General features: G+C 62.5%; 95 protein-coding genes and 1 pseudogene (2 of these 96 only partly in view). 39 read left to right on the forward strand and 57 right to left on the reverse strand.

Features of this window, described 5'->3' with window-relative positions; genetic code table 11:
- Positions 1-732: the 3' portion of an RDD family protein gene (locus INT40_RS02495; RefSeq protein ID WP_319021916.1), read on the forward strand. It extends 93 nt beyond the left edge of the window; the window shows 732 of its 825 coding nt (coding positions 94-825); its start codon lies beyond the left edge, outside the window; its stop codon occupies positions 730-732.
- Positions 733-838: 106 nt separating this feature from the next.
- Here INT40_RS02495 and ahcY read toward each other — a convergent pair whose 3' ends face one another.
- Genes ahcY through INT40_RS02510 form a run of 3 tightly spaced genes read right to left on the reverse strand, consistent with a single transcriptional unit; the run spans position 839 to position 4,184 of the window.
- Complete coding sequence (gene ahcY, locus INT40_RS02500) at positions 839-2,299, reverse strand: adenosylhomocysteinase (RefSeq protein ID WP_193095400.1); 1,461 nt, start codon at positions 2,297-2,299, stop codon at positions 839-841.
- Between the two features lie 44 nt (positions 2,300-2,343).
- Positions 2,344-3,837, reverse strand: a complete 1,494-nt coding sequence (gene manB / locus INT40_RS02505; RefSeq protein WP_193070758.1) for a phosphomannomutase/phosphoglucomutase — start codon at positions 3,835-3,837, stop codon at positions 2,344-2,346.
- A complete protein-coding gene (locus INT40_RS02510; protein WP_374701004.1) occupies positions 3,834-4,184 on the reverse strand; it encodes a DUF3499 family protein in 351 nt (116 codons plus the stop codon). The genes manB and INT40_RS02510 overlap by 4 nt, the downstream gene beginning before the upstream one ends.
- 130 nt (positions 4,185-4,314) lie before the next feature.
- Here INT40_RS02510 and INT40_RS02515 point away from each other — a divergent pair, with 130 nt between their 5' ends.
- Positions 4,315-4,674, forward strand: coding sequence for a metallopeptidase family protein (locus tag INT40_RS02515; protein ID WP_101569780.1), 360 nt, complete (start codon positions 4,315-4,317; stop codon positions 4,672-4,674).
- Positions 4,675-4,710: 36 nt separating this feature from the next.
- Here the strand turns inward: INT40_RS02515 and INT40_RS02520 are convergent, their stop codons facing one another.
- Genes INT40_RS02520 through INT40_RS21110 form a run of 3 tightly spaced genes read right to left on the reverse strand, consistent with a single transcriptional unit; the run spans position 4,711 to position 9,766 of the window.
- Positions 4,711-6,168, reverse strand: a complete 1,458-nt coding sequence (locus INT40_RS02520; RefSeq protein ID WP_193095401.1) for a DUF5719 family protein — start codon at positions 6,166-6,168, stop codon at positions 4,711-4,713.
- A complete protein-coding gene (locus INT40_RS02525; RefSeq protein ID WP_193095402.1) occupies positions 6,165-9,326 on the reverse strand; it encodes a glycosyltransferase in 3,162 nt (1,053 codons plus the stop codon). Before INT40_RS02525 ends, INT40_RS02520 begins: the two co-directional genes overlap by 4 nt.
- Positions 9,323-9,766: a WhiB family transcriptional regulator gene (locus tag INT40_RS21110; protein ID WP_308298048.1), complete on the reverse strand. Its 444-nt coding sequence runs from the start codon at positions 9,764-9,766 to the stop codon at positions 9,323-9,325. The genes INT40_RS02525 and INT40_RS21110 overlap by 4 nt, the downstream gene beginning before the upstream one ends.
- A 494-nt stretch (positions 9,767-10,260) precedes the next feature.
- Between INT40_RS21110 and INT40_RS02535 the strand changes: the two genes are divergently transcribed.
- The 4 genes from INT40_RS02535 to INT40_RS02550 are packed head-to-tail and all read left to right on the forward strand — an operon-like array spanning position 10,261 to position 13,623.
- Complete coding sequence (locus INT40_RS02535; RefSeq protein WP_226830653.1) at positions 10,261-11,391, forward strand: coenzyme F420-0:L-glutamate ligase; 1,131 nt, start codon at positions 10,261-10,263, stop codon at positions 11,389-11,391.
- Between the two features lie 52 nt (positions 11,392-11,443).
- Positions 11,444-12,169: a hypothetical protein gene (locus INT40_RS02540; RefSeq protein WP_193095403.1), complete on the forward strand. Its 726-nt coding sequence runs from the start codon at positions 11,444-11,446 to the stop codon at positions 12,167-12,169.
- Positions 12,157-12,945: a CoA transferase subunit A gene (locus tag INT40_RS02545; protein ID WP_101569777.1), complete on the forward strand. Its 789-nt coding sequence runs from the start codon at positions 12,157-12,159 to the stop codon at positions 12,943-12,945. The genes INT40_RS02540 and INT40_RS02545 overlap by 13 nt, the downstream gene beginning before the upstream one ends.
- 12 nt (positions 12,946-12,957) lie before the next feature.
- Complete coding sequence (locus INT40_RS02550) at positions 12,958-13,623, forward strand: CoA transferase subunit B (RefSeq protein ID WP_101569776.1); 666 nt, start codon at positions 12,958-12,960, stop codon at positions 13,621-13,623.
- A 399-nt stretch (positions 13,624-14,022) separates the two neighbouring features.
- Here INT40_RS02550 and manA read toward each other — a convergent pair whose 3' ends face one another.
- The 9 genes from manA to INT40_RS02595 form a co-directional block, all read right to left on the reverse strand.
- Positions 14,023-15,336: a mannose-6-phosphate isomerase, class I gene (gene manA / locus INT40_RS02555; protein ID WP_101569775.1), complete on the reverse strand. Its 1,314-nt coding sequence runs from the start codon at positions 15,334-15,336 to the stop codon at positions 14,023-14,025.
- A gap of 362 nt (positions 15,337-15,698) precedes the next feature.
- Positions 15,699-18,602 carry an NlpC/P60 family protein gene (locus INT40_RS02560; RefSeq protein WP_226830656.1) on the reverse strand — a complete coding sequence of 968 codons (2,904 nt, stop codon included), beginning with the start codon at positions 18,600-18,602 and terminating at the stop codon, positions 15,699-15,701.
- A gap of 262 nt (positions 18,603-18,864) precedes the next feature.
- Complete coding sequence (locus INT40_RS02565; protein WP_193095404.1) at positions 18,865-20,385, reverse strand: LCP family protein; 1,521 nt, start codon at positions 20,383-20,385, stop codon at positions 18,865-18,867.
- 263 nt (positions 20,386-20,648) lie between these two features.
- Positions 20,649-21,797, reverse strand: coding sequence for an acyl-CoA dehydrogenase family protein (locus INT40_RS02570; RefSeq protein WP_101569772.1), 1,149 nt, complete (start codon positions 21,795-21,797; stop codon positions 20,649-20,651).
- Between the two features lie 37 nt (positions 21,798-21,834).
- Positions 21,835-22,308, reverse strand: coding sequence for a 5-(carboxyamino)imidazole ribonucleotide mutase (gene purE / locus INT40_RS02575; protein ID WP_180958884.1), 474 nt, complete (start codon positions 22,306-22,308; stop codon positions 21,835-21,837).
- Positions 22,309-22,429: 121 nt separating this feature from the next.
- Positions 22,430-23,611, reverse strand: a complete 1,182-nt coding sequence (locus tag INT40_RS02580) for a 5-(carboxyamino)imidazole ribonucleotide synthase (protein ID WP_413463545.1) — start codon at positions 23,609-23,611, stop codon at positions 22,430-22,432.
- 130 nt (positions 23,612-23,741) lie between these two features.
- Positions 23,742-25,049, reverse strand: a complete 1,308-nt coding sequence (locus INT40_RS21115) for a methyltransferase (RefSeq protein WP_193095405.1) — start codon at positions 25,047-25,049, stop codon at positions 23,742-23,744.
- Between the two features lie 35 nt (positions 25,050-25,084).
- Positions 25,085-26,248, reverse strand: coding sequence for an alkaline phosphatase family protein (locus tag INT40_RS02590; RefSeq protein WP_193095406.1), 1,164 nt, complete (start codon positions 26,246-26,248; stop codon positions 25,085-25,087).
- Entirely contained in the window at positions 26,248-26,835 is a 588-nt protein-coding gene (locus INT40_RS02595) for a DUF5998 family protein (RefSeq protein ID WP_101569768.1), read from the reverse strand. The genes INT40_RS02590 and INT40_RS02595 overlap by 1 nt, the downstream gene beginning before the upstream one ends.
- 122 nt (positions 26,836-26,957) lie before the next feature.
- Between INT40_RS02595 and INT40_RS02600 the strand changes: the two genes are divergently transcribed.
- The 3 genes from INT40_RS02600 (at position 26,958) to INT40_RS02610 (ending at position 33,498) form a co-directional block, all read left to right on the forward strand.
- A complete protein-coding gene (locus INT40_RS02600; protein ID WP_193070765.1) occupies positions 26,958-29,630 on the forward strand; it encodes a bifunctional GNAT family N-acetyltransferase/acetate--CoA ligase family protein in 2,673 nt (890 codons plus the stop codon).
- A gap of 273 nt (positions 29,631-29,903) precedes the next feature.
- Positions 29,904-30,458 carry a TetR/AcrR family transcriptional regulator gene (locus INT40_RS02605; protein ID WP_101569766.1) on the forward strand — a complete coding sequence of 185 codons (555 nt, stop codon included), beginning with the start codon at positions 29,904-29,906 and terminating at the stop codon, positions 30,456-30,458.
- 307 nt (positions 30,459-30,765) lie between these two features.
- Positions 30,766-33,498, forward strand: coding sequence for a DNA topoisomerase (ATP-hydrolyzing) subunit A (locus INT40_RS02610; protein ID WP_193095407.1), 2,733 nt, complete (start codon positions 30,766-30,768; stop codon positions 33,496-33,498).
- A gap of 329 nt (positions 33,499-33,827) precedes the next feature.
- Here INT40_RS02610 and INT40_RS02615 read toward each other — a convergent pair whose 3' ends face one another.
- Entirely contained in the window at positions 33,828-35,432 is a 1,605-nt protein-coding gene (locus INT40_RS02615; protein ID WP_193095408.1) for an adenylate/guanylate cyclase domain-containing protein, read from the reverse strand.
- The gene (locus tag INT40_RS02620) at positions 35,429-36,376 is read right to left on the reverse strand and encodes a biotin--[acetyl-CoA-carboxylase] ligase (protein ID WP_193095409.1); all 948 of its coding nucleotides are present in this window, start codon (positions 36,374-36,376) and stop codon (positions 35,429-35,431) included. The genes INT40_RS02615 and INT40_RS02620 overlap by 4 nt, the downstream gene beginning before the upstream one ends.
- Before the next feature lie 67 nt (positions 36,377-36,443).
- Between INT40_RS02620 and INT40_RS02625 the strand changes: the two genes are divergently transcribed.
- Together INT40_RS02625 and INT40_RS02630 are read left to right on the forward strand one after the other, a co-directional pair.
- Positions 36,444-38,024, forward strand: a complete 1,581-nt coding sequence (locus INT40_RS02625) for an acyl-CoA carboxylase subunit beta (RefSeq protein ID WP_101569762.1) — start codon at positions 36,444-36,446, stop codon at positions 38,022-38,024.
- On the forward strand, positions 38,021-38,335 hold the full coding sequence (locus tag INT40_RS02630) for a hypothetical protein (RefSeq protein ID WP_193095410.1): 315 nt from the start codon (positions 38,021-38,023) through the stop codon (positions 38,333-38,335). Before INT40_RS02625 ends, INT40_RS02630 begins: the two co-directional genes overlap by 4 nt.
- 222 nt (positions 38,336-38,557) lie before the next feature.
- On the opposite strand, the gene INT40_RS02635 is transcribed toward INT40_RS02630, so the two are convergent.
- The 4 genes from INT40_RS02635 to INT40_RS02650 form a co-directional block, all read right to left on the reverse strand.
- On the reverse strand, positions 38,558-40,393 hold the full coding sequence (locus INT40_RS02635) for an MDR family MFS transporter (protein WP_226830659.1): 1,836 nt from the start codon (positions 40,391-40,393) through the stop codon (positions 38,558-38,560).
- A complete protein-coding gene (locus INT40_RS02640; RefSeq protein WP_193095411.1) occupies positions 40,390-41,223 on the reverse strand; it encodes a TetR/AcrR family transcriptional regulator in 834 nt (277 codons plus the stop codon). Before INT40_RS02640 ends, INT40_RS02635 begins: the two co-directional genes overlap by 4 nt.
- A gap of 71 nt (positions 41,224-41,294) precedes the next feature.
- Complete coding sequence (locus INT40_RS02645) at positions 41,295-42,092, reverse strand: carbon-nitrogen hydrolase family protein (RefSeq protein ID WP_193095412.1); 798 nt, start codon at positions 42,090-42,092, stop codon at positions 41,295-41,297.
- Positions 42,093-42,207: 115 nt separating this feature from the next.
- The gene (locus INT40_RS02650; RefSeq protein ID WP_193095413.1) at positions 42,208-43,404 is read right to left on the reverse strand and encodes an MFS transporter; all 1,197 of its coding nucleotides are present in this window, start codon (positions 43,402-43,404) and stop codon (positions 42,208-42,210) included.
- 287 nt (positions 43,405-43,691) lie between these two features.
- Between INT40_RS02650 and INT40_RS02655 the strand changes: the two genes are divergently transcribed.
- Positions 43,692-45,362, forward strand: a complete 1,671-nt coding sequence (locus INT40_RS02655; protein WP_193095414.1) for a DUF885 domain-containing protein — start codon at positions 43,692-43,694, stop codon at positions 45,360-45,362.
- A gap of 24 nt (positions 45,363-45,386) precedes the next feature.
- Entirely contained in the window at positions 45,387-46,175 is a 789-nt protein-coding gene (locus tag INT40_RS02660; RefSeq protein ID WP_319021917.1) for a GntR family transcriptional regulator, read from the forward strand.
- 2 nt (positions 46,176-46,177) lie between these two features.
- Here INT40_RS02660 and INT40_RS02665 read toward each other — a convergent pair whose 3' ends face one another.
- The 6 genes from INT40_RS02665 to INT40_RS02690 all read right to left on the reverse strand — a co-directional run bounded on the left by INT40_RS02665 (position 46,178) and on the right by INT40_RS02690 (position 54,599).
- Positions 46,178-46,903, reverse strand: coding sequence for an aspartate/glutamate racemase family protein (locus tag INT40_RS02665; protein WP_101569756.1), 726 nt, complete (start codon positions 46,901-46,903; stop codon positions 46,178-46,180).
- Positions 46,904-46,916: 13 nt separating this feature from the next.
- On the reverse strand, positions 46,917-48,434 hold the full coding sequence (locus INT40_RS02670) for an NCS1 family nucleobase:cation symporter-1 (protein ID WP_193095415.1): 1,518 nt from the start codon (positions 48,432-48,434) through the stop codon (positions 46,917-46,919).
- A gap of 290 nt (positions 48,435-48,724) precedes the next feature.
- Positions 48,725-50,221, reverse strand: a complete 1,497-nt coding sequence (locus INT40_RS02675; protein ID WP_193095416.1) for an MFS transporter — start codon at positions 50,219-50,221, stop codon at positions 48,725-48,727.
- 112 nt (positions 50,222-50,333) lie between these two features.
- A complete protein-coding gene (locus INT40_RS02680) occupies positions 50,334-51,620 on the reverse strand; it encodes an MFS transporter (protein ID WP_193095417.1) in 1,287 nt (428 codons plus the stop codon).
- Positions 51,621-51,779: 159 nt separating this feature from the next.
- Positions 51,780-53,159, reverse strand: a complete 1,380-nt coding sequence (locus INT40_RS02685) for an LLM class flavin-dependent oxidoreductase (RefSeq protein WP_193095418.1) — start codon at positions 53,157-53,159, stop codon at positions 51,780-51,782.
- Between the two features lie 99 nt (positions 53,160-53,258).
- Positions 53,259-54,599 (reverse strand): MFS transporter, encoded by a 1,341-nt coding sequence (locus INT40_RS02690; RefSeq protein ID WP_193095419.1) that lies wholly within the window; start codon positions 54,597-54,599, stop codon positions 53,259-53,261.
- A gap of 306 nt (positions 54,600-54,905) precedes the next feature.
- Here INT40_RS02690 and INT40_RS02695 point away from each other — a divergent pair, with 306 nt between their 5' ends.
- The 3 genes from INT40_RS02695 to INT40_RS02705 all read left to right on the forward strand — a co-directional run bounded on the left by INT40_RS02695 (position 54,906) and on the right by INT40_RS02705 (position 57,469).
- A complete protein-coding gene (locus INT40_RS02695) occupies positions 54,906-55,478 on the forward strand; it encodes a flavin reductase family protein (protein ID WP_101569750.1) in 573 nt (190 codons plus the stop codon).
- Between the two features lie 77 nt (positions 55,479-55,555).
- Positions 55,556-56,659, forward strand: coding sequence for an Rv2578c family radical SAM protein (locus INT40_RS02700; protein ID WP_193095420.1), 1,104 nt, complete (start codon positions 55,556-55,558; stop codon positions 56,657-56,659).
- 60 nt (positions 56,660-56,719) lie between these two features.
- Positions 56,720-57,469 carry a DsbA family oxidoreductase gene (locus tag INT40_RS02705; protein ID WP_193095421.1) on the forward strand — a complete coding sequence of 250 codons (750 nt, stop codon included), beginning with the start codon at positions 56,720-56,722 and terminating at the stop codon, positions 57,467-57,469.
- 26 nt (positions 57,470-57,495) lie between these two features.
- On the opposite strand, the gene INT40_RS02710 is transcribed toward INT40_RS02705, so the two are convergent.
- A complete protein-coding gene (locus INT40_RS02710; RefSeq protein WP_193095422.1) occupies positions 57,496-58,152 on the reverse strand; it encodes a TetR/AcrR family transcriptional regulator in 657 nt (218 codons plus the stop codon).
- A gap of 203 nt (positions 58,153-58,355) precedes the next feature.
- Here INT40_RS02710 and INT40_RS02715 point away from each other — a divergent pair, with 203 nt between their 5' ends.
- Complete coding sequence (locus INT40_RS02715; RefSeq protein ID WP_193095423.1) at positions 58,356-60,839, forward strand: ABC transporter permease; 2,484 nt, start codon at positions 58,356-58,358, stop codon at positions 60,837-60,839.
- Between the two features lie 90 nt (positions 60,840-60,929).
- Here the strand turns inward: INT40_RS02715 and INT40_RS02720 are convergent, their stop codons facing one another.
- Complete coding sequence (locus tag INT40_RS02720; protein ID WP_193095424.1) at positions 60,930-61,496, reverse strand: TetR/AcrR family transcriptional regulator; 567 nt, start codon at positions 61,494-61,496, stop codon at positions 60,930-60,932.
- 82 nt (positions 61,497-61,578) lie between these two features.
- Here INT40_RS02720 and INT40_RS02725 point away from each other — a divergent pair, with 82 nt between their 5' ends.
- Genes INT40_RS02725 through INT40_RS02735 form a run of 3 tightly spaced genes read left to right on the forward strand, consistent with a single transcriptional unit; the run spans position 61,579 to position 63,994 of the window.
- Entirely contained in the window at positions 61,579-62,172 is a 594-nt protein-coding gene (locus tag INT40_RS02725) for a hypothetical protein (RefSeq protein WP_193095425.1), read from the forward strand.
- Positions 62,169-63,227 carry a saccharopine dehydrogenase NADP-binding domain-containing protein gene (locus tag INT40_RS02730; protein ID WP_193095426.1) on the forward strand — a complete coding sequence of 353 codons (1,059 nt, stop codon included), beginning with the start codon at positions 62,169-62,171 and terminating at the stop codon, positions 63,225-63,227. The genes INT40_RS02725 and INT40_RS02730 overlap by 4 nt, the downstream gene beginning before the upstream one ends.
- A 29-nt stretch (positions 63,228-63,256) precedes the next feature.
- Positions 63,257-63,994: an MgtC/SapB family protein gene (locus INT40_RS02735; protein WP_101569742.1), complete on the forward strand. Its 738-nt coding sequence runs from the start codon at positions 63,257-63,259 to the stop codon at positions 63,992-63,994.
- 18 nt (positions 63,995-64,012) lie between these two features.
- Here INT40_RS02735 and INT40_RS02740 read toward each other — a convergent pair whose 3' ends face one another.
- From INT40_RS02740 to INT40_RS02765, 6 genes are all read right to left on the reverse strand, one after another.
- Positions 64,013-65,203 carry a M20 metallopeptidase family protein gene (locus tag INT40_RS02740; RefSeq protein WP_193095427.1) on the reverse strand — a complete coding sequence of 397 codons (1,191 nt, stop codon included), beginning with the start codon at positions 65,201-65,203 and terminating at the stop codon, positions 64,013-64,015.
- A gap of 138 nt (positions 65,204-65,341) precedes the next feature.
- Positions 65,342-67,003 (reverse strand): amidase, encoded by a 1,662-nt coding sequence (locus tag INT40_RS02745; protein ID WP_193095428.1) that lies wholly within the window; start codon positions 67,001-67,003, stop codon positions 65,342-65,344.
- A gap of 10 nt (positions 67,004-67,013) precedes the next feature.
- Positions 67,014-68,315: a metal-dependent hydrolase family protein gene (locus tag INT40_RS02750; protein WP_193095429.1), complete on the reverse strand. Its 1,302-nt coding sequence runs from the start codon at positions 68,313-68,315 to the stop codon at positions 67,014-67,016.
- Positions 68,316-68,376: 61 nt separating this feature from the next.
- A complete protein-coding gene (locus INT40_RS02755; RefSeq protein WP_193095430.1) occupies positions 68,377-69,759 on the reverse strand; it encodes an MFS transporter in 1,383 nt (460 codons plus the stop codon).
- 277 nt (positions 69,760-70,036) lie between these two features.
- Complete coding sequence (locus INT40_RS02760) at positions 70,037-70,633, reverse strand: TetR/AcrR family transcriptional regulator (RefSeq protein ID WP_101569737.1); 597 nt, start codon at positions 70,631-70,633, stop codon at positions 70,037-70,039.
- Positions 70,634-70,777: 144 nt separating this feature from the next.
- A complete protein-coding gene (locus INT40_RS02765) occupies positions 70,778-71,347 on the reverse strand; it encodes a TetR/AcrR family transcriptional regulator (protein ID WP_193095431.1) in 570 nt (189 codons plus the stop codon).
- Positions 71,348-71,469: 122 nt separating this feature from the next.
- Between INT40_RS02765 and INT40_RS02770 the strand changes: the two genes are divergently transcribed.
- Both INT40_RS02770 and INT40_RS02775 read left to right on the forward strand, forming a co-directional pair.
- On the forward strand, positions 71,470-72,678 hold the full coding sequence (locus INT40_RS02770; protein WP_193095432.1) for an ABC transporter permease: 1,209 nt from the start codon (positions 71,470-71,472) through the stop codon (positions 72,676-72,678).
- A 129-nt stretch (positions 72,679-72,807) separates the two neighbouring features.
- Positions 72,808-73,635 (forward strand): hydrolase, encoded by an 828-nt coding sequence (locus INT40_RS02775; RefSeq protein WP_193095433.1) that lies wholly within the window; start codon positions 72,808-72,810, stop codon positions 73,633-73,635.
- Positions 73,636-73,784: 149 nt separating this feature from the next.
- Here INT40_RS02775 and INT40_RS02780 read toward each other — a convergent pair whose 3' ends face one another.
- The 6 genes from INT40_RS02780 to INT40_RS02805 form a co-directional block, all read right to left on the reverse strand.
- Complete coding sequence (locus tag INT40_RS02780; protein WP_226830668.1) at positions 73,785-74,936, reverse strand: fatty acid desaturase family protein; 1,152 nt, start codon at positions 74,934-74,936, stop codon at positions 73,785-73,787.
- A gap of 87 nt (positions 74,937-75,023) precedes the next feature.
- A complete protein-coding gene (locus tag INT40_RS02785; protein ID WP_193095434.1) occupies positions 75,024-75,791 on the reverse strand; it encodes a response regulator transcription factor in 768 nt (255 codons plus the stop codon).
- Positions 75,788-77,242, reverse strand: a complete 1,455-nt coding sequence (locus tag INT40_RS02790) for a sensor histidine kinase (protein WP_193095435.1) — start codon at positions 77,240-77,242, stop codon at positions 75,788-75,790. The genes INT40_RS02785 and INT40_RS02790 overlap by 4 nt, the downstream gene beginning before the upstream one ends.
- Before the next feature lie 212 nt (positions 77,243-77,454).
- Positions 77,455-79,806 (reverse strand): HNH endonuclease signature motif containing protein, encoded by a 2,352-nt coding sequence (locus INT40_RS02795; RefSeq protein WP_193095436.1) that lies wholly within the window; start codon positions 79,804-79,806, stop codon positions 77,455-77,457.
- A 231-nt stretch (positions 79,807-80,037) separates the two neighbouring features.
- Positions 80,038-81,408, reverse strand: a complete 1,371-nt coding sequence (locus tag INT40_RS02800) for a purine-cytosine permease family protein (RefSeq protein WP_319021918.1) — start codon at positions 81,406-81,408, stop codon at positions 80,038-80,040.
- The gene (locus INT40_RS02805; protein WP_193095437.1) at positions 81,405-81,872 is read right to left on the reverse strand and encodes a YybH family protein; all 468 of its coding nucleotides are present in this window, start codon (positions 81,870-81,872) and stop codon (positions 81,405-81,407) included. The genes INT40_RS02800 and INT40_RS02805 overlap by 4 nt, the downstream gene beginning before the upstream one ends.
- Before the next feature lie 359 nt (positions 81,873-82,231).
- On the opposite strand from INT40_RS02805, the gene INT40_RS02810 reads away from it, so the two are divergent.
- The 3 genes from INT40_RS02810 (at position 82,232) to INT40_RS02820 (ending at position 86,169) form a co-directional block, all read left to right on the forward strand.
- A complete protein-coding gene (locus INT40_RS02810; protein ID WP_193095438.1) occupies positions 82,232-83,545 on the forward strand; it encodes an SLC13 family permease in 1,314 nt (437 codons plus the stop codon).
- Between the two features lie 78 nt (positions 83,546-83,623).
- Positions 83,624-84,742 (forward strand): helix-turn-helix domain-containing protein, encoded by a 1,119-nt coding sequence (locus INT40_RS02815; protein WP_193095439.1) that lies wholly within the window; start codon positions 83,624-83,626, stop codon positions 84,740-84,742.
- Positions 84,743-84,873: 131 nt separating this feature from the next.
- On the forward strand, positions 84,874-86,169 hold the full coding sequence (locus INT40_RS02820) for an ArgE/DapE family deacylase (protein WP_101569728.1): 1,296 nt from the start codon (positions 84,874-84,876) through the stop codon (positions 86,167-86,169).
- A gap of 37 nt (positions 86,170-86,206) precedes the next feature.
- On the opposite strand, the gene INT40_RS02825 is transcribed toward INT40_RS02820, so the two are convergent.
- Together INT40_RS02825 and INT40_RS02830 are read right to left on the reverse strand one after the other, a co-directional pair.
- Complete coding sequence (locus tag INT40_RS02825) at positions 86,207-87,712, reverse strand: acetyl-CoA hydrolase/transferase family protein (RefSeq protein ID WP_193095440.1); 1,506 nt, start codon at positions 87,710-87,712, stop codon at positions 86,207-86,209.
- 53 nt (positions 87,713-87,765) lie between these two features.
- Positions 87,766-89,067: an amidohydrolase gene (locus INT40_RS02830; RefSeq protein ID WP_319021919.1), complete on the reverse strand. Its 1,302-nt coding sequence runs from the start codon at positions 89,065-89,067 to the stop codon at positions 87,766-87,768.
- A gap of 143 nt (positions 89,068-89,210) precedes the next feature.
- Between INT40_RS02830 and INT40_RS02835 the strand changes: the two genes are divergently transcribed.
- Together INT40_RS02835 and ribA are read left to right on the forward strand one after the other, a co-directional pair.
- Positions 89,211-90,032, forward strand: coding sequence for a CDP-alcohol phosphatidyltransferase family protein (locus tag INT40_RS02835; RefSeq protein ID WP_193095441.1), 822 nt, complete (start codon positions 89,211-89,213; stop codon positions 90,030-90,032).
- A complete protein-coding gene (ribA, locus tag INT40_RS02840; protein ID WP_193095442.1) occupies positions 90,029-91,468 on the forward strand; it encodes a GTP cyclohydrolase II RibA in 1,440 nt (479 codons plus the stop codon). Before INT40_RS02835 ends, ribA begins: the two co-directional genes overlap by 4 nt.
- On the opposite strand, the gene INT40_RS02845 is transcribed toward ribA, so the two are convergent.
- Genes INT40_RS02845 through INT40_RS02865 form a run of 5 tightly spaced genes read right to left on the reverse strand, consistent with a single transcriptional unit; the run spans position 91,398 to position 95,570 of the window.
- On the reverse strand, positions 91,398-92,270 hold the full coding sequence (locus INT40_RS02845) for a lysylphosphatidylglycerol synthase domain-containing protein (RefSeq protein WP_193095443.1): 873 nt from the start codon (positions 92,268-92,270) through the stop codon (positions 91,398-91,400). The two genes, ribA and INT40_RS02845, sit on opposite strands and share 71 nt — an antisense overlap.
- On the reverse strand, positions 92,267-93,247 hold the full coding sequence (locus INT40_RS02850) for a class I SAM-dependent methyltransferase (RefSeq protein WP_193095444.1): 981 nt from the start codon (positions 93,245-93,247) through the stop codon (positions 92,267-92,269). The genes INT40_RS02845 and INT40_RS02850 overlap by 4 nt, the downstream gene beginning before the upstream one ends.
- A complete protein-coding gene (locus INT40_RS02855) occupies positions 93,244-94,236 on the reverse strand; it encodes a glycosyltransferase family 4 protein (RefSeq protein WP_193095445.1) in 993 nt (330 codons plus the stop codon). The genes INT40_RS02850 and INT40_RS02855 overlap by 4 nt, the downstream gene beginning before the upstream one ends.
- Positions 94,233-94,616 carry a 6-pyruvoyl trahydropterin synthase family protein gene (locus INT40_RS02860; protein ID WP_101569720.1) on the reverse strand — a complete coding sequence of 128 codons (384 nt, stop codon included), beginning with the start codon at positions 94,614-94,616 and terminating at the stop codon, positions 94,233-94,235. The genes INT40_RS02855 and INT40_RS02860 overlap by 4 nt, the downstream gene beginning before the upstream one ends.
- On the reverse strand, positions 94,617-95,570 hold the full coding sequence (locus INT40_RS02865) for a zinc-dependent alcohol dehydrogenase (protein ID WP_193095446.1): 954 nt from the start codon (positions 95,568-95,570) through the stop codon (positions 94,617-94,619). It abuts the gene before it with no gap.
- 145 nt (positions 95,571-95,715) lie between these two features.
- Between INT40_RS02865 and INT40_RS02870 the strand changes: the two genes are divergently transcribed.
- A complete protein-coding gene (locus INT40_RS02870) occupies positions 95,716-98,883 on the forward strand; it encodes an ATP-binding protein (protein WP_193095447.1) in 3,168 nt (1,055 codons plus the stop codon).
- Positions 98,884-98,930: 47 nt separating this feature from the next.
- On the opposite strand, the gene INT40_RS02875 is transcribed toward INT40_RS02870, so the two are convergent.
- Positions 98,931-99,785 carry an ABC transporter permease gene (locus tag INT40_RS02875; RefSeq protein WP_193095448.1) on the reverse strand — a complete coding sequence of 285 codons (855 nt, stop codon included), beginning with the start codon at positions 99,783-99,785 and terminating at the stop codon, positions 98,931-98,933.
- On the reverse strand, positions 99,782-100,792 hold the full coding sequence (locus INT40_RS02880; RefSeq protein WP_193095449.1) for an ATP-binding cassette domain-containing protein: 1,011 nt from the start codon (positions 100,790-100,792) through the stop codon (positions 99,782-99,784). The genes INT40_RS02875 and INT40_RS02880 overlap by 4 nt, the downstream gene beginning before the upstream one ends.
- A 157-nt stretch (positions 100,793-100,949) precedes the next feature.
- On the opposite strand from INT40_RS02880, the pseudogene INT40_RS02885 reads away from it, so the two are divergent.
- Positions 100,950-101,876, forward strand: a pseudogene (locus INT40_RS02885) (carbon-nitrogen hydrolase family protein).
- Positions 101,877-101,950: 74 nt separating this feature from the next.
- On the opposite strand, the gene INT40_RS02890 reads toward INT40_RS02885, so the two are convergent.
- On the reverse strand, positions 101,951-102,424 hold the full coding sequence (locus tag INT40_RS02890) for a hypothetical protein (RefSeq protein WP_226830675.1): 474 nt from the start codon (positions 102,422-102,424) through the stop codon (positions 101,951-101,953).
- Positions 102,425-102,631: 207 nt separating this feature from the next.
- Between INT40_RS02890 and INT40_RS02895 the strand changes: the two genes are divergently transcribed.
- Both INT40_RS02895 and INT40_RS02900 read left to right on the forward strand, forming a co-directional pair.
- A complete protein-coding gene (locus INT40_RS02895) occupies positions 102,632-103,321 on the forward strand; it encodes a sigma-70 family RNA polymerase sigma factor (protein WP_319021920.1) in 690 nt (229 codons plus the stop codon).
- Positions 103,318-103,539, forward strand: a complete 222-nt coding sequence (locus INT40_RS02900) for a hypothetical protein (protein WP_101569714.1) — start codon at positions 103,318-103,320, stop codon at positions 103,537-103,539. The genes INT40_RS02895 and INT40_RS02900 overlap by 4 nt, the downstream gene beginning before the upstream one ends.
- An 89-nt stretch (positions 103,540-103,628) precedes the next feature.
- Here INT40_RS02900 and INT40_RS02905 read toward each other — a convergent pair whose 3' ends face one another.
- Entirely contained in the window at positions 103,629-104,885 is a 1,257-nt protein-coding gene (locus INT40_RS02905) for a phospholipase D-like domain-containing protein (RefSeq protein WP_193095451.1), read from the reverse strand.
- A gap of 125 nt (positions 104,886-105,010) precedes the next feature.
- Between INT40_RS02905 and INT40_RS02910 the strand changes: the two genes are divergently transcribed.
- Entirely contained in the window at positions 105,011-105,538 is a 528-nt protein-coding gene (locus INT40_RS02910; RefSeq protein WP_101569712.1) for a Dps family protein, read from the forward strand.
- Positions 105,539-105,699: 161 nt separating this feature from the next.
- On the opposite strand, the gene INT40_RS02915 is transcribed toward INT40_RS02910, so the two are convergent.
- Entirely contained in the window at positions 105,700-106,161 is a 462-nt protein-coding gene (locus tag INT40_RS02915) for a DUF1348 family protein (RefSeq protein WP_193095452.1), read from the reverse strand.
- A 188-nt stretch (positions 106,162-106,349) separates the two neighbouring features.
- Here INT40_RS02915 and INT40_RS02920 point away from each other — a divergent pair, with 188 nt between their 5' ends.
- Complete coding sequence (locus INT40_RS02920; RefSeq protein WP_193095453.1) at positions 106,350-107,264, forward strand: Ltp family lipoprotein; 915 nt, start codon at positions 106,350-106,352, stop codon at positions 107,262-107,264.
- Positions 107,265-107,382: 118 nt separating this feature from the next.
- On the opposite strand, the gene INT40_RS02925 is transcribed toward INT40_RS02920, so the two are convergent.
- Complete coding sequence (locus INT40_RS02925) at positions 107,383-107,526, reverse strand: GPGG-motif small membrane protein (RefSeq protein WP_180958869.1); 144 nt, start codon at positions 107,524-107,526, stop codon at positions 107,383-107,385.
- Positions 107,527-107,622: 96 nt separating this feature from the next.
- Complete coding sequence (locus tag INT40_RS02930; protein ID WP_193095454.1) at positions 107,623-108,441, reverse strand: hypothetical protein; 819 nt, start codon at positions 108,439-108,441, stop codon at positions 107,623-107,625.
- A 187-nt stretch (positions 108,442-108,628) separates the two neighbouring features.
- Between INT40_RS02930 and INT40_RS02935 the strand changes: the two genes are divergently transcribed.
- From INT40_RS02935 to INT40_RS02945, 3 genes are read left to right on the forward strand one after another with little or no spacing between them, the layout of a single operon-like run.
- Positions 108,629-109,351 (forward strand): DUF998 domain-containing protein, encoded by a 723-nt coding sequence (locus tag INT40_RS02935; protein ID WP_193095455.1) that lies wholly within the window; start codon positions 108,629-108,631, stop codon positions 109,349-109,351.
- Between the two features lie 44 nt (positions 109,352-109,395).
- Entirely contained in the window at positions 109,396-110,292 is an 897-nt protein-coding gene (locus tag INT40_RS02940) for a macrolide 2'-phosphotransferase (protein WP_193095456.1), read from the forward strand.
- Positions 110,293-110,305: 13 nt separating this feature from the next.
- Positions 110,306-111,094 carry a fructosamine kinase family protein gene (locus tag INT40_RS02945; protein WP_193095457.1) on the forward strand — a complete coding sequence of 263 codons (789 nt, stop codon included), beginning with the start codon at positions 110,306-110,308 and terminating at the stop codon, positions 111,092-111,094.
- Positions 111,095-111,158: 64 nt separating this feature from the next.
- Here the strand turns inward: INT40_RS02945 and INT40_RS02950 are convergent, their stop codons facing one another.
- A complete protein-coding gene (locus INT40_RS02950) occupies positions 111,159-112,004 on the reverse strand; it encodes a DUF4352 domain-containing protein (protein WP_193095458.1) in 846 nt (281 codons plus the stop codon).
- A 160-nt stretch (positions 112,005-112,164) separates the two neighbouring features.
- Here INT40_RS02950 and INT40_RS02955 point away from each other — a divergent pair, with 160 nt between their 5' ends.
- The 3 genes from INT40_RS02955 (at position 112,165) to INT40_RS02965 (ending at position 115,253) form a co-directional block, all read left to right on the forward strand.
- Positions 112,165-113,607 (forward strand): sensor histidine kinase, encoded by a 1,443-nt coding sequence (locus INT40_RS02955; protein ID WP_319021921.1) that lies wholly within the window; start codon positions 112,165-112,167, stop codon positions 113,605-113,607.
- A gap of 46 nt (positions 113,608-113,653) precedes the next feature.
- A complete protein-coding gene (locus tag INT40_RS02960; protein WP_193095459.1) occupies positions 113,654-114,325 on the forward strand; it encodes a response regulator transcription factor in 672 nt (223 codons plus the stop codon).
- 163 nt (positions 114,326-114,488) lie between these two features.
- Positions 114,489-115,253, forward strand: a complete 765-nt coding sequence (locus INT40_RS02965) for a hypothetical protein (RefSeq protein ID WP_193095460.1) — start codon at positions 114,489-114,491, stop codon at positions 115,251-115,253.
- Between the two features lie 79 nt (positions 115,254-115,332).
- Here the strand turns inward: INT40_RS02965 and INT40_RS02970 are convergent, their stop codons facing one another.
- A protein-coding gene (locus tag INT40_RS02970; RefSeq protein WP_226830678.1) for a PaaX family transcriptional regulator C-terminal domain-containing protein crosses the window boundary here: on the reverse strand, positions 115,333-115,343 show its 3' portion. The gene runs 796 nt beyond the window's last position; 11 of the gene's 807 nt are visible here — the last part of the coding sequence; the start codon falls outside the window, past its right edge; the stop codon is at positions 115,333-115,335.

Consider the following 115,343-nt stretch of genomic DNA (forward strand, 5'->3'; position numbering starts at 1 on the left):
GTGTATTCGATCGTCAACATCGGGCTCCTCATCGCCATGTTCTGGTTCCTGCTGCAGGTCCTTGACGTCAACGAGCTCCTGCTGGCATCGGTGATGACCATCATGAGCATCTCGGTGTTCGTGCTCTTGCCGATGATCATCGAAGTCCTCACCCACGGCCGTTCGATCGGAAAGCTCATCCTGGGTCTGCGCGTCGTCCGCGACGACGGTGGGGCCGTGCGGGCCAGGCACTCGTTCATTCGCGCCGTCCTCTGGCCCTTCGAGATCCTCTCCACCGGTGGCGGACTGGCAGCCCTCTCCGGTCTGGTCTCGCCACAGTCCAAGCGCCTCGGCGACTACATGGCTGGGACGATGGCCGTCAGCGAACGCACCGCCCCACCCCAACCGGTTCACACACATGTCTCACCGCATCTGCAGAACTGGTTGGCAGAGACCGACATTGCCACGCTCCCTGCCGGGCTGCACCGCCGGGTTGTGCAGTTTCTGTCCATGGCTGAGAACCTGGGCCGCGATTCGCGCTGGGAGCGGGCGAAGGAACTCGCCACCGAGCTCAACCCCTATGTCGCACCCGCACCGCCAGAGGGAACGATGCCGGAACAGTTCCTGTCTGCAGTCATCCACCGACAGCGCTCGGCAGAGTTTTCGAAGCAGCAGCGCCGCAGTGAACAGTCACAGGCGTTCCGTGCAGGCGTCAACACACTCCCACATGGGCTGCATCTGCAGAACCGCTGAAGGTTTCAAACCCGGCCCCGCGCTCATCTCTCTACACTGAGATCCGCAGACTTTTCAGGCCCGGCCCCCGTCGTTTGGGGGTCGGACCTGAAGACGTCAGGGAAGCTCAGTACCGGTAATGCTCGGGCTTATATGGCCCGGCGACGTCGACGCCGATGTATTCGGCCTGCTCCTTCGACAGCTCGGACAGGTTCGCTCCGAGTGCCGGCAGGTGGAGGCGCGCGACCTTTTCGTCGAGCTCCTTCGCCAGGCGGTGCACATCGTTGTCGTAGCGTTCGGGGCTGACCCAGAGTTCGATCTGCGCGAGCACCTGGTTGGCAAAGGACGCGCTCATCACGAACGAGGGGTGGCCGGTGGCGTTGCCCAGGTTGAGCAGGCGGCCTTCGGACAGGACGAGGAAGTCCGTCTGTTCGCGTTCCAGACCCAGGTCGGTGGGGACGGGCACGCGCCATTCGTGGACCTGCGGCTTGATCTCGACCTTGGTGACTCCGGAGACCTTGGCCAGGCCGGCCAGATCGATCTCGTCGTCGAAGTGTCCGACGTTGCCGACGATCGCCCCGGGTTTGAGGCTGGTCAGCACCTCGACTCCGACCACCCGCGTGTTGCCTGTAGTCGTGATAATGATGTCCGCGGTCGGTGCCACCGCGGAGAGATGCTCAACCTGGTAGCCGTCCATTGTCGCCTGCAGGGCGCAGATCGGATCGATCTCGGTGACGATGACCCTGGCACCCTGACCACGCAGCGCCTCGGCGGCCCCCTTGCCGACATCACCATAGCCGACGACGACGGCGATCTTGCCGCCGATGAGGACATCTGTGGCGCGGTTGAGACCGTCGGGCAGGGAGTGGCGGATGCCGTAGCGGTTGTCGAACTTCGACTTCGTCACGGAATCATTTACGTTGATGGCGGGGAACGGCAGCTTGCCGTCCTCAGCCAGACGGTAGAGGCGGTTGACTCCCGTCGTGGTCTCTTCGCTGACACCCTTGATGCCTGCAGCCATGCGACCGAAACGTCCTGGTGCGGCCTCGAGCGATTTCTGCACCTGTGCCAGAAGGACCTTGAACTCTTCCGGGTCGTCCTCACCCGCGGTGGGCACTCCCCCGTCGAGCTCGGCCTGGGCACCCTTGAGAACGTACATCGTGGCGTCGCCGCCGTCGTCGAGGATGAGGTTGGCTCCCTGCGCGAAGTCGAAGATCTTATCCGCGGCCCACCAGTACTCTTCGAGGGTCTCACCTTTCCAGGCGAAGACCGGCACACCAGCTGGAGCGTCGAGGCTGCCGGTGCCGACGACGACAGCGGCAGCGGCCTCGTCTTGAGTGGAGAAGATGTTGCAGCTGGCCCACCGCACCTGCGCACCAAGCGCGACGAGGGTCTCGATGAGCACAGCCGTCTGCACAGTCATGTGCAGGCTTCCGGCAATGCGAGCCCCGGTCAGCGGCTTACTCTGCCCGAATTCTTCACGCAGTGCCATCAGCCCAGGCATCTCGCGTTCTGCCAGTCGGATCTGGTGCCGGCCGGCCTCGGCCAGGCTCAGATCGGCAACCTTGAAGTCGGTGGATTCGAGCACGGTACCTCCATGGAGAACGGAAACTGTTGTCGTCTGAGTTGAGTCTATTGCCTTCGGGCCTCGACGAAGTCACTGGCCTGTGCCGTCAATTCGCGCAGCCGCTGCGGGTCGCTGGCCTCGACGTTGAGTCGCACCAGGGGCTCCGTGTTCGACATGCGCAGGTTGATCCACCAGTCTTCGCCCTGTAGCCCGATGCCGTCGAGGTCATCGACCGTGTTGGCCGGGAAGTGACCGGATTCGGCCGAGAAGGCGGTGAGCACGGCTTCGGGATCGGCCACGGTGAAGTTGATCTCTCCCGACTGTGCGTAGAGATCGTAGTCGGCGACGAGTCGTGACGCAGGTGCCTTTGTCTTCGCCAGAGCGGCAATCAGGTGGCAGGCTGCGAGCATGCCGGAGTCGGCACCGTAGAACTCATCGAAGTAGAAGTGAGCGGAGTGTTCGCAGGCGAAGACGGCATGTTCGGTGCGCATGAGTGTTTTGATGCCCGAATGCCCGACCTTCGAGCGGACCGCCCGACCTCCGGCGGCTGTGATCGTTGCAGGCACGCTGCGGGAGGTGATGAGATTGTGGATGACCACAGGTTCGGTGACGCCGGCCGTCTTCGCACGGGCGATCTCACGTTCGGCGACGAGTGCACCGATCGCCGAGGGCGACATGGTCGCCCCGGTTTCGTCGATGAAGAAGCACCGGTCGGCATCTCCGTCGAAGGCCAGTCCCAGGTCCGCGCCGTGATCGAGAACCGCTTGGGAGACGTCGAGGAGGTTCTCCGGCTTCAGCGGGTTCGCCTCGTGGTTGGGGAAAGTACCGTCGAGTTCGGTGAACAGTCCGATGACGTCGAAGGGCACCTTCGCAAAACCGGAATCAGGGCCGAAGACCTCACCGAGGAGTTTGCCCGCCATGCCGTTGCCGCAGTCGACGATGACCTTCAGACCAGTGACCTCATCGACGTGCGTCAGCGTCCGGATGCGTTCGACGTAGCGTCTGCGCATGTCCGCGGCCGCAACCTCGTTGATGTCCACCGCGGGTGCAGAACGGTGTGAACCGTCGACGGCCCGGCCGAATGTCGGCGCCTGTGGTGCCAGCTCCTTGATTCGTCCCAGCCCTGAGGCGAGGCTGACTCCTGCGGCTCGGGGGCCGCAGATCTTGATTCCGTTGTAGTCGGCCGGGTTGTGACTTGCGGTGATCATCGCACCGGGCAGGTCGAAGATTCCCGAGGCGAAGTACAGCTGATCGGTCGAGCACAACCCCAGCAGCACCGCTCGATAACCGGCTGCCTCGATGCCTGCGGCGAAGGCGTGCGCGAAACCGGGAGAACTGGGTCGCATATCGTGTCCGACGACCACCTCGGCGCTCGATTCGAGCTCCGACATAGCGAAGGCAGTGGCCCAGCCGAGAGCGAAGAGCACATCCTCGTCGAGCTGATCAGGGATGCGGCCGCGAATGTCATAGGCTCCGACCGCGGATTCGAGCGCAGTCGTGCGGGCCTCGACGAGGTCTGGACTGGGACTCGGCACAGCTCCGGGCCTGGGGTCGGTCATGAGTCGCCGATGATGCGCAGGTGACCGTGTTTGCGGCCCGGCACGGATCCGTCGCTTCGCCTCTCAGCGCTCGACGACGACGCAGACGAGGGTGACGACGCTGCCTCGCCCGCACTCGCACCGTCTCCGGGGCGTCCTGCCGCTTCTCTGACGGCGTCGGCGATGGCCAACAGATCGTCATGGGTGCGCTCGGGAGGCGCCTGCTCACCTCCGATGCGGATGAGCTCCCACCCCACCAAAGGGGTCAGTTTTGCGGCGTGGTCGGCGCACAGGTCATGGGCACCGGGCTCGGCGCGACGCGACAGCGGACCGATGACGACACAAGCATCAGCGTGCACGTACGTCATGGTGGCTGCGGCACTGCTCGAGCAGCTGACTTTTGAACACAATCTCACGGCTGACACAGTCAACCACTTTACACGCGAGTACCGCCTGTTCCTGTCAGCCAGGGCCGTATGGTCAGTACAATATTGACTCATGAGTACCAGGCGTCATCGTGATCGGCATGGCCGCGGACTGCGGTCCCCGCTGTTCTTGGCCGACGTCCCGGCCCGACTGCGCAGAGGGGAGAGCTTCGCTCGTGTCGCGGCCGAGGAGTTCGCCCGTTTCCGGGCGCAGGAACCGGCCCTGCTCGCCGAGGTGGTGCTGGCCATCGATGCGGTTCCACCGGCAAGTTCCACTGAGCCCGCTTTCGGCCGGGTCTTCCCGGCCACCGCCAACAGGCTCACGCACATCGTCCTCTACCGGCGAGTCATCGAATACCACAGCAGCGGCCAGCGTGATTCTCTCATCGCCGAGGTGGTCGCCGATCAGGTCGAGATCCTCCGGAACTCCTAGCGAAAGCGGATGCAGCCGACGCAGAAGCGTCTGCAGTCAGCCGAGGCGGATGTCGCGGTAGGCTACGCCGGCAGGTGCCGGTGCGGGCTGCACCGCAGAGATCCCAGAGTCCGTGGTTACCACATAGCTGGCGTGAACACCATCGGATTGCGAGCCTGAAGCGTTCTCCCCGCTGATGACGATGGCGCGGACCGCGTCCGGGGACACCTCGGCGGGGCTGAATTCGGTGGTGCCGGTCGGGTTGAGATCGATCGACTGGGGATCCGTGACCGAACCATCGTCGAGCATGCCCCTCACCTGCACCTGTCCCTGTCCTGGTGAGAGGTAGAGCTTTCCGGTGCCCGTGCGCGGCAGGGCCATGATCTGTGAGTCAGCGAGAGTGTCGGTGGCGTTGATGCTGCCGAAGTCTGCACTGCCCTTCTCTCCGTCACGGCCGATGAAGGCGCTGGCCTGAATGCTCTGATCCGAGTCGAGGACGACACTCGTGGCGTCAAGATCGCCGAGGTCTGCCTCGGCGACTCCGTGTGCAACCACGGTCATCGATGAGCGGGGAATGTCGACCTCCCCATCGTGCCCGTAGGCCTTAAGCGATACCTCTGCCAGGTCATCGCCCGGGTTGGCCACGCGCAGGCGTGCGTCCTTCCCGTCGAGACCGGTGACGACCTGCTGCGAGGCGGCATCCGCTCCGCTGGTGGCCAGGTCGATGCCCTGGGGTGTCAGACCCTCGAGCACTGTCTCTTGGAGAGAGCCGGCCACGACTCCCCCGTCGACCTTGACAGCGACGGCCAGAGCCTCTGCACCGGAGGCAAGGCCTCCCAGTCGGATGGCTCGCTGCTTGCCGGCCTTGATGCTGACCTCTGTCGGTTCCCCGCGCTGTCCCGACGGCGTCATGAGCGTGACCTCAGCCTGGACGGGAACGTCGCCGGGATTGCTCAGCAGCAGTTGGGAATTCGATCCCGCAGCCCCGGAGCCAGCCAGAATTCTGAAGTTGCTTGCCGCTGACCCGCAGGTCAGAGTCGCGAGCCCAGTGAGGTCTCCAGATGTGCCTTCAACGGTCTGCACGCCGGTTGTCAGCGCCGGTGCCCCGGGGCGGGCGAAGCCGGTGATGAGCTTGGTCTGATCGATCGGGTCATCGCCGGAGACGAATCCGTCCGAACTGGGATTGTCGAAGTTTGCTGACCCGCCCAGGTCTGCCACCTGCAGACGCGCTGCGGAGACCGAACCGTCTGCGGCGCTGATCGGTGCAGAGGCGGAGACTGCGCGGGTGGACACGTTGGAGTCGTCGACGAACTCCGCGTCGGTGCCTTCTGCCTCGTCATCGGTCAGGAGCGGGCCGGGACAGATCACACGAGTGTCGGCCGTGGGCATTCGGACCTGCTCGGGGCTGCGATCGAGCGTGCCCGGGGTCAACGGGGTCAGGAATGAGGTCGTGGCCACAAGCACTCCGGGGACGGCGATCGCCGCGAAGGTCACGAAGCTTCGCATATGTCTCATGACTTCGCCTCCACAGTGTGCTCGAATGCTGACTGCTTGGTTGCTGGGCTCTCGGTTGCCGGTTCAGCCTTTCGCCGAGGCTTCACCCGCATCGCACGCCCAGTCTTGGCTCGCCCGGTCTTCGCACGACTCGTGCGTGACCACGCCTCGGTCTGGCGCTGGGACCCGAAGGGGATCGCAACGATGATGGTGAGGAGGCCGAGAATCCAGCCGACGATGACGCCCGGAGCATAGAGCGGGGAACCGTAGGTGAGCTCGACGTCTCCGCCAGCGGCCGGCAGTGAGTATTCGGAGGCCCAGCTGATCGTGGACTTCTCCGGCTTCGGCAGGTCCTTGCCATCGATGCTGGCGGTGATGTCTTCGGCACTGTCGGACACGATCAGGGTGCGCCCATCGTCGCCGGGAGCCACCTCGGCGGTGGTGCCGTGCATCGGTGCGGTGCTCATCGCACCGTCGGGTTCCCGCACCAGGAATCGGCCGCTGTAGGGGGTGTCAACCTGCCACAGTCCGCCGGATTCGGTTGGGCCGATCTGGATCACACCGTCGGCGGCGGCCACCGAGTTCGTCAGATTCTTCGCGCTCGAGTCGACCAGGACGAAGTCCACGCCCAGCTGGCCCAGGATGGGTCGGACGTCTCCTGCATCATCGGCTGAGAGTGCCGCGGCGGCCTGGGCGATGAGTGTCTGATCAGCGCTGATGGGCAGGGGTCTGCGCTCCCAAGGCCACCCGCCGACCGCCTCGGCTGACCGGATGGTCGAGGTGCCGATGACGGTTCCGTCGGCGGATGCGAGGAGGCGGACACGGACCTCACCATCGACGACATCGAGGTGCAGCGTGCGTGACTGAGTGTCACCGGTGGCCCGATCGGCGGCCAGTGCCGGGACGGTGCCGTGTTCCTGGGTGGTGACGATGTCCGCCGAGGTGGTGCTGGGGCCGGCGCTGACGACGATGAGTCCCACGGCGGCGATGGCTGCGAGCCCGGACAGGCCGCGCATGGGCAGTCGGCGGGAGTTCGTCGACTTCGTCGTCGTGGTTTGGGCACCGAGCGTGAGCAGCATGATCGACCCGAGGCTGAGCAGAGTCAGACCCGCGGCCGGATAGGAGCCGATGAGGTGGAAAGGCCCGGTTTGGGCGGGAAGGAGGATCTGGACGGTGGCCACCAGAAGACCGCCGAGGTAGAGACCGACGGCCCACATCAGGCGGGACAGTCTGAGGTGAGCTTCGATGAGCGTGAGGAACGCGAGGATGAGCATCGGCAGCACCAGGATCGGTGCCCACAGCTGCAGCATCCCTGGGCTGATGCCGACAGCGCCGAGGAGATCGGCCAGCCAGGTCATGTCGATCGGTGAGGGGAAGCCGACAGCCAGGAGGTAGGTCGGTGGTGCCGGTGGGGCGAGGGTCTGGCCGGGCATGACGAAGATCGCGCCGGGGTCGGTGACGAGGCCGACCAGCCAGGGCCAGGCCAGGAACAGGGTTGGAGCCAGCAGCCACAGGTGGCGCAGTCCACGACCGGTGCACAGGAGCACTGCGGTGAGGATGATTCCCAGTGGCAGCATCAGCGGCACACCCGCGGTCATCAGGAACAGCAGAAGTCCGGCGGTTGCGGTGGCGGCGATCGACCCGGTGCGCAGGCTGCGTCGCAGGGCGATGACGAACAGAGGTGCGGCAATCCAGACGAAGATGACGCCGAGGCGGCCGTCCGAGAGCGCGGTGACGAAGAGCGGGGCCGCGATCCACAGCAGGGCGGCGAATCCGCGCACCCAGTTCCGTCTCACGATTGCGCCCGCAGCGCTGTAGGCGGCGATGACGGCAAGGATCGGGGCCAGGAGGATCAGGGTCCGAACCATGATGTCGACGTGGCCCAGGAACGGAACACTCAGGGCCGCCAGGAGCAGCTGGTAAGGATCGGCGGGGACTGCAGCACCGGTGGAAACGTCGAGATGGGGGCTGAGCAGGCGGGAGACCAGCTCGCCCAGGCTGACGTCGGTGGACCCGAGCGCACCGCCGACCAGGTAGCCGGGGCCGAAGAGTCGGAAGGAGACGAGGCCGCTGAGTGCCGCGGCTGCGATGAGGAGGTAGGTCAGGGGGCTGCGGAAGAGTCCCGAACCGCCGGTGACTTCGAGGCGTGAGAACGAATCGATTGCTTCTTCGGTGTCACCGACCGGGTTGAGTTCGGTTTCGTCGATGTGGTCCGGGCTCGATCCGGCTGCCGAGTCGGCTTGGGCCTGGCGGGCCTCCTCGGCGGAGTTCATGCTCCGGCGCTGGACGGCGAGTTCGTCCGGGTCCGCGTAGAGGGGTGCCACATGGGAGTCGGTGGTGCGTTTCGCCCGACGGCTGCGGCGGGCGTTGGATCGTCGCAGCCGCGAGGTGATGCGGGCGTCGGCGGCGAGTCCGAGAAGCGCGGAGAAATACCAGGAGGCGGCGCGGACGTTGTTCGACAGCAGTCCTGCCAGGGTGTTCTTCAGCTGAGTGAGGATGAGGAGGCAGAAGATGCCGGCGAATCCGGGGCTGGAGAGGCTGAGGCGGTAGCGCTGTTCGGTCCGGATCTGTGACTTCGACGCGGGTGGCAGTGGTGAGGAGCCCAGCTGAGCGGCCGAGCGTGCGGACACCGTCAGTCTGGCGTTTGGTGCAACGACGACCCTGCGACCGAGGTCGCGTAGTCGACGCGAGTATTCGAGACCGCGGTAGGACATGCCGAGAACACGGGAGGGAGCTCCGATTCTCTCAAGCTCCGCGGTGGAGATGAGCATGCCCGGCAGGTCGAGGCCCAGCGTCTCCGACTGACCGTCGCGCTGTCCCTGGTCGACCTCGCCGTCTCCGACTGGATTGACCCGGGCTCCAGCCGAGGTGGTGGTGACGCCGGCGGAGACGATGTGGTCTTCGTGCGTGATCTTGGGACCGACAGCGGCGATCGATTCGGTCGCGCCGATGGCATCAAGCAGCTCTTCGAGGCACTCGGGGTCGGGACGCGAGTCTGCGGAGAGGAACCACAGATGGGTGCTGTCGGCGACTTCGGGGAGTGCAAGGGCCTGTGTGACGGCAAGACCCCCGAGATCCACAACGGGGATCTCGGGGAAGCTCGCGTTCAGAGCTGTTTCAAGCTCAACCCTGCTGTTGTCGTCGCCTGAGGCGACGACAACGGTGACGGCAGGTTTCACACGACCTGTTTCTTGAGTCGACGGCGTTCGCGTTCAGACATTCCGCCCCAGATTCCGAAGCGCTCATCATTCGCCAGCGCGTATTCGAGGCAGTCCGAGCGGACGTCGCATGAGGCACAGACACGTTTGGCTTCGCGAGTCGATCCGCCCTTTTCGGGGAAGAACGCCTCGGGGTCGGTCTGAGCGCACAGCGCTTGGTCCTGCCAGGAAAGCTCGCCGTCTTCGCCTGCTCCGAAGAGCAGTGAGAGCGGCGATACTGCGGAGTTGTCCGTGGGCAGCGGTGTCAGATCGTTCGGATCGATCGCTAATGGATCAGGCAGAGTATCCGGTGTACGCGCCCCCGGTTCGACGAACCAGTCTTCGGCACTTCGTGAAGTGACTCCGGGCGCGACTGTGGAGAGGTCTTCCCTCTCCTGCCTTTTGCTCTGTGCGCTTTGCACGGTTTTCCCCTTTCTCACGCTCAGCTCACCTACCACTGCGGGCTTCTGTTCCGGTACCGTTCGAGGAGTGAAATGGTCTGGGTGCGACCGACTCCCCGGATGGTTCCGGAGGTGAAGCTCGTGCTGACGGTATCAGCGTGGTGGGTGCTCGAATCCGAGAATTCGTGCTAAGTGCGTTCCCCTGTTAAGTATAAATTACACGCGTGTCATTACCGACTCGTCAAGCCCTTGTGGAGTATTGGCGGGGACGCATGTGGATTAATCGAACACACCTTCACATACACACGCACTATGAACACCACATATAGCGACCATCTGCTGATATTGACACAACCTGTGGTGAGCACCTGAACAAATCTGGAGAATTTCGAAATCATTCGCTGTCGGTGGGATTATGGAGACATGAGAGTCGAATCACTCGCGATCGCTGCCCGATCCCAGCATCCGCCCACTGAAAACGGGCGTGCAGGCGGCCCGAAGACGATAGAGACGCGATGATGAACGACCGACTGCTCACCGTGTATGCGCCTCCCGTCGAGGAGGACATCACAGCCGGGTCTGATCTGGCAGCGATACTTGTCAACGCTCTGCGCCGGAATCGGATCGACCTCAAGGACGGCGACATCCTCGTCATCGCATCGAAGGTTGTGTCCAAAGCGGACGGACGTCTGCGCAGTGTGAAGGACCGAGCGGAGTTCGAGGATCTGGTCAAGGATTCCTCGAATCACCTTGTCGCCGAACGGACCTATGCCTCGGGGTCGACCGTCCAGATCGTGCGCACCCATTCGGGCACCGTGCAGGCGGCGGCCGGGCTCGACCAGTCGAATTCGAGCGGCGCGGTCGTCCTCCACCCTCAGGACAGCGATGATTCGGCTCAGAAGCTGCGACTGCGGGTCGAAGAATCCTTCTCGGTGCGGATCGGGGTCGTCATCTCCGACACCATTTCGCGGCCCTGGAGGATCGGTGTCGGCGACTTCGCGCTCGGTCTCTCCGGCTTCTCCGGACTTGATGATCAGCGCGGTAAGCCAGATGACGATGGCCGTATGCAGTCGGTGACTGTTCGCGCGGTCGCCGATGAGATCGCGGCAGCGGCAGATCTCGTCAAGGGATCATCACGTGGCCTGCCGATGGCGTTGGTCCGAGGCGCCGGCGGGTACCTGGACAACGGCCAAGCCGGGGCGAAGGCGCTGAGCCGCGACCTCGGCGAGGACTGGTTCCGTTACGGCCACGTCGAAGCAATCCACAGAGGGCTCGGAGTCACGAAGCTGCCGGGCCGCGCCGCTGCCGGAGACAACAGCGACGACATCCTCGAACGCGTCTCCCGAGCCATCCGCGTCGTCCGCGCGGGAACCACGCGCACCCCAGGGCAGGCGGCGTGGCGGATGCGCATTGAAGGTTCCGGATCCAGGATCACGCTTGCCCCCTCGGACTCTCCGGCGACGCCGCAGGCTGGTGGCCCTCCCCTGTTGGAGGCGATGGTCGGCCTCGGCTCACTCGTCGAGCGCATGCACACCGCTCTCTTCGCTGAGGATCTCAGCGCCACCACGAAATGGGAGTGGGCCGAGGGAGAACTCGGAGCATTCCCCCGCGGGGTGCGCATCAACATCGGACTCATCAACCACTGAACGTCGCAGGCATCGAACGATTCATCCTCATCCAGAAAGCAGGTCATCCCTCGTGGATCTCTCCATCATCAGCCGCACCGGCGGACCCATCCTCTTCTGGCGCGGCCCTGACTACGACCGACTCGATCTCACCGGTCCGGTCGTGGCCAACTGGGTGAACAAGGGTGTCGGTCTCTTCGGAGACTACGACCTCGGCCCCGACTTCACGCTCTTCGTGCCGATGCCTGCTGGACTGCACTGGCGTGAGCTCGTCGCGATCCTTGCCGTCCTCCTCGCCGATGGTCGCGTCGTACTGGGAACAGATACACAGTCCGACGATTCGATGGCCTCAACAGCCGCCTCGGCCGCACCGGAAGGTGACTTCCATGCCTTCGTGCCGCTGGGCTACGAGGACGATGAACGTCTCTCCGATGCTGAAGAGGTCTTCGTCTACAACCCACCGGCATTGGCTCTGAGCACCCCGGTCGGTGAGGACTTCATCGACGTCAACTCCGCGATCCGCGCCTACCCCGACGTGACGCCTCGGCGCCTCCAATCCACCGGGACTCTCATCGTCGGTGACCAGGAGGTCGAGTGGACCGAAGCACCGAAGGACTCCAAAGTCGGCATCCTCGTTTCGAACTCGACTCCCCTCCCCGAGGAGTGGGCGACATTCCTGGGCCATCTTCTGCGCGGCGGTGAGTCGCTGCTGGCCAACGGGATGGACAAGGCTCGCATTACGGACCTGGCGAGCAGCCTCGGCGAGGTCCGTGGCAGACTGGGAACATGGACAAAGTAGTTGATACCCCCGCTGCCGCGGTAGCCGATATTGCAGATGGATCATCGATCGCCGTGGGCGGTTTCGGTGTCGTCGGCGTGCCCGAATTCCTGATCCGAGCGATCAAGGAACAGGGCGCCAAGGACCTCGAAGTGATCTCGAACAACGCCGGAGTCGACGGGCGGGGCTTGGGCCTGCTGCTCGCCGACCACCGTCTCCGTCGCATCATCGCCTCCTATGTCGGCGAGAACAAGGAATTCGCACGCCAGTACCTCTCTGGTGAACTCGAAGTCGAGCTCACCCCGCAGGGCACGCTGGCAGAGAAGATGCGTGCCGGTGGAGCCGGGATTCCCGCGTTCTACACGATCACCGGAGCTGGCACTCAGGTCGCCGACGGCGGCATGCCGTGGAAGTACGACACAGAGGGCAACGTCGTCAAGGAATCACCGGCCAAGGACACCCGGGTCTTCGATACCTTCGGCGAAGAGAAGGAATACGTTCTCGAAGAATCGCTGGCACCCGATTATGCGCTCGTTCGCGCCGCTGTCGGAGATCGTCACGGCAACCTCGTCTTCCACTCATCGGCCCGGAACTTCAATCCCCCGGCAGCGCAGTCGGCTCGGATCACCATCGCCGAGGTCGAGAAGCTCGTCGAGCCCGGCGAGATCGACCCCGATGACGTGCACGTACCCGGCATCTTCGTCCACCGCGTCGTCGAGCTGACCCCGGAGCAGGTGGCCGACAAGCCCATCGAGAAACGCACCGTTCGCACAGAGCCAACCGCTGTAGAGGGCTGAGGAGAACCAGATATGTCATTGACAAGAAACCAGATGGCGGCCCGCGCAGCCCAGGAACTCGAGGACGGAAGCTACGTCAACCTGGGCATCGGAATGCCGACACTCGTACCCAACTACCTGCCCGAGGGAGTCGATCTCGTCCTCCAGTCGGAGAACGGCCTGCTGGGCGTCGGCCCCTACCCCACGGAGGAAGAGATCGACCCTGATCTCATCAACGCCGGCAAGGAGATCGTCACGATGGCCCCCGGTGCCTCCTACTTCGACTCTGCTGCCAGCTTCGGCATGATCCGCGGCGGCAAGGTCAATGCCGCGATCCTCGGCGCGATGCAGGTCGCCACGAACGGCGACATCGCGAATTGGATGATCCCCGGCAAGATGGTCAAGGGCATGGGCGGGGCAATGGACCTGGTCCACGGCGCGCAGCGCGTCATCGTCATCATGGACCACGTTGCCAAGGACGGCTCACACAAGCTCCTGCCCAGCTGTGAGCTGCCGCTGACCGGCAAGGGCGTCGTCAGCCGTGTCATCACCGACATCGCAGTGCTCGACGTCTCCGGAGACTCATTCACCCTCGTCGAGCTGGCTCCCGGGGTCACCGTTGAGGAAGTCAAGGAGAAGACCGGCGCCGAGGTAAACGTCCCCGACGACGTCCCCACTATCAGCGTCGACGCTGCCTGAATCACCGCGCGATAGCGCGGTTGCCGGGTCCTGTGGTCCCGGCAGTCTGAAAAGAGGCCGTCCTGAGCCGATTCCTTTTGAGGAGTTCGGCCCAGGGCGGCCCTTTTCACGTGCGAGGAATGCTGTGCAGACGTCATGGGGCGAAGCGCGGTGCAGGCGTCATGGGGCGGGAGCGCTTCGCCTCTTAACCGTCGGCGATCATCCTATTCGCCGTCCCGCGTACCACGCACCGTCGGACGTTCAGCACCTCGTCACCCACACGGACAACAGCTCACTCAGCACCACCTACACTCCATGCAAGACGCCACCGCAGCAATGGGTTGATCCGCTGCTCACGGTACGGGGTGCTCGCGAAATCTGAACGATCCGAGAGACTCGAGAGATCCAGTCGCAGCTGGTTCAGACGGAGGGCAGCGTAGCGTCGAGACCGGTAGTGGCCACGAACAGATCTCCATGGCCGTCTGCGGTCACTGTGGGCTCGTTGGCCGCGATGAACACACTCTGGCCACGTGCGAGTGTCACTGTGGACCCGAGGGACGTCAGAGTGACGCTGCCCGAGGTGCACAGGGCGATGCTCGCGCCTCGGCGTTCGACCTGTGTCAGTCGTGGGCAGCGCAACGACTGCAGGGCGAAGTCTTCGGTCGCGCCGAGGAGGATTCCGTCACGGTCGGGTTCGACCATCCGAGGTGTGGCCGAGGTGAACTTCGCAACCTTGCCCAGCTCCGGGATGTCGATGTGCTTGTTCGTCAGTCCACCCCGCAGGACGTTGTCGCTTGAGGCCATGACCTCGATCCCGGTCCCACCCAGGTAGGCGTGGAGCACGCCTGATTCCATCGCGAGGGCTTCCCCGGGCTGTAGGTGGACGCGATTGAGCATGAGCGCCACCAGCACTCCGGGATCGGAGGGATAATCGGCCACAAGTTCCTGGAAGGTCTCCGCAGGATCGACGGCTGTGCCCGAACGGCTGATGTGGCCTTCGGGCAGTTCAGCCAGATCCTGCGCGGCGACTTCGTCAACGAATGCAGCGGACCGCGAGTCGCCGAGGACGAGTTCGACCGTTTTGGCGAAAGCCTTGGCCTCAGTCAGGGACTTCAGCGCGGAGACCACATCACCCAGAAAGTCCAGGGAGACCGGCGACAGAGACAGCGAGAGCAGACGTTCGAAGGTTGCTCGCACGGCCTTACGCGACCGGAATCCGGTCAGCGCGTGGAATTCGGTGAGGGCGTAGATAAGCTCCGGCTTCGCGGAGGGATCTTTGTAGTTTCGGGTCGGTGCGTCGAGATCGGGGCCCTGCGATTCTTCGCGGGCGAATCCGATGGCCGCCTGCTCGGGATTCGGGTGAACCTGGATCGAGAGCGCCTTCTGCGCGGAGAGGACCTTGAGCAAAAAGGGCAGACGCGGCCCGAAGGCGTCCAGCGAATCGTGGCCCAGCAGTCCGTCTGGATCACCGGCGAGATATTCGATGAGGTTGGGGCCGACCGTATTGCTGGCCGTCTTCACGTCCAGAGATGATGATGCCCCCTGCTGCGCGGAACGGTGCGTCGAGCGCTGCTGATCAAACTGTCCTGCGTCTAGATGGGAGGGGCTCATAGGGTGGGCTCCGAGCCACAGCTCGGCGCAGGGAGTGCCGTCGGGAGCGGTTCCCAGGATTGCCGGGATCGCGTCCGTGCTGCCCCACGCAAAATTCTTGACCGTATTGTGCAATCGACGCACTGTCTTGGTCCCCTTCGGCTGGACTCATCGGATGAACATACGCACTTGCTGTGCGTGTTTCTCCACGTTAGCGCGTTCATCTCGACTAATCATCGATTTCGGGAGTACCTTCACTGACTGTTCAGCTAAGGACATCTGCTGTTCACCAGGTGCGACCAGGGCGAATAGAAAAGCACATGGGGATGGCCGGACGAGAAGAGTGAGGCGGTCCGCAATTCCGGCCTGAGGAGAACTGGGACCGGGCGGTGCATGGTCCGGAGACCAAAACGTCTCGTGGCCGGTTCCTTTCAGAACCGGCCACGAGACAGTGGGACTTTCTGCGAAGCCTCACCCAGCTCCTAGCTGAGGCGAGGTCGCTGTGATCAGCCGACTACGCGGATGACCTTCGCTCCACGATTGAGCATCCAGCTGTAGCTGCGCTTCATCGTGTTCGTCCGGGTCGAGCCCGCATCGTACATCTGCCCCTTGGTTTCAGAGATGATGCCGATGTGGCCTGGGATCCAGATCAGATCGCCTGCTTTGGCCTGGCTGACCGGAATGACCGTCCCCGCGTTGCGCTGCTGGCTGGTTGTACGCGGCAGTTTGATGCCGTGCTTGCCATAGACGTACTGGGTGTATCCAGAGCAGTCCCAGCCCTTCGTCGGAGAGGTTCCACCCCAGACGTACCTCACGCCGAGGTGGCCCTTCGCTTCGCTGATGATGGAGTCACGCTGAGCCTGGATCTTCTCAGCCTTGGACGGCTTGTCCTTCTTGTCTTTTTTGCTGTCCTTCGGCTTGTCCTTCTTGCTGTCCTTGGACTTGTCGCCATCCTTGGACTTGTCGTTCTTCTTATCGTCCTTAGGCTTGTCAGACTTCGACTTGCCGTCGTCCTTCTTATCGTCCTTGGCCTTGTCATCAGCCTTGGACTTGTCATCCTTGGAACCCTTGTCGTCAGCCTTGGCGTCTGTAGAACCTTCCCCGGAGTCTGCAGCCGCACCGCCATCGGTGGCCTTGTCGCCCGGTGGCGCCGACTCATCGGCACCACCGGAAGCGTTGGCATCATCGGAATCGCCCGGACCATTGTTGTCGACTACGCCGCCTTCAATGGTTCCCTTGGGCGAGAACTCCGTAGTCCCGTATCCCTCGGCCCAGACAAGTCGAGCGCCTTCGAACAGCTGCTCGCCTCTGCCGTCCTTGTAGACCGGGTCTGAGGTGGGGTAACCGAGGTGTCCCTTGACGGTACCTTTGTCAGCCCAATAGTTCAGGAGCGTGCCGGTGGTGTAGTGAGCACCGGTGTCCTTGGACCAGTAGATCTTGCCCTTCTGGAACGACTGTGCCGATCCCCCGTCTTTCAGGCCGCCCTTCTCTTGCGAGGTGGGCAGGCCCAACCGGGTGACAACGTCACCCTTATACGAGTTCTTGATCGCACCGGTCAGGTGGTAGGCACCGGTCTTCTTGGACCAGAAGACGTTGCCCTTCTCGTAGCTGCGGGTACGTGCCCCGTCAACGCCCTTGACATCGTGTTCCTTGCCAGTGGCCTTGCCGAGTTCCTTCGTGTGGTCGGCAGCGTACTTGTCGATGGCAGTCTTGGGCTTCGGCGTTGCCTTCTTGCCATCGTCCTTCTTCTTGCCATCGTCTTTCTTGCTGTCGTCCTTTTTCTTGTCGTCCTTCTTCTTGCTGTCGTCCTTCTTCTTGTCGGACGGCAGTTCGCCGGACTTCGTGATGCTGGTGACAGTCGAGCGGATTTCGCCCATCTTGGAGTAGAAGGCATCACCGGGGCAGCTGGTGTTCGCGAGGTCGCGGTGTGCGACGACGGTCGATTTGCTCGGCTTGACGCCATCGAGTGAGAGCTTCCAGGCGATCGCCGAGGCGACTGCGTCCCGGGTCTTCTTCGGCGGGGCCGACTTGTCATAGGAGCCGATCACCGAGATGCCGAATGTTCCGGTGTTGTGTCCGGCAACGTGGGCACCGACGACGGCTTTCTTGATGTCGCCGCCGCGGGCCTGCCAGAGGCGACCGTACTTATCGGCGATGACGTTGTATCCGATGTCGCTCCAGCCGCGACCCGACTGGTGGTAGGACTGGATACCGCGCAGGACCGAGGGAACGTCTTCAGCAGAGTAGCTGTTCGAACCTGCGGTGTGGTGAACGACCGCCTGCTTGATGCCGCTGGCATAGTCGGGGCTGCCTTTGTATGCCTTGGCACCCCAGGAGGAGCGCGAACCGATCTTCGGCTTCGGCACCTTGGCCGATTTCGCCACGTTGTTCACGGAAGAAGATCCGGGAACGTAGTTCTGATTGGTGACCGCGGCCTGACCCGATGCAGCCACATTCTCGGTGTTCGCAGCATCGGCGGTCGAGCCGGAGCTCGTCTCCGAGGTGTCGGCATCGGTCTCGGCGGAATCTGAGTTCTGCGGTTCGATCTCGACAGGAGCATTCTCCGCCACGGCGGCAGCATCGTTGGGATTCTGCTTCGGGTCGACGAGTACGAGCTCGGCGTCGCTGGGAGCCTTGTCGCCCAGGATGCGCATCTGCACACCCGAGGCACGGTTGACGGTGAACGGCTCGGAGCCTTCGTTCTTCGCCTGCTCCTGCTTCTCCTCATCCAGAGACTCCCAGTTACCCCAATCAGAACCACTCTTGACGCGGACCTGAATGCGGATATTGGACTGCGTTTGGGAGAAGGTGAATCCGATGAGGCTCGGGTTGTTGGTCGGAACGTCGAGAACGTCGGAGATCAGCGCAATGTTGACGCCGTCCTCGGTCTTCTGACGTACCGAACCCGAGATGTCGTCGCTGTCCTTCGAGTCCTCAGAAGATTCGGAGCCCTTGGATGTCTCGCCATCGGACGCTCCATCCTTCTTCTCCGACTCTTCAGCAGACGCCGATGGGTCAGCCTTCGGCGCGGAGTCTTCCGATGCAGCCGCTTCGCCTGCACCCTCAGGTGAGGACAGTCCTGCAGAGACGGGATTGATCGACCCTGTGGAGCCGGCAGCAGCACCGGAACTCGCGTTGACGAAGGCTGGCACCTGCGTCGAGGCGGCAGCCGTCTGCGACTTGAAGATGTTCGGCAGATTGCTGGTTGTGCTTTGGTTGGCAACGCTGGCAGAGGAGTCACTGGAATCACGGGCGCCGGGGACATTGAGTCCGTCTTCGCTCACGCTCAGCGCCTCTTGGGTCACTTCCGGCTCAGTCGATGCCGCGAAGGCAGTCGGTGCCGTGACCGCTAAGGTGCCGACGAGTGCGACTGTTGCGCAGCCCGCGACTGTGGGCAATAAGTATTTCATCGTTCAGCCTTTTCGAGGAAGTCAGGGAAGTTCAGGCCCTGGAATCATCTCACCGTTGGCAGGACGGTGGGTAATCCCAACATCTCAAAATTGTTACACATATACGGCGTGTCACACTAGCCAAATTACAAATTAATCAAATTACACCAGTGTGGTTCCCAGTGTTTGCAAGGGACACACCGAGGGAAAGTTTTTCTGGCAAACGGCTGCGATTCCCGGCTTCTGTCGTCAGCCTCACAAGACCGCCTGGGTCATCGCAACCTCAGGGAACGTAGCAGATAGCTCTCTCTGCGCTCTCTTGGCCCTCGTCAGAGCCGCCTTCGCTTCCACTTTGAGCACTGACCCGGGTGTCACTGCCAGCCGAGAGACCACGGCCCGCATTGACCCCTGCAAGAGCTGCAGAGTTGCCACCTGGCGCCGCCTGAGCGTCTTTGTCCTTCTCAGACTCTTTGGACGATTTTTCGATCGTGTCCGCAATCAAGGTCCGGGCGGTGTCGAAATCAGGGTGTGATGGTGTCACGTTGGGCGGAGTGAGGTCAAGCGACTCGATCTTCTGCGACTTCACCTTCAGCGCGAGATCGACGAAATCATCCACCTCGGAGGAGGGAATGTCCGTCGACAGTGCGCCTGGTGTGGCTTTGGCGATCTCCTGGTACCGGGTGAGAACAGTAGCGGGGTCGAGCTGCTTGACCATCGCCGTCTGCACGCAGCGCTGCCGGATCATCCGCTCGTAGTCGCTGGAGAACTCCCGCGAGCGAGCGAACCACAATGCGTGGAAACCGTCGAGCTTCTGCTTGCCCGGCTCGATCCAGCCCTTGACCGGACCGTGCTCGCCGGTCGTCGGATCGACCTTCGAGGAGATGGGGACTCGCTTGCCTGAGACCAGCGTGATCCCGCCGAGAGAGTCGATGAGCTTTTCGAACCCCTTGAGGTTGACCATGGCGAAGTACTGGACTTCGAGACCGGTGATCGCCGAGGCAGCATCCATCGTGGCCTGCTCCCCTGCCCGCTTCGGGTCCTCGAACTCGTCCTTGTGTCGCTCGCCTTGCTGGAAGACGGCATTGAGCAGGCATTCGTCACCACAGTTGAACCCCTGTGGGTAGTGCTTGTACAGCGGGGAGCCCTTGGGGAAGGGCACGTTCTCCATATTGCGTGGAAGGCCGACGATGACCGTCTTGCCGGTCTTCGCGTCGATCGAGACCAGGGACAGCGAATCCGGACGGATTCCGGTGCGTCCCTTGCCGGCGTCTGAGCCGAGGAGAAGAATGTTGTAGCGGCCATCGACGGGCTTCGCCGCTTTTCCGGAGGCGAAGAGGCCAGCCATCAGTCCGCGCTGGGAATCCAGCAGAGTGGTGCCCCAGGCCAGTGGGCCGACAACGACGAGGACCAGGGCGCAGAATGCGGCGACAAAGCGCTTGCGCGCCCGCGCCGAGAGTGTGACCAGCTTGATCCGGCGCAGCGTGTCGAAGAGGCACACGATCCAGTTGATGGCGATGACCGGCAGCCAGATTGTGAGGAACGTCAGCAGGAATGGATTCGTGCCGATCGTGAAGAGGAACTTCTTGTCGATGAGAATCACGATCAGAGCAATGATCGTAAGGATCCAGCTGATCGCGGTGATCGACAGTGAGATCTTGGCCCAGCGGCGAGCCCGGAACAGCAGCTGCACTCCCCCAGGAATGAGAACAGTGACTAGGAGAAGGATCCACGCCCGTACATCCCGCGTCGGCTGTGAAGCGTACGAGGGATGATGAATGGGGTCGACGTATCTCGTTTCGGCCACTGACCTACCTTTACCTCGCGCTCGCTGCTGTTATGGCCACCCGCCCTGACCTGAGGCCCGCGGCGACACAGACCACTGTGCCAAACCTTCTGGAGAGTCCACTGTGTTCATCCATTGTGGCGCGTGGGAGCCGTGGATTCCGGCACATTTCGCCTGCGCATGTCGCGTCGTTCCAGGAGTACTTGATCACAGATACGAAGGAAGCCACCACTTGGAGGCGGTGGCCTTCTTTCGTGCGGTGAGCGCTCTCACCTGCTGAAACATCAGCCGATGAGCTTACGGCCCATCACCATGCGCTGGATCTGGTTGGTGCCTTCGTAGATCTGTGTGATCTTCGCATCACGCATCATCCGCTCGACAGGGTGGTCGACGACATAGCCGGCCCCGCCGAGGAGCTGGACGGCATCGGTCGTGATTTCCATGGCCGCGTCCGAGGCGAAGGCCTTCGCCGCTGCGCCGAAGTATGTGAGGTCGTCATCGAAGCGCTGGCTCTTGGCTGCCGCGGTGTACGTGAGCTGACGCGCCGCCTCGAGTTTCATGCCCATATCGGCGAGCATGAACTGAATGGCCTGGTTCTCAGCGATGTTCTTGCCGAACTGCTGACGCTCCTTGACGTAGCCCAGCGCATAGTCCAGCGCGCCCTGGGCGATGCCGACGGCCTGAGCCGCGATCGTGACGCGAGTGTGGTCCAGTGTCCGCAGAGCGATCTTCAGGCCCTCACCTGGGTCACCGATGATGCGGTCACCGGGCAGGCGAACATTGTCGAAGAGGAGTTCGCGCGTCGGTGAGCCCTTAATGCCGAGCTTGCGCTCCTTCTCGCCGAAGGTGAAGCCCTCATCGGACTTCTCCACGACGAAGGCGGAGATGTTGCGTCCGCGAGCACCGTCCGGGTCGGTCACGGCCATGACCGTGTAGTAATCGGAAACGCCGGCGTTCGTGATCCAGGTCTTGACTCCGTTGAGGACCCAGTCGTCGCCATCGGCGATGGCCCGGGTCTTCATCGAAGCCGTGTCGGATCCGGCTTCGCGCTCGGAGAGCCCGTAGGAGAATCCGGCCTCGCCGCGGGCGACCTGCGGGAAGTACTTCGCCTTGATCTCTTCGCTGCCGCCGAGCTGGACCGGCATACTGCCGAGTTTGTTCACCGCTGGGATGAGAGAAGACGAAGCGCATCCACGGGCGACCTCTTCGATGATGATGGCAACTGCCAGCGCGTCGGCACCCATTCCGCCGTGCTCCTCGGGAATGTGGGCGGCGAAGAAGTCGGTCTCGACCAACGCGTCGTGGGCTTCCTGCGGGTAGCGGGAATCGGCGTCAACCTCGGCGGCGAAGGGGGTGATCTTCTTCTCGACGACGTTGCGCACTGCCGCGCGGATCTCTTCGTGTTCTTCGCTGGGCTGGTAGAGGTCGAACATCATTCTCCTATAACTGATCGATCGTTAAGTACTACTATTATCGCCGCAGTGCCTGCCCTTTGTCGAGAGCGACCTGACGCAGCTGGCTCCGATGGTCGTCGAGTCGACCGCGGATCTCCGCCGCTGCTGCCGTGTCACCGGCGCCCAGGATCCGGGCGGCGAGCAGTCCCGCGTTCTTGGCTCCGCCGATGGAGACCGTCGCCACGGGGACCCCTCCGGGCATCTGCACAATCGAGAGCAGGGAATCCATGCCATCGAGGTACTTCAGCGGGACGGGCACGCCGATGACCGGAAGTGAGGTCATCGAGGCGATCATTCCGGGCAGGTGGGCCGCTCCCCCAGCTCCGGCGATGATGACGCGCAGGCCGCGATCTGCTGCGGTCTTGGCCCATTCGACCATGTCCTCGGGCATGCGGTGGGCGGAGACGACCTCCGCGGTGGAGTCGATGCCCAGTTCCTCGAGCGCTTCCGCCGCGGCCTTCATCGTCGGCCAGTCCGAATCCGATCCCATGACGATCCCGACGACAGCGGGCACGGAACTCGCAGAGCCCGTCGCCGAGGTGGTCCCGGAGGTCTCGTCGACAGCTGGGGTCTCGTTCGTCGTGGAGTTCTCGTCATTCGTGTGCGGCATATCAGGCCCTTTCGTCACTGGAGGTGGCACTTACGCCACCGGAGTCGCCGGCGGCCGGTGTCGCTTCGAGATTCGCAGGGGCCGGCATCTTCGGATGCGGGTCGACGTCGACGCCGGCGATGAAGTCCGCCGCGTGACGGGCACGAGCGAGCACAAGGTCCGAGTCCTGTCCGTAGGCATTGACGTGGCCGACCTTTCGGCCCGGGCGCACGCCCTTGCCGTAGAGGTGGACCTTCACAGCGGGGTCGTGTGCCATGACATGGAGATACGGGTGGAAGAGGTCTTCATGGTCAGCACCCAAGATGTTGACCATCACGGAGACATCCTCCCGGGCCGCGGGGCTGCCCAGGGGCAGGTCGAGGACCGCGCGAAGGTGCTGTTCGAACTGACTGGTCACGGCCCCGTCCTGAGTCCAGTGACCCGTGTTGTGGGGACGCATCGCAAATTCGTTGATGAGGAAGCCTTCGGCGGTCTCAAACAGCTCCATCGCCATCACACCGGTGACCTCGAGCGCCCCGGCGACCTTGAGGATCGCCTCGGTGATCTCCGTCGCCTTCTCGACTGCGAGCCCCGGAGCGGGAGCAATGGCTTCCTTGCACACACCGTTCTGCTGCCAGGTCTCAACAACGGGCCAGACTGCGGTCTGGCCCATCGGAGAACGTCCGACCATGACGGCAAGCTCCCGGGTGAAGTCCACCTTCTCCTCGGCGAGCAGCTGCCCGACCTCGTCGAGCCAAGTCAGAGCTTCATCGAGAGTGTCGATGACTCGCACACCCTTGCCGTCATAGCCGCCACGAGGAGTCTTGAGGATGAAAGGGAAACCGACCCGCTGCGCGAAGGCTTCGACATCGGCGCGTGAGGTGATCTCGGCCCAGGCGGGGTTCGGCAGCCCGAGTTCGTCCATCCTCCTGCGCATCAGGATTTTGTCCTGAGCGAAGATGAGGGCCTGGGGTCCAGGTCGGATCGCATGGCCAGCATCGGCGAGGGCCTGCAGATGTTCGGGAGGAACATGCTCATGGTCGAAGGTCACCACATCCACTGTCTCGGCGAAGGCCTTGAGGGTCGCGAAGTCCGTATAGTCTCCGACGCTCACCTCATTGATGACCTGGGTGGCCGGGGCGTCAGCGGTCTCAGCGAGAACTGAGAAGCGGATGCCGAGGGCTTCTGCGGCAGGGGCAAGCATACGTGCCAATTGGCCGCCGCCAATGACACCAACACGAGGAAAAGTCACGTCTGCCATCCTATCGCCCGCCGCGGACATGAGACGCACGGGTTCCTTCTGCGAGTCCCGGGCTCAGCTGAGGAGCCCATTTTCAGCTGGAGCGACGCAGTCTCCACAACGACGTGACCTCGGCCCCGCGAGCTTTGTGCAGCTCGTCCTCGGTGTCAGAGGCACGGGGATGGCGCGGGGTGGTGTCGTGCCGATCGTGGACCCGCAGCCCTGCTTCGGCGAAGCGCTCCAGCAGAGCTTCGCGGGTTCGCAGGCCGAGGTGTTCGGCGAGGTCGGACAGAATCAGCCATCCCTCGCCGGCAGGAGAGAGGTGCGCGGCCAGGCCGTCGATGAATCGGTGGAGCACATCGGAGCCGGGGTCATAGATTCCGGCCTCGAGGGCAGATGTCGGTCGGGCAGGCAGCCAGGGCGGGTTGCACACGACGAGGTCGGCTCGCCCCTGTGGGAAGAGATCGGCCTCGACCACCTCGGCGGTTCGACTCAGTCCGAGGCGTTCCAGGTTCTCGCGAGCGCAGACCACGGCACGAGGATTGATGTCCGTGGCCACTACCCGACTCACACCACGGCGCAACAGCACAGCGGCGAGCACGCCCGTACCGGTACCCAGGTCGAAGGCCGTATCGGGTGGCGCTGAACTGTCCGTACTGGAGTCTGGAAGTGGTGTCTGGGCGACGAGGTCGACGTATTCTCCGCGGATCGGGGAGAACACACCGTAGCGCGGGTGGATGTCCTCGCCGAGGGCGGGAATGGCCACACCCTTCAGCTGCCATTGGTAGGCGCTGAGGACCCCGTTCAATTCGGTCATGGAGACGCACATCGGGCCCGTCGACGGGCCGTAGGCAGCTTCGCAGGCCAGGCTCACATCGGGGGCGCGGCGCAGATTCAGGCGGTAGTCATCGTCGAGTTCGACGATCAGTGCACCAAGCAGTCGAGCACGATCGGCGATGTAGAGACGCTGTGCATCGAAGGCCTCGGCCCCGCCCTTGCGCCGGCCTTCCGCCTGGTCGACTCCGTGCCGGCCTGCACTTCTCCCATCAGCGCCCTGTCTATCGCCGCCCCGCTTGCCGGTTCCCCGGCGTGCACTATGGCGTTTGAAGCGGCGGTCCATCGCCTGCAGCAGCTGACGGCCGTTGTGATAGTCGCCGCGCCACAGCAGCCCGGTCCCGGTCCGGGCCAGCCGGTAGGCGGCATCGGCAGTGATGTCATCGCTGACCACGATGACCTGTCCCGGAGGTGCGGACTGGTTCTCCGAATGCCAGTTCGCCGCACGATGAGCTCCGCCCTCGGTCCAGTCGAGCCCGGTCGCTGAAGGAACGAGTCCGCCCGCTGAGGGGTCGGGACCGGTCGCGGAAGGGCCGCTCCCGGTTGCGGAAGGGTCGACTCTGGTCACTGGGGGCTCCTGAATGCAGCGTTCAACGAGACCCGTCACACCACGAGCAGGGGAATCTGGAGTTCGCGTTCCGTCGTCGAACCATGATGGCCGATGAGCGCGATCGCGGAGACAGATTCGTTGTCCGAGTCGACGATGGCGAATTCGTCCTGGCAGATGACCATGAAGTCGCCTATGCGCTGTCGGAACCGGGGGTCGACGGGGCCGAAGTAGTCGCGTCGGATGGCCTCATCGCGGCTGAGGATGAGTGCCCTGTCCCCCACTGTCTCGGTCCAGGCCGAGTAGACATCGGCCTCAGCACCGTCCTCGGCGTAGAGGTGGATCGCGCGCGGTTCGCCGCCGACATGTCTGACACCAGTACGCAGTGCGGGAGCATCGGCGAGGTCGAGGCGCAGATTGTGGTCGATGTCGACCATTCCATGATCAGCGGTGACGATCATCGTCGAATCGGCTGGCAGATCGTTGGCCAGCTGCGACAGTGCCAGGTCGACGTGTTCGAGCTCTTCGGTCCATTGCGAGGAGTTCGATCCGTAGACGTGGCCGGTCTTATCCAGGTTGCCCCAGTAGAGATAGACGAGACGACGACCGGGTGCCTTCGCCTCTTCGATGGCCTGGGCACAGCGCTGTTCGAGAGTCTTTGAGGCACGGAACCGTCCCCCACGCAGAGAGGCTCTGTTCAGGCCGCGTCCGGCGAATTTGGCCTCGCCGAGGCTGACGACGTCGACCTCGACCTCGGTGAGGCGTTCGAACAGGGTCGCGTCGGGCACCCAGGAGACCGGGTCGACGTCGAGGTCCCAGGTCAGCTGGTTGAACACAGCATCTTTGGCCGGGTCGAGGACTCGGTATCCGACGACGCCGTGGCCGCCGGGCAGTCGCCCTGTGGCCAGTGAGGACAGGGAGTTCGCGGTAGTCGAAGGGAATCCCGTGGACAGAGTCCGTCGCGAGGCAGCCTGGGACCGGAAGAAGGGTGTGTAGCCGCTGTACTGCTTGAGCTGGCTCTCTCCCATACCGTCGATGAGGACCACGATCGTCGTCCTCGAATCCCGGTCCAGCCCCAGAGACGCAGCCCGAGCCCGGGCAGTGTTATCGAAGATGTCTCCTGCGCCGAGGCTGAGCGCCGCAGCCGGGACCACGTCGGAGAGGATAGGTCCCGAATAGTCGGGCGGCCCTGTCAGGGGTGAGGTGGTCGCAGCTGCCATCAGCGGCGGGACCGGAGCCTGGCTTGGAACACGGCGGCCCGCAGCTTTCCGGCGAATTCGGCGATGCGGTCGACTGCGGACTGACCTTCGGCCTCGGCGGATACGCGCAGCATGACGTCTTCGGAGAAGATGGATCCGCCGTAGCCGTGATCGGCCGCGCAGTCCGGATCGCCGCAGGTCTCCGGGAAGGCTTCGATGCGCCGTGAGGCGCCCCAGGACATGGTCAGAGACACCTCGACCGGCTTGTCTCCGGGTATGTATCCGGCGGGGTCTGCGAAGGTCCGGCCGACCATGACTGTGCCGAGGCGTTCGAGTTCGATGTCTTCGCTGCTCGTCACGGCCCGTGGCTTGGAGCCGGGGACGACGTTCGGGTCATCGTCGACGTGCGCCAGCAGTAGGCGTGTTTCGGTGAGCACGAAGGCCGTGACGTGACGGTGGATGGATTCGATGTCGACGTGTGTGTCGATGTGGACGAAGTGAGCCAGAACCGGTTCGTCGAACAGAGAATCCGCCAGAATCCCCTGTGTGAGCTGTGGGTAGTATCCGGCCGACTGCAGATCGTGGACGAGAACTTCGGGTAAAGCCATGACTACCATTGTGCCGTACTCGCCCGTCTCTTCCCACTTGGGCTTATTCCTTCGGCTCCCGTTCTGCCACCTTCCAGTTGATGTTCGGCCGGAGATCCTCGCTGTCCGCTTATGCTGGGGTCATGGAAAATTATCCTGCCGAGTGGGAAGCCGATGTCGTCTTGCGCGACGGGGGAACCGCCCATCTTCGTCCCATCGTCCCTGCCGATGCCGACGCCCTGTCGAAGATGCACGAGGCGCAGTCGCCCGAGTCCGTCTACCTGCGTTTCTTCGCTCCTCTGCCCCGGCTGCCCAAGCGCGATCTGGAGCGGTTCGTCAACGTCGACCACCGAGAACGAGTGGCGATGATCATGTTGGTCGGGTCCGACATCATCGGCGTCGGTCGCTTCGACAAGATTTCGACCACATCCGCCGAGGTGGCCTTCAACATCGCCGATGCCCACCAGGGCCGCGGCATCGGTTCGATCCTGCTGGAGCATCTGGCCGCCGCGGCCCGGGATCTGGGGATCCGCAAATTCACCGCCGAGGTGCTGCCTCAGAACCGTTCGATGCTGCAGGTCTTCCAGGCCGCCGGCTACGAGGTGTCCCGCGGTTTCGATGACGGCGTCGTGGCCGTGAACTTCGACATCGATCCCACCGCACGGTCCATCGAGGTCCAGGCCTCCCGAGAGCACCGTGCCGAGGCACTGAGCGTGCGCACGGTCCTCCACCCCACCTCGGTGGTGGTGATCGGCGCCAGCCGCAAACGCAACTCCACCGGCCATCTCCTCATCCGCAATATCACCGCCGCGAAATTCACCGGCGATCTGTGGGTCGTCCACCCGGAAGTCGACCAGATCGCCGGAGTCCAGGCGTACCCGAGCCTTGGCGATCTGCCGGGCAAGGCCGACCTGGCCGTGATCGCGGTGCCCGCGGAATCCGCCACCGAGGTGGTCCAGGAGTGCGCGGCCCACGGGGTCAAAGCGGTCCTCGTCATCTCCTCCGGCTTTGCCGAGACCGGTGAGGACGGTGCTGAGCTGCAGCGCCAGATGGTCTCCACCGCTCGCGCCTACGGAATGCGCGTGGTCGGCCCAAACTCGTTCGGCCTCGTCAACGAAGCCGAAGACATCTCGCTGAACACATCGCTGGCCCCTTTCCTGCCGGCCTCCGGCACGCTGGGTCTATTCAGCCAGTCGGGAGCGTTGGGCACCGCACTCCTGGCGGGGGCGAAGAAGCGCGGACTCGGCATCTCCACGTTCGTCTCCGCTGGCAATCGCGCTGACCTCTCCGGCAACGACGTCCTCCAATACTGGGAGGAAGATCCGGCGACGAAGACCGTCGGTCTCTACCTCGAATCGATCGGCAACCCGCGCAAGTTCGCCCGCATCGCCCGCCGGGTCTCACGAGTGAAACCGGTCATCGTCATCAAATCCGACCTCACCGGACGGGAACTGCCGCCCGGCCACATCGTGCGCACCTCATCCTTGGCACCGAACACCCTCGATCAGGTGCTCGGCCAGGCCGGGGTGATCAGGGCCGATACGATCCACCAACTCTACGACTTGGCCCAGGTGTTCTCGACCCAGTCTCTGCCGGCGGGCAGGCGACTGGGAGTCATCGGCAACTCGGCGGCGATGGCCACCCTCGTGATCCAACGCGCCCGCTCCGAGGGGCTGCACGTCGAGACTGACCCTGTGTCGCTCCACCCTGAGGTCGAGGCCGAAACGTTCCGGGCCGAGCTCGAGGCCATGTATGCCCGTGAGGACATTGACTCCGTGATCGTCACCTTCACCCCCTCGGCCGGGGCCGAGGAGTCCGAGATCGCGGCTCACCTCTCCGAGGCGGCGGCTCGTTCGAAGAAGACGACCGTGGCCTGCTTCCTCGGCATCCAGGGTGTCCAGGATGAGCTGACCACCCACCTCAGCGACAGCGAGGGCACGCGGAACTCGCACACCGTGCCCAGCTATGTCGGTCCAGAGGATGCAGTGTGGTCTCTGGCCCGCGCCACCGACTATTCGCGGTGGCGCAGTGCCGACCACGGTCGCTTCCTTGAGGTCGAGGATCTCGACGACAAGGGTGTGCGCTCGATCATCGAATCGGTACTCTCCGATGCTGGGCCGGGCAAACCCGTCCGGCTCGACCGAGACCAGGCGAGCTCCCTGCTCTCCTGCTACGGAATCGAGGTGCTGCCCCACATCACAGCCGCCTCGGTGGACGATGCATTGGCCGCTGCCGATGAGATCGGCTATCCGGTTGCGCTCAAGGCAGTGTCGAACACCCTGCGCCACCGGATGGAGCTCGGAGGTGTGCGGTTGAACATCGACTCACCGGAAGAGCTGCGCGAGGACTTCCAAGCGATCCAGGAGACCATCAGCTCCCTCCTCGTCGAGGAGAATCCGCTGGTCGACGTTCAGGCTATGGCGCCCCCAGGCGTGCCCTGCGTGATCCGCGCCGGCGAGGACCACCTGCTGGGGCCGCTGCTCTCGTTCTCCCTAGCCGGGGATACGACCGAACTGCTCGGCGATGTCGAACATCGCGTGGCTCCCCTGACGGATAAAGATGCCGAAGACATGATCCGATCGGTGAAATCATCACCGAGGCTGTTCGGGTATCGGGGCCTGCCACCGGTGAACATCGACCCGCTGAAGGACGTAATCGAACGTCTGTCGGTACTCGTCGAGAGGCATCCGCAGATTCTCGAACTCGAAATCCATCCCATGGTCGCCACCGTGACCGGCGGACATCTGCTGAGTGTGAGGATTGAGCTGCTCACCGATTCCACACGCATCGATTCAACGCGGAGACTGCTGAGCTGATCCCTCGGATGAAATGTCACTTCTGTTCAGCTGACGTGTCCGAGGAATGCAGATATGACTCATTAAGTGGGAACCGACTGGAAGTTTGGCGAGTCTTATACCAATTCTTCTCTATTGCAGGTAGTGTCTGTATCCGTTCGACACGAAACGTTATGGATTCGTGTTTTAGTGTGAGGCCAAACATTGGCCATAGTCTGTGGCCAGCTGCTGGTCATCCACCGTCCACAAGGCACCTGCACCGCAGGTGCCTCACGAGAATGAGGCCCAAAAGAAATGATTTCACGAAGAGACGTCGTCACCGACTCCGCCATAGCCGTCGTCGCCGAACAGGGAGTTCGTGGACTCACCCACAGGGCAGTCGATGCCCTGGCCGAGCTGCCCGTCGGCTCCACCTCGAATGTCTACCGCACGCGTGATGCGCTGATCACCGGAATCATGGAGCGCATCGGAGACCTGAACTCGCAACAGCTTGAACGCCTGCCTGACTCGTTCCGCGCCAACGACAAGCCTGCTCAGGAAATCGCCGTCGATTTCTGCATGAACTGGCTGACAACGGACCGCAATCGCTTCTATACGATGATCATGCTCAGCCTCGATCCCGCACTTCCGGATGAGGCGTTGGCTGCGAAGCAGAAGAACATGGCGAAGATCGACGAGTTCGTGATGCGACTGGCCGAAGTCGATGCTGAAATGGCGCGTTCGATAAACAGCTCGGTGATGGGAATGATGATCACCGAACTGATCTCAGGGACGGCCGACCGCGCTCACATCGACACGTTCATGGGGCAGTTCCTGACCTGGATGAACGCCACGCGAAAGCAGGGTTGAAGCTCACTGAGCATCCCGCCTGGGCCGTTCTGACAGCACGGGTCTGAACAAAGCCCTGAGCCCAGCACAGTGCTCAGGCGCAGGCACAGTTCGAAACGACACGGGCCTTCGCAGATGATGCGGCGGACCCTCGCAGGTGACGACACGGGGCCTCCGCAGACGACGACACGGACGCCTCGAAAAGCGGGCTTGAGCCGTAGAACTCAAATCGAACGCTAGAATCGACAGGTGCTCTCCGTTGTCGATGCCGAGCCTCGGTGTGTGAGAGGGCACCCGGAGCGGAAAATTCGTGCGTCAAAGGAGTTCCATGACCGAAGGCAGAGTCATCGATGTCGACGTCTCGTCAGAGATGGAGAGTTCGTTCCTCGAATATGCGGTCTCGGTCATCCACTCCCGTGCCCTCCCCGATGCACGCGACGGACTGAAGCCCGTCCAGCGACGCATCGTCTACCAAATGGGAGACATGGGCCTGCGCCCCGAGCGCGGCCACGTGAAGTCTTCCCGCATCGTCGGCGATGTGATGGGCAAACTCCACCCTCACGGTGACACCGCGATCTACGATGCGCTGGTGCGCCTGAGCCAGAACTTCATCATGCGCGTGCCGCTCGTCGACGGCCACGGAAACTTCGGTTCCCTCGACGACGGTCCTGCCGCCCCGCGCTATACGGAGGCCCGGCTGACCTCAGCCTCCATGCAGATGATCGCCGGCCTCGATGAAGACGTCGTCGACTTCGTCGGAAACTACGACAACACGCTGACCCAGCCCGATGTTCTGCCCAGTGCGTTCCCGAACCTGCTCATCAACGGCACCTCCGGAATCGCCGTGGGCATGGCCACCAATATGGCCCCGCACAATCCGGGCGAAGTCATTGCCGCCTGCTGCCATCTGATCCGCAATCCCGAGGCCGGCCTGGCCGAGCTCATGCGCTTCATTCCCGGACCCGATCTGCCCACCGGCGGCCGGATCATCGGACTCGACGGTGTCCGCGAAGCCTACGAGTCCGGCCGCGGAACGTTTCGCACCAGGGCCACGGTCTCGATCGAGAACATCAATGCCCGCCGCAAGGGCATCGTCGTCACCGAGCTGCCCTACCTGGTGGGGCCCGAGAAGGTCGTGGCCAAGGTCAAGGACGCTGTCGGCGCGAAGAAGCTCACCGGCATCGCCTCGATCGATGACTACTCGGACCGCAAGAACGGAATGCGCCTGGTCATCGGCATCAAGAACGGATTCAATCCGGAGGCAGTCCTCGCTGAGCTCTACCGGCAGACCCCGCTCGAGGAATCGTTCAGCATGAACAACGTCTGCCTCGTCGACGGCCAGCCGCGGACCCTGGGACTGCGCGAGCTGCTGACCGTCTACTTGGCCCACCGCATCGACGTCATCCGCCGCCGCACCGTGTTCCAGCTGCGCAAGGCCAAGGACCGCCTCCACCTCGTCGAGGGTCTGCTCATCGCGATCCTCGACATCGACGAGGTCATCCAACTCATCCGCTCCTCCGACGATGCGGCCACCGCCCGCACGCGCCTGATGGATGTATTCGAACTCTCGGAGCTCCAGGCCACCTACATCCTCGACCTGCAGCTGCGCCGATTGACCAAGTTCTCGCGCATCGAGCTAGAGGCCGAACGCGACGAACTGCGTAAGAGGATCGACTACCTCGAGGCGCTGCTCGCCGACGAGGCCAAACTGCGCGAACTCGTCGCCACCGAGCTCGAAGCAACGGCAGAAGCCATCGGCTCACCTCGGCGCACGGTCCTCATCGAAGGTTCGATGAAGGAGCTCTCCGCCAAGGGCAAGAAGGCTCAATCGGACCTCAAGATCGCCGACGCCCCCTGCCGAGTCCTCCTCTCGACTTCCGGGCGCATCGCCCGAACTGCTGATGCCTCGGCTCTGCAGCGGATCGGGAAGCGCTCGAGCCATGATGCGCTGCGTTCAGAGATCGTGTCGATGACTCAGGGCAAGGTCGGCGCGGTGACCTCGACAGGACGTCTGCACATGGTCGACGTCGTCGACCTGCCGGCCCTGCCGCCGGCCGCGACACGTCCGAATGTCGCCGGAGGCGTCAAAATCGCCGACTACGTGAGCCTGGAGAAGAATGAGACCGTCCTCGGCCTCATCGACCTCGACCGCGAATTCGTCCTCGGAACCGCAGGCGGAGTCGTCAAACGCGTATCTGTGGCCACACAGCGGAACAAGAGCGAATGGGAAGCGATCACGCTCAAGGGCAAGGACTCCGTCATCGGAGTCGCTCAGCCGAAGGACATCGATGAGTCTCTGGCCGTGTTCGTAACCTCCAATGCACAGCTGCTGGCCTTCGACGCCTCCGGGCTGCGGGCCCAGGGCTGGAACGCCTCAGGTGTGGCGGGAATGAAGGTCGCAGCCGATGCACGCGCTCTCTTCTTCGGAATGACGCCCAAGGAGGCCAAGACCGACGAAGACGGGGATGCCGACACCAGCATCGGCACGTTCTCTGTGGTCACTATCGCCAGCGGTGAGAACTTCTATGGCGCACCATCGTCATCGATCAAGGTCAGCGATTTCTCCGAGTTCCCGACCAAGGGTCGTGCCACCTCGGGCGTGCGTGCCCATAAGTTCCTCAAGGGCGAAACCGAGCTGTCTCTGGCCTGGGTCGGCGACACCCCGCAGGCCGCTGCCCAAGCCGGAGGAGCCAGGACCCTTCCGGCCGAGACGTCCAAACGCGATGCCACGGGCTCGCCCCTCGAATCCAAGATCGATGTCATCGGAACGGTCCCCCGCCTCGGCGCCGCCGACAATGCTATTGCGGGTGCGGCGGGTGCTGGTGAGGGTACCGATGCTCAGGGTAACGGTGGCGCGGGAGACGGCGCAGGCGAGGGGGCATCGTCCTCTGCTGCGGCGCGCACCCCAGGCTTGGCAACGAGCTTCGACGGCCTCGATCTCGACCTTGACGATCGACCCGATCTCGACGAGGCGAAGGAAGAGATCGCCCGCTCGAAGATCGACTCCGACGGCGCCGTCATCGTCTCCCATGACGATGATGACGACACAGCACTGTTCTGAGGCTTGAGCTGAATCCAGTTCTGAAGCGTGGGCTCTGACCTGTCCTGAGACCAGCACTGAGCACCGCGCTGCAGAATTGGGTAGGAAGTTGCAGGGGAAAGCCACCCTGCCGCCAACAGTGACCGTAATCACATGCCACTTCACACGTGATACCCGTACGGGCAAAAACAACCACTGCACCTGTAAGACTTACAGCTAACCGTGCCAAAAGGCAGCCAGTGGTGCCGCGCAGACGCAGCGCTGCGTGGTGCGAGCCGAAGCACCGGCCTGAGGCACACATACGGATAGGAGATGCGCCCACCGGCGCGTAATGCTCGCTGGGGGCTGACTCAGCTCTCGTCGTCGTCGAGGTCCAGTTGCATGCGGGCAGCCGTTCCTCGCTTCATTTCACCGATGCCGGTCTCCCCCAAGCCTTGGAGTGACAGAGACTCGCGTCGCTCGAACACGTAGGCATCGGATGCAGACAGCACCCGAGCTGTGTCCTCGTCGGTGAAGATCGTTCCAGGGTCAGCCACGGCGGTCAGCCGAGCGGCCAGATTCACGCTCGAACCGAAGATGTCCCCCAGCCGGGACAGGACTCTGCCCCAGACGAAGCCGACGCGGGCCTGCGGCAGGTCTTCGGCCGCTGTCACCCGCTCCATCAGCGTCATCGCGATCTCCGCTCCGCTCATCGGCGTCTCGGCGGCGAAGAACACCTCATCGCCGACGGTCTTGATGACTCGACCGCCGCCGGTGGCCACAATGTTGTAGGCCATGCCCTGAAATTCCTGCACGAGGTTCGCCAGCTGTCGCGGTTCCATCTTCTGCGATAGACGCGTATAGGAGACGAGGTCGATGAAGCCGACTGCGCGAGCCAACGGCATCGACGAGTCGTACCAGCCCTGCCGGTTGTCCATGGCCAGGCCGTCGGAGACGTTGACGTTGAGCCGGCCCATCACCTCGGCGAGGTTGCGCCGCCAAGAATACGTCAGCATCTTCTGCAGCGGGTCGACCATGTCCTCGACGACCTGCAGCGCATCGCGTCTAGCTTCGGGATCGGTCAGGCCCTTCTCCTCGGTGAGGAAGTCGACGAGGGTCTCCATCTGCCACACGACGAGACGATCCGTGGTCTGGCCGATCGCGCGGGCCAAAGACAGCGCTGTGCCCTGATCGATGAGCCCGTCGGCCACGGGCTTGGCCCACATGCGCAGCGCATGGGCATCGCTGACGGTGTAGGCCTTCTCCGAACCGTCCGTCTGCGACATTCCCAATGCTCGCCACATCTTGCGCGCGGAGACCGTGGAGATGCCGCCGAGTTTCGCCGCTTCACGCCGGTCGAGCACACGCTTGCCGTCGAGGAGGATCTCCTCGAGCCGTTCGGCTGCACTGCGGGTCTCGTAGACGGTGTCGTCCTCGTCTTCGTCTGCCTCGTCGACGATCTGCAGGGCAGCGGTGCGCGGATCTTCGTGCAGTCCTTCGAAGAAGTCCCCACCATGTTCATCGACCGGTTCGCTGCCCGAGGACTCTTCGTCATCCGATGCCCCGTCCTCTGCCCGCGGACTCGTCGACATCACCGAGGTGGCAGGCAGGTCTTCGTCACCGTGTTCGATGCCGGGAACCGAGGGAGGCGCCGAGGCGGCAGGTGAGGCATGGGCGGCGGCCGAGCCAGGTGACGAGTCGATCTGTTCCTCCGTGATCACCGGAATCGAGTTCAGGCCATGGTATGAGTCCTCTGGGTCCGCACTGTCCTCCACCTCAGTGGATTCGTCGGCAGCTGCCTCGGCTGTGTTTGTCCCAGTTGAATTTGTCCCAGCTGCGCTAGTCCCTGCCGAGCCTGTCCCACCTGAAGCTGCGTCGTCAGAATCCATGCCGTTCGACGAAATGTCGTCGGTGCCATCGGAATCGCGCTCGGGGATAGTGTTGAATTCTGCGGTGAAGTCCGAGACGCCCGTCATCTGCGGCCCCCAGCTTCCATTCCTGCAGATCCTGACCCTGCCCCGTCCTCGGCCGGACGCAGGTGGTGGACGTCGCCTGCGCTGACGCAGATGTCATTGTCGATGATGAGGTCGCCGCTGGCGTCGAGCCCTGTGGCACGGCCGAAGAGGTTGCTGCCGTCGGGGCGTTCGACCCTGACCTGTGTCCCCAGAGTCACCATGTTCGCACGCACCTCACAGCCGACTGAGCTGCGGCTGAAATCGTCATCGTCATACTCGACAAGCTCTCTGTAGGCAGGAATCAGTGTGCTCAGAATCGAGATTAACAAGTCTTCATGAGCAACTTCTGAACCGTCCGTATCCGTCTCAATCGCAATTGAGCTGGCACTCTCACGAGGCAGATCCTCACGCAGCAGACGAGTGTTGATTCCCATCCCCAGAACGATCCGCGGGCCTGTGGGCAAGGGTTCGACCCGGGCGAGGATCCCGCACAGCTTCTTCCCATCCGTCGTCAGCACATCGTTGGGCCACTTGAGTACGGCAGGCACACCCGCCTCGGCGATGGCGGCTCGCACTGTTTCACCGGCGAGCAGGGGAATCCACCCCCACGAATCGAAGGCGGCACCCGGCTCCAGGAGGATCGAAAACGTCAGTGAACGACGCGGCGGGACCGTCCACGTCCGCCCCAGTCGACCGTGGCCGGCGTTCTGATGATCGGTGCCGTACACGGAGAACTGGCCAGGCACCTTCGCGAGGTCGACACCATCAGCCGTGGCAATCTGGCGGGTGCGATCGGTGGGAAAGTCGGTGAGGGTGGACTGCCCCCGAACCAGCCCAGCCAGCTCGTCGTTCGTCGACGAGCACACGTCGTCCCAGATGACAGTAGGTAGCTCGAAGCCGCGGTCCGCAGCCTTACTGCGGAGGGAATCGACATCGACGAGGAGGGGAATGTGTTGGCTGTTCACCAGTCCACTTTAGATTCTTTTGGCGAGAGTACACAATGATCGCACCGTGCGTCGTTATTGTGGAGGCATGACGGATACCCCACGTACAACAGTTGAGCGCATCGACGCTTTCGTCCAGCGCCGGGATGCGGCCCACACCGGCAATGTGAAGTCGGTGGAGAACCAGCACAACCGCGGCAAGCAGACCGCTCGCGAACGCATCGAAGCACTCCTCGACGAGGGCTCCTTCCAGGAGATCGACGAGTTCGCACGCCACCACAACCACCAGTTCGGGATGGAGAACAACCGCCCCGACGGTGACGGTGTCGTCTGCGGTCTGGGCACGATCGAGGGCAAGACCGTGGCCGTGTTCGCTCACGACTTCACCGTCCTCGGTGGCTCCCTCGCCGAGGCGAATGGACGCAAGATCGTCAAGGTCCAGAAGCTCGCCATCAAGCTGGGATGCCCCATCATCGGCATCAACGACTCCGGTGGTGCCCGGATCCAGGAGGGCGTCGGATCGATCGCCCTGTTCGCCGAGATCTTCCGCCTCAACGTGGCCTCCTCCGGCGTGATCCCGCAGATCTCACTGATCATGGGGCCTTCTGCCGGCGGAGCAGTGTACTCCCCTGCACTCACCGACGTCACGATCATGGTCGATCAGACCAGCCACATGTACATCACCGGCCCCGACGTCATCAAGACGGTCACCGGCGAAGAGGTCGGCCATGAGGAGCTCGGCGGTGGCCGCACCAACAACACCGTCTCCGGCAACGCTCACTATCTGGCCAGCGACGAGGACGATGCGCTGAACTATGTGCGCGACCTGCTTTCGTTCCTGCCCCAGAACAACCTCGACCCTGCCGATGCCGACGAGTTCGAGTCGGATCTGTCCGTCGCACCCGAGGACGAAGCGTTGGATTCGCTCATGCCGGATTCGCCCTCACAGCCCTATGACATCCTCGATGTCGTCACCACCGTCCTCGACGACGCTGAGTTCCTACAGGTCTCCGAACTCTTCGCCCCGAACGTCGTCACCGGCTTCGGTCGCGTCGAAGGTGTCAGCGTCGGCGTCATTGCGAACCAGCCGATGCAGCTGGCGGGAACGCTGGACATCGATGCCTCGGAGAAGGCCGCCCGCTTCGTGCGCCTCTGCGATGCCTTCAACATCCCGATCCTCACCTTCGTCGACGTGCCCGGCTTCCTGCCCGGCACCGACCAGGAGTTCAGCGGCATCATCCGTCGCGGAGCCAAGCTCATCTACGCCTACGGTGAGGCGACGGTCCCGCTGATCACGCTCATCACCCGCAAGGCCTACGGTGGAGCGTACTGCGTCATGGGTTCGAAGCAGCTGGGCGCGGACATCAACCTCGCCTGGCCCAGTGCTCAGATCGCGGTCATGGGTGCACAGGGCGCGGCGAATATCGTCTACCGGCGCAAGCTCAAGGCCGCCGGTGAGGCAGGCGAAGACGTCGATGCGCTGCGTGACGAACTCATCCAGGACTACGAGGATGCACTCCTCAATCCGTACCTGGCGGCCGAAGAAGGCTACATCGACGCGGTCATCAAACCGAGTGAGACTCGGAACCGGATCGTACGTGGGCTGCGGGCGCTGAAGAACAAGCATGTTGACGCTCCAACGCGCAAGCACGGTAACATCCCACTATGAGTGAGGACGTTCAACAACCCGTCGATGAAGCCGTCGAAGACATCGTCGATGAGGCCACACCTGCCTCGGTCGAGGACCGGTCACAGGTGCGAGCACACGACGGTGAGCCCGTCAGCGACGACATGGCCAGTGCTGCAGCGGTGGCGGCCGTCGTTGCGATCCGCCAGGTGGCCCTTGCCTACGCTGCCAACCAGGCGGCGGCTCTGGACCTGATGGAGACGACGAAACACGGCCGAGCCGGGTTCAGCGCACCCCGCCGCAATGTGCGCAGACGACTCCCTCAGGCCTGGACGCAGACGCTGGGACGCTGAGATCTCGCCTGCCCAGTAGGGCCGAGTAGGGCTGAGCAGCCGCATACGCTTCGGGCGTCGACAGATGTACTGTCGGCGCCCGAAGTGCGTCGGCCCGCGTGTCCAGTCACCGAAAGGACCACTTACCGTCCAGGGGTCTGATTACAGCTGGTCCCCTCGACGCTAAGTGGTCCCCTCGATGCCACCCGCACGTCAGCACATCGTCAGCGGCATCGTGTCAGTTCACTTCAGCCGGTACTGATCCTTGTCCGGATCGGCTCCAGGGCGAGGCACCCTCCTGCCCTCAACCGTCACGGTGCTCAATCGCTGCGGACTGCGTGCATGAGTCTGCGCCGAGCCGGATGAGCCCGCAGCTGTGCCCGACGAGCCGGTCATTACCGAACCAGTCGCCCCCGCGCCTGTTGTCGCCGAACCGGCCATCGCCGAGTCGGCCATCGCCGAATCAGGGCCAGCGCTCGTCACGCCTCGAGTCGGTCCGCCCATGTCATCGCCGTAGACGGCTTCACCACGGGCCACCATGCCGGCGACATCGGAGAGTTTGAGCTGCGGCAGGAACCAGGCGAGGACGAAGGCCACGATGAACACCGGCACCATGTACCAGAACGAGGGCGCCAGGGCGTCCGCATAGGCGTTGACGACGAGGTCATGGATAGGTCCAGGCAACGAGGCCACGGACTCAGGTGTCAGCGAGTCAGTGGTCGGAGCGCCTCCCCCACCGCCTGCACCACCGGGTGTCTGCGACATCGCTTCGCCCACCTTGTCCGCCAGCCTGGAGGTGAAGATTGATCCGAACAGCGCCGTGCCCACCGAGGCACCGATCTCGCGGAAGTAGTTGTTCGTCGAGGTCGCGGTGCCCACCAGCTCCGGCGCCACGGAGTTCTGGATCACGAGGACGATGATCTGCATGACCAGGCCCAGGCCGAAGCCCATGGTGAAGATCATGCATCCGATGAGCACCATCGAGGTGTCGGCCGTCAGCGTGGTCATCCAGGCCAGAGCAAGCCCGGCGATGAGGGTGCCGAAGAGCGGGTAGATCTTGTACTTGCCGGTCTTCGACACAATGAAGCCGGAGACGATAGAGGTCAGCATGACACCGGCCATCATCGGAAGCATGAGCAGACCGGAGCCCGTCACGTCGGTCCCGGATGCCATCTGCATGAACGTAGGCAGGAACGCCATCGCGGAGAACATACCCAGCCCCAGCAGCAGGCCGATGACCGTCGAGAGCACGAAGGTCTTGTTCTTGAACAGGAAGATCGGAATGATCGGGTTGCTGACCTTCGATTCGACGTAGACGAAGATGAGTGCGGCGACCACGGTGCCGATGATCAGGGAGATGATAGTCGGCGAGTTCCAGTCGTAGTCGTGTCCGCCCCAGCTGGTCACGAGGATCAGCTGCGAGGTCGCTGCCACCATGAAGATGATGCCGAGTACGTCGATCTTCTTGTCCGATTTGTGGCTCGGCAGCTTGAGGGCGAAGAGCGCAATGATGAATGCGACGATGCCGATCGGCACGTTGATCCAGAAGCACCAGCGCCAGTCCATGTGCTGGGTGAAGAATCCGCCCAGGACCGGTCCGAGCACGCTGGAGATCGCGAACAGACCGCCGAGAGGACCCATGTATTTGCCGCGTTCGCTGGCAGGAATGATGTCGGCGATGATGGCCTGCGACAGGATCATCAGACCGCCGCCGCCCAAGCCCTGGAAGCCGCGCCAAGCGATGAGCTCCCAGAAGTTCTGCGACATGCCGGACCCGAACGAGCCGACGACGAAGATCGCGATCGCGACGAGGAAGATGACCTTCCTGCCCCACATATCGCCGAACTTTCCGTACAGGGGCATGACGATCGTCATCGCCAGGAGGTAGATGGTGACCAGCCAAGCCTGGTGCTCGACACCGTCGAGTTCACCCACGATCGTCGGCATTGCCGTCGACACGATCGTCTGGTCCAGAGTCGCCAGGAACATCGCGGCCATGAGCGCGGAGAAGATCAGGATGATCGTCTTCTTGGTCAGGACGATCGGTGCCTTCTCAGCAGTTGCGGTTGCTGAGCTCATGCGGATTCCTCCTCAAAAATGTCTCGTAGTTCGTCAAACAGCTCTTTGATGACCGGGGCAGGATCGCCCTCGACCTTGCGCAGACGCATGAACGTCGCCTTGATCGACATCATCGCCAACGCGGCGAGAGCCTCGGCCCGCGTGGAGACGGGCACACCGCCGCCGTCATGACATTCCTGAGAGACGGAGGCATCAGGAGAGGCTTCGCTCGCCGAGGTGGGTGCGCGGCTCTCGCCGGAACCTGAGGTCCCGGCGGAGGCTGAGTTCCCCGCGGAAGCCGAGGTCCCGTCGAGACGACGTTGGATCATTTCGCGGAACAGGCGCTCGTTGTTGCCCATGCGCGACATCTGCGCCTGCATGAGCGAGGGATCCTGCTTCATCAGCTGGTGGTACTGGTGCATCTCTTCGCGCTTATTCAGACGCGTCCGCACGACCGAGGCCAGCAGATGCTGGAGGTCGGCTAGCAGGCGTCCGTTCGGACCGCCTGCTTCGAAGGCTTCGATGTCGGACTGATCCTCATCGTCGAAGATGGTGTCGGAACGGCCCAGCAGCGCCTCCTCCTTGCTGGAGAAGTAGTTGAAGAAGGTCCGCCGTGAGACTCCACAGCGTTCGCAGATGTCTTCGACGGTGACATTGGAATAGCCGTTCTCGAGCGCCAATTCGAGGGCAGCCTGGCGCAGGGCCTGACCGCGCTTGCGCTTCTTTCGTTCGCGCAAGCCCTCGGACTGAACTGCCTCGGCTGTGCTGCTCGCGGCGTCGCCGGTGGAGTCGGCAGGCTCGGCCGCAGCAGAGTCGGCGCGCGTAGGCTCGCCAGAAGGTGTGGAATGCATAGAATCATTATTGCACTCGGTGCATTTTTGCCTCAAGTGCACCTATTGTGTTTTAAGGCACATTCCCAGCTTCAGTACCCGAGCTTCGCATTCGCCAGCACGGGGATCGCCTCGGCGGCCTTATCGGCTCCGGCAAGGTCCACCTCGACGACTTCGAGGGCCTCTTCACCCTCAAGGGAGGAGATAACGTGGCCGAAGGGATCGGAGACGAGGCTGTGGCCGACACCTGTGGGCCCCTTCTTGGGCACCTCGACACCGCTGACCTCTGGATCGGCCTGACCGATGGCTGCGACGAACATATTGCTGTCCAGCGCCCTTGCCCGGGCCAGGATCTGCCACTGCTCGACCTTGCCCTTCCCTGCACCCCAGGATGCGGAGACGATGGCGAGCTTGGCACCGCGGCGACTGATCTCGGCGAACAGTTTCGGAAAACGAATGTCGTAGCACAGGGTCAGCCCGACGCTCTCACCGTCGAGGTCAATGACTACGGGGTCCTCACCGGGGACGACAGTGTCTGATTCCTTGAACCCGAAGGCATCGTAGAGATGGATCTTGGCATAATCGCGGCGCTCACCCTGCGGCGGGTAGACGGCAAGCAGGTTGATCACCTTCTCACCGGAGGTGGCGAATTCACCCACGATGACGGTGATATCGGCCTCGGCTGCCAACTGGGCCATAGCGGTTCGCCAGGACTGCGTATTGGCTTCGGCGACATCGCGCAGACCGGGGCCGAACGCAGACATTGTGGCCTCGGGGAAGACGACGAAGTTCGCTCCCGCTTCGGCGGCCCTGTGCGTGTAGTCCCGGACCTTGTCGAGATTGTCCGCAACTGTGGTGGTGGAGTTGATCTGCGCGAGTGCGAATTTCATGGCCAGTCCTTGCGATCCGGGGGTGTCAGCGGTTGATTCAGGCTATCGCGATCGCACGCGCGGAGAAACCTCCGTCCACCTGGGAGCGTCCCCACCCTCCGCCTGGGTACAACCCTCAGTGCAGATATTCGCGGCCCGGGCGGCCGCCTCGGTGCCGACCATGGACGAATGTGTAGACGATCATACCGAGGACGACGAGTCCTGCGCAGAGCATGAACATGCCGTTGCCGCCGGTCAAAGGCATGATGGCGCCGAGGATGATCGGACCGATGCCTGATCCTGCGTCAAGCAGCAGGAAGAACGACGAGGTGGCGACGGCGACTCGCGACATCGGCACCGATTTCACGGCGATCGCCTGCATGCACGGCATGAGCGAACCGAAGCCCAGACCGACGAAGACACCGGCGAGGATGATCCCCGTCATGGTCGGCCACATCGCCAGCAGAATATTGCCGATGAGGTTGAATATGAAGACCGGGTAGATGACGAAGTTATCGCCCAGCACGTCCTGCAGGCGACCGACGAACAGGCGTGCCACCAGTGATGCTGCGGCAAAGGCGACGAAGAACAGAGAAGCGGCACTGGCGACCCCGTTGTCCTCGGCATAGCCGGCGAGGAACACGAGCGCCGCGGCATATGCAGTGCCGACGACGAGCATGATCGACCCGATCCGCAGACCCGCCGGATCGACGAGTGTCGACAGCTTGAGGTGCCATTTGCTGCGCCGCTGGTAGTCGCTGAGTTCCTGCTTCGGCAGTTTGATGATGAAGCAGAGGATGAAAGCGACGAGCGACATGAACGCCGAGGCGGCGAAGAGCATCGGGAAGTCGTAGGCGCGCGGGAGAACGACGCCCAGATACGGCCCTAAAGCGGTGGACAGCGTAGTGGCGGTGCCGAAGTAACCGGTGCCTTCACCTCGGCGAGAGGACGGGATGACGCTTTGGATCGCGGTCATGATGGCCGTGTTTCCGGCCCCGAAGGCGATGCCGTGGATGATGCGAATGGCAAGGAGCCAGACAAGTGTGTCGGCGAAGATATAGGCCACGGAAGCCAGGATGGAGATCGCCATCGTGATGATGAGCAGTTTCCGGCGGCCGATGAAATCCAGATATTTTCCGGTCAGCACACGCGCCACGACCGCACCGACGACGAAGGAGGAGGACGCGAATCCGGCTGCGGCTTCCCCTGCCGAGAATCTGGCGACGGCGTAGCCTGCCATGGACGTCATGAGGAGGTAGAACACCATCGACATCGACAGGTTGAGGCCGATGCCGACGACGAAGTCCTTGGTCCATAGCTGTGCCCGTGCCACTGAAGATCAGTCTCTCTTCCTGTTGAATGATGCGCTGCGTCCCCTGGCCGCCGGCCACCATGGGCAATCCGCTGAGTTGGCCGATCGGCTGTGATCGGCTGATCCGCTGCAGTCGAGCTGGGAACCTATCTATGCTATCCGGTGGATCCTGCTGCACGGGACCCAGCCCGGGGTGATCTTGCTCTAGTCACCCGAGAGCCGACGGGAGGAACGTGGGCTCCCGCCGCCGGCTTCCGGGGGCAGATCGACACAAGCCGGTGTGTTCTCAGTCATATAGGGTGAAGACCATGACCCAGAAGAGAACCCCTTCGGCCGTCGATGCCGTTGCCGAAGAATATGTCGACAGATCACTTGCACTCTCCCCCTCCCTCGCCCTCTACCTCGGGCTGGAGGGAGCGAAGGGATTCGATGACTTCTCCCCCGCCGGCCTAGCTGCCTCCAACGATCTCACCGTCGAGACGCTGGCGAAGCTCGCCGAGGTTGAGAAGACGGCCGATCTCGACGACGTCGACCTCGTCACCATCGATGCGATGCGCGAGCGGCTGACCGTTGATCGCGACTACTTCGAGGCCGGGTTCAACCATTCGAGCCTCAACGTCATCGAGTCCCCCCTGCAGGCCATCCGCGACGCCTTCGACCTCATGCCCACCGAGACCACCCAGGACTGGGAGACGGTGGATACGACGATGGGCGCCGTACCCACGTCCGTCGCCGGTTACCAGGAATCTCTGTCCCTGGCCAAGAGCCGTGGTCAGATCTCCGCCCGGATCCAGATCGAGAAGGTCATCGAACAGGCCCGCACGCTGGCCGAACCCGGCAGCAATTTCGACCAGCTCATCTCCGCAGCCACCGACGTACCCTCGTCGTTGACTCAACAGCTGAGCACCCACGCCGAGGCGGCTCGTGAGTCGTTTGCCCACCTCGCCGATTTCCTGGCTGCCGAACTTCTTCCGGCCGCGCCGGAGGACGAGGCGTGCGGGCGTGAAGCCTACGCCTTGTATTCGCGTGACTTCCTGGGCGCGGAGGTCGACTTCGATGAAACGTATGCGTGGGGGCTCGAGGAGCTTGCTCGCATCGATGCCGAGCAGCGTGAGGTCGCCGAGAAGATTCAGCCCGGTGCCGATCTGTTCGAGGTCATGGAAACACTGAATAATGATCCCGAACGGACTCTTCACGGCGCCGAAGGGCTGCGTAAGTGGATGCAGAAGGTCGCCGATGAGGCGATCACCGAGCTGGGGAAGTCCCACTTCGACATTCCGGAGCCGGTGCGCACGATCGAGTGCAAGATCGCACCGTCGGCGACCGGAGGCATCTACTACACCGGACCCACCGACGACTTCTCCCGCCCTGGTCGCATGTGGTGGTCGGTGCCCGAAGGCGTCACCGAGTTCGCGACCTGGCAGGAGAAGACGACCGTCTATCACGAGGGGGTGCCCGGCCATCACCTGCAGGTCGGCCAGGCCACATATGTCTCCGACACCCTCAACCGCTGGCGCCGCCTCATGTGCTGGGTCTCCGGACACGGTGAGGGCTGGGCCCTCTACGCCGAGAAGCTCATGGCCGACCTCGGCTTCATGAAAGATCCCGGCGACTACCTGGGGATGCTTGACTCCCAGCGTCTGCGCGCAGCACGCGTGGTCCTCGACATCGGCTTCCACCTGGGACTCGAGGCTCCCGAGAGCCTCGGTGGCGGAATCTGGAACCGAGAGAAAGCCTGGCAGTTCCTCACCGACAATGTCGCTATGGACCGGTCCTTCCTCGCCTTCGAACTCGGCCGATACCTCGGCTGGCCTGGACAGGCCCCGAGCTACAAGATCGGACAACGGCTGTGGGAGCAGTTCCGCGATGAGGCCAAAGCCGAAGCCGGAGCAGACTTCGACCTCAAGGCCTTCCACACCAAGGCCCTCAATCTGGGCTCCGTCGGTCTGGACACGCTGGGCCGGGCCATGAAGCGCTGATGACATTGGTGGGAGAATGACTTGGTGAAGAACAATGACAGTTCGAGCAGCGAGGGCCCGCGCTCAGAGACCGCACGGATCACCGAGATCCTGCGCAACGAGATCATCGACGGCGTCCGGGCACCCGGCAGCAAACTGGTGGAACGGAACCTGGCAACGGAACTCGGCGTCAGTCGAGTGCCGATCCGTGAAGCCCTCAAACAGCTTGCCGCCGAAGGCCTGGTGGCCAATCGGCCCAACACATGGTCAACCGTGCGCGAGTTCTCCCCCAGTGACATCGCCGACCTCAACGAGGTGCGGACAGTCTTTGACATTCTGTCCTTCGAACTCGCCGCACAGCGGCACAACCGTGAGGGCCTGGCCAAGCTCGAAGCCACCATGGCCAAGGGCAAGGAACTGTCGAAGGCCGGGGACGTCGTCGGCGCCCACCGTTCGGCCGCGGACTTCCACGCCATCGTCACCGAACTCTCCGGTAACCGGCTCCTCACCGAGATCGGTGAGCTCCTCGACTCGCGAATGCGCTGGCAGCTGAGTCAGCACGACGATCTCGATTTCGTCGCCACCGAGCACGCCCAGCTCTACGACGCGATCGCACATCGAGATCAGGCGAAGGTCAGGGATCTGGCTGCCCGACACCTAGGGACCAGTCAGGACCAGCATGACAAACACAAGGAACGCCTCGCCCGGGCCGTCGACGAGGGTACAGAGTCAGACATTGGAACAGAGTCAGACATTGGAACAGCCTCTGACATTGGAACAGAGTCAGACATTGGAACAGCCTCTGACAGGGAAACTGAGTCAGACGAGGACTGAGCTCACGCAGCGTTGAAGGGCCACCCGTTCAGCTGCTTGGGACGCGCCGGGGCGTAGGTGCGGACCTTCGAGGTCTTCAGCCCCAGCCCCACGAGCGATTCGGCCAGTTTCACGGCGGCGGTGACCCCGTCGACGACGGGGACGTCGCAGCGTTCGACGATGATCTGCTTGAGGTCTGCCATTCCCCCGCATCCGAGGACGATGGCCTCGGCACGATCACGTTCGACCGCCTCGGCGGCTTGATCAGCGATCGCCTCCACTGCCCGCTCGGGCTGGTTCTCCAGCTCGAGCACGGCCATCCCAGAGGCCCTGACCGAGGTGCAGTGAGCGTTCAGCCCGGCCAGCAGAAGCCGGTCCTCGATGAGAGGCACGGTGCGATCGAGCGTCGTCACGACCGCGTACCTGTGGCCGAGGAACATGGCCAGGGCCGCCCCCGCCTCGGTGATGTCGATGACGGGTACGTCGAGGAGTTCCTGCAGACCTTCACGCCCATGCTCGCCGTAGCCCGCCTGGATCACCGCGTCGAAGTCCCCCTCATATTTCATCACCGCATCCATGACCCCTAATGCCGCAAGATAGCTCTCGACGTTGCCTTCGCAGGACTCAGCTCCGAAGCTGGGCGTCAGCGCAATGATCTCGGTGTCCGCCGAGGCGACTTCCTGTGCCGCACGGGCGATGGACTGCGTCATGGACTCGGTTGTGTTCACGTTGACGATCAGAATTTTCACGATGTGCTCTCAATCAGTGTGTGGTGGGCACTGCGATCTCTTCGCCGTCGACCTCGCGGAAGGTGAAGCTGCGACGGGCGATGAAGAAGTAGATGATCGCTGCGATGCCTGCTCCGCTGAACCAGGAGAACTCGGAGAATCCGGAGAACGCGGGAACGAGGGCGAAGACAAGGGAGATGAGGGAGGCCGGTATGAAGGCTCCGATGGCGCGCCAGTTGATCCCCCGGTGGTAGAAGTATTCGCCGTCGTTGGCCTCGGTGTAGAGCTCGGGAACGTTGACCTTCGTCTTCCGGATCACCCAGTAGTCGACCATGATGACACCGAACAGGGGCCCCAGCAGTGCGCCGAGTCCGCCCAGGAAGTAGACGATGACGACGGGTGAGTCATAGAGGTTCCACGGCAGGATGATGAAGCCGATGATTGCGCTGATGATTGCCGCGCTGCGGAAGTTGAGGTGGCGGGGGAACATGTTCGTCAGTGCGTAGGTCGGGGCGACGAAGTTCGCCATCAGGTTGACCGCGATCGTGAGGATCAGCAGCGCCAGGGAGGCCAGCGCCAGCAGGATCGGATTGCCGATGGTCTGCACGATATCGGCCGGTGAGGTGATGACCGTGCCGTCGATCTGGTACTGAGCCCCGGCAAGCGAGATCACGACGAGGCCGAAGACGAGCATATTGATCGGGATGCCCCAGAAGTTGCCGACGACGATCGACCCCTTCTTCTTCGCGGCGCGGGTGAAGTCGGAGAAGTTGAGGACGAAGGTGCCGTAGATAGCGACCCACAGGGACCCTCCGCCGAGGATGTGCATCCACATCGGCCAACCGGACAGGGCTCCGTCGCGGGCCCAGGAGATGGAGAAGTCGACGCGAGCGAGCATCCAGATAGCCAGAGACACGAAGGTGACGAGGATGATCGGTCCGGCGATGGCCTCATATTTGCGGATCATCTCCATGCCGTAGCTGACGATGATGACCTGGACGATCCAGAGCAGGGTGAACGAGAACCAGCCCAGACCGGAGAGACCGAGGAACTCTGTGTCGGCCCACGACTGAAGGCCGGGCACGAGCATGATGAGCAGGACATTGAGAACACTGGAGGCCAGATATGTCTGGATGCCGAACCACGCGATGGCGACGACTCCGCGCACCGAGGCTGCCAGCTGCGCACCGTGGATGCCGAAGGCGATGCGGCTCATCACCGGATAGGGCACGCCTGTCTTATGCCCCATGAAACCGGAGAGCGTGAGCAGGAAGAAGAGCAGGGCGGCCCCGACGAGCAGTGCGACGAGAATCTGCCAGGCCCCCAGGCCGAGGGCGAAGAGACCGAGCGCGAACCCGTAGTTGCCGAGTGAGTGGACGTCATTGGCCCAGAGGGTGAAGACGCTGTAGGCGGTCCAGCTGCGCCCTTCCTTCTGACTGGGTGCCAGATCCGAGTTGTAGAATCGCGAGCTGATTCGATGAGCCGCCAACTGCTCAGGGCTCGGCCCCATCCATTTGGGCGCGGAGTCCTGGATGGCCTCGGTCTTTGCCATGGGTGTCACTCAAATCTGAAGAGCACATCGCTGGGATACCAAAATTTGAATCACAGCGCTGTGACGGCGAGTTCTGTCGACCTCAGCGTAACCTGAGTCACAGAGGGTTCGCAATGGCGCCCGCGCTTTCCTGCCTTACATCGCGTCAACTACAGCGACCGTGCGCCACCTTCCGCCGCTGACCACAGGCCTGCGGGCCCTCGGGATAGGGTCACATTTTTGGCATACCATTTAGTTTTCGAAGGCGTCGTAGAGTGGACATACCCCCTCAGGTCGTCTGATTTAGAGGATCAGATCTCCTCCTCCACGTCTTTTGCGGTCGGATCCCATTTCACGATGCCCACCGCGATGGCTCCGGCCAGGGGTGCACAGGCGACGACCCAGAAGACTCCGGTGCCCATGGAACCAGCCAGAATCGGGAACATGATGAGGGAGACGATCGAGAAGGCACGCAGCACGGACTGGTTGAAGCCGATGCCGATTCCGCGCAGCCTCGTCGGGTAGGACAGGGTCGCGTAGTTCATCAGGTTGGCTCCGGGTCCACCGGCCTGTGCGAAGACGAAGGCTGCGAGCATCGCCACGGACACGAGCACGAGAGCACCTGAGGGGATGCCGACGAGCGCCAACAGGGCCAGTGCCACTGCTTGGATCACGAAGCCGACGAGGGTGATGCGGCGGGTGCCGAACCGGTTGACGATGCTCATGCCCAAGAGGCCGCCGACGGCACCGAAGCCGAGGTTGATCACGAGTGAAGCGATGATCGTGACCAGCGGCGTCTGATGGAACAGAGTCGTGATGATCAGCGGAGTGCCGTAGGCGACGGCGTTGTATCCGAAAGTGGAGAAGACGGACACGCAGAGGGCGACGATCGTGCGCACACGGTACTGCGGGGCGAAGAGTTCAGCGAACCCGCTCCACTTTCCGCCGCGTCCCGGCGTGGAAGTCTGCCTGTCGACCTCTGGGGCAGCCGTCTTGGCACCATCGACTTCGGCGGCGAGTTTCACGTCGAGGTTGTGGTGTGAGCGCATGACGTCGACCGCCGCACGCAGGTCCCCCTGATTGGCCAGCCACTCCGGTGATTCGGCAAGGTAGCGGCGGCGCACGAGGAGCACGACGAGGGCAGGGACGGCACCGAATCCAACGACGAGGCGCCAGAGGATGGCGTGCTGGTCATAGGGCAGGCTGATGAAGATGATGAGGACGACGAGGTAGCCGATTCCGGTGGCGATGTACCAGGCGGGTGACCACGCGTTGACGCGCTGCGAACGGTTGCCCTTGCCCTTGAGTTTGGAGAATTCGGCGAGGAAGGCCATCGCCACGGGGAGGTCGAGTCCGACTCCGATGCCCATGACGAATCGGAAGAAGATGAGAACCCATTCGTTGGGAGCCAGGGCACAGCCTATGGCGGCGACGACGAAGAAGACCATATCGGCCATGAAGAGTTTGTAGCGTCCGAACCGGTCGACCAGGTAGCCGCCGAACAGCGCACCGATGACCGCGCCGACCATGATCGAAGCGTTGACGAGACCGGTCATGAACCCTGAGAGCCCGAATTGTTCCTTGATCGCGGTGATGCCGAAGGCCAGGGACGAGAAGTCGTAGGCGTCCATGAAGATCCCGCCCAGGGCCAGGATGATGACGGCTTTGGTCTTCGTGCCTTGGGATCCGAATTCCGCGAGGACCGAATGGATGTCGGAGGCACTGCGGATGATTCGCGAGGACGTGCGTCCTGTGCTGGTGGTATCTGGTGCGTGTGCCGAAGTGCCGGCCGGTTCTGGACTATTCACAATCGCTCAGTATGGTCTGGGCACGTCCCCGCCCGGTCTCCTCGCCGTCAGAATCTGTCACGAACCCCCGCCCGCTACGGCGCGGTCCAGCGGCAGCCGACAGTGCGCCCACCTACTCCAATTCGATGCCGCGTTTCTCCGGCAGCAGGAACATGGCGAGGAACTGGATGATGTAGATGGTGGGCAGCAGCGCGAGTGCGAATGCGAAGCCGAAAGAATCGGCGAGCAAGGCGATGACCACGGGTGCGAGTCCACCCAGGGCACGACCGATGTTGAAGATGACATTCTGGGCGGTCGCGCGCACCTGCGTCGGGTACATCTCTGCCAGCAGCGCCCCGTGCCCGCCGAGCATGCCGTTGGCGAAGGCTCCCATGAAGAAGCCGCCCACCAGCAACGCGGAGGGATCGGTCATCTGGCTGTAGACGAGGATCGAGATGATCGCCCCGGCCTGGAAGATCCAGAAGGCTGGGTGCCTGCCCAAGCGGTCGGCGACCTGGCCGAAGATGAGGATGCCGGCGAGCATCCCGATCACCGTCACTGCCGTCCACAGCGACCCCTTCGTCACGCCCAGCTCCATCTTCTCGGAGAGGTAGTTGGGCAGCCACGCGATGATGCCGAAGTATCCGAAGTTCTGCACCGTCGAGAGGATGATCAGTGCGAAGGTGATCTTCACGGTCGCCCTGTCCTTGACCAGCGCATGGATCTTCGCGCCGAATGTCGGAAGCTCCGCTGTAGTTGAACCGGCCGCGGAATCTCCCGAGACTCCACTCCCACCTTGGCCCCGCTGGGACTGCACGAATTTGTCGGGCTCCTCAACACCTCGGCGAATGACGAAGGCAAAGATCGCGGGGAACAGACCGATGACGAACAGTGCCCGCCAACCCCACAGAGCAATGACGGGAGCTGCGACGATAGCGGCGGCGAAGACACCGATCTGGAATCCCACGCCCACCCACGAGGTAGCGCGGGCGCGCTGGTTGGCCGGGACCGCCTCGGCAGCTAAGGCCATGCCGATGCCGAACTCACCGCCGATTCCGACGCCGGCGACGAACCTGTAGGCCGCCATGTCCCAGTACCCCTGCGCGATCGCACTCAGGCCGGTGAACACTGCGAAGATGAGAACGGTCCAGGTGAGAACCCGGACGCGGCCGTAGCGGTCGGCCAGTGACCCGAACACGATGCCGCCGAGGACTGCCCCGAAGAGGGTGATCGTCGACAGCGATCCTGCCTCCACGTCGCTGAGTCCGAAGGTGGCGATGATTCCACCGAGGGCGAAGCTGAGGATGAGCAGATCGAAGCCGTCGAGCCCGTAGCCGACTGCGGCGGCGAAGAGCGCCTTGCGCTTGTAGGTGGGCGCCGAGGCGGTCTCGGTTGAGGTCTGGGGCGTCGCTGCGCTCATGCGGGATCCTTTGTCGATCGGCGGATCGGAAAATGGCCGCAGACCATTATCCACCAGTCAGGGCCGATGGATGAACACACAGGTCACTCACGCGAAAGCATCCACCGGCCCTGGAAGTCGGATTCATGAGGTCGGAATCATGTGCTCAGATGAACCGAGTCACACGAGAGCGTCGGCACTCAACCGGAAACCTGCACCCTTGTGGTCATCGGCCAGTCGGGGGCCCGCTCCGGTGAGCCGTTCACGAACGGTCGCGCCCTCGACCGGTTCGGGGAGGAGACCACGGCGGCGCAGTTCGGGCGAGACGTACTTCGTGAATCGCTCGGCGTCGGCGGGGCGTACGGCGGCTGCGATGTTGAAGCCGTCGATATCAGCCTCGTCCATCCATCGTTCGAATTCGTCGGCGATCGTGGCGGGTGAGCCCGTGATGACGGGCCCGCGTCCGCCGATGGCGACGAATTCGGCGAGATCGCGGATGGTCCAGGTCTTGTCCCCGGCCATAGTGGTGAATGAGGCGAGCGCGGATTGGTTCGCGTCGGTGGCGACGTATTCCAGCGGATCGTCTGGCTTGGCGCCGGAGAGGTCGACGCCGGTCCAGCCGCCGAAGAGTGAGAGGGCCGATTCGGTGTCGACGTAGCGTGTGTAGTCGGCGAGCCTGCCCTCGGCAGCTTCGTCGGTGTCATCGACGATCACGGTGGCGAGCGCGAAGATCTTCACACTGTCGCGGCTGCGTCCTCGTTCCTCGAGTCCGTCGCGGACCTTGTCGACCCATGTGCGCAGGATCTGCGGTGTGGGTCCGGAGAAGAAGATCGCCTCGGCGTGGTCGAGGGCAAACTTCTGGCCGCGCTTGGAGGCACCAGCCTGGAACAGCAGCGGCGTTCCCTGTGGTCCGGGTACGGCGAGCGCCTGACCGGGGACAGTGAAGAATTTGCCCTCGTGGTTGATGTCGTGGACCTGTTCGGGGTCGACGAAGACGTTGGCCTCGGCGTCGGCGCGCAGAGCCTCGGGAGCAATGGAGCCTTCGAAGAGTTTGTACATCACGTCCATGTACTCGTCGGCCCGGTCGTAGCGCTCATCGTGTGGGATCTGCCCCTCGAGGCCCAGGTTTCGTGCTGCGGAGTCCACGTAGCTGGTGACGATGTTCCAGGCCACACGCCCATTGGTGAAGTGGTCGAGGGTCGTCAGCGTCCGAGCCAACAGGTAGGGCTGCTCGTAGGTCACCGAGGCGGTCACGCCGAATCCCAGGGTCTTCGTCGCTGCGGCCATGGCGGGAACTGCCACAAGCGGGTCGAGGAGGGGGAATTGGACTCCCCCGCGGTTGGTGACGTCGGCATTGCCTCCGTAGACGTCGTAGACACCGAGGATGTCGGCGAGGAACAGGGAGGAGAATCCACCGTCTTCGAGTGTCGTGGCGAGGTTGGTCCAGAAGTTCAGCTGGGTGAACTCCTCGACTCTGGATTCGGGGTGGCGCCATAGTCCGGGTGACTGGTGGACCGGGGTCATCATGTCGAAGGCGTTGAGGATGATGGGTTTCGTCATAGTGTGTCTCTTTCCTATTCGGAGTCGTGTGGCACGTAGCTGGAGTCGAGTATCGGGTGTCAGGTGACGGGTAGTGGGCGGTGGCAGCCGGGCGCGCGGTCAGTCGCGCACCTCGGTGCTGAGCGCCAGTTCGCGAGCGGGGTCGTTCGCCGCTGATGCCGCGATGAGTGAGAGCAGGCACAGCAGAGTGAGGTACCCGCAGATCAGCCACGGCGAATGCCCGCCGACGACGTAGAGCAGGGCTGCGACCATCGGCATGATGCCTCCGCCGATGACGGTGCCCAACTGGTAGCCCATGTTGACTCCTGAGTAGCGGATCTCGATGGGGAACTGTTCGGCGAACCATGCCGCTTGGGGTCCGTAGATGGCGTCGTGGGCTAAGTTCATGCCGAGGATGACAACGATGGGCAGGAAGGACAATGGGCCGGCGTCGAGGAAAGCGAAGAAAATCCACCCGAAGACGGCGACCCCAACGATGCCTCCGATCGTCACCCGTCTGCGACCGACCTTGTCAGAGACCCACCCCCAGAGAGGCCCGGTGAAGAGGCCGATGCCGGAGGCGATCATGACGGCGGTGACACCGGCGGTCGAGTCATCACGGTGATCGGCCAGATAGCTGAGCATGTAGACCGTGATGAGGTAGAAGACGCTGTTCTGGGCTAAGCGGAGTCCGATCGTGATCAGGAGGATGCGCGGGTATTTGGTCAAGACGTCACGCAGCGGCGCCTTGGCGACATTGCCCGAGGCCTTGAGCTCCTGGAATTGCGGTGCATCGGAGACGCCGAGGCGGATCCACAGTCCCAGGGCCACGAGCAGTGCCGAGGCCAGGAAGGGAATGCGCCAGCCGAAGGCTTCGAACTGTTCGGGGGTGAGGAGCTTCTGCACAGCGAAGAAGGCACTGGTGGCCAGGAGCATTCCCGCTGCGGATCCGATCTGGGTGAAGGATCCGAACAGTCCGCGTCTGCGCGGTGGGGCGTGTTCGACCGAGAGCAGCGCGGAGCCGCCCCATTCGGCACCGGCGGAGAGCCCTTGCACGATCCGCAGCACGACCAGTGCGACCGCGGCCCACCAGCCGATGGCGTTGAAGTTCGGCACCAGACCGATGAGCGTCGAGGCGGTGCCCATGGACAGCAGGGACACGACGAGCAGTGCCTTGCGCCCGACTCGGTCGCCCAGATGTCCGGCGATGATGCCGCCCAACGGTCGGGCGAAGAATCCGACGGCGAGGCTGGCGAATGCGGCCAGGCTGCTGCCGAGTTCGCTGCCGCTGGGGAAGAACTGAACGTTGAAGATCAGTGCCGCCGCAGTGCCGTAGAGATAGAAGTCGTACCACTCGATGGTGGTACCGGCGAAGGCCGAGGCGAGGACCCGCTTCTTCCCGTCCAAAAGCCGCCGAGGTGGGTCCTGGGTGATCGTCTCCGTTACGGAGGACTGTGGCATGGGGTCTCCCTCATCGACATGGTCAGGGCTCTCAGCAGGGTCAGATCCGCATCCGGGTCGGACTTTCGCTTCAAAGCCAGGGTTTCGTTGAGCAATCTAGGGACTCCGCCGTGATCTGCGCCGCGGTCCCGTCACTGTTGGACTTTGATCGTCACATTGGGACATACGCTGACTCGGTTGCGTCATAGTGGGATGCGCATGCCCGCAAACTCTGTGATGATCACAAGAGGTCATTGGAGCATTGTTGAGCGGAACACGCCAGCATTCACGACTCCTCAACACTCACATTCCACCGGAGGCAAGTTCATGACGACGATCACACGAGCCGCAGCCGTGTCCCCGGATGCACTGCGCGAGACCTTTTCGCATTTCCCGCAGGGTGTCGCACTCATCGGCGCGGAGGTCGCCGGAACTCCCCTCGGGCTGGTTGCCTCGACAGTGACCGCAGGTGTCTCACTCGACCCGCCCCTGATCAGCGTCGCGGTCCAGACCACCTCGAGCACATGGCCGCTCCTGCGGACCGCACCCGCACTGGGAATCTCCCTCCTCGGCACCCACCAATCACTCCTGGCTAGGCAGCTGGCATCGAAGGACCGCACCTCGCGCTTCGCTGGGATCGACCCCCAGATCACCCCCGATGGCGCGCTGACCATTCCGGGCGGCCCCGCGCACCTGTGGACTCGCCTCTACAGCGAGGTCGAAGCCGGCGATCACACTGTCGCATTCCTCGAGGTTCTCGACACCAGCAGTCGCACCGACGCCGACAGACGTACTGATACCGGCGCTGGCACTGATGCCCGCATTCCGGCCGCCGACGTGGCCGCCACCGACGCGCTCGTCTTCCACCGCAGCGCCTTCAAGGGCATGACGGCCCCCTAGCCCACGCTTGCACACTTCACACCGCGCCTGTGCCACGCACCCTTGACGCCGACTAGAACACGTGTTCGAATGTAGTCATGAGGTGGAATCAGCAGAGCGCTCTAGGATCAGCTCCCGGATCAGGGGCCGGCACTGAAACAGGAACAGGCGCAGCCCCTCCGGCCGAGCTGTTCGGCGTCAAAGGCCTGGTGCGCAGTGTTCGAACACCGGAGTTCGCCGACGTCACGTTCCACGAAGTGCTGGCGAAGTCGGCCTTGAACAAGGTGCCCGCTGCCAGCTCGATGCCGTTCACCTGGACGATCAATCCCTACCGTGGGTGCTCCCATGCCTGCGTCTACTGCTTCGCTCGCAGCACTCACCGCTACCTCGACCTTGACTCCGGTGAGGATTTCGACCGGCAGGTCATCGTCAAGGTCAACACTCCCGAAGTCCTCACCGCCGAGGTGGCCAAACCGAAGTGGTCACGTGAGCTGGTGGCGTTGGGCACGAATACTGATCCTTATCAGCGTGCGGAGGGACGCTACTCCCTCATGCCGGGAATCATCACCGCTTTAGCCGAGCATGGGACTCCGATGTCGGTTCTCACGAAGGGCACCCTTCTGCGCCGTGACCTGCCCCTGCTCGCACGCGCCAATGAGGACGTCGATGTGGAGATCAGCATGTCGATCGCCGTCTACGATGATGCGCTCCAGCAGACGGTCGAACCGGGCACACCGACGACAACCGCACGTCTGGCCACAGTCAGAGCCGCCGCGAACCTCGGCTTCAACGTCACAGTCTTCCTGATGCCGGTGATGCCGAAGCTCACCGACTCGATGGAACATCTTGACACTGCACTCCGCGCCGTTAAAGAGGCGGGCGCAAGCAGGGTGGTCTACGGGGCCCTGCACCTGCGTCCGGGTGCCCGCGAATGGTTCTTCGAATGGCTCGAACGTGAACACCCCGAACTGCTCCCCCGCTACCGTCGCATGTACGCGAAGTCCTCATACGCTTCGAAGGAGTACCGGGCCTGGCTGAGCCGACGCATCAATCCACTCATCGATAAGTACGATCTGCGCGGAAGCGCCGACGATGATTACCCGATGACCAAACGCGGGAGCCGAGCACAGAGCGGCGCCGCAACTTCGAACATGCCACTAGTCGCGAGCCTGACTCCCCCACCCCAAGAAGCACTGTTCTGATTCGAGCTCACCGGTGCTCAGACGGGGAATAACCCACCCCGCCCTCGGGTTCAAGCTCATATGAAGATTGAAATCTGGTCGGACATCGCCTGCCCTTGGTGCTTTATCGGAAAGCGTCGCTTCGAGACCGCTTTGGATGGCTTCGCACACAGGGACGACGTCGAGGTCGAATGGCGCAGCTACCAGCTCGATCCAAGCCTGCCCGATCACTACGCAGGCACTGAAACCGAGTACCTCAGTCAGGCCAAGGGCCTGCCTGCCGATCAGGTCCGCCAGATGTTCGACCATGTCACTGCACAGGCCGCCGGCGAGGGGCTGGACTATGACTTCGATTCCATCGTAGTGGCCAACAGCTTCACCGCCCATCGCTTCCTCCACCTGGCCAAGACCCGCGGCGTCATGAGCCAGGCCAAGGAGGAGCTGCTGTCCGGTCACTTCGAGAAGGGCCGCAACATCGGTGATGTCGACTATCTCGCCGAGGTGGCCCAAAGCGTTGGCATCGATGCCGACGAGACCCGCCGAATCCTTGCCACCGACGAATACACCGCCGAGGTGAAGGCCGACATCGCCGAGGCTCAGGCACTGGGCGCCAATGGTGTCCCGTTCTTCGTCATCGACCGCAAGTACGGAATCTCCGGCGCACAGCCACCCGAAGTCTTCTCTCAGGCACTCGCGACCGCGTGGGGCGAAAGCCAGAAGCTCACGGTGCTCGCCGGCGGCGGTTCGGGCTCGGAGACCGCCACATCAGGCAAGGGTGGGGGCGAGACTTTCCACGATGGAGCAGTATGCGGCTCCGAGGGCTGCGACTGAGACTCTGCTCAGATCCTCAAAACTGCTCAGAGGAGGGGCGTCGACGGATAGCGGATCGCGCCGTCGGGTGATGTCACACGGCCGGCAAGCATTCCTGCTGCGGCATCGATGAGGAACCGCCCTACCTGCTCCCAATCGCCTCTGTGGGTCCCCTCGTTCATCTTCACTTCTTGATCCGAGCATGCGTTGGTGACCATATGAGCCAGCAGATACGCTCTGCCGCGCAGGACGCTTTCGGGGATACCGTCTATCTCGCCATGGATGAACCTCAAGTCCTCAGGCAAGGAAGACTCGGCCACCACGGACTTCATGATCTCAACGGCAGAGGGCATGATTCCCACCTGCGCGAGAAACTGTGCCCGCCAGCTGGGCCGCGGCAGATCGGCGAACACATCGAACAGCGGAGCCATTCTGCAGCGGACGAAATCATGAATGCTCGGGCTCGCGCCTAAGCTCTCGACATAGTCATCCCTGCGAAGTGTCACCTCGGCGACATGACGCTCCACAAGCGCACGCAGCAGACCCTCGCGCCCACCGAAGTGATACGAGATCGCGGAGTGATTTGCCGCCCCGGCGTGATCGACGATGCGACGATTCGACACCGCGTCGATGCCGTGGACGGCGAAGAGCTCTTCGGCGGAGTTGAGCAGCACCTCGCGCGCTCGATCACTCTGGATTCCCATGATCCCTGTCTTTCATTCTCAATGCCGCTTCCTGATGCGGACGGTCTGCCGCGATTTCAGCGGCCCGACCACCTCGGCGAGCGCTTCCCTCACCCTGGCAAACCTCTCCCGATTTCACAATTCTAAGTCACGTGTCTTAAAGTAGACGAGTTCAAGGTGGTCAACGGTGATCACTCGACTTCCGAAACACCAGGAGGACGACAGTGACCACCCCACCACCGCGCACACGCCGAGAGGCGCGTGAGCTCGACCCTCACGATGGGCCAGGCGTACACGATCATGATGCCCGCGGCGCCGAGCAGAATACCGATACCGATTCCGATACCACCGATGGAGTCGACTCGGAGGCCGCAGCGGCCAAGCGTGCCAAAGCCGAACTGATCGGCCGGACCGTCGCGATCTTCATCATGCCGCTCATCATGGTGGGCATGATGATTACGGGATACCTGGGTACAATGCACTCCCCGCAGGCCAATGACATGCCCGTGGTCGTCACCGGCTCCGAGTCGAAGGCCGCGGACATGAAGTACGCGCTTAACGGTTCCGAACCCGACGCACTCGACGTGGAGACAGTCGACGACGCTCACACCGCCCGTGAGAAGGTCTATGACCGCGAGGCCTCAGCAGCAGTCGTCATCAAGGGCAACAAGGCCACTCTTTACACCGCGGGCGGGGCCGGAGTCCAGCAGGCGACGACGGTCACCGGACTCATAATGCCCGCCCTGCAAGAGGAGGGCTTTGACATCAGCACCGAGGACATCGCTCCCCTGCCGGACAACGATCCGTCGGGCCTCGGCGCGATGTTCCTCATGACTGCGATCGTCATGGCCGGCTACCTGCCCTTCAGCGTTCTGCGCTCGAACTCGCCCGAGCTTCTCAAGTTCAAACGCATCGTCCCGATCGTCGGAGCCTGGGCTGCGGTGATCGCCGGCCTGGTCTGGACGGTCGCTTGTCTGATCCTCGACATCGTCGATATCAAGGACACTGTCGCCGTTCTCGGCGTTGCCTGGCTAGGAGTCTTCGCGATCTCCTGCGTGCAGCTGTTCATCACCCGGATCTTCGGCGCCATGGGGGTGCTCTTCGGCATCCTCTTCCTCATGGTCCTCGGCATGCCGTCATCGAACCTGTCCATGCCCGTGTACACGATGCCGGCGTTCTACCGTTTCACTCACGAATTCCTCCCGATGCCCGCCATCGGAGAGTCCCTGCGTTCGGTGCTCTACTTCGACGGAGCCGGCGTCACCGGGCATCTCCTGGTGCTGGCCGTCGGGGCCGTCGCCGGCCTGCTGGCTACGAAGGCCTATGACTTCATCTCCCATCGACGCAATCCCGATCCGAAGCCGCTGACGGTCAACATCCCGTCGCTGCACGGCGGCCGACGCCCGGATTCGAGGGTGTGGCGCTATATCTCGCTCATCGTCTTCCCACTGGCCATGGTCACGATGATGCTTTCGTTCATGCTGGGCACGATGGGTTCGCCCACACCCAAGGACATGCCGGTCACAGTGGTCGGCTCCTCGACCGAGCAGGCGAAGGAGACGATCGCCGACCTCGAGAAGTCCATGGGCGATGATATGTTCGACTTCACCGCGACCACAGATAAGGAAGAGGCACGGGCTCAGGTCAAGGACCGGGACGAGGTCGCAGCTCTCGTGCTGCCGACGAAGAAGAACCCAGACTTCGGTCTCATTGCGAACGAAGCCGCGAACAACAGCGCCTATCAGGCCGTCAACCGGATCTTCGACCAGGTCGCTTCGGCCCAGGACATGGACCTCAAGGTCGACAACGTCAAGGCACTGCCGGATCGCGACAAGAACGGCGTCACCGTCATGTATGTGGCCATGGGCTGGATCATGTCCGGATTCATGGTCGTCATCGTCGGTGCCAATGCCAACCCCTGGAGCCGCCCACTCAAGCGGATGGTGCCGCTGACCGCACTCTATGCACCGTTCATGTCGCTTGTGGTCGCTCTCATCGCGGGTCCGATCACCGGAGCAGTCGACGGTCACTTCGCTCAGCTGTGGGGTGCCGGAATCATCGCGGTCTTCTGCATCGCCATGTTCGCCATGGTCTTCGAGAGACTCATCGGCATGCTCGCGATCATTCCGGTCATCGGCACCCTCATGTTCGCCGGAATGCCTGCCTCGAACGGGGCGATCTCCGAGTACATGATTCCGTCGTTTTTCGCCACACTGCACGACTTCCTGCCGATGGCAGCCGCTGTGGAGACTATCCGGTCGATCATCTACTTCGACAGTGACGTCGTCACCGAGCATATGCAGGTCCTCGGACTCTGGGGCCTGATCTCCCTGGCACTGGTGTTCCTCATCGACAGCATCAAGCCGCTGCGGACCGAACACGACTTCGGGAACCTCCATCTCGAACACGAGAGGGAGCGGAAGAAGCAGGCCCGGCAGCAGGCCAGGTCACTGGAAGGATCACGGCCTGCCCGAACCGGACAGTCCGGCCAGACCGTGCAGTCGACAATCGTCGAAGACGAACCGATCGACTTCACGGCACCAACACCATCCACGGATTCGAGTGAATACACAGCTGCACCCACTGCCGGCGACGGACTGAAGCACCAGTCCGCCGAGGCAGCCGGTGAGAATCCCGATCCCGTCCCTCGGACTGCCACGGATTCAGAATCGGTGGACCATCGGGAGTGGATCCCCTCCACCGTGTGATTCCCTGGCAGCATCTGATGGATCACAGGCACAACATGCTCAGGCCGTCGCCGAGGTGGACAACCACCTTCCGCGACAGCCTGCCTGCATTCAGCTGTGTGCAGCGAAGACCCGCATGTGATCCAGTGTCTGGTGAATGATGGCCCGCAGGTCGAGGTCGTCAGTGGCATCGATCCACCGTGACAAGGAAATACGGAACACGACAATGCTCATCTCCGCAGCAAGCTCGGCTTCGATATCGTCGCTGCCACGGTCTCGCAGCCTCTCGCACAGGGCCGCCGACAGAGAAGCCAGCTTCATCAGCTCGCGCTCTCGCAGATCGGCATGGTCCATGATGATGAGCTGACGCATCTTCGAGGTCTCGCGATCATCGCCCACTGCTTCTGCAACCACCTCAAGGGCGGCGGCCACTGCTTCCGCCGCCGAAGCAGTGGCCGCCACGCCATCGATACCCGCCATCATACGATCCTGCAGGTCAGTGGTGTCAGCGAAGAGAACTTCGCGCTTGTCGGCAAAGTAACGGAAATAGGTACGGGCACTCACTCCTGCCCGCTCGGCGATGTCCCCCACAGTCGTCTGCTCAAAGCCACGCTCCGCGAACAGCGACACCGCCGCCTCTCGCAGTCGCTCTCCAGCTCCCGGCCTCCAACGTCCCATGGTCCGAGCCTAGCCGATGTCATTGTGTGACATCGCAGTGATATTGTGATGTCACACAGTGACATAACAAGGAGAGGCACAGATGAAACGCACTCAACACCATCGATACGGAGGACCAGAAGTGCTGGTCCCGGAAGAGTGTGCGCTCTCTCGCCCGCGCACCGGCGAGGTACTTGTCCGTGTCATGGCTACGACACGTCCGACGGCGGGTCCCACAGCCCTGCGGGCATTGACCAGGTTCAGGAGGCTGCGGCCCGGACAATCGATCTTCAACCGCGGGAGGCTGGACGGAGTCGATCGAGCTGCTGGTGAACTCGCGCTGGCACGCGGAGCGTCGGTCGGTGGAAGCGGCCGTGCCAGCGCACACCAGAAAGCACGAAAGCTGGGCATCGACCCGGTCGTCGACCCCGATGTCCATCCGGCAGTACTCAGCGCGAATTTCCATGTTGCCATCGACACTGCTGACACACTGTCTCCAGCAATCAAGCGAGCCCTCGGCAAACCTGGTGGGCGCATCGTCGGTATTCACCCAACAGCCGCTGCATTTGCGCGCGCAGCAGTTCCGGAACCATTCCGGGTGCTCGTGACTCGACCGAGCACCTCAGACCCCGAACACCTCGGTAGAACAAAAGGCGGCAAACTCGTCGTCACGATAGCAGGAGCAACCACACCATGACTGACGAAATCTGGATAATAGGCGCCACCGGCCGCAGCGGACAAACGATCGCAGCGCAATTGGCTCAACGCAATCGTCAGGCAGTCCTCGTCGGCCGCGACGCTGGGCGCCTCGAAGCCGCTGCGCAGCAGACTGGTGGACAGCTGCTCGTGAGCCCATCGATCGTCGCAACAGCGGAGAAGATTCGACAGCAGCGGCCTCGGGTCGTCATCAACACCGTAGGCCCATTCACGGCAACAGCCCCGCTCATCATCGACGCCTGTCACGACACTGGCAGCCATTACATCGACCTGGCGAATGACCCCGACTCGCTCGCTGCCGTATTCGAACGCCAGTCGAGAGCCGCTGAATCCGAACACAGCGTCATCACTGGCGCAGGGTTCGGCGTGACTGCCACCGAGAGCATCGTTGTGAAGCTCTGTGCAGGACGTCCCGCGCCCCTCCACGTTCGGGTCGATATGCTGCCGTCGATGGCAACAGCCGAGGGCACTGCCTGTGAAGCCCTGGTCGGCTCGCTTCTCGGCAGCCTGCAGGGCCGTCGAATCAGTGATGGCCGACTTGTGCCTGCACCGATAGGCGCCGAGGCGATGACTCTGACCCTGCCGGACGGCACACGAGCAACGACAGCAGGCATGCCGCTCGGGGAGCTGTTGGCCGCTCACCGCGCAAGCGGGGCGCCCTCTGTCGTCTCTGCCTCCAGTGCGGCGCCGTCCTCTCTCCCTGCCCGCACGGCGGTCACTGCCTTGAGCACACTCATGCGCTGGGACTGGCTGCGCTCGGTCGCCACTCGCCAGCTCGGGCGCATTCATGTCAAAGCAAAGGACGCCCCACGCCAACACTCGTGGGGCCACGCAGTCGCGACCTGGGCCGATGGTACGACCCGTGAAGGTTGGCTTCGGCTGGGCGAGGCGCAAGAGTTCACCGGAGCCGTTCCGGCAGAGATCGCGCAGCGACTGCTCACCGGCTCGGGGCGCCCGGGCGTCTTCACTCCCGCAGCACTGTTCGGCGCCGATATCGTCACCTCGTGCGGTGGTGAACACCTCATGGGCAGCTGAGCAGCAATGCGACTACAGTCGGAGGGACTATGGGCTCTCACATCGAATTCTTCGGCACGACCGGTTTCATCGAAGCCAAACTGCTTCTGGCCAGTTTCGTCCTGTGTTCACTGATCGGATTCGAACGACAGTTCCGGCAGAAGAGCGCCGGATATCGCACACATGTGCTCGTGGGCATCGGCACGTGCGTGTTCACTCTGGTCTCGGCCTATGGGTTCGCCGGTGTGCTCGAGAACGACGTTCGCCTCGACCCTTCGAGGATCGCCGCCCAGATCGTCTCGGGCATCGGCTTCCTGGGCGCGGGCGTGATCTTCAAGGGTCGGAACATGGTACGCGGCCTCACCACCGCCGCCACCATCTGGGTGACGGCGGCCGTGGGCATGGCGTGCGGCGCGGGCATGGTGTCCTTGGCCGTGATGCTCACGACCCTGCACCTGCTGACGCTGTTCGTCATCGCGCCCCTGATCAAGCGGATCCCCGACAGTGATCATCGTAAGCTGCTGCGGATCACGTATCAGGACGGTTCGGGGATCCTCCGCGACATCCTCGCGGTGGCGTCCACGATGGGCTTCGCCAACACGATCGTCGACTCCAAGCGCTTCGAGAACGAGGACGGCGTGCGCATGGTCCAGATCGACGGCAAGTTCGAGGGCAAGCCGCCCCTGCATCTGCTTATCCCCCAGCTCATGGAGCTCGAGGGAGTCGACAAGGTGAGTATGCGCGAGGATCAGGTCCACTCGGTCGACGAGGACGGCGACACCGTCTGATACAGCCGGTCAGGTCTTTCAACCGCGCAGCGACCGATTCCAGGCGAGAGTGGCGAGCGCCGCGGCCTGATCCGGCAGGTGTGCGTCATCAAAGAGAACCTCAGGCGAATGGTTCGTCGCTGCCGTCTCCGTGTCCACGTCCTCTGGCGAGACGAAGAGGAAGAGGAACGTTCCGGGCACTTCATTGAGCACGAAGGAGAAGTCCTCGGAGCCCATGACCGGATCCGGAGCTTGGACATAACGGCCGTCGCCGAAGGTCTCCCTGAGCGTCGCCGCAACGAACTCGGTTTCCTCCGCATCGTTGATCGTCACGGGATACTGCTCGTTCCACACCACTTCGGCAGTGCAGTCGTGAGCGGCGGCAATCGATTGGGCCAGCTGGGTGGCCACGACAGGGAACCTCTTCGTCGTCTCGGCTGACAGTGTGCGCACGGAAGCGCCGAGCTTCGCTGTCGCAGGGATGATGTTGACTGCGTTTCCGGCCTCAAGCTGAGTCACCTCGGCAACGATGGGATCGAAGACGCTGAAGGATCCGGTGATCATCGAATACAGTGCCTGGCCGAATTCCATGAGGGGACGAATGGGATCGGTGGAGTCCTCGGGTCGTGAGCTGTGGCCGCCTTTGCCGTGCATCGTCACATGCAGAGTGTTGGCTCCAGCCATGACGGTGCCCGGGCGGCTGACGAACGTGCCGGGAACGCCTGGAGCGACGTGGATGGCGTAGGCAGCGTCCGGTGTCGTTCCGATGGACTCGAACATTCCCTCCTCGAGCATGATCTTCGCTCCGCCTTGTCCTTCTTCGCCGGGCTGGAACATGAACGCCACTGTTCCGGCTAGATCAGCCTGGTGCGCGGACAGCAGTTTGGCGGCACCGACGAGTCCTGTCACGTGCAGGTCATGGCCGCAGGCGTGCATGTTTCCGTTGATCGATGCAAAGTCGAGGCCGGTTGCTTCGGTGACGGGAAGGGCATCCATGTCTCCGCGCAGCAGAACCGTCGGGCCGGGCTTGCCGCCGCGGAGTACGGCGATGACAGAGCTGAGGCTGGTGCCGGTCGTGATCTCCAGGGGCAGCCCCTCAAGTGAGTCAAGGATCTTCTGCTGGGTGAAGGGCAGTTCGAGCCCCAGCTCCGGGTTGCGGTGGAGTTCACGGCGCAGGTCACGCAGTTCGGTCGTCAGCGACAGGGCCTCTGTCCGGAATTCAGTCGTCATTGTGGCTCCTCTTAAGTGGTGTCGATTTCAGTGTTGGTGTTGATTTCAGTGTTGGTGTCGATTTCAGTGTTGGTGTTGATTTCAGTGTTGATGTCGATGTCTGTGGTGGTGCCGATGAGTCAATGCACCCAATGGGGATCAGCTCAGGCTGCCGATGAAACGAGACAGCGAGTGCAGTGTGGCGATGTCGGCTGCGTCGAATGGGATGTCCAATTTCTTGAGGGATTCAGGCAGACGATCGAACGCGCCACCATCGTCAGCAATTCCATCGTCGGGATCGGGAATGGCATTCACGCGTGCACGAGGATCGGTGGGTGCGAAATGCTGATGGTGGTCGGTTTTGGTCTGGAATGCTTCACCGATGTCGAGGATCACCGAGTTTCCCCGGTGCGGGTTCTGCACGTCGAGGGGACCGACCAGCTGCAGGGACAGTGGCAGCCCACGTTGGTCGAAGCCCATCGGCAGCGCCAGGGACGGGTGCCCGGTGGCGCAGAACGCTGCGGTGAGATTCCATTCCTCCTGCGGGGTGCCGCCCTTGAACACATAGGGTGGTGCGGAGTCTGGCCACGTCGGCAGAGCGAGGGCATCGACGCCGGACAGTGCTTCGTCGAGGCGAGCGCCCAGCGGCGTTGCCGCATCCAATGCTCGGTGATAGACCACATCGGGGACGGCAGCTCCGAGCACGGCCAGCCGCCTGAAGGATCGCCCATAGTCACCCCACCGCGTGCACAGCGTGTGCCGATGAACCTCGAACATCTCACGAACCATGATGACCATCGTGGTGGCGATGAGATCGTCGATGATGGGCAGGTCGACGTATTCGACGTCGACACCGCTGGCGACGAGATCGACCAGTGCCCGGGAGAAAGCGGTGCTCACAGCCGAGGCGATACGGTCGGATTCGAGGACCTGTGAAGGAACGCCGACCCGCCTGACCGTGTTCGGGTCTCCGGCACGCAGCCGGTGGCGCTGAGCAGCGCTCTCCCCCGCTGCTGTGTCGCTGCCGCCCATGATGTCGAGCAGGAGACGGCAGTCGCGGGCGCTCCTGCCCATCGGCCCGACCACATCGAGCGTGGGACTGGCCCGGAGAATGCCGTCCATGAGCGCCGTTCCACGCGCTGGACGAAGTCCCGTGATACCGCAGTACGCCGCCGGGATGCGGCAGCTGCCCGAGGTATCTGTGCCCAGCCCTCCGGCGAAGATGCCCAGGCTGATTCCAATCGCCGTTCCGCAGCTGGAGCCGCCGGGCCACCGGTTGAGATCCCAGGGGTTCCGGGGAATCGGAAAGCTCAGCGCCGGGTCCGGGCGACCAGCGGCATGCTCGGCCATGCTCGTCGTTCCTTCGATGACCGCACCGGCTGCACGCAGACGAGCGACCACCTCAGCGTCCTGGCCCGAGTGAAATGTCGGGTCGAAGACCTGACTCTGCGCCGTCGTCGCTGTTTCGGCGACTGCGATCATCGGTTTGATTCCCACGGGCACACCGGACAATGGGCCACCGGCCAACATGCCACCAGGCCGGGTTCCGGCATTCGAACTCCCACCCCAGCGGTCGGCGTCCTCGGCCGCTGCCATCGCCCCTTCGTCGAAGCGGCAGAGGAAGACACCTGCGTCCTTTCCCACCTCCTCGGCGAGGGCAAGCGAATCCTGCAGCAGCTCCACCGCACTGATATCACCAGAGGCCACAGCTTCCACCTGTGCCGTGAGGTCAGGATAGGCCCGGATGATGTCTCCCGCTCCTCCCCGCGCCGAGACGGTTTTTCCCGTCTGGTCGTCTGCTGTGCCCGTCTGGTCGTGCATGGTCACCGTGTCAGCCCAGTGCCGAGACCGCGATTGCGGCGTTGAACCATCCGGCGGAGTCCTTGACCAGGGAGCCTCCCTGGACAACAGCCTTGACGTTGTCGGGTTCGGCCAACTTGGTGATATCGGCCAGCGGATCGAAGTCGACGACGACAAGGTCGGCGAGCTTGCCCTCTTCGAGGGTGCCCACATCTGCCGACAGGCGAAGCAGTTCGGCCGCGTTCTTCGTGCCCGCCACGATCGCCTGCATCGGTGTCAGGCCGAGTTCGACGGCATGCATCTCTTCGCGCAGGTTGAGTCCGTGAGGGCACACGCCGGCGTCGGTGCCCAGCGCGACCTTCACACCTGCCGACATCGCCACAGCCACGCGTTCACGGGCGATCGCGGACCATTTGACCTTCTTCTCATACAGGTAGCCGGGGACGTTCTTCGGGTCCGGGACCCGCAGTGCGCTGCTCAGCGTCGGGACAAGGAACGTTCCATGCTCGAGCATCAGATCGATTCCTTCGTCGTCGATGCCGTACCCGTGCTCAACGGACCGGACGCCGCCGCGGATGGCCGCCTTGATGCCTTCGGCCCCCTGAGCGTGGGCGGCGACGGGCTGACCTGCACGTTTGGCTGTCTCTTCGACGATGAGCCGCACGTGCTCCTCGGGAACTCCGATGTCATCGGGTGTGTCCGAAGGGCTCGAAACGCCGCCGGTGGTACAGACCTTGATCACGTCTGCCCCCGAACGTACGAGTGTGCGAATGGTCCGGCGGACATCGTCATCGGTGTCGATGATCGGATTGATGGGCATCTCCGGCATGGTCGATATGCCGTTGGGCATCGTGAAGTCGGTGTGCCCACCGGTCGGCGACAGCGGTGTGATGGCCAGGTGGATCCGCGGCCCCAGGATCAGGCCCTGTGTGATGCTGTCGCGCACGCCGCGGTCCGTTCCGCCGAGGTCGCGGGCCGTGGTGACCCCGGCCATGAGCGTGTTCCGAGCATTGACTGCGCTGCGCACGATGCGTTCCGAGGCGAAGCGGGCGAGGTTCGCCATCTGGTTCTCGATTGAGAGTCCGAAGTGCACGTGGGAGTCGATGAAGCCGGGCATGATCGTCTTGCCCTGCAGGTCGATGATCCGAGGCCTCTCCCCCGCCGAGGCGGCCCCTTGGGTGCGCTGGGCACCGGCGTAGACGATGCGTCCGTCTTCGACCTCGATCTCGGAGTCGGTGAGCGGGTCGCCGCCGTTTCCGTCGATGAGGGTGGCTCCGCGCAGGAGGATGTGCTCGGAATCGCTGTTCGTGGTGGGCAGGTAGGCGGTCGACATGAGTGGTGATGATCCTTTCATCGGGAGAACAAGCGTTTCAGGTGCCATTGTTGATCATTGTTCACACAGCGGTGCGATGTGATCGCATCATGGCGAGGAAGATTGGGCAGATTCCGGTGGCGACCGCGCAGATGACCCACACGGTGATGTAGCCGCCGATGCTGGATGCTCCGGCTTCCGGGATAAGGAAGAGACCCAATGTCGAGGCGAAGACTGCGCCCGCGATGGCACCGCCCAGGGTCTTCACCGAGTTGTACACGCCGGTGGCAATACCGGTCTCATCGTCTGGCGATGCCTCGGTGGTGGCTGCGGGCAGGCCGCCCAGCAGGAGGCCTCCGCCCAGACCCGACAGAGCGATGGACACCAGCACGACGGGGAACGCCAGGTGCCCGACGATGAGCATCACCTGTCCGACGGCGACGCTGATCGTACCGAGGATGAGGACACCTTTGAGCGTGATCTTCGCGGCGATGCTGGAATAGAGAATCGCACCCACTGCGGCCAGCAGCATGTTGAGGCCGGTGACGAGGGAGATCTGTCCGGCGCTGAAGCCGAACCCGTATCCGAGAGTATCCGGCTGGCCGGCGAGGAAAGTCGTGGTGATGCTCTGGGTTCCGAACAGCACGATGCCGAAGAGGAATGAGGTCAGGTAGACGGGCCAGAGGCGGTTGGAGAAGAGGACCCGGAGGTTGAGAGCTGGGGTCTTGGAACGCAGTTCCCACCAGACGAAGACCGCGATCAGCACGAGCGCGATCACAAGGACTGCGACGGCGAGACCGGGTTCCGCGCCGAGCATTCTGATTCCCGACAGAAGCGCCAGCATGAACACAGCGAGGAGGATGAACCCTGGCCAGTCGATGGCTCGTGAGGTCCGGACGGTAGATTCGGGAATCACTGTGAACACGAGAACGGCCGAAACGGCCACGATGACGACTGGCACGCTGAGACGGGCTGCCGGTGATTCCAGAAACGAGGAGAAGAATCCGGCGCACAGTGTTCCGGCCAGAGCACCGATGGTCAGCGAGGAGATGAGCATGCCGATGGCTCGGCGTGCGGTCTCGCCTTGGATCTGGTTATGGACGATCGCCAGTTCCAGTGGCAGCCAGACTGCCAGCGGTCCGGAGAGGATGCGGCCCACGAGGACGAGGGGGAAGCTGGGAGCAAACGCCACGAGCACGGTGCCCACAAGGACGGACACGATTCCGATCCGCAGCATTCGTCGGTGGCCGAAGATGTCGCCGAGTTTGGCCAGAATCGGCACGCAGACACCTGCGGCCAGCGTCTGCACGGTGATGAACCAGGCGATCGATGCATCGGTGACGCCGAGGTGGTCGCGGATATTGTTCAACAGAGGTACGTAGTAGCCCTGCAGGAAACCGCTGGAGAATTCGACGAAGACGAGGAAGCCAACGACCGCCAGCACACGTTTCTGTGACTTGTTCACCAGTGAAGTCGGAGGAGTGGACACACTGATTCCTTTCTTTCGGGTTCGACCGTCGACCACATGGCGGCAGTGCCATGCGGTCAGCGTGTCTTTGTTTTGGCAGATATGTATGCGTTTCGGCAAAGAGGTAGCGCGGATTGTGGCGCCAGTGATATTGATGCGAATCGTAGTGCGAGGTGTGGTGCAGAAATGGCGGCTCGATGACCGGGTTACGGATCACGAACCAGGTTCAACAAACAGGCTCGGGCAGAGGAGGGAACGTCAGCCCGTCAGGCAGTCAGTCCGGCGATGCGACTAAAGATCGGATCAGTCGTCGATAGGAGTCCTTGAGTTCGACATCGCTGTGGACCCTGGCATCGGGCTTGAGCGACAGACGAAACAAGGTCAGACCGGCGATGGTGTCGATGATGAGATCCTGATCGAGGCTTTCACTCAACTGTCCACGAGCAACGGCACGATCCAGGATTTCGCGACCCATCTCGTGACGCTTCTTCATGTAGCGAGCCTCGATCAGTGGAATGACCTCAGCGTCGAACATCGCCAGAAGAGTACGGTTGTGTGTCGCTTTCTGCTGTCCCTCCTGTTTGAAGTTCCTGAGGTGCTGCCACGCATGCTCAACCAGGTCCTCAACGACGTCGCCTGTGTCCGGAGTTTCTCCGGGGTCGACTCCATCGAGGATTGCCGCCGCCGCGAGCTCGGCCTTAGTCGGCCAGCGGCGATAGATCGTAGTTTTGCCGCAGCCGACGGCCGCTGCGATCTTCTCAATTTTGAAATTGACGTAACCCACAGCGTCGAGGGCCTCGCGCACTTCGTTGAGCACCCGTCCGGTCAGCTCGTCGTCGAGCGGTCGACCCCTTGGTGTGGCTTGCGTCATATCTGCATCTTGGCACACTCACAGTGACTTGCGCAACAGTACGTTCCGTTTCGTATATGCAGACAGACAGGCGCCGGAGTGGATCATTTCAGTCCGCGAGGTCAGCCCTCGAGGTCAGCCAGCAGGGCTTCGAGCCAGCGAGTCTCAGTCCACGAGCTCGGTCAGGAGTGCTTCGATCGCGCTCGTGATCCGCCCTCGTGACTCATTCCCGAGGATCGTGGTCTGGACGATGGCTCCCTGCATCACAGCGAGGATCGCCGGGGCGATCTGGTGTGCCTTGGCCTCTGCCTCACCTTCAGCCAGCCCTGCGCCCCGCTGGTAGTACACGCTCAGGTATGCCGCGAAGCGTTCGATGAGATCGTTGTAGATTTCCGCGGCGATCTTAGCGAAGTCTGGGGAATGCGCTGCTTCTCCCCACACCTGCAACAGCAGTGGGGCGAATGGGGCGTCGTGGAGGATCGTGTTCAGAAGCTGCGGGAAGACCTGTTGCGGTGGTGGAACCTCGCCTGCTGATCCGAAATCCTGAAGTTCGGCTGCGCGTTGCTCCATGATTCGCCTGCCGGCATCGAGCGTGAGCTCAGCCTTGGACGAATAGTAGACATAGACGGCCCCTGCGGAGAGATCCGCCTCCTTGATGATGTCGGCCATCGAAGCGCCGGCAAAGCCTTTGCGAAAGAAGCATGTAAGCGCGGCATCCTGAATTCGCGTGCGCATGGCTTCCCTGTGTTCGTCCGTGACCTTCGGCACCAATCCCCCAAAAACGAATGACCATTCTTGATATATCGTACCCGCAGGAGTAAAAAGAACGAGTATTCGTTTTCAATGATTGGACAGGCATGCAGACGAGAATCCTCAGCACCTCGGACGGCGCCGGGAAAGGCCACGACACCGAGAGCACGGCCAACAAGGCCGCAGCCGAAACCGATAAGGAAGCGGCCGCTGCCAATGAGAGGGCACCCAAGCCCAGCATCAAGCAGGCTCTGCTCGCCGCTGTCTTCGCTGCTGCCATCGTCACCATCATTCTGCTGGCGTTCAGCTGGCCGACGGTCACGTCTGAACCCAAAGATCTGCCGATTGCCGCCGTCGGCGATCAGGAGCAGATTGATCAGGTCGTGTCCAACGCTCCCGATGGCATGCTCGATCTCAAGAAGGTCGATTCTCGCGCCGAGGCGCAGCAGCTCATCCGTGAGCGTGAGGTCTACGGGGCATTCGTCTTAGGCGACAAACCCGAGATTCTCACTTCGACCGCGGCCTCCCCACCGGTGGCCCAGCAGCTCAATGGGATCGCCACCCAGATGCAGCAGAAGATCGACAAGCAGGCGATCTCCGGCATGCACGATGGAATGAAGAAGATGCAGAAGGCAATGGCTGCGTCTCAAGGTCCTGGCGGACCACAGGGAAACCCAGGTGATCAGGCACAGGCCCCAGCCGCCTCGGCGATGGAAGTACCCCAGGTCATGGTCACCGACGTCGTGCCGCTCAACGACAACGACTCCACCGGTGCTGGTCTCGCGATCGCCGGCCTGCCCCTGACCATCGGTGGAATTGTCGGCGGTGTGCTGACCAGCATGATCGTCCACTCCCGCCGCATGCGGGCCGTCGCGGTGGTGGCCTACGGCGCAATCGGCGGACTCGCACTGACTCTCGTCCTGCAATCGTGGTTCGGCATTCTGCAGGGCAATTTCGGGCTCAACGTACTGGCGGCCGGCCTTGCTGTAGCGGCGACAGCGGCACTCATCAACGGCTTCGTCTCGCTGATAGGCCCCGGCGGCATTGCGATCGGCGCTGTGCTCACGATGTTCATCGGCAACCCGATCGCTTCTCTCCAGGCACCGAAGGAGTTCCTCGCAGGGGCTTGGGGCGACATCGGACAGTTCCTGGTCCCGGGCGCCTCGGGCACGCTGTTGCGCGACCTCTCCTACTTCCCGGACGCACCCATGGCGATGCAGTGGTGTGTGCTCATCGGATGGTTCGTCTTAGGCATCGTCCTCATTCTCGTCGGTCACCTCAAGGCTCATTCGAGGAAGCGCGTTGCCGTGAGCTGAGCTGCCTGATCTGCCAGAACTCCTCCAGCGGTGAGAAGCCGATGAAGGCAGGTCGCGCCACACCAATCATCGGGTACCTGGCCCCACCTGCACTCGAGGACTATCCTCGGGTGCAGGAGGTACACCCCGATGACAGCACTGACGAACGTGACAATCTGCCGTACGTGCGGTGTCGAGACGTGCACGCCTCCCCCGGACGTGTGTCCGATCTGTGCAGATGAGCGCCAGTGGCTGCCCTCGGCTGGTCAGGACTGGACGACGCGAGAAGAATTAGTATCCGAATACCACAGCGTCTCCATCGTCGAGCGAGAACCCGGTCTCTACGCTCTGCGCGTGGAACCGAAACTGGGCATCGGGCAGACGTGCTATCTGACGCAGTCCGAGCACGGCAATGTCCTCTTCGACGTCCCGCCATATATCGACGAAGACGTCATCGCCGCAGTATCAGACCTCGGCGGCGTTCAGGCTATCGCAGCCAGCCACCCCCACATGTTCGGCCTGCAGCTCGAGTGGAGCGCAGCCTTCGACGATGCCCCGATCTTCGTCTGCCGTGCAGATGCCGACTGGGTCCAGCGTGAGGGACCCAACATCTGGCTTTACTATCACGTCGCGGAACCCGTTCCCGGGGTCCGCCTGCAGCGCACGGGTGGCCACTTCCCAGGTAGTGCTGTGGCCATGTGGACCGGCCAGGACGGCCGCGGTGTCATGCTCAGCGGAGACTCGATCGCACCGGTCGCCCGGTCGGGCTGGGTAACGTTCATGCGCAGCTTCCCCAACTATCTGCCGCTATCGGCACGAGCTGTCAGAGCCATCGCCGCTTCGGTGACCGACCTCGACTTCGATCGCATGTACGGCAACTTCGGACAGATGATCTCAACCGGAGCCAAAGAGGCAGTGGCAACCTCAGCCGAACGCTACGCCGAGTGGGTCTCAGGAGTTCACGACCACCTGACCTGACACGACCACCTGACCTGACCATCTGACCGGACCCGCGTACTTGAGTCTCATGTATGAGGCAGAAAACCCCCACCACCGAGGTGGGCAGTGGGGGTACGCCTGTAGGATCCGCTGGTCGGTTCGTTCGCTGTGACTGACCTAGCGTGGAATCAGCGTGAGCGGAACTGTGCTGTGACTGGGCAGTCGAAGGGGTCGGCCTGACCCAGTCCGGCCCGGTTGAGGTAGCGGACGATGATGCCGAATGATTCGAAGAGCGTCGTCTCTGTGTACTTGATGTCCTTCTGGGCGCAGTATTCGCGGACCATCGGCTGAACCTTGTGCAGGTTGACGCTGGGCATGCTGGGGAACAAGTGGTGTTCGATCTGATAGTTCAGTCCACCCATGAGGAAGCCCATCGGACGCCCTCCCGAGATATTGCGTGACATCAATGTCTGGCGGCGCAGGAAGTCGATCTTCACGTCCTTGGGAACGATCGGCTGCCCCTTGTGGTTGGGCGCAAACGAGCCGCCCATGTGCAGACCGAAGACCATGACCTGGACGATCGTGAACACAATGCCGATGAGGGGCCCGGCGGCCCAGATGGCGATGAGAGGGAAGCCGATGAGCCGGATTCCGATGAAGATGCCTTCGATCAAACGGCGCTTGATCGAAGACTGACCCACGATGATCGCCTTGACCGAGTTCACGTGCAGCTGCAGACCAGCCAGTGTGAGCAGAGGGAAGAAGAACCACCCTTGGTGCGCGGCGAGCCATTTCCGAAGTCCGGTGAGTCCGTGAGCGTCTTCAGGGTCGAAGATCAGGGCGCCCGGGGCGATGTCACCGTCGACGCCAGCCTTGTTCGGGTTGGCGTGGTGGAGTGCGTTGTGCTTCTTCAGCCACCAGCCATAGCTGAGGCCGATGAATAGGTTGCCGACGATCGTGGAGACCCACTCGCCGACCTTGCCATTGGTGAAGATCTGACGGTGTGCCGCGTCGTGGGCGACATATGCGGTCTGGGTGAAGAGGATTCCGAAGACGACTGCTGTGGCCATCTGCCACCAGCTTTCGCCGATTAGGAAGAGCATCGCGAATGCGACGACATAGGAGAGTCCCAAGAGGACGAAGCGCAGGGTGTTCCACCCGGGGCGACGTGCCAGCAGGCCGGCCTCTTTCACCTGGGCCATCAGCGCACTGAAGTCGCTGGTGAATTCCTGTTTGTCGGTGCCGCGGTTGGCGCGCCTTCGTTCGAGCACCTCGGCCCTTGACTCTTTCCCAAGGGTGGGTGTCGACAGCGACCTATTCACGACATCTACTGGTTCCATATTACTTACAGTACGAGGGCGACCATCGCTTTGGCGTCACCCCAGAGCACCGTATTTCACCCCCTACCCAGGTAGGGGGTTGTGTCATCAGACTTGCGCGCCGGGCACAACGAGTCCCGATTCGTAAGCGGCGATGACCGCTTGGGCGCGGTCTCGAGCGTCGAGTTTATAGAGAATCCGCGACATGTGGGTTTTCACGGTCTGTACGGCGATGAAGAGTGAGGCAGCGATTTCCGTATTGGTCTCACCGCGGGCCACCAACACCAGGATCTCCCGTTCGCGGTCGGTGAGATCCGGCAGTGCGGCCGCGTTTGATACCTGAGGTCCTGCGGCGAAGTGTTCGATGACGCGGCGGGTCACGCTCGGGGCCAACAACCCGTCGCCCGATGCCACCACCCGCACCGCCTCGGCGAGTTCACTGGGTGGAGCATCCTTGAGGAGGAAGCCGCTGGCACCGGCGCGGATCGCATCGAAGACATAGTCATCGATGTCGAAGGTCGTAAGCATGATGATGCGCGGAACATCGTCGTCGATGGTGCTTGTACCCATCGTGCTCAATGTCGACTTCGACCTTCGGGAATCGGCAGTCTGCGGTCCCACAGGCACCCGATCATTCTGTCGAGCGGCCCGCCGGGTTCCGGAGGTGAGGATCTCCCGGGTGGCTTCGATGCCGTCGAGTTCTGGCATGCGCACATCCATGAGGACGATGTCGGGTTTCAGCTCGGCGACGAGGCTGACGCATTCGACGCCGTCCTGCGCCTGGCCCACGACTTCGATGTCGGGGTGAACGTCGAGCAGCGCGGCAAAGCCTGCTCGAACCATTGCATGATCATCAGCAATCACGATGCGAATCACGCGTTGCTCCTCTCGTCGCCCTGCGATTGAACTGATGCCTCGTCTATGCCGGTGCCCGTGCTGTCTGCACCTGTGTCTGAGGTGTCTGCACCTGCGTTTCTGCTGTCCGCACCCGCATTTGTGTGTGAGCCCGTCTTGTCTGAGCCCGTCTTATCTGAGTCAGTCTTAAGCGACGTGCTCTTTCCCGAGTCGTTTTTAGCTGAGTTATCTTTGCGCGAATCGGCCACAGCCAACGGCAGCACCGCTTCGACTTCGAAACCGCCATCGCGGTTCCAACCGGTTCGCAGCTCGCCTCCGACCGAGGCGGCGCGTTCTCGCATCCCGATCAGTCCCTGATGACGGTGGAGCTCGTTCTTCGTCACCTCCGAAGTGCCGTTCCCGGCAGTGTTGACGACGTTGATCCACAGTGCGGTGCCGCCGCTGTCGATCATGATGTGAATGTGGGAATCGGTGGCGTGACGGATGGCGTTGCTCAGCGCTTCCTGAACGATGCGGTACCCGGCAAGCCCGGTGCTGTCGCGCAAGCTGCGATCAAGCGGTCCCCCGCTGCGTTCCATAGTGACGTTGACACCGGCCTGCTGCGCCTTGTTCACCAGGCCTTCCACCTCAGAGAACTTCGGCTGCGGGGCAAGCTGTTGGCCCGCATCGTCATTGCGCAGCACGCCCAACAGTCCGCGCATCTCGGTGAGAGCATGGCGTGCAGACACGGAGATGTCCTCGAACTCCTTCACCACGTCCGAATCGATGCTGGGGTGGCGGAATGGTGCACTCGAAGCCTGGATGTTGATAATCGACATGCTGTGGGCGACGATATCGTGCAGTTCGCGGGCAATCCGCGTCTTCTCCTCGACCACGACACGCTTCGAATGCTCCTCGGCGGTGTTCTCCTGTTCCTGCAACAGCTGTGACCGGATCAGATGCCACTGCTGAACGATGACTGCGGCCACATAGAATCCACCCGCGATGCAGGAGAACACCACGATATTGACGATCGAGGAATCCGACCCGCTTTCGGGGTACTGAATATGGCCGAAGACGGCGGCCGCAGCAGAGATCGCGATGCTCGCCAGCAGCGCGGCCAACGCCACACCCCAATGGGCGCGGAGTCCGACGATGAGAATGATGAGGATCTGCGTGATCATCATCGGGACCATCCATGGCCAGGGAGCACCCGAAAGGTAAGGGCCAAGCAACGGCAGGACACCGCACGCGATGACCGAGAGGATCGCACCGAAGAGTGGGCGCAACATCGACAGCGGCATCGACCCCGCGTGGATCACGGTGACGATGAATGCCAGCGCAACGGGGGCTTCATGGACCCCGACCGCGATTGAGGACTCGACGGCGAGCATCACGATAGCAGTGAAGATCACCGCCACCCAGGCCAGCGCCTCAGGGTTGAATCTGCGGTCCGGTGGCAGGAATCTGTCGAACAGCTTACTGAGCAGCACGAATTCCGGTTCTCCTTCTGCGGCCGCGAGCCGACCCGATAGGTCGAATCACCTGGCACACTTTGTCAGTGCGACACTAGCAAACACGGCTATGCGTCCCGTGAGAGTTCCGAGCCGGTCCTATTTCTATTCGTCCAATGACACAGCAGAAGCCAGAGACCGCCGAGGTGGTCCCTCGCTTCTGCCAGCCAGTCAGTCCGAATCAGTGACGTTCAGAATGGTGGAGGGTCTTTCGCGAGGTCGTGTTCCCATTGCACGCGCGCAGCCTGCCACTCTCTGCTCATACGCATGTATTCGGCCTTCGAAGACCAGCCATCTAGTCTCTTCTTCGCCCTGGAGCTTGGGTAACCTCTGCGACGGCCCCGCGGAAGTCGCTTCATAGTTACAGAGTTCGACCCCGGTGGCAGGCAGGGTTGGAATGCTGCATTGTCCCAATCCAACATGCGATCGACCATCAGTTGTCGGCGTCTGACCTTCGTCAGATCATAGTCCTTCTGCAAACGTCGGCGGTGGTCGGCACGTTCTTGTTCACGCTGCCTCGCATCCTCACGTTTTCGAATCGTGGTCTCCCCGGGCATGAGCTCCAAAATATACGGCGGCGGAGGAACCATTTCCGTTGGGAGCCACCACTTTTTCAAACCGATCTCAGTCAGTGCATAGAACTCGAGGGCTTGAGCTGCGTCGACGGGCTGATCGGGTGCCGCAACTGTTGCCGTCACGCCGTGAGAGAACTCGTATTCGACCAGGCCAGATTGCGGCATCCGCACCGAGTAGCTTCGGGCAGTCTTCACCGCATGGTGTTTTTTGCACAGTGGATGCAAGTTGCTGAAGCGAGTGAGTCCGCCCTGGTCGGGATGGTCATGGTCGAACGGAATAATGTGATCGATCTCTGAGTTCTCTGCCCTTCGGTTGCACCCAGGTACCGTGCAGATCGCCCACTTGGCGACGAGTGTTTTCCGAACATCGCTTGGAATCCTGTAGGTGGTGGCTTTTGCGTCGATTGGTGTGCCTGTGGCTGGATCGGTCAGTATTCTCGTCAGCGTTTTCGAACGGGCCCCAATGCGTCGTGCGGTCTCCGCCGGCACTGGCGAACCATCGGCCATTGTTCCAGGCAGTTCCGATACACCGGTCAGCGTCAGATACGGAACCGTGACCACGACTGCGGCTTGATTCGCCATCCACCACTGGTCGGTGGGCATGCCGACGGTTATGTCATATTCTGTGACTTCTTCTTGCCGAGGCAAACCCGGGGCGAAGGCTCTTCCACTCGCAGGTGGTGTTGCCGCGTCTTTGACACAGTCAGTTAGCCCGCTAACTCCTTGGCCGTCGTAGTCAAACAACGGACTCCCGCTGTCGTCAAGAAGTGATGATTCGGAAGTGCCCTGAATGCCCGTCACCGGGTCGATCCGTTTCACCTTGATGCTGAGTTTCGGCTGTGGGCGGGTGACAATGTCGAACATGAGGTTGCTGATGGTGCGCTCGTCGATGACTTCGACACCAGGTGCCAGGTTGAAAGTGTTGGCCTGTCCTGCATGGATCGCTCGTGCCATGGCTTGGATGCGCTGAAAGCTGGCATGAACCTCAGCTGCAGGGCCCGTTATCGACATGCATGCGGTTCCATCCTTGAAAGTGTCGACATCTACTCGGCGACGACGCGCGACTGTTTCGGCACGGTCTTCTGCTGGTTCGAGAAGCTGGATCTTCTTGCGCAGTGCGGTGCGGAAGTACTCGCTCGTCACATCGGCCCTCCTGACTGCGAGATGCTCATCCAACCTGGGCAGAAACCGCATGGCAACCGTTTGGCATAGATCGGCGGCCGCATCCACGTGAGCTTGGGTGAATTCGCCGTCTCGGACGCGGTCGGCGAATCGTGGGAGTCCGTGAATGACCGTCATGGCCGCGGTCAGGCGACGGTAGGTGCGCGGCGTGGAAGTTCCGAAGACCGCGGAGATCTCGACAATGTCCTCGGTGAACACATTGTCGTGAACCCACCTGGAGAAATCGGTGTCAGGTTTGAAGCCGGGAAAGTCTGGAGATTCGACGATTTCGGGCTCAGGTTCAACCTCGGGTGATCGGACACTCCGCGCAAATTCGGCGTCGTAGTGCATCACCGTCGTCGGTGTGTCGCCGACCATCACGAGATCAGTACAGCCTCGGTAGCTTTCGAATTCGTCCGGCGGTGCCGAAGTCCACGCAAGATCGCTCACGGTCGTTCGCCGATCGGCATCCCGAACGTGCTCTTCGTTGGAGGACTTTTTGCAGCGATCGACCGAACCGGCGATCGTGGTGAACGTGTACGGGTCGTCCCCCGCGGGAACATCGGTGCCGTAGTGCTGAATGACCTGTTCGAGAATGACTCCAGAGCTGACCTTATAAACCTTCAGCTGAGCTTGGTCGTACTCTGCAGATGCGCTCCCGAGATCGGTGACGCTGGATTCGTATCGAACGCTGTAGCGAGGAGACACACTGTCGTCTTTACCCGTGCCGACGTCTGCGCCAGCGGGGTCGGCCTTTCCGTTGCCTTCGCGATGCTTCTCATTGTGGGTTGCGGATGTGTTTTTCATTGTGTGTCACCTGCCTCGTACGTCATCGTCGGGAGGAGTGAGTAGAACATAGATTGAGTCAACTGCTAATTACATTCTAGGTTATTCGAATGTTAATTGTATATACCTTTTCAAAAAAAACTTCTGATTCACTCTATGACGCTTTAATCACGCCCAGATCAGTTCGTTGATTCATGCTCTCAGACGGCACTGACACGCGATCCTTCACACGGCGGCTGGGGCCCGGACAACTCACTTGCGGAATTCGGACAGATGCCCGCCGGCAACCTCGGCGAATCGGTGGCGCGAACGCCAGGAGAGCCCCAGATACAACAGGAACGAGGCGAGGAACGATGGAATAGTCGCTCCAATCGGACTCAGGAAAGCATAGGTGAACAGGTAGGACACAAGCGCACCAATAACCCACACAGCAACTGCGGCCCAGTTGACGCCACGTGTATAAGCGTAGATTCCGCCGGCGTCACTCAAGATATCCCTCGTATAGGTCCGACTCTTGATGATGTAGTAGTCGACGATGAGGATCGCGAACACGGGAACGAAGAAGGCCCCGATCATTGTGAGGAAGTCGGTGTACTGGTCGAGCAGGGCCAGCCAGGTCGACCCGAGAATCGAGACGATCCCGAGCACCAATGCCACTGGCAGGAACTTCAGCTTCGTCCGCCGCTGCGCGCCGACGACTGAGTTGACCATCCCATAGACAACCATCGTGTTCGTCGCCATCACGGACAGGAAGATGACGATCGCCAACGCCCACCCGAATTCCGCGGCCAGCGCAGTCGGGTCGAAGAGAGCCGCGCCTGCGCCGTCGAGGAGGATATAGCTGAAGGCGGTGAGACCGAGGACCATAGCAAGCACCGTGGAGGCGATATAGCCGAGGCCGGAACCGATGATCCCTGACTTCTGACTCTTGGCCAGGCGGTTGAGGTCACCAGAGAGCACAGTCCACGAGATCGCAGTCGAGATGACGATGTCGAGAGCGAGCACCGGGGTGAATTCCAGACTGGGATCGGCCTGAACCGCAGTGTATTCGCTCGGTGAGTGCCCGCTGAAGGCGATGACGAAGACATAGGCCATGACCGCCAGGATAAGGAGCGCGAACCAAGGTTCGGCCTTCTCAATGCCCTCATGCCCGAGGATGGCAAGCCCGACGACCAGAGCCTGGCACAGAACGGAGAAGAGGATCGGGTTGGAGAATCCGGTCGTCTGCGCGACGACGAAGTTGACGCTGATGCCGGCGAGCATGGCTTGGACCCAGCTCCAGCCCATGAGGATGACGACGTTGGCTGCGACGGGCAGATAGCTGCCCTTGGGGCCGAATGCTCCCCTGGTGATCGCCATGGTGGCCAGCCCGGTGCGGGTGCCGATGTTCCCGATCAGAGTGAGCACGATTGTGCCGATGATCGTACCCGCGACGATGACGATGACGGCGGTGACGTAGTCGATGCCCGGGACGAAGAGTGTGCCGGTGAGCATGGTTGTCACGACGAGGTTGGCGGCCAACCAGATCATGAACATTCGTCTGGTGCCCAAGTGCCCGCGGATGACTCCGGAATCGTCGCTTCCGGATTCCAAGCGCGACTCGAGGCTGCGGTACCAGTTCACTGGGCGACCACCTCGGCGACGTTGGGTTCTGCATCAGCAGACTCATCCGCAGGCACAGCGTCGGGGACGGTCGACAGGTGTTCGTGTATCGCCAGGAGATTTCCGTCGCCGAGGTGGCGGAAGATGATGCTCTCACGTTCCCGATACGATTCTGCGCCCTCCCTCGTCGTCACCGTCGTATCGACGGTATGAGAGAAGACCGCTCCGCCCGGGAAGGTCTGCACGAGCCTGGCTGAGGAGACGCAGTCGGCTACGGACCATCCGTCGGCTATCCATGAGTCCCAGGTCCCCTCGTACTCCGCACGTGAGTCCAAGCGGTTGTCCTCGGGGTGGAAGATGAATGTGGCGTCTGGGGCAAATGCTGCGAAGTAGGCCTTCGCATCGGTCGTCGCAAAGGCGGCGACGATGGCGTCGGCGGCGCGAAGCACCTCGGCGTGGCTGGGTTCATTCACATCGTTGGGCATGACGATCGTCAACTTTCTTTGTCGCAGGTTCTCGCAGGTTCTCGCAGGCGGTCGCAGGTTCTCACAGCCAGCCGCAGGCAGAGCTGATGGGCCGAGTGAAACTCTAGTAATTTGGTGACCCAACACACTGTACGCAGTGGAGTGATTTTGGAATTGACCATCCACTGCGGACAGCGCCACCGACCACCCGCAGCGGCGCACTCCACGCCCAAGCCACTGCCTGCATTGCGAGATAGCGCTGTCAGCAATTGAGATTTCGCTTAGGTTGAAGAGCGTGTGACGTGCGGCTGCATCCGCAGCTCCCGCCGCAACCGTGCGTCGATGATCGTCATAGTGAAGATGAAGGAGACACTGCTTCCATGAGTGCGGAACTGATCTGCGTGATCGTCCTCGGCCTGATGTTCGTCATCGGCACTTGGCGTGACATCAACATGGGATTGCTGGGCTTCGTCGCAGCGGCAGGAGTCGGCGGTCTCGTCCTCCACCAGGCCCCAGAGGAGTTCCTCGCCGGCTTCCCCGTCGACCTCTTCCTCACGCTTGTGGGTCTGACCTATCTGTTCGGCTTCGCCCAGAACAACGGGGTCATTGAGGTCATCGTCAACTGGTGCGTCAAGCTCGTCGGCGGTCGGACTGCGCTCATGCCGTGGATCTTCTTCGCGCTCACCGCGATCCTCATCTCCCTGGGTGCGCTCTTCGCCGTCGCCATCATCGCGCCGCTGGCGTTGTCATTCGCACGCAAGCATCGGATCAACCAGTTCATGGTCGGTCTCCTCGTCGTCCACGGCGCGCTGGCGGGGGCCTTCTCCCCCATCAGCGTCTACGGCATCTTCATCAACGACTACCTCGCCAGGAACGGCCTGGCTCCGACTCCAGTGTCACTGTTCTTGGCGCCGCTGATCTTCAACGTGGTCTTCGCTCTCGTCGTCTACGTTGTCCTCCGTCGTCGACCCGGATTGCGCGCCGAGGTGGACGACGCCCCGCCCGCCAGAAATGCGAGTTCCGATATCGAGAGTTCTGAAACAGGAAGTTCGGGGACCGGAAACTCCGCCGTCGCAACAAGCACCATAAGGTTGACGCTGAGCCAGGTTCCGACCCTGATCGGACTCATCGCCATGGCACTGTCCGTACTGATCTTCGGCTGGGACGTCGGGATCGTGACGATTACGATCGCCGTCGTCCTCACCTTCATCAACCCAGCCGCGGGTAAGGCTGCGATGACGAAAGTGTCATGGTCAGTCGTCATTCTCATCACTGGTGTCCTCACCTATATCGCTGTGCTCCAGGAAGCAGGCACAGTTGAGTGGGTTTCCACGGGGATCTCGGCGATCGGAATTCCTCTGCTGGCTGCCCTCCTGCTCTTCTACATGTCGGGCCTCATCTCTGCGCTGGCCTCATCGCTGGCGATCATCGGCGTCGTGATCACCTTGGCCGTGCCATTCCTCGAATCGGGGGACGTGCATGTGGGCGGTTTCGTCGCAGCTTTGGCGATTGCGGCAACCATCGTCGACATCAGCCCCTTCTCGACCAACGGAGCAATGCTGCTGGCCAATGTTGACTCGACGATCCGTGATCGCTACTACAAACAGATGATCGGCTACGCGGGCCTCATGTGCCTGATCGGTCCCGGACTGGCCTGGGTGGTGGCCGCTGTGCCGACAATGCTGATGAAATGAGAAGTCTCTCTCGAGCGTGTCCGTCTTGCCAGCCTCCTCAACCCACCTCGCTGACGCCCCACGGTGCAACAATGCAGTATGACCGATCCGCTTTGGCATGAGCTCCTCGAGCGAGTGCGACAAGACACTCCGCAGCTTCTCGAGGACTTCTTTGGCGAACTCACTGAACATGAGGGCTACACCCACGGTCGCGTGCCCAAGTCCGACCTCAACGGAACCGCTGAGCAGGTCTTCGACCTCTTCCTCCGTCGGCTCTCGGCTGCGGAACACGTAGCCGAAGATTCGGCACTTCCGGATGCTTTGGGACGACGACGAGCCCGGCAAGGTCTGCGAGTCGACCACTTCACAGAGGCTGTGCGCATCAATTTTCGGGTCCTGTGGCAAGCACTCCATCGGGCAGCGCAACCAGATCTCACCAGTGTGCTCATGGACAATGGAGAACGCGTCCTCGATGTGGTGGAACGCTATGCGACCGAGGTGCAGCGGTCGTTCCTCAACGAGACAGAGGAGATGGCACGCTCGCGCAGGACCGCCCGCGAACGTGCCCTGACGAAACTGTTCTCCGGCTATGCCGACGAGAACGAGATAACTGCCATCGCCACAGTGCTTGGGATGAGGCACACCGGTGAATTCGAACTCATTGCAGTGCCCACCAAAGTCGTGACCGATGAGTTGGGGCAGAGATTCTCGACGCTCGAAGTGCACTCCTACGGAGACGAACAGATGACCTATCTGTTCCGTCACCGGCGCAAGCTGATCACCTTAGTCGATGAACTGCCCGGTCTCCCAGGCGGTTACATAGCAAAGATCGACGGAATAGGTCAGGTGCCGCGCGCAGCGGCACTGGCCAAACACCTCGGCGAGCTTCATCCGGGCAGGTCTGCGGTCAACGTGAGGGAAGGATTCGCCGCCATTGCACGTACCGCAGTTCAATCGCGCATCAGCGGCTTCGAGCATGAACTGCTCGGTGACTTTGCGACCCCGGCCGGTGAGAAGCGCACTGAGAGACTGAGCCGTCTGGCCACAACCATCGCCGCATACCTGGAACACGGCTCCGTTCAAGAGGCAGCCGACTCGCTCTTTGTCCATAGGAACACTGTGTTCAAACGTCTGCAGTCCTTCCACGACATCACCGGTTTGGACGTGACCATCCCCCGGGATGCAGCGATCGCCCTGATCCTGACGCAGGACGACTGATCGGCCGAGGGGTTGAAATGCACACCGAGGTGCTCGAAGTCGAGACATCCATCCACTGCCTATTGGCCTGCACTCCCCTAATCTCGAAACAGCGCCCGAAACCAAAACGAGCTGCGCTCGAAGGAGAACCCATGATCACCAACGACGCCAAGCAACGAATCCTTGCAGCGGTCGATTCCGCGTTCGATGACCAGCTGACGGCCACCGCCGAACTGGTGAGCTCCCCCTCACGTCGTGAGCATGAGGAACCTGCGCAGGATCTCATCGAAACCCACCTTAAGCACCTGGGCCTCGATATCGACCGGTGGGTCATCGACTCGCCCGAGCTGGAGGCCCACCCTGGCTTCGGCCCCTCCACCGTCGACTACACGGGGATGACCGATATCGTCGGCACCTATACGCCTGCCCGAGACAGCGGAAAGTCCCTGATCCTCAACGGCCACATCGATGTCGTGCCGCAGGGACCGGAGGACAAATGGTCGCGCTCACCCTGGGACGCCGAGGTGCGAGATGGATGGATGTATGGCCGCGGTGCCGGTGACATGAAGGCCGGACTGATCGCCAATCTGTTCGCATTCGACGCGGTCCGCCGGGCCGGATTCGACCTCACCGGTCGGGTCCACCTGCAATCCGTCGTCGAGGAGGAATGCACCGGAAACGGGTCCTTGGCCGCCTGGCTGCGCGGCTACACCGCAGACGCGGTCATCATCTCGGAACCCGAAGAAGATGCGCTGGTCAGAGCCAACGTCGGCGTCCTCTGGTTCACGGTACGAGTCAGCGGAAATCCCACGCACCCACGCGAGATGGCCAACGGCTTCAACGCCATCGATGCCGCCTTCGAAGTGATGCAGGCTCTGCGCGTCCTCGAACAGACATGGAACGATAGGAAAAGCGAGCACCCGTACTTCGAAGACCTCGACCACCCGATCAACTTCAATTTCGGTGAGATCCGCGGGGGCGACTGGCCATCAAGCGTGCCGGCCTGGTGTGAACTCCAGGTCCGCGTCGCCACCTACCCGGGTACGAGAGCCGACGACGCCTGGGCCGAGGTCGAGAAGTGCGTGAGAGATGCTGGAGCCGGACGGTCGACGGTCGTCGGTTCCCCATCACGCCCGACCTTCGACACGGTACTGACACCGAACGGCTTCTACGCCGACGGCTATGTCCTCGAACCCGGCAGCGCCGCAGAAGAGCTGCTTGAACGCACCCACCGAGAGGCGTTCGGTGCGGAGCTCACGAGCTTCACCACTCCTGGCTATCTCGATGGTCGCGTCTTCGTCAACTACGGCGATATGCCGACTCTGGTCTACGGCCCTGTCTCGGAGAACATCCACGGCTTCGACGAACGAGTGAGCATCGAATCAGTGCGTAGATGCACGAAATCCATGGCGCTCTTCATCGCCGAATGGTGCGGCATCGACGAATAGTTCGGCACATTGGATCTGCAACCCTCACAGGCAGGCTTCACATGCTCCCGTTGGCCTGGAAGTTCCCGTGCCAGGACAAAGCCTCGCCCAGCAGGTGCGGGGTATGACGTCCGTTCGGGTTCTCTGCGATCGCCCGATCCAGATAGTCGCCGAGGCGGTCGCGGTAACTCGGGTGCGCACAGTTGGCGATGATCTTGCGTGCTCGCGCGACCGGGGACAGACCGCGCAGATCGGCCAGCCCCTGCTCGGTGACGAGGATCTGGGTGTCGTGTTCGGTGTGGTCGATATGGCTGGCGAAGGGCACGATGGAGGAGATCGCTCCGTCCTTGGCCATCGAGTTCGACACGAAGAAGTTGAGGTAGGCGTTGCGAGCGAAGTCGCCGGACCCGCCGATGCCGTTGATGATGGATGAGCCCATCACGTGGGTGGAGTTCACATTGCCGTAGATGTCGGCCTCGACCATCCCATTGATCGCAATGACGCCGAGGCGGCGGATGGCTTCCGGATGATTCGACATCTCCTGTGTGCGCATGAGGATACGCCCCTTGTAGGACTCGATGTTCTCGTTGAAGTCGGCGGCGCGCTCGGCCGAGAGTGAGAAGGCCGTCGCCGAGACAGAGGCGAGCTTGCCGTTGTCGATGAGGTCGAGCATCCCGTCCTGGATGACCTCTGTGTACGCGGTCAGGCCTTCGAATTCGCTGTCGGCCAGATTGCCCATGACGGCATTGGCGACGTTGCCGACACCCGACTGCAGCGGCAGCAGCTCGGGAGGCAGCCTGTCGGCTTGGATCTCATGGCGCAGGAAGTCCACGAGGTGGGAGGCAATGGCTTTCGAGTCCTCGTCGGCGGGTTTGAACGGCAGATTCCTGTCTGGCGCCTTGGTCTCGACGATGGCAACTACTTTGGAAGGATCGACACGCAGGTAGGGGTCGCCGATGCGCTGCATGGGTTCCAGGAGCTGGATGGGCAGACGCTCGGGTGGCCGGCGAGTGCCGTAGTAGACGTCGTGGAATCCCTCGTAGGCGCGTGGGTGCCAGGAGTTGACCTCGAGGATGACCTTGTCGGCCAGGTCTAGCCAGGTCTTCGAATTGCCCACTGAGCTGCCGGGGACCAGCAGACCATTGGGCAGAATCGCTGCGACTTCGACAACAGCGACATCGAGGTTGCCATAGAAGCCGAACCAGGCCTGCTGGGCGGAGTGACTGAGGTGGGTATCAACGTACTCGGTGTCGCCCGCGTTGATGGACTTCCGCATTGCCGGGTCCGACTGGAAGGGCAGTCGCTTACTCACAGCTCCCGCCTCGGCGAGGATACCGTCGAGTTCCGGTGCGGTCGAGGCACCGGTCCACAGCTCGATGCCGAAGTCACGACCCTGATCATGCTCGGTGCGAGCCTGCGCGGCGATGGCACCGGGCACAGCCTTCGGATACCCCGAACCGGTGAACCCGCTCATGGCGACGCGATCGCCGTGGCCGATGTGAACAGCCGCTGCATCCGCGGTGACGACCTTCGAACTCAGGGCTGAGCAGGTAATTCTCGACATTCACATGAGTTTATCCGATGCCGTTTCCGCTGTTACGACCGCCCGTGCTCTGGTCACTTCAGCCCAGCCAGGAACTCCCCCGCACCAATCGCAATAGCGGCCTCAGCTTCCACTCCGACACCGAGCATGTCCTCGTCGACGTCGAAGCGTTCGGTGTGGTGGCCCCACGAGGTATCCATACCGATCTGGACGTAGGTGGCCAGGCCGCCGCGCTCCTTGACCCGCTTCATCATCGCGGTCGCGTCCTCGGATCCGCCCAGACCACCGGCATCTCTGATCTCGGCGACTCCGTCGACGCCTTCGAAGCACGTGCGGATATAGGGCAAGAGCTCCGGGCTCGGCGACTCCTGGTCGGCCTTCCCGACCACCGTGACCGAAGCATCGACGTCATACATCCGGGCAGCACCGGCAATGACCTCCTGCGCTCTGTCATACATAAACGAGTTGATCGCGCTCGATTCGCCCCGAGTCTCGACGCGCAGCGTCGCCGTCCGCGGCACGACGTTACGCCCTTCACCAGCTTGGAAAGTGCCGACGTTGATGCGGCTGGCGCCCTCGGAGTGCCGGGGAATCGCATGCAGGTTCAACGTCGCCGAGGCGGCCGCGAGCAGCGCGTTCTTACCCTTCTCCGGGTCTCCTCCTGCATGAGAGCCAACACCCGTGAAGGTCACGTCGAGTTTCGTGCTGGCAAGGTATCCATCGGACCCGGTGAGCACATTGCCCTTCCCATCATCGGATTTCAGGTGGGTGGCGACGAACAGGTCCACGTCGTCGAACCAGCCCGCGGCCACAATCGAATGAGCGCCACGCACACCCTCCTCGGCGGGTTGGAAGATGATCTTCACTGTCCCGCTCAGCTCGTTCTGAAGCTTCGTCAGCGTCGTGGCCAAACCCAATCCGATGGCGGCATGGCCGTCGTGGCCACAGCCGTGCATGGCACCGTCATTGACGGAGGCGAATCCTTCGGAGAAGGGCCGATGCGTCTCATCGGCCAGTTCCACCAAGTCGTTCGAGTCGATGTCGAAGCGGAAGCACACGACCGGTCCGGGGCGCCCGGTCTCCAGAACGCCCAGAACACCGGTGAACCCGTCACCCATCACCTCGACCAATTCTGAGTCGGCTCCCTGCGACACAGCCCGCTCGCGTTCGACAGCGAGCACCTCTGCACTGGGGACGCCCAACCGGGCATCTGCCTCATGGAGCTCAGGTCCGTAGACCGTGTCCCAGCCCAGATCACGCAGGACTGTGATGATCGCCGAGGTGGTCCGGAATTCCGTCCATCCCGGCTCTGCGAACCGGTGGAAGTCCCGTCGCCAAGCGACGAGCTGGTCATGGAGTTGGAATGGCACACTCACGTGCACAGCCTCGATTCGATCGGCAGAAGGGTACCTTCGCATCCTATTCCTCCATGGCGGTGATCGTCATAGATTTGATCGTGATAGCCACAGGCTGGGCTGTCGCCCGCTGACAGCCTCCTCAACTCTGGTAGAACGGAAGCATGCGCTCTTCCCACTCCTCCGGAACGTCTCCCGGCCTCCGTCTCCTCTCGCCGGTGGCCATGCTCAGCGCTGCGACCCTGATCTCTGCGGCGCTCCATCCGCAGTGGTCAACGATTCTCATCGTGCTCGCACTCTTCGGCCTCGGCTCCGGACGGAGTCTGCTCCGCGCTGAGACGTGGCGGCCAGCCGACGACGTCACGACCGTGCGGCTCGGACTCATCATGGTCTTCACCGCCCTCGTCATCCGCGATGATGGCTTCTCGTGGACGGCGATCGTCGTCGGTGGGCTGGCGCTCATCCTCGACGCCTGCGACGGCTACGTGGCACGGCGAACCGGAGCCACCTCGGCGGGGGCCGACTTCGACGAATCCGTCGATGCTCTCGTTGTGCTCGTCCTCTCCGTCGCGCTCGTCCCTATCTGGGGATGGTGGGTTGTTCTGCCAGGCACCTTCTACTATCTCTTCCGCGGGGCAGCTCTGCTGCGGCCCGCCTGGAGACAGCAGCAGCTGCCGCCCTCGGTCCTGCGCAAAACGATCGCGGCAAGCCAAGGAATCCTCCTCCTCACCGCTGGATCACCAGTGGCTCTGGCGAATCCGAGTCTCGGCATCATGAGTGCAGTGATCGCCCTCACTGCACTCGTGTTCTCCTTCGGCCGCGACATCGTATGGCTCGAGCGACATGCCGGAACCTTGACACCAGGCACCACCCACAGACATGCAGAATACTCCATCCGGCTCCAGCCTGCTTCGCAGAAGGCAGAAGCTGTTTCGGGGAATGCAGAAGACTCAGAACGCCTGCCTGTACGTAGACTTGGACCATGACTGCCTTGCACAGAAGCACGGACTCAACCGTCCTGGTCGGCGGGCCGCCGAGCAAGCTGCCCACCGTCCACGGGCTCTTCACGCTCCGCACCTACACTCACGATGGAACGTCCCACGCAGTGATGTCGATCGGTGACCCGGCCGCGGTGGATGCTCCCCTCGTGCGAGTCCACAGCGAATGCCTCACCGGCGATGCCCTCGGCTCGCATCGCTGTGACTGCGGTGACCAGCTCTCGGCTTCGCTCGCCGCCATTGCTCACGCCGGCACCGGTATTCTGATCTATCTGCGCGGGCATGAGGGCCGCGGGATCGGGCTTGAGAACAAGCTGCGCGCCTACGCCCTCCAGGACGCCGGTCTCGACACCGTCGCCGCGAACCGTGCTCTCAACCTGCCTGATGATGCAAGGGACTACACGGCGGCGGCAGCGATCCTTCACGATCTCGACTGCCCGCAGATCACCCTGCTGTCCTCGAACCCGAGCAAGGTCACCGCCCTTGAGGGCATGTCCATCACGGTGGCCGACCGCCTCAGCCTCCAGGTGCCGGACCGGCCGGAGAGCGCCGGATACCTCGAAGCCAAACGCCGCCTTATGGACCATATCGCCCCTGCCGAGCACCCCCACGTCGACACAACGGAGGCGAACACCGAGGACACCGAGGACACCGCGAGCACAGTCGGCACAATCAGCACAGTCGTCGAAGAGGACACGCTGGCCGTCTACGACACGATCGCCGGTGGTGACGAGGTCGTCGCACAGCTGGCCCAGAGCGAGGACGGCTTCATCGCGACGTCCAATGGTGACGCACAGTTCGTCTCCGGGCAGATCGACCGCGCCCATCTCCATCGGGTCCGAGCATCTGTCGGTGCCGTCCTCGTCGGCTGCGGCACGGTCGTGGCCGACGATCCCCAGCTGACGGTGCGTGCCGTCCCCGGGAAGAACCCCGTCCGCGTCATCCTCGACCCCCACGGTCGGATCCCGGCCACAGCGACCGTCCTCACCTCGCCCGAGGCTCTCACGCTGTGGCTCACCGGCGCCGAGGTTGTCCCCCCAAAGGACATCGGCGACCACGTCCGTATGGTTCGCCTGCCGGCGACGGCGGACAGTGAGATCTCTCCCGCCACCATCATCTCGCTCATTCGCGAGCATGCCTCGGGATCGATCCTTGTCGAGGGCGGCGGACGGACGGTGTCATCGTTCCTCTCGGCCGGCGTGCTCGACCGACTGTTCCTCACCTCGGCGCCCGTACTCATCGGCAATGGTGTCCCAGGCATCCGCTTCGAGGGCACTGAGGTCATGGCTGAAGCGCTGCGCCGCCCGTTCCGCCGCTACCGGTTCGGTGAGGACATGTGCACCGAATACCTGCTCAGCAAGTCGGCGAGCGGCGGGTCGACGGAGAATGCTGATCGCTCTCCTGGTGACGCCTCCACAGCCTGACCATGAGGGTGATCGCGCCCGGCAGCGTTGAGATAGCGGCCAGGAGACCGTAGCCCGCCGATGAGGTGACCGCCCATTCGACCGAGCTCGCGAGACTGCCGGCAAGGATGCTCACGCTGACCTCGCGCACTCCCCAGCCGCCGACGCCAAGTGGGATGCTCATCGCTGCCAAGCCGACGACGGCGAGCGCCGGGATCACGGGACCTCCGAGGGCAAACATCGCGATGAGGTAGAGGGCGAGGAAGGACCCGATGGTCACCGCCGCCATCAGCCACACGAGCCCGATGGTTGCTGCTGTCATCCCCCGCATGCCCACTATTGAGAGAACCCCGGTGACCACGGCGACAGCTGCGGCGATCCAAGCGAAGGCCGGGGCCACGGGGATAAGAGCGAGCGTGGCCGTGATGAAGAGCAGAGTGGTTGCGCTCAGCCGTTCGGCACCGACGACGGTCAGTGGAGACAGCCACCGGCGTGGCCCGGTATTGCGGTAGGCTGCGACACGAGCCAGGTCTCCGCTCAGTCCACCGGGCAGGAGGGTGTTGAGCAGACCGGCCGAGTAGCAGTCGGCAAGGGCTCGGCGCCGAGTCACCTGTGTTCCGGTCTGCTTCAGCAGCAGAGAGAACCGCATGGCCTGGGCGGTCGTGGCGAGCAGTCCGAGGACCAGCGCCGCGAGGACCGTCATCGGCGTGACCACCTCTCCGCCTTCAAGCAGGGCCTGGACCCCGACGATGCGAGCGGTGAGAACGAGCAGGACGACGGTGATGAGCAGCATGAGCCCCCGCCGCGCCCACATCTTCCTCATCGCTTCGGCTCACCTTTCCTAGGGTTGAACTGAGCTCTCCTCGGGCCACGCTGGTCCGTGGCGTCGATGAGCACATCGGTGTGGTCGATGACGACGCGGAGCCCAGACTGTGCCCACCGGTCTTCCAGCCATGCCCGGCCCCTCGCACGCAGACGGGGTTCCTCCTCGACGGCGGCATCGACGCGTTCGGTGAGCAATCGGGTGAGGAACTCCGCGTCCCCTGGTGCTTCGAGTTGCCAGGGGCTGGCCGATGTCTCCACTCGTGCACCTGTGCTGCGCGCCATGGTCTCCAGCACCGTCGCTGCGTGGGTGCCGAGGCGTGATTCGCGGCGCTGGTGGCGACCGAATGCCTCGTCGAGGGTATCGTCATCTGGGTGTGATGGCCTCAGACGCCACTGCCCGGAGATGCTGAGCAGGAAGAGCCCGGCCCCGGAGAAGCGATGCAGCGTCTCGACGATGGTCGCCAAGTCCTCGCGTGTGAGCACGTCGAGCAGAGCGCTGCCGGTGATGAGGAGATCACACGAATCTGGCGACGCGGCGGCTGCTGTTCGCCGCTCGCCCCTTGGCTTGACTGTGCCCACCTCCGTCAGGCTGGCTGTGCCCACCTTCGTCGCCACCTCATCCAGCACTTCGGCAGCGATGGCCGGCAGGGAGGAGATTGGGGCCGCGACCGTGCGCACTGTTGCACCAAATCTGCCGGCCGCGATCTCGAGTGCGGACTCATCGGCATCGACGAGCACCCAGTGCAGAGGACGCTCCGGCAGTCGTTGAGCGAGGTGGCGGTCGAAGAAGCGCATGGAGTTGCCGGTTCCGGCTCCGAGGTCGATGACGACCAGTGGTCGTTCTGTGCCGACTTGTCGTTCTGCGTCGAGGCTCAGCGCGCGGGCCGCCATGTCCAGGAGCGGAAGTGCATACTGTCGTGCAGCATCATCGAAGGGCACCCGCAGATCCAGCCAGTCCGGTTCTGCGGCGTTCATGAGACGCTCTCCAGGACGGAGAGCATGGTGCGCGCTGTCTCGCCCCACCCGTACACAGAGGATTCCCTGGCTTCGAGCGCCGTGGCTGCAAGTTCGGTTCGGTAGGTCGCGTCTCTCATCCACCGTTCCAGGGCATCTGCCCATGTGAGGACGTCCAGTTCCAGTGCGTGCCCGGCAACCAGAGCCTCCTGTGCCCCGGTGCCCGCGCTCACGAGTGAAGGAATAGCAGCGGCGGCACCCTCGCGCACGACCATCCCGAAGGTCTCGGCCTTCGAAGGCAGGAGAAGCAGGTCCGCGTGCCGGTAGAGCTCATCGACGGCGGCACCGTCGAGTTCGCCCACACAATCCACCGAGCTCAGTCCACTCAGTGCATCAAGCACGTCCGCGGCATAGTCGGTGTCGGTGATGGGCCCGGCGAAGGTGCAACGCCAATCGGTGATGCCGCGTCGTCTCAGCTCCTGAAAGACGTGTGCGAGGAACAGCTGGTTCTTGTTGTCCTCCATCGCTGCGAGGCAGATGAGGTGGGCTGGCGAACCGGGCTGCGTCACGGAACGCGGATGCGTTCCGGGCAGGGCCACCTCGGCGGTGATGCCGTACTTCCGGGCCACCTCGGCGGCGGCGAATGCACTCGTCGTCACCACAGCGGATGCGGACCGCAGGCAGACGGCTTCACGACGGGCAGCGGCAGGTGTCTGTGCCAGCGAATGCTGGAGGATCACGATCGGACCCTGCAGAGGTGTAGGGAGGCTGCATCCGATGAGCCCGTCGATGAGGACCGGGCGGTCCCGCCCAGCCGCAGCATCGCCAGCTTCCTGACATCGTGCAACCAGCTGGCGCAACCTGGCCACATCCTCGCCCGCGGGTTCTGCCCAGGTTCCAGGCGCGGTGATGCGCTCGATCCGCCCCTCGGCCGCGGCGGCGAGTTCGGAGTTGAAGCGCAGTCCCCCGCTGGTGCGGCCGAGGTCCGGTTCGATGAGGGTGTAGGTCACGGCCGATTCGCAACGGTAAAGGACACCGCAGCGCGCGGGTTCTCGCGCAGGTGGACCGTGATCCCGATCTCGGGACGGTCTGCGAGGGAAGTGGAGAGGCCGGTGCCGATGTATTCGGCGATCGCCTCGCTCGTCGACAGACGGCCTGCGAAATCGGGATGCTCATCGAGGTTCGTGTACCGCAGCGGTGTCAGGGCCTCGTCGAGCAGCGCCAGAGCCTCACCGATGTCAAGGACGACACGATGTTCGTCGAGCTCCTCCCGGGTGAACGTCACCTCGACTGCGAGGGTGGCACCGTGGAGAGCCTGCGCTGGCCCGAAGAATTCGTGCGGCAGACTGTGGGCGATCATGACGTGGTCGTTGACGCTGAGGGTGAACATTCAGGATCCTTCTTCGTAGTCGAGCACATGGCACAGGGTGGCTGTCGCGAGCGCAGTGTCGCTGCCGAGTTCGTCCATCAGCCATGGCAGGTCCTGCCACCCCGAAGTTCCGGTGATGAGGGCGTCGAAGCGGTCGTCGTGGAGTGCGCTCAGTGCGGCACCCAGTCTCTCGCTGCGGGTCCTCCGCGCGCGGTGTCCGGCCGGGATCTGGCCCACTTGGCTGGCGACGATCGCCAGTCGCCTCGCGTGGAAATCAGAGCCGAGTGCCACTTGGGGCTCTGTGTCCCCGTACCACGAGGCTTCGACGATAGTCCCGTCATCGCCGGCGATCTCGAGGGCGCGCCCCAGACCTCCTTCGCTCCCTGAGGTGTGAATGACGATATCGCAGTCATCTCCGGCATCTTCGGGTGCGAGAGCAGTCAGTCCCAGACGGGTCAGGAAGGTGCGCCGTACGGGGTTGGTTTCGATGATTTCGAGGCGCTCGAGCGGAAGATGTGAAGCCAGCAGCGCGGTGGCGGTTCCGATCATGCCCGCACCGATGATCGCCACTCGGTCCCCGTAGTACGGGGGTGACTGCCACAGGATGTTGAGTCCGGTTTCTGCGGCTCCGGCCAGCAGCGCCCGATGGTCGGAGATGCCCTCGGGGATCGGATGAACATCGTTCGGGGTCACCAGGTGATGGCTGTGGTGGGGCAGCAGCCCGAATACGCGCCTTCCGATCCATGCGGCCGGGCCCTCATCGACGACGCCGACAGTGAGATATCCGTAGGAGACAGGATAGGGGAAATCACCCAGTTGGTGTGGGGCGGCCATGAGCTCTGCGACTCGTGGTGGCACTCGGCCGGCATGGACCAGTGTTTCGGTCCCCTTCGACACGGCCGAGGCAGTTGTGCGGACCCGCATCATCTGTTGTCCGTCGGCCCCGGTCTCAGCACCTGTATGAGGGGTCGTCACCTCCCTCCAACATCCCTGTCGGTGGGCTTCGGTCCAGTACTGCCAAGCCATATGAGCATCCTAACAGCGCAGGTGAGCTCGGGTGAGGGCGTTCGACAGCGCCCACGGGTCACCGATTCGTCCGAGCTTCCGTAAACTGGGACACGTGGACCCCCGGCTGAAACTTCTGAACACCGTCTCCTGGTGTTCGCGCCCCATCCCGGGCGAGCGCCTGCGGGCACTGCTGCTCGCCCTCGCCGAGGCCGGGCCCCGGGGTCTGTCCGCCGACGCCCTCATCGCCGCCATCTGGGCCGATGATCCACCCGACCACCCGAGCAAAGCGCTGCAGATCCTCGTCTCCCGAACCCGGACCCAAACCACAGCCGAGGCGATCGAACGCACCGCGACCGGCTATCGGTTGGCTTTGCCGACCGATGACATCGACCTCTGGGCGCTCGACATTCTGACCACGGACGCCGAGGTTGCACTGACCTCCGGTGACATCACCCGAGCGCTCGAGCTGGCTCGCACTGCCATCGACCTCGACGTCGATTCCCGTGCCGTTCGCGTCATCGCTCTCGCCACGTCGAAGCAGGGCCGCCACCGTGAGGCCCTGCCCGAGCTCACCCGACTCCACGAGTCCGCCCCCTTCGACGAAGAGCTCACCGCCGAATACCTCCGTGCCCTCGCCGGTGCGGAGGGAACGCCCGCCGCTCTCCACGCCTACGCCGATATCCAGACCCGCTTGGCCGACGACCTCGGTTCACGACCGGGGCCCGCATTGCAGGCCGTCCACGAGGAACTCCTCGCTCTGGACCGCCCGGTCCGCTCCGGCGTGCGTTATCCGGCAACGAGCCTGCTCGGCCGCGACGACGACCTCGACCGGGTCACCGGTCTTCTCTCGTCTGCCAGGCTCGTCACGATCGTCGGCCCCGGCGGCCTGGGCAAGACCCGCCTGGCCCAAGAGCTGGCGCGGCTGAGTCCCCTGCCGCATGTGCGCGTCGTCGAGCTCGCCACCGTCCGCCAACCCGATGAGGTCATGGGGGCCGTGGCTGAAGCCCTGCAGGTGCGGGAGACGATTTCGCGCATCGACCGCCAGACTCCTCTACCCGACCTGCAGTCTCGCATCGTCGCCCAGCTGAGCATGGGGCCCAATCTGCTCGTCCTCGACAACTGTGAGCACCTCGTCGGCGCAGTCTCGGACCTCGTCAGCGACCTGCTCTCGGCGGTGTCCGATCTGCGCATCCTCACCACGAGCCGCACTCCGCTGCGCCTGACCGCCGAGCATACCTACTACCTCGATCAGCTCCCGGGTACCGAAGCCATCGAGCTCTTCACCCAGCGGGCGTGTGCCGTGCGCCCGAGCGTCACGCTCAACCGGCCGGTCGTCGCCGAACTCGTCGAGCACCTCGACGGCCTACCGCTGGCGATCGAGCTCGCGGCTGCACGCACGCGCACGCACTCCCCTGAAACAATCCTCGACAATGTGGCCCGCCGATTCGAACTGCTGCGCGGTGGTGATCGAAGCGCACCGGCGCGCCACCAGACGCTCTCGGCTGTCATCGATTGGTCGTGGCAGCTGCTCGGCGAGGATTCCCGCCGGGCCCTGGCCCATCTTGCGCTCCTGCCCGATGCGTTCAGTGCCGACTGTGCCGAGGTGGTGCTCGGCTCCCGTACGACACAACCAGCAGTCACCAGCCCCCTCCGTGGTGTCAACCCCCTCGACTCCGTCACCGACCTCGTCGACCAATCGCTCATCACGGTCATCGAGCGCGGTGACGAGGTCCGCGTCCGCATGCTCGAGACGATCCGCGAATACGGTCTGCTCAAACTCGACGAGTCAGGCGGGCGCGCGCAGGCTGAGGCCGCCGTCGACAACTGGGCGATCAGCCTCTGCGCCGAAGCGGTCCCCGACATCATGGGATCTGCTCAGCTGCGTGCGGTCGGAGTTCTGCGCTCCGAGGAGCACAACCTCGTGCACGTCCTGCGCCGCCTCCTCGATCGTCGGGACGATGACACGGTCACCATGCTCGCGGCCCTGTTGCCGTGTTGGATGGTCACCGGCGAGCACATCCACATCGTCACGCACTTCGACCTCATCGAACGGTTCCTCTCGACTTGGACGATGCCCGATCACCTCGCGGAGATGACTCGTCAGGTTCTCGCAGTCGAGACGACCACGTGGGGCATGCTCCCGCGTTGGCATGAGCTTCCCGAGACACGGCGTGTGCTCAAGCAGCTGGGTCCGGACTCGGACGAGCCCTTCATCCGCGCCCTGGCCCGCCTGGGCATCGCGATCATCGAAGCAGAAGAGCCAGGACAGTCAGCGGAGGACTTTGCCCGCTTTCACGCGCTCAGCGAATCAGACGATCGCTTCACACGGCTTTTGGCGGCACCGTTCCTCGCCGGGATCAAGGAGAACGCGGGTGAGGTCGGCACCTCGATCACGCTGCTCGAAGATGCCATGGCCGATATCCGTGCCGACGATCCGCCATGGCTGTCCACGCGCTACCGGGAGTCTCTGTCTCAGCTGCATCTGCAGCTCGGGAACTTCGCTGAGGCGCTCGAGCACGCCCGGATCGCGCTCCCGACGCTGAATGATCTGGGTGACACCGTCGAATGCCGGTCGGTGCTCGCATTCGCCCACCTCAACCTCGGCGAGATGGCTGCGGCCGAAGCCGAACTCGATGCGCTCGCGATGTCGAATGACCATGACGAGCCTTACCGTCATCGGTACATGCTCATGTTAGGTCGGGCCGAGCTCGCATTCATGCGCGGTCGGGTCGACGAAGGACTCACTCTGCTCGATCGTGCGCTGGAGGCCGGAAGTGACCATGCGTCCCTGCCTGGTGTTCCCACCAGCGATGGCCTCGACCCGTGGATTCTCGTCAGTGCCGCGGTGAGCACGGCTGTCCGTGCCCGCTGCTCCCCCGCCGAGGTGGACGAGCAGAAGAGGGAGAATGCGTTACGGGACGCGGAGCAGAAGTATCTGGTCCTGCTCGACAAGGCAGAACGCGCAACGGCCCAGCACCGGGGTCACTATGACTTCCCGGTGCTGGGTACCGTCGCGTTTGCGCTTGCTGCGTGGGGACACCACCGCGGGGGTGTCGATGAGGATCAGATTGCCACGCTGATGGCTTTGGCGGACAGGCTCAGCTACAACCGAGGCTTCCCCTCCTTGAACTGGCGGACCCTGGCCGATGGCCTGACAACGGACCAGATAGCTCTGCTGGAATCCGAGACCCGCACGCTCGCAGACCTCGCCTCTGCCGAGGTGATCGTCAGGCTCCACGACTGCGCCCAGACCATGAACGATCGCCTGTGCACACCGTGAACGGTCTCCACTCACGCAGGTCCTGAAATCGCGCACACCCTTAATGATCACTTGCGCTGGTAGGACCGCAGCGCCAGCGGAGCGAAGATCGCGATGACGACGGCGCATCCGACGAGCGCCCATCCCACCTCGGCGGTCACGGCACCGGTGTTCGCAAGGTCGCGGACCCCGGACACGACGTGTGAGATCGGGTTGATGGTGACGAACCACTGGAGCCAGTTCGGCAGAGACTCGACAGGGACGAAGGCGTTGGACAGGAATGTCAGCGGGAAGAGGATCATCATCGAGATGCCCTGGGCGCCTTGGGCGGAGCGGACCACGGTGCCGATGTAGGCGAATGCCCAGGACAGCGACCAACCGGTGACGACGACGAGGAGGATCGCTGCGATCACGCCGAGGGCACCGCCTTCGGGTCGGTAGCCCATGGCGATCCCGGTCAGGAACGTCAATGATGCGGCGATCGCGTAGCGGACCAGGTCGGCGACCATCGGCCCCGCCAGGGGCGCGATGCGGGCGACGGGCAAGGTGCGGAAGCGGTCGAAGATGCCGGTGTCCATGTCTTCGCGCAGCTGCACGCCGGTGGCCATGCTCGCGGTCAGGCAGGTCATCGCGAGGATTCCCGGAACCATGAGCGGCAGGTAATTCGCGATGTCGCCGCTGATGGCGCCGCCGAAGATGAAGCCGAACATGACAGTGAAGAGGATCGGCTGGATGGCGACGTCGGAGAACTGCTCGGGTTCGCGGCGCATGCGCTTGAGCGCACGGGAAGCGAAACCCATGGTCTGATTCCAGGTATCGACGGGTCCTGGGCGGGCCGAGAGCTGGCTCGTGTCGGTGCTGACCGGGCCGATGGGTGCACGGCGTGCGGCGTGGGTGGTCGGCGCGGTCTGTGTGGTGCTCATGCTGAGATCTCTTCTCTGTCTGCTTCAGTGGCGGTTTCGCCGGTGATGGTGAGGAACACATCGTCGAGGCTGGGCTCTTGGACATTGATCGATACGACGTCGATCGAATGCTCACGCAGGGCCATCAGCACGGTGGCAGCATCGCTGGCGTCATGCAGGGCGACCGTGATCGCTCCAGCGTTCGGGACGTGGACGACGTCGCCGGCGAAGAGCTCACTGATGACACCACGGGCCTGCTCTTCCTCGCCGGCCTCGCTGAGTATCAGCTGCAGGCTGGAGCCGCCGATGGAGGCTTTGAGCTCGTTGGGCGTGCCCTGTGCCACGATCTGTCCACGATCGATGACGGCGATGCGATCGGCCAGTTGGTCGGCTTCTTCGAGGTACTGCGTGGTCAGCAGCACGGTGACACCACCGGCGACGAGGTTGCTGATCGTCTCCCACATCTGGTTGCGGGTGCGGGGGTCGAGTCCGGTGGTGGGTTCGTCGAGGAAGATGAGAGGAGGCCGGGTGATGAGGCTGGCGGCAAGGTCAAGGCGTCGGCGCATGCCGCCGGAGAACGTCGACAGCGGTTTGTCGGCGGCAGCGCCGAGCCCGAATTCCTCGAGGAGTTCGACGGCGATGGAGCGTGCCGCGGTCCTGCTCAATCCCTGTAGTCGGGCGATCAGCTGGAGGTTCTCGCGTCCGGTCAGTTTCTCGTCCACCGAGGCGTATTGTCCTGTCACTCCGATGAGCTGCCTGATCTTATGGGGTTCGCGGGCGACGTCGACACCAAAGATCTCCGCGCTCCCGTCATCGATGGGCAGCAGCGTGGCCAGCATGTTGATCATCGTCGTCTTGCCGGCCCCATTGGGGCCCAGGACGCCGAAGATCTCTCCCCTGCGGATGTCGAGGTCGATGTGGTTGACAGCGGTGTAGTCGCCGAAGGTCTTGACGAGTCCGCGAATGCGTACCGCCGAGGTGGCGGTGTCGTTGGTTTGGACCGCTGGGAAAGTTCGTGTGTTCTGCATGCCCTCAGTGTTCACGCCACCGGTTTCATCGTGGTTTCACCGCGGGCTCGCCCTGGTTTCATCCGGTCACCGGTGAGACGATGACGGCAGGTGCTGACCACCTCGGCGGGTGTCACGAATCGAACTCGTCGGATGCCACGAATCGAAGGAGCCTCATATGTCGAAGTTCACCGTTGCCGCTATTCAGGCCGGCAGCACACTGTTCGATACCGAAGCCACACTCCAACAGGCACTTGCCTATATCGGTGAGGCCGCGGAGCAGTCAGCTTCACTTGTCGTGCTTCCTGAGGCCTACCTCGGCGGGTATCCGAAGGGTCTGGACTTCGGTATCACGGTCGGTTCCCGCTCGTCCCAGGGCCGGGAGGAGTTCCAACGCTACTTCGACTCCGCGATTGCCGTACCCGGTCCTTAGACCGATGCCCTGGCCGAGGCTGCGAACACGCATGGGCTCACCATCGTCATCGGGGTCATCGAACGTGACGGCGGCACTCTCTACTGCACCTCACTGTTCTTCACCCCCGAGGACGGTTTAGCGGCCAAGCACCGCAAGCTCCTCCCCACGGCCGCAGAGCGCTACCTCTGGGGCCGCGGTGACGGATCGACACTGGAGACGATCGAGACGCAGCTGGGCACCGTCGGTTCGGCGATCTGCTGGGAGAACTACATGCCGCTGCTGCGTCAGACCATGTATTCCAAGGGTGTCGACATCTGGTGCGCGCCCACCGTCGACGAGCGGGAGGTGTGGGGCTCGACCATGCGCCATATCGCGCTCGAGGGACGGTGCTTCGTCATCAGTGCGAACCAGTACCTGCAACGCCGCGACCTGCCCGACGATGTCCATCCCGTTCAGGGCGAAGATCGTGACACAACGCTGATCTCCGGTGGCAGCATGATCGTCTCGCCTTTAGGTCATGTGCTCGCCGGGCCGAAACGCGATGGTGCCGGACTCCTTCTCGCCGAGATCGACCTCGACGAGCTGGCCCAGGCGAAGTTCGACTTCGATGCCGATGGTCACTATGCCCGCCCCGATGTCTTCACCCTCCTCGTCGACGAGGAGGAGAAGCACACCACCTACGGCTTGTGAACAGCCGGCTTGTGAACAGGTGGATCGTGATGGGGCGGGCTGTGACCGGCTAGCTGTGACCGTCGGTGCAGCAGTCAGGCGGCCTTCACCTTCCGTGAACGGTCGAAGGCAAGCGCGGCCAGGGCCAGAGCAGCGACGAGCAGACCGAAGTCACGCAGGGCGATGTCGAAGAACTGTCCCATGGATACGAGGTCGATGATGATCCCGGCCAACCAGGCCACGACCAGCAGCGAGCCGAACTTCGGAACCACGGCGACGACTATGCCGGCGACGATCTCAATGATGCCCACGGCGAACATGGCCTGATGGGCGGTTCCCGGCAGGATCGCATCAATCCACGGTGCCAGGTAGCTGTCCCAATTGGTGAGCAGGCCGAAGAACTTGTCGAGGCCGAACAGGATCGGGGCGACAGTGAAGATCGTGCGCAGCAGGAAGAAGGCACGATCACTTCCCAGATGCGACCTGAGACCAATGGCTCCGGAAGTGGCCCCAGAATTTGGCCCAGCACCTGATCCGGTGCCTGCGGGGGTGGCGATTTTGTGTGACATGAGCGTTTCCCTTCACGAATGAGCGGAGAATGCCTGATGGCCTTCTGTACTCAATTGGTGTCTTCGCCTCCTGTACGTCTTACTCGTGTGAGAGAAATTGTTTTGCCGAAAACTATTTCGCCGATGCCGGTAAGATCTCCTCCCCTACCTGACACCAAAGAACTATGACCCTTCTTTGCTTCGCCAGGTGGTGGCACAATGACGATCGTGAGTGATGTACCCATCTCTGTCCCTGACTGTGTGCACGATGACAACTGGCACCTCCACCTCGGCGAGCCCCATTCTCTGGACCCTGCACGAAGTGAAGGTCAATCTGGGCCAGAGACGCCGCAGCGGCTCGCGGCTCAGCGCAGACTGCACGAGCTGCTGCTCAAGGCCACCCGACTGCAGGTATGGCGGCTGCGGCATCAACTCCCCGGTGCCGGGCCGACCGACCTGGAGGATCTGGCTCAGCAGGCCGCCGACGATGCTCATCTCGCGGTGCTGCGCAGACTTCGCGAGTTCGAAGGGCGCAGCAGATTCAGCACCTGGGTGTTCAAATTCGGCATCCTGCAGGCAGGTGTCGCCGTGCGCCGGCAGGCGTGGCGTCACCGCGAGGTCACCCTGTCGGAGACACTGCCGCTCGTCGATCCTGACCATGGGCCGGCCAGCCGCGCCGAGGGCGCCGACCTCGCGCGCGCGGTCCGCACTGCCCTGTCCACGGCACTGACGACTCGGCAACGGCAGATCATGATCGCCCTGCTCATCGACGACGTGCCCATCGATGTTCTGGCCCAGAGGCTGGGCACCACTCGCAATGCGCTGTACAAGAATGTCCACGATGCCAGGAAACGGCTGCGCGAGGCGCTCACCGCCTCCGGTCATCTCGAGGCACTCCCCGATAGGAGGACGTCATGACCGACCCGCACCAGCCCTTGACCTCAGACGCGATCGCTCGGCTGCTCACAGACACGGACCCGTACCTGTCATGTGATGAGTGCTTCGCCCGCATCGACGAATACGTCGAGCACACGCTGGCAGATCCGAATTATCGAGACGTGCCCATGGACGTGCACCTGGCGGGGTGCGCCGTGTGTGCCGAGGAAGCAGAGACGCTCACCGAGCTCCTGACCTGAATCCAATCAAGCACCTGAATCCAGTTAGCACTCACGAGTCGCCCTATCCGCGAACGATGCTTCAGTGCCTCAAATGAAGTTTCAGTGCCTCACAGGAACGGGCGCATGGGCTTCAGCACCCACTCGGCGGCTTGGGTCAGAGCATGACGATCCAACCAGTCCGGGCCAAGGATTTCGCAATGTTCGGCATCCTTGAGGAAGACCTTCTCCATCTCAGCGGCGAAGTTGTCGTCGATGACCTCGACGTTGGTCTCATAGTTGAAGGTCAGTGAGAGCCGGTCGATGTTCGCCGTGCCCACCGTCGACCAGATTCCGTCGACCGTCGCGATCTTCGCGTGGATCATCGACGCCGCGTACAGCAGAACGGTCACCTTGGAGCGCACCATCTGTTCGAAGAATCCCTGTGAAAGATAGTCGCCGAGGATGTGGTTAGATTCCTGAGGAACCATGACCCTGACATCGACTCCGCGTTCAGCGGCAGCGATCAGTGCGCTGAGCAGCTGCTGATCCGGGATGAAATACGGGGTCGTGAGCCAGATGCGCTCCTGTGCACGTTCGAAGGCGTTGATGTACATCGACCGAATCGGATAGATCAGCTGGACTGGCTGGTTGGCCGAGACCCGCAGCTTGGATTCCCAGGCGGTCGGCGCGACCCAGGGAATCTGCTCATCGGAGTCGTGGTACTGGTTCCACACCTGAGAGATGGCCTGGCGCAGCCCCCAAGTGCCGGGGCCAGCCGCCTTGAGGTGAGTGTCTCTCCAGTGGCGAGCGTAGAGCGAACCGATGTTGAAACCACCGACATAGGCAACTCGATTGTCGATGACGAGGATCTTCGAATGGTTGAGACCCGAGTAGCGCAGCGGCCCCTTCCAGAACTTCCTCGCCACGGTGGGCAGTCGCAGAACCTTGATGCGCGGAGACAGCTGCTCATAGAAGGAACGTGGGATGGAGAGGTTGGCGAATCCATCGTAGATGAGGTGGATGGTGACACCGCGTTCGGCTGCGGCGTTGAACGAGTCGATGAACTTCTGACCCATCTCATCGTTCTTCCAGATGAACGTCTCCATCTGAATCGTATCCGCGGCCGAATCGATCTCATCGAGCATGTCCTCATACAGCGTTTCGCCGTCGGTGAAGATGCCCAGCTGGGAGTCTTCCACGTCCGCGTGAAAGGTCCCGGGCCGAGGCGCTTCCCGCTGTTCCCGATCACGTTTCTGCAGCAGGTCGATTGCCATAGATGCGCCCACCGTGAGCGGCACGGCACAGGCCGCACCGGCAACAGCCCATGGCGCGATGGAACGGAGACGATCGATGCCGTGACGAAGACTGCGCGAAGCGGATCCCATAACGGTTCAGTATATCCGTTGCCGATTCTGGGAAACGTTAACCTCATACCCAAGAATCGGGTCTATGGTCGGCACCAGGTGCCCGGATACGGCACATCGTTGCACTGCTCAAGGAGGAACGAATCATGGCTCAATCAGTCAAGGTACCCCAGCCAGCCGGAACGAAGACCACCACGGCCGAAAATGCGGAGCACGGTTTCACCGCCTCCCCAGCTCTGGCCAAGAACATGCAGTCCGTCCTCGTCGACTTCATTGCCCTGCAGCTGGTCGCCAAACAGGCACACTGGAACATCGTCGGCCCCAACTTCCGCGACCTGCACCTCAACCTCGACGAGGTTGTGGACATCGCCCGCACCGGCTCTGACAGCATCGCCGAACGCATGAGGGCACTGCATGCCACCGCTGACGGTCGACCCAGCGTCGTCGCCGAGCAGTCCTCGCTGCCGGAGTTCCCTGCCGGCGAGGTCACGACTCATGACGCCATCGACCTCAGCGTACGAGCCGTGGAAGCCACGGTCGCCACGATGCGCACGGTTCATGACGAAGTCGACGAGGCCGACCCGACGACGGCCGACATCTTCCATGAGTTCATCGCTTCGCTCGAGCAGCAAGCATGGTTCCTCAGCGCGGAGACCCGCTCCCCCTCGAACTGACCTGCACGACCATCGTCGTGTGATGGTGCTCGAACTGAAAACCACCGGTGAGCACGACTTTCACAGTCGTGATCACCGGTGGTTTTTCTGTACCCCGAGGACTGCTCGGGGACTAGGTCGAGATTGTGCCGAGACCGCACCCTCGCCGAGGTGGCCCGCCGTCAGCGCAGATCGATGTCCGCTCCCTGTTCTCCGCTGGGACGGGGGCCGAGTATGCGGCGTTCCTCCGCGGTGATTGATACATCATTGATGCTCGCCTCCCGCCGAGACATGAGGCCAGCGGTGGTGAACTCCCACAGCTCGTTGCCGTAGCTGCGCCACCACTGGCCCGCAGCGTCATGGAATTCGTACTGGAAGCGCACCGCGATGCGGTTATCGCTGTAGGACCACAGGCTCTTGCGCAGCGCATAGTCGAGTTCACGTTCCCACTTCCGGGTCAGGAAGGCCACGATCTCCTCCCGACCGGTCATAAACTCATCGCGATTGCGCCACACCGAATCCCGGGTATAGGCCAGCGACACCTTGTGCGGATCGCGGGTGTTCCACGCATCCTCGGCACCTTGTACCTTCTGTGCCGCGGTCTCGGCAGTGAATGGTGGGAAGGGTGGGCGTGACTCCGACATGACAGTTCCTCTCTGAGCCGATAGCAGCTTGGTACATAACAACGGCAATCACCCGTCAGCCTAGAGGGAATGCCATTCGGCGGGAAGAGGAGCAGTGTCCAACCTCACTTCAAATTTGTAGTTTAATGTTCAATGATTAGATATACTATTTCTGTACTTGCAACCTCGCTCACACACTGGAAGTGATAATGACACAGCAGCAGATGCCCGAGACCACTTATATGGGTACGTGGATTCCGCCCCAGCAAAACGCCGGACAGAAATCTTTCATTGCAACATGGCTTTTCTCTTGGCTTTTAGGCGGGCTCGGAGTCGATCGTTTCTACCTGGGAAAGATCGGCACCGGAATCCTCAAGCTCATCACCTTCGGCGGTTTCGGCATCTGGATCCTGGTGGACCTCATCCTCGCCCTGTCCGGAGCGCAGAAGGACAAACGTGGAATGCCACTCCACGGCTACCAGCAGCATAAGAAGCTCGCGTGGATCGTCACCGGCGTCGTCATCGCCTTGGGCATCTTCATCGGCACGCTGTCAGTGAAATCATCGCCATCGACTCAGATTGCGGATCCTGCGTCGAGCGCAGAGGCCGAGCCGGCAGCGATCGAGGAACCAGCGAAGAAGACTGTCGCAGAGGAAGATCCGGACGAAGCTGCGGAAGAAGCGCCTGCCGCGGACCAACCGGCAGAAGAAGAGGCTGCCGAAGAGTCCGCGAGCGATGCTCCTGTCGAAGATGAGCCTGTCGAGGCCCCCGTTGAAGCGGACGAGCCGGTCGTCGAAGAAGAGGAAGACTCCAGTGTTCCTGCCGAGTACAGCTCGGCACTGACCAAAGCGCAGTCATACTCGGACATGATGCACATGAGCAAGGCAGGCTTGTACGATCAGCTGACGAGCGAGTACGGAGAACAGTTCTCTGCTGATGCAGCACAATACGGAATCGACAATGTCGACGCGGATTGGAACCAGAATGCTCTGGAGAAGGCCAAGTCATACCAAGACAACATGGCAATGTCTCCCGACGCTATCCACGATCAGCTGACGAGCGAGCATGGCGAGCAGTTCACTTCCTCACAGGCCGACTACGCGATCGAGCACCTCAACGGCTGATCGCCCTCGACTGGGTCGAAGCTAGAATTCCTAGTCAGCACATAGCGGCGCCCCAACCCACGAAGGGTTGGGGCGCCGCTATGTTCACCTGCCCCGAAGTGAGATCGGAGCAGGCACCTCAGCCGAAGATGCTCACTCCACCTGGGCCGACGAGGCAGCCGACGACGATGAGGACGATGCCCCATACAAGCTGTTTCCGCAAGATTGCGAAGATGCCTGAAATGACGAGCAGTGCTGCGATGATCCACAGAATAGTTGCCATTGTCCTGACCCTTCTTTACATGTTTCTCGGTGGGTATTCACCGACGGGACATTGAGCCTGTCGGAGAGTGGGGATTTTTCAGTGCCGCTGGGGTTATCAGTGTCGCGGCGAGTCCGGGTCCTCGAACGTTCTCTGTTCGGTGGCTCTGGGATCGTAGCTGCGATCGGTCAGACGGGAGTCGTTCTCAGGCGCACGAGGATATCGTACTCCGTCGACGCCTTCACGCTGTCCCTGACCCTCAGCGAATCGAGGGTCACCTTCCGGTTCACGTGGTGCACCACGGTCATCGACAACGGGCCGGCCATCGTCAACAGGGCGTCCGTCGTCGACAGGAGGCTGGTCGGCGACACGAGGGTCGTGTCCCGCATGACGCTCGTCCGCAACCGGACGACCGTCAGATACCGGAGGGTCATCGTGGGGACGGTCGTGTCCGGCCCGGTCATCACCGGCAACTGCTCCGGCGCCTGCGCCTGCGGCAGCTCCCGCACCGGCATCTGCGGCTGTACCGGGTGCGGCCTTGCGGTTACCGTGGGCGTCCACGTCGGGATCGAGTTCATCGGCGTGCTTGAGTTTACGTTCCTGTTCGAGGCGCGTCTCCTGGGCCAGACGATCGCGTTCAGCGGCGTCTGCGTCCATCTTCTCCGCCTCGGCGGCCTTGCGCTTTGCTTCCGCGGCCTGAACCTCTGCGTCGGCGTCAGCCTTCTTCGCTTCGGCCTTGCGGTGCTCGGCATCCGCTTCGCGGGCATGGACTTCATGCTCGGACTCGGCGGTCTCTTGACGGATCCGTGCTGCTTCCTTGCGCTGGTGTTCGCGCTTCTTAGCTGCGGCCTTACGACTGACCGCAATGATGATGCCGACGACAATCAAAATAACGACGATCGCTACGACTATCCAGATGATGGTAGTTGTATTCATGCGTTCTCTCCTTGCTGCCTATTCGGTTCTCATTGATCATGTGGATCCGATCAACAGGATGTTTTCATATTTGCACGGCAATACTCACCTGACAAGCGCTTGAACAGTAGCGACTTCGGCGTGTCGAACATATGTTCGCCCGAATTGTGCTTTCTATTGCCTATTTCGGACCTCTATTATTGGCCGCATGCGTGAGACTCAATCTGATGCTTCCGCGACACCCAGCTCGACCGTCATAGCGGCGATCTGCTGGATCCTCGCCGGGACTATCTATCTCCTCGCCGAGGCTCTCGCCGCATCTGCATTTCCCCATTATTCGTATGAAATGAATTACATCAGCGATCTCGGTGTGCCCGATGTCGAGATGTTGGGTGATCGTGTCATCGATTCGCCCCTGCACCTGGTTATGAACATCGCCTTTGTCGCTCAGGGGCTCCTATTCGCTGCTGCGGCCATATATATGGCGCGCGGATCGCGTTTTCCGCTGCGAGTCCCGGTGATCGCCTGCGCGATCCTCCATGCCCTCGGAATGGTCATCATCGCAGCGGTCAATGCAGGTCAGCACAACAACGAACTCGGTCTCGCCTGGGTTCACCTCCTCGGCGCGTTCTTCGCCTTCTTCGGCGGACATGTGAGCGCGATATGCATCGGCATCTCCCTATTGTTGGGCCGACGCAACAGCATCGTCGGCCTCCTGACCATCGCCATCGGTCTCATCGGGATCCTCGGCATCGTCATGCTCCAGGTCGACGTCAGGGCCGTACCCGGAATTCTTCTTCCCGACGGAGTGTGGGAGCGCATCGGCATGTACGCGATCATCGTGTGGGAGATGCTCTTCGGAATCGTTCTGCTCAGTTCGCGGCGCCCTCAGATTCCGCTGTCGCAAGATCGCGCTGCCGCCTTAGACTGATCACAGATCCCTACGAAGCGACTCCTTCGCCGAAAGGTGGCCACATGTCGGCCGACAGTGCAGAGTTCACCACCATCCTGAAGCTGGCATCGGATCATGGTCTCGATATCGTTCCTGAGACTGTCACCGTCAATGAGCTTGGCCTCGATTTTCAAGTCGCCATCGCCGAGGTGGTTGATGGTCAGTCCTGGGTGCTGAGAATCCCCCGCCGCCCGGACGTCACCGACCGGGCCGCTGTCGAGGGCCGTTTTCTGCAGGCGATCGCACCTCATCTCAGTGTCGCGGTCCCCGACTGGCGCATCCACACGAAGGACCTCATTGCCTATCCGCTGCTGCCCGATGATCCTGGACTCACGATCGATGGGCAGGGTCAGCCGCAGTGGCATTTTGATGTCGAGGCCAAGGAATATGTGTACTCGCTCGGCGATTTCCTCGCCGAGCTCCACCTCGTCGATCCTTCAATCGCTCGCGCCTCCGGCATTGAGGAGCGCTCCCCTGCCGAGGTGAGGCAGCGTAAGCGTGATGACATCGCTCGCGTCGTGGCCGAGTTCGATGTGGCCCCGAGTCTCCAGGATCGGTGGGGCGCGTGGCTCGATGATGATTCCTTCTGGCCCACGTTCACGGTCGTGACTCATGGAGAGGTGTATCCGGCGCATCAGCTCATGGATGGGGCGAGGAATCTCAGCATCCTCGATTGGACGACGGCCACCATCGGCGATCCCGCGCGTGACTTCATGTTCCACCACGCGAGTGTCTCGGCTGAAGCGTTCGACGCGACGGTAAAGCGGTATGTGGAGAAGGGTGGACGTGTGTGGCCGAGGCTGGCCGAGCACTGCGGCGAACTGTTCTCGACCTCTCCGGTCGAGCTGGGACTCTACGCACTGGAGACCGCCGATGCCGATCATATGGACGCCGCACAGGCGCAGCTGAATCCCGAGTGACTAGCCTGTTACCATGGCTGATTTCATCAAAGAACATGTCGGTGCTCCGCGAGGATTCTTCGCCGCAGAGGCTGCGGGGCTCGAATGGCTGGCCGAACCGGACGTTGTACCGGTTGTGGGCGTCATCGAACATGACGCGAAGAGTCTGCGGCTAGACCGAGTCGAGGAGACAGCTCCCGATGCCAACTCTGCCTTCGCCTTCGGCCGTCAGCTTGCTCTGCTCCATGACTCCGGTGCCCCGTCGTTCGGGTGGGCACCGGCGGAACCTGCCTGGTTCGGGCCATTGGAGTCTCCATTCGAGGTAGAGGTCGCCTTGTGCAAGTCGTTCACGGAGTTCTGGGTGGAGACACGACTGGAACCGCTGGCCGACGAGATCAGCAACCAGCTGTCGCAAGACCAGCAGGAGACGATCGCCACCGCGATCGAGGTGATCGCCAGTGGGGCGTTCGAGGGTATCTCCGGCACCGGGCGGGAAAAGCCTGCCCGAGTCCATGGTGATCTTTGGGCTGGGAACCTCATCTGGGCACCAGACGGCTGCACACTGATCGATCCCGCCGCTCATGGCGGGCACCGTCTCGAGGACATGGCCATGTTGGCACTCTTCGGCACACCATTCCTCGACGAGATCTTCGCTGGCTACGAGGCGGTTCATCCGATGCCCGCCGGCTGGGCAAAGGATCTGCCGGCCCACAATTTCTTCGCGTTGCTGGCACACGTGAAATTATTCGGCTCGGGGTTCTTGGGCCAGACCCTCTCTGCTGCGACCGCGATCATCGACAGAGGCAGAGAACTCCACGCTTGAACACATACAAGAAGCGGCCCGGGCCTCCACCATCGGATAGCCCGGGCCGCTCACTGGCCAGTGCCTACTTCAGTGAGATCTCCACCGGGTCGGAGAAGATCCCGCCCTCGAAGGTGAGACGATCGGGGCTGACGTCCTTGGGAACGTCGAAGACCAGCACGCCTTTGGCCGTGTTGCCCGGGTTGATCTCTTCGAGGAAGAGAATCGAGTTTTCGTCGACGTAGATCCCGGCTTCGGAATCGGCTGAGTAGGTGTTGCCCGCGTCATCGCCGAGCTTGATGTTGTCCTCAAAGAAGTAGTCCGGGTCCGACTTCGTGTTCTTCACCGACAAGTCTACCGTGACGAACTGTCCCTGAGCCTCGGCGCCGAGATACTCATCTCCGACCTTAGCAACACTGTCGTCGACCTTATTGACTGTGATTTCCCACTTATCGGCGGTGACTGCGTCCCCTATTCCGTAAGAGGTCTTCTCTGCCTTCTCCTCGTCCTTCTTATCCGTGCCGGCGTCCTTCTTGTCGGCCGTTGCCGCCTTGTCTTCCTGAGCAGACGGTGCGCCTGCGGTATCTGTGACATCGTCACCTTCACCGCTGATGGCATTGATCAAAGCGATGACCACGATGGCGACGATGATCCAGAACCACCAGCGCTTGAGCAGCGGCTTCTTCCGCTTCGGCGGCTTCTGTCCAGGGTGAGCGCCCAGGTATCCCTGCTGCCTCTGATGCTCCTCCGGGTAACCGGGATAGCCGGGTGCCGAGCTGGCGGGTGGGAAAGACCCCGAGTTGAGGTACCCGGCTTCAGCGCCGTTCGGTCCTCCTGTAGCGGGTCCCGAGTGTGCATACTGCGGTGACCACTGCTGCGGTTCTGGTTGCTGCGGCTGGGCTGGATTCTGAGGTTCCTGTGGCTTGGACATGATGCTCCTTCGACGGCTGTGACGTGCTGACTCGTCAAGCCTCGCGGGTTGCCTGAATTCGCACGTCCACCCATCGGATCGAACCAGTTAGCCGATCGGTTGAGCCTCTCCATCCATTCGGTGGACTACGCGTGTCAGGCCCCGCGGCTACTATTCACATGTGTCTCGTCAACCTTTTCCTCAGCAGCGCCACCAGGAGCTCCCCGGCAACCGCCGGCGACAGCTTCCCCGCAATGTGCGCATCGCCGTGAGCATCCTCGTAGGCGCGGCCCTCTTCTTCTCCGGCCTGATCACCTCGGCGATGGCGCTGACAGCGAATCAGTGGGCGTTCGCTGACGAAGTCATCAGCAACACGGGGATGGTCGCGTTCCTGCTTATCGTCCCCATGTGGGCGACGGTGTTCCTCCGGCAGAAGTGGCCATGGGTTCCGTTCATCGTCGGAGCTCTGCTCACCGCAGGGTGGGGCGATGCGTTCCTCTTGCTCATCGGTCTCTTCCATCTCCTCATCCGCGCACCCAAGCGGCAGGCCATCATCGCTTCGGCCCTGGGATCTGTGCTGGTCGTCGCGGCCACGGTGCGCATGTGCCTGGCACCTGCCGTGCTCAATCCATTCGCACTGTTCTTCCTCCCCGATCCGGCTCAGATGACGGACCTCGATGCGCCCGCTCCCCCGGCAGATTCACTGTTGGCCATCACCCTCATGACTATCGTGGCAGCGGTCATCGGACTCGGCATCAGCCTCGGAGTCGGAGTGCTGCTGCGTCGGACTCGGCGGATGAAGACCGTCGAGACGATCGCTGCCAAGCAGACTCAGCGAAATGAGTCGCTGACTGCCGAGCTGGCCCGCCAGTCCGAACGCGAGCTCCTCGCCAGGGAGCTGCATGACACTCTCTCCCACCGGCTCTCAGTCATCTCTTTGCACAGCGGTGCTCTCGAGGTAGGGAGCAAAGATGATGACGATGTCGCCTCGACCGCCTCGGCGCTGCGGCAGGAAGCACACGCATCTTTGGAAGATCTGCGGCATCTGGTCGGCGGGGTGCGTGACGGGACGCTGGCGCAGTCGAGTCCTCAGCAGGAAGTGTCAGCTCCTCCCAGCAAAGCTTCGCTGCGCTCGTTGCCGCAGCTGGTGGCGTCAGTGCAGGCCACCGGCACATTGATTCGTCCCTCCATCATCATCCAGGATGCCGAGACCGCGCCCAAGGTCCTGGACCGCGGGGTGTATCGGATCGTTCAGGAGTCGCTGACGAATGCGATGAAGCATGCGCCGAGTGCCCCTGTGACGCTTGAGATCACCATCTCGGCTGACAGCGGCGCCCGAGTCGTCATCTCGAATCCAGTGCCTCCCGCGAGCAACCGTTTCCAACCGCCAAAGAATTCTGCCGCCGAGGCGACAGCTGGCCTTCCGCCCTACCCGCAGTCAGCACCCCGAGTGGGTTCTTCACCCTCAGACGGTCAGTGGTCGCTGTCGACTTCGGGATCTGGTGCGGGCCTGACGGGAATTCGAGAGAGAGTGACAATGCTCGGAGGCGAGGTATTCATCGGTGTTCGTGATGGATCGTTCGTCGTTGATGTGACACTTCCGCCGTTCGCCGGTCGGAGCTGACACAGTCCGACTATTGGTGTCATTGCCCTCGGGTAGTGTGTCGATCATGACTCAGACTGCTGCCCCGATTCGTGTGATCGTCGTCGATGACGATCCGATGGTTGTCACAGGAATCAAGGGGATCCTCCACGCGGCTGAGGACATCGAGGTTGTGGGAACCGCATCGAGAGGCGAAGAGGCCCTCGAGCGGGTCGCTCTCCACTTCCCCGACGTCGTGCTCACGGACATCCGGATGCCCGGCATCGGCGGGATCGAGGCGATTGAGCGACTTGTCAACAGTGTGCGCCCACCGAAGGTAGTTGCGCTGACGAGTTTCGACACCGATGACTATCTCTTCCGCGCCCTCGAGGCCGGTGCTGCCGGATACCTGCTCAAGGACATCGGACCGGTGGCTCTTGCCGAGTCAATACGCAAAGTCCACAACGGAGAACCGATCCTTTCACCACGGTCGATGCAACAGCTGATTTCAAAAGTGTCGACCGGCCGGGACCAGCTCCAGCAACGAGAAGCGCAGGAGCTTTTGTCCGATCTCACTCAACGCGAGCTCGAAATCGCGGTCTTTGTGGCCCAGGGCCTCTCGAATCAGGAGATCGCCGACGCCACCTTCATGAGTCAGGCGACAGTGAAGACGCATCTCAATCGCATCAACATCAAGCTGGACACTAGTAATCGTGTTCATATTGCAGTGCTTGTGGAGCGGGCGCGAGTGGGTAGTTGAGATGTGACAGAGTACGAGTGTTAGGCCCGAACCGGATGGCGCCAGAGGATTGGGCACAATCAACCACTGTTGTCATAGTAAGCTCGACAAGAGATCTTGCAGTCAACGTGGAGATAAATTGAATAGAACGACACTCGGACTCGCTGCCATTACAGTCACAACGATGATTTTGGCCGGATGCGGATCGGACACCAGTTCAAAACAGGACGATCCGACTAGAGGCGAAGAAGCCGCGAATACCAATGCCGATCCAGAAACCACCGAGGAACAAAAGGTCGCCAAGAGCCATGAGGCTCTAGCTCCCAGAGACTATAGCGGCCGCCTCCTGTCTCTCGCAGACATGCCAGACACCCTCAGCATGGACGAAGAAGGTGAGTTCGGCGAGACCATGGAAGGTCTATCGTCAGACAATGACGGCACAGAAGCAGACCCTACTTTGGCCGCGTGTGCGATGAATCAATATGGCACCGTCATTCGAGAATCTCCAGAAACTACCGCTTACCGAACATTTTCCGAATCAAGTCAGTCCAGGACTGTCGGGGTAGTCACTTCACTGTCGAAACCGGCCGAAAACCCCGATGCGGTCAAAACCTCTATCGACAATGCCATCAACGAATGTCTGCTCATTGACCCAAGAACTGAAGCCGGCGCCCCAATCGAATCAGCTGACACTTTTGAACCCAATGGGACAAAGGGCGAAGGCATCTGCACGACTGCATTCGACGGCAATTTCAACGACCAAGATAGCACTCTTGTGGGCACTACGTGTTTCGTCTCTTGGGCAGACGAAATCCTGTCCGTCACCTACTCCGCCGAAATGTCTGCTGCCAGCTCATCCGTTGACCAGGAAGCTGTCGAAGGAGTCCAAAAATTAGTGGAAACTGAGGTTTTGCCACCCGCCTTTGAAAGAGCCGGATTCGCGAAGTAGTTATCCACCTCGCGACCGGCCACGTCTCAACAGTATGCTCAGCCAGATCTGCGACACCTCCAGATCACCACGGAACGGATCAGACTGCTT

The organism is Brevibacterium sp. FME17 (genome assembly GCF_014897515.1).
Classification (GTDB): Bacteria; Actinomycetota; Actinomycetes; order Actinomycetales; family Brevibacteriaceae; genus Brevibacterium.

What these genes read in the sequence shown, in the direction of transcription:
- INT40_RS02740 (WP_193095427.1), bottom strand. Translation starts at nt 65,203, where the DNA reads ATGACGACTGAATTCCGGACAGAGGCCCTGTCGCTGACGACCGAACTG.
- INT40_RS02690 (WP_193095419.1), bottom strand. Translation starts at nt 54,599, where the DNA reads ATGCCACAGTCCTCCGTAACGGAGACGATCACCCAGGACCCACCTCGG.
- INT40_RS02510 (WP_374701004.1), bottom strand. Translation starts at nt 4,184, where the DNA reads ATGACGTACGTGCACGCTGATGCTTGTGTCGTCATCGGTCCGCTGTCG.
- INT40_RS02900 (WP_101569714.1), top strand. Translation starts at nt 103,318, where the DNA reads ATGACCGACCCGCACCAGCCCTTGACCTCAGACGCGATCGCTCGGCTG.
- INT40_RS02590 (WP_193095406.1), bottom strand. Translation starts at nt 26,248, where the DNA reads ATGGCAGCTGCGACCACCTCACCCCTGACAGGGCCGCCCGACTATTCG.
- INT40_RS02880 (WP_193095449.1), bottom strand. Translation starts at nt 100,792, where the DNA reads ATGCAGAACACACGAACTTTCCCAGCGGTCCAAACCAACGACACCGCC.
- INT40_RS02950 (WP_193095458.1), bottom strand. Translation starts at nt 112,004, where the DNA reads ATGTCCAAGCCACAGGAACCTCAGAATCCAGCCCAGCCGCAGCAACCA.
- INT40_RS02765 (WP_193095431.1), bottom strand. Translation starts at nt 71,347, where the DNA reads ATGCGCACGCGAATTCAGGATGCCGCGCTTACATGCTTCTTTCGCAAA.
- INT40_RS02940 (WP_193095456.1), top strand. Translation starts at nt 109,396, where the DNA reads ATGTCGGCCGACAGTGCAGAGTTCACCACCATCCTGAAGCTGGCATCG.
- ribA (WP_193095442.1), top strand. Translation starts at nt 90,029, where the DNA reads ATGACTGCCTTGCACAGAAGCACGGACTCAACCGTCCTGGTCGGCGGG.
- INT40_RS02720 (WP_193095424.1), bottom strand. Translation starts at nt 61,496, where the DNA reads ATGGGACGTTGGAGGCCGGGAGCTGGAGAGCGACTGCGAGAGGCGGCG.
- INT40_RS02580 (WP_413463545.1), bottom strand. Translation starts at nt 23,611, where the DNA reads ATGCTTGCCCCTGCCGCAGAAGCCCTCGGCATCCGCTTCTCAGTTCTC.
- INT40_RS02805 (WP_193095437.1), bottom strand. Translation starts at nt 81,872, where the DNA reads ATGCCCAACGATGTGAATGAACCCAGCCACGCCGAGGTGCTTCGCGCC.
- INT40_RS02825 (WP_193095440.1), bottom strand. Translation starts at nt 87,712, where the DNA reads ATGTCGAGAATTACCTGCTCAGCCCTGAGTTCGAAGGTCGTCACCGCG.
- INT40_RS02860 (WP_101569720.1), bottom strand. Translation starts at nt 94,616, where the DNA reads ATGTTCACCCTCAGCGTCAACGACCACGTCATGATCGCCCACAGTCTG.
- INT40_RS02600 (WP_193070765.1), top strand. Translation starts at nt 26,958, where the DNA reads ATGGAAAATTATCCTGCCGAGTGGGAAGCCGATGTCGTCTTGCGCGAC.
- INT40_RS02875 (WP_193095448.1), bottom strand. Translation starts at nt 99,785, where the DNA reads ATGAGCACCACACAGACCGCGCCGACCACCCACGCCGCACGCCGTGCA.
- INT40_RS02705 (WP_193095421.1), top strand. Translation starts at nt 56,720, where the DNA reads ATGAAGATTGAAATCTGGTCGGACATCGCCTGCCCTTGGTGCTTTATC.
- INT40_RS02915 (WP_193095452.1), bottom strand. Translation starts at nt 106,161, where the DNA reads ATGTCGGAGTCACGCCCACCCTTCCCACCATTCACTGCCGAGACCGCG.
- INT40_RS02595 (WP_101569768.1), bottom strand. Translation starts at nt 26,835, where the DNA reads ATGGCTTTACCCGAAGTTCTCGTCCACGATCTGCAGTCGGCCGGATAC.
- INT40_RS02670 (WP_193095415.1), bottom strand. Translation starts at nt 48,434, where the DNA reads ATGGCAAAGACCGAGGCCATCCAGGACTCCGCGCCCAAATGGATGGGG.
- INT40_RS02710 (WP_193095422.1), bottom strand. Translation starts at nt 58,152, where the DNA reads ATGGGAATCCAGAGTGATCGAGCGCGCGAGGTGCTGCTCAACTCCGCC.
- INT40_RS02730 (WP_193095426.1), top strand. Translation starts at nt 62,169, where the DNA reads ATGACTGACGAAATCTGGATAATAGGCGCCACCGGCCGCAGCGGACAA.
- INT40_RS02680 (WP_193095417.1), bottom strand. Translation starts at nt 51,620, where the DNA reads ATGAGCGCAGCGACGCCCCAGACCTCAACCGAGACCGCCTCGGCGCCC.
- INT40_RS02735 (WP_101569742.1), top strand. Translation starts at nt 63,257, where the DNA reads ATGGGCTCTCACATCGAATTCTTCGGCACGACCGGTTTCATCGAAGCC.
- INT40_RS02965 (WP_193095460.1), top strand. Translation starts at nt 114,489, where the DNA reads ATGATTTTGGCCGGATGCGGATCGGACACCAGTTCAAAACAGGACGAT.
- INT40_RS02910 (WP_101569712.1), top strand. Translation starts at nt 105,011, where the DNA reads ATGGCTCAATCAGTCAAGGTACCCCAGCCAGCCGGAACGAAGACCACC.
- INT40_RS02835 (WP_193095441.1), top strand. Translation starts at nt 89,211, where the DNA reads ATGCGCTCTTCCCACTCCTCCGGAACGTCTCCCGGCCTCCGTCTCCTC.
- INT40_RS02630 (WP_193095410.1), top strand. Translation starts at nt 38,021, where the DNA reads ATGAGTGAGGACGTTCAACAACCCGTCGATGAAGCCGTCGAAGACATC.
- INT40_RS02945 (WP_193095457.1), top strand. Translation starts at nt 110,306, where the DNA reads ATGGCTGATTTCATCAAAGAACATGTCGGTGCTCCGCGAGGATTCTTC.
- INT40_RS02655 (WP_193095414.1), top strand. Translation starts at nt 43,692, where the DNA reads ATGACCCAGAAGAGAACCCCTTCGGCCGTCGATGCCGTTGCCGAAGAA.
- INT40_RS02770 (WP_193095432.1), top strand. Translation starts at nt 71,470, where the DNA reads ATGCAGACGAGAATCCTCAGCACCTCGGACGGCGCCGGGAAAGGCCAC.
- INT40_RS02815 (WP_193095439.1), top strand. Translation starts at nt 83,624, where the DNA reads ATGACCGATCCGCTTTGGCATGAGCTCCTCGAGCGAGTGCGACAAGAC.
- INT40_RS02890 (WP_226830675.1), bottom strand. Translation starts at nt 102,424, where the DNA reads ATGTCACACAAAATCGCCACCCCCGCAGGCACCGGATCAGGTGCTGGG.
- INT40_RS02820 (WP_101569728.1), top strand. Translation starts at nt 84,874, where the DNA reads ATGATCACCAACGACGCCAAGCAACGAATCCTTGCAGCGGTCGATTCC.
- purE (WP_180958884.1), bottom strand. Translation starts at nt 22,308, where the DNA reads ATGGGATCGGATTCGGACTGGCCGACGATGAAGGCCGCGGCGGAAGCG.
- INT40_RS02640 (WP_193095411.1), bottom strand. Translation starts at nt 41,223, where the DNA reads ATGCATTCCACACCTTCTGGCGAGCCTACGCGCGCCGACTCTGCTGCG.
- INT40_RS02535 (WP_226830653.1), top strand. Translation starts at nt 10,261, where the DNA reads ATGATGAACGACCGACTGCTCACCGTGTATGCGCCTCCCGTCGAGGAG.
- INT40_RS02935 (WP_193095455.1), top strand. Translation starts at nt 108,629, where the DNA reads ATGCGTGAGACTCAATCTGATGCTTCCGCGACACCCAGCTCGACCGTC.
- INT40_RS02515 (WP_101569780.1), top strand. Translation starts at nt 4,315, where the DNA reads ATGAGTACCAGGCGTCATCGTGATCGGCATGGCCGCGGACTGCGGTCC.
- INT40_RS02615 (WP_193095408.1), bottom strand. Translation starts at nt 35,432, where the DNA reads ATGACGGGCGTCTCGGACTTCACCGCAGAATTCAACACTATCCCCGAG.
- INT40_RS02520 (WP_193095401.1), bottom strand. Translation starts at nt 6,168, where the DNA reads ATGAGACATATGCGAAGCTTCGTGACCTTCGCGGCGATCGCCGTCCCC.
- INT40_RS02610 (WP_193095407.1), top strand. Translation starts at nt 30,766, where the DNA reads ATGACCGAAGGCAGAGTCATCGATGTCGACGTCTCGTCAGAGATGGAG.
- INT40_RS02745 (WP_193095428.1), bottom strand. Translation starts at nt 67,003, where the DNA reads ATGCACGACCAGACGGGCACAGCAGACGACCAGACGGGAAAAACCGTC.
- INT40_RS02905 (WP_193095451.1), bottom strand. Translation starts at nt 104,885, where the DNA reads ATGGGATCCGCTTCGCGCAGTCTTCGTCACGGCATCGATCGTCTCCGT.
- INT40_RS02960 (WP_193095459.1), top strand. Translation starts at nt 113,654, where the DNA reads ATGACTCAGACTGCTGCCCCGATTCGTGTGATCGTCGTCGATGACGAT.
- INT40_RS02645 (WP_193095412.1), bottom strand. Translation starts at nt 42,092, where the DNA reads ATGAAATTCGCACTCGCGCAGATCAACTCCACCACCACAGTTGCGGAC.
- INT40_RS02560 (WP_226830656.1), bottom strand. Translation starts at nt 18,602, where the DNA reads ATGAAATACTTATTGCCCACAGTCGCGGGCTGCGCAACAGTCGCACTC.
- INT40_RS02570 (WP_101569772.1), bottom strand. Translation starts at nt 21,797, where the DNA reads ATGTTCGACCTCTACCAGCCCAGCGAAGAACACGAAGAGATCCGCGCG.
- INT40_RS02925 (WP_180958869.1), bottom strand. Translation starts at nt 107,526, where the DNA reads ATGGCAACTATTCTGTGGATCATCGCAGCACTGCTCGTCATTTCAGGC.
- INT40_RS02725 (WP_193095425.1), top strand. Translation starts at nt 61,579, where the DNA reads ATGAAACGCACTCAACACCATCGATACGGAGGACCAGAAGTGCTGGTC.
- INT40_RS02750 (WP_193095429.1), bottom strand. Translation starts at nt 68,315, where the DNA reads ATGTCGACCGCCTACCTGCCCACCACGAACAGCGATTCCGAGCACATC.
- INT40_RS02605 (WP_101569766.1), top strand. Translation starts at nt 29,904, where the DNA reads ATGATTTCACGAAGAGACGTCGTCACCGACTCCGCCATAGCCGTCGTC.
- INT40_RS02545 (WP_101569777.1), top strand. Translation starts at nt 12,157, where the DNA reads ATGGACAAAGTAGTTGATACCCCCGCTGCCGCGGTAGCCGATATTGCA.
- INT40_RS02695 (WP_101569750.1), top strand. Translation starts at nt 54,906, where the DNA reads ATGACGACGATCACACGAGCCGCAGCCGTGTCCCCGGATGCACTGCGC.
- INT40_RS02625 (WP_101569762.1), top strand. Translation starts at nt 36,444, where the DNA reads ATGACGGATACCCCACGTACAACAGTTGAGCGCATCGACGCTTTCGTC.
- INT40_RS02930 (WP_193095454.1), bottom strand. Translation starts at nt 108,441, where the DNA reads ATGAATACAACTACCATCATCTGGATAGTCGTAGCGATCGTCGTTATT.
- INT40_RS02550 (WP_101569776.1), top strand. Translation starts at nt 12,958, where the DNA reads ATGTCATTGACAAGAAACCAGATGGCGGCCCGCGCAGCCCAGGAACTC.
- INT40_RS02850 (WP_193095444.1), bottom strand. Translation starts at nt 93,247, where the DNA reads ATGAACGCCGCAGAACCGGACTGGCTGGATCTGCGGGTGCCCTTCGAT.
- INT40_RS02700 (WP_193095420.1), top strand. Translation starts at nt 55,556, where the DNA reads ATGAGGTGGAATCAGCAGAGCGCTCTAGGATCAGCTCCCGGATCAGGG.
- INT40_RS02685 (WP_193095418.1), bottom strand. Translation starts at nt 53,159, where the DNA reads ATGACGAAACCCATCATCCTCAACGCCTTCGACATGATGACCCCGGTC.
- INT40_RS02810 (WP_193095438.1), top strand. Translation starts at nt 82,232, where the DNA reads ATGAGTGCGGAACTGATCTGCGTGATCGTCCTCGGCCTGATGTTCGTC.
- INT40_RS02920 (WP_193095453.1), top strand. Translation starts at nt 106,350, where the DNA reads ATGACACAGCAGCAGATGCCCGAGACCACTTATATGGGTACGTGGATT.
- INT40_RS02780 (WP_226830668.1), bottom strand. Translation starts at nt 74,936, where the DNA reads ATGGAACCAGTAGATGTCGTGAATAGGTCGCTGTCGACACCCACCCTT.
- INT40_RS02760 (WP_101569737.1), bottom strand. Translation starts at nt 70,633, where the DNA reads ATGACGCAAGCCACACCAAGGGGTCGACCGCTCGACGACGAGCTGACC.
- INT40_RS02845 (WP_193095443.1), bottom strand. Translation starts at nt 92,270, where the DNA reads ATGAGGAAGATGTGGGCGCGGCGGGGGCTCATGCTGCTCATCACCGTC.
- INT40_RS02795 (WP_193095436.1), bottom strand. Translation starts at nt 79,806, where the DNA reads ATGAAAAACACATCCGCAACCCACAATGAGAAGCATCGCGAAGGCAAC.
- INT40_RS02635 (WP_226830659.1), bottom strand. Translation starts at nt 40,393, where the DNA reads ATGAGCTCAGCAACCGCAACTGCTGAGAAGGCACCGATCGTCCTGACC.
- INT40_RS02775 (WP_193095433.1), top strand. Translation starts at nt 72,808, where the DNA reads ATGACAGCACTGACGAACGTGACAATCTGCCGTACGTGCGGTGTCGAG.
- manB (WP_193070758.1), bottom strand. Translation starts at nt 3,837, where the DNA reads ATGACCGACCCCAGGCCCGGAGCTGTGCCGAGTCCCAGTCCAGACCTC.